Source organism: Mucilaginibacter sp. P1_A3 (genome assembly GCF_056406855.1).
In genome coordinates this window covers 1-115,343 of record NZ_JBFTZJ010000004.1, presented here as the reverse complement: position 1 = coordinate 115,343, position 115,343 = coordinate 1, and the positions used below count along the sequence as shown (strand labels likewise).

The window sequence follows — 115,343 nt, the reverse complement described above, 5'->3', positions numbered from 1 at the left end:
CCATCAATTAAACCCACATTTAGTTTATAAGGTTTACCGGGATCGCTCAGCGGAACAACCAATTGCTCCTGTGCCGATAACCGGGCCGTTAATAGTATGGCTGCTGCAAATACACTTAAAATCTTTATCGTCTTCATGTTATCCTCTGTTATTGTTGTTTTTTGATATAAATATTCCCATTAAGGGTTTCAAATTTGAATAGTTTACCACCCGAGCCAATGCGCACATCAGAGTTGGAATTAAGTTTATACGTAGTACCCCCACCACTTTTTGCTTCAGTTTTTACCACCTTACTTGGCATTACCTGGGCATCGGGAAAATCAGTAAAGAACTGGCCGTTCATACTTTTAAATGACAGATCTGCCGATAAATTGGCGGGGTAAGTAATATTCATCTGCCCGTTTATAGTGTGGTATGATGATTCGCCGGGAGGCACAGCCAAATAGTTTACCGTTACAGGGCCGTTTACAGTATGCGCAATAGTGGTGCCTTTGGCATTAATGATCTCTAAAGAACCATTTACATTATTAACCTTTAATGAACCATAAACATCCTTAACAGTAATATGGCCATCGTTTACTGTTGAAACAGCCAGGCTCATATTAAATGGCACTTTGATGGTGTATTCCAGTTGTACTATGTAATTCTGGTGGTGGTCTTTGTCGTCGCGGGTCCAATTGTGGGGGCGGGTATCGTATGGCTCGGCAGTGTAAGCTATTACACTATCGGCTTTTTGGTTAAAGCCCAGCTTAAATTCTTTTTTGGCCAGATCAACGTCGGCCTGGGTTTTTCCTTTAATGGTTTGGTCAATTTCCATCAACACCTTATCGCCTGCGTAGCCTTCTACCTTAATACTTCCCCAAATGTTGTACACAACCACTATACCTTTGCCAAAGGTAAACTGCTTGCTGATGTGTTCTTTATACTCCTGGCCGTGTGCCAGTGTTTGGGCAAAGCAAAGCCCCAGCGCCGTAAAAACGGTGATCAATGTTGTTTTCATAAAATGGTTCTTTTTTTAAATGAGTTGTGTTATGGTTTGCCTTATCTTGTCCTTTACGCCAGGGTTCAGGTCCTTTTGTTTCAATAGTTGTTTAAATGAATTTACCGATCCTTTTTCCTGCAGTTTAAGCATCACATCGGCAATGGCCGATTGCATCAGCGGCGAATCCTGCTGTATGATGGATTGGATGAGCCCCTGCCTCACTTCCGGGTGCGCGGCCAGGTGGGTTAAAGCATCTAATGTGCTCAAACGTACATTCACATTTGGGTCATTGTTAAGCGTGGCAAATAAAGCGTCAATCACCTCTTTATCGGCATGCTTGATCTCGCTGGTATAACTCACCCCCTTGATCCGTTCAGATGCGGAAGGATTCTCCAGCAGGGCAAGCATCATGGTTTGCTTTAGCTCATGCACCTGCGAGGTAAGGGCCTGCAACTGCTCATCCTGCTTACCAGTGGTACTGGCATGGAAAACCAGGTACCCGCTGCCAAAACTGATGAGCACTATCACCAAACTGTAAGCCAATGGCCAGCGTGGCTGCCATTGCCATAAACGGGCCAGCAGCTCTTTAATACTAAACACCTCTTTTTTCTCATCAACAGATTGCTTGTAGGTATCCAGCATCGCCTTAAATTTTACCGGCATGTGGGCACCTGGCTCGGGCACCTGAATTTCATCCATCAAATCCCAAACCTGTTGTATAGCGGTAAATTCCTGCAGGCAGCTTTCGCAGCCTGCCAGGTGTTTTTCAAACTCCTCACGTTCAGCTGTAGTTAGCCGTTTACTTATATAATCGCTAAATTTTTCCTCGTATTGCTCACAATTCATCTTCATCCTGTTTAACGTTCCATTTTGGTATAAATATCCTTTAACTCCTGCATTGCCCTAAAGGCGCGTACCTTGGCGGCACCTTCGGTAATGCCTAAAATTTGCCCTATCTCCTGGTATTTCAGCTCCTGGAAACGGCTCAGCGTCAGTATTTCCCGGTTGTCATCGCTTAGCTTATTCATCGCCATGTATAAACTGGCATTAGCTTGCTTTTTTTCCAGGTGCTCATCGGCACTGGCACCACCGGGAAGCCTATCGGCCAATTCATTAGCATCATGGTGCGTTCCCTGCAGTTTGCCTTTTTTTTTAACCTCATCTTTCAGCACATTGCGGGCTATCTGGTACATCCAGGCCATAAACTCACCCTCGCCGGTAAAACTGTTACGGTACCGCAGCATTTTGTAAAACACAGTTTGCACCATATCCTCGCTGGCCTCGCGGTGATAGGTCATGTGGAACAAAAAGCCATACAACGAACGGTAATGCCTCTCGAACAGCAAACCCATCCTTTCCAAATCTCCGGCTTTTACCCGGAGCATAATCGTGTTATCACTAAGTGCGTTCAAAAAAGGCTCGGTTATTTTAATTTATATATTGGAGACCGCAGAGATTTTAATTGGTTACAGAAAGTTAGAAAAAAATCGAAGATTTTTTTGATCAAGGAGCAAGGATTTTTGGAACAAAGACTTTTGGAGCAAGGAATAAGGGTTTTTTTGATCAAGGAGCAAAGACATTTAGATTAAGGAGCAAGGATTTTTGGACAAAGGACAAAAAGAAGGAAAATACATCCTTCATCTTTTGTCCTAAAATCTTTACTCTAAATGTCTTTGCTCCTTGATCTAAAAATCTTTACTCCAAAAGTGCTTGCTCCAAGAACCTATTCTCAATATATTTAACCTCATGCAAATACATCAGCAAATTCTTCGCCTCCGGGAGCGTAAACGGGGCTTTCATTTAATTACTGCCGAAGTTTTGCAGGCTATACCGCAAATAGCAACTATGCGGGTGGGAGTGATGCAGGTTTTTATTCAGCATACCTCGGCATCTTTAACTATTAATGAAAATGCCGACCCAACCGTGCGGCAGGATTTTGAAATGTATTTTAACAAGGCCGTGCCCGAGAATGACCCCGACTACAGGCATGACGATGAAGGATCTGATGATATGCCCGCTCATTTAAAAGCAGCCATGCTGGGTAGTTCGGTAATGGTGCCTATCCGTAATGGTCGCCCGGCCTTTGGTACCTGGCAGGGTATTTACCTGTGCGAGCATCGGAATTATGGCGGCAGCCGCGACCTGGTTATTACAGCCTGGGGCGAGTAGGGTATGAGTTAAACTACCCGGGTATCACCCAAGGAAATTGCGTTTAAAAACTAAATTAAAACTTTCACCATAGCGATGGGTTTCAAACCCATCGCTATTTGCCAATATTCTACGCCAAACAGGTTCATTTAATAGGTTTTTCTGGCGTTTGCCCCTTTAAATATTAAAAAAGCGATTTCGCGGGGTATCTCCCGGCTTATTATAAATGTTTAAGATTTTTATGATTCAAAATATTCCACAGGTTCCAGGTCATTCAACTCCTCATCGGTAAATAAGCGGGAGCGGATAATAAACCGGATACCCATCGGGATCTCGATAGAGAAGCTGGAACCTCTGCCGGGAGTAACATCAAGTGTAAGGTGCGTGTGTCGCCAGTATTCAAACTGATCAATGCTCATGAAAAAATCGAAGCCTGCTACTTCTCCAATTTTTACATCACTGCTGCCAATTTTAAATTCACCTTTTTCAAAACACATGGGCGAGGAACCATCGCAACAACCTCCGCTTTGATGAAACATCAGCGGGCCAAATTTGGCTTTTAGCTCAGCAATCACCTTTTCGGCTTCGGGAGTAACAGAAACTCTTTTGGTCATGGCAGGTACGTTATAAGAAATAGCAAATTCTTTTTTGCAAAAGTATGGGTCCTTTTTTGGAGCGCATGTAGGTTGAGCTGCAAAATAGCAGTGGCTGCGTTCTTAGTTAATGAAAACACAACCTACCGCTTCTTAATAGGGGAATTGTCTACTCTTTGCTTTTCATCTGGTATTAAAAAGAGGCGCTGCAATAGCCCAATACAATTGCAGCAACCTCAACTCGCCTGGTCTTAAAAAAAGCCCAGTTTGTTTTTATTATATGAGATCAGCATATTCTTTGTCTGGCGGTAGTAGTTCAGCATCATTTTATGATTCTCCCTGCCGAAACCTGATTTTTTATACCCGCCGAATGGTGCATGTGCAGGGTAGGCATGGTAGCAGTTAACCCAAACGCGGCCGGCCTGTATAGCGCGCGGTACCTGGTAAATTTCGTGTGCATCGCGGGTCCAAACACCTGCGCCCAAACCATAAAGGGTATCGTTGGCAATTTCAATAGCTTCCTCAACCGTTTTAAAAGTGGTAACTGATACAACCGGACCAAAAATTTCTTCCTGGAAAATGCGCATCTTATTATTTCCTTTAAATATAGTTGGTGTTATGTAATACCCGTTTGCCAGGTCGCCATCAAGCTTTAGGGCATCGCCGCCGGCTAATACTTCGGCGCCTTCTTTTTTACCAATATCCAGGTAACTCAGGATTTTTTCATACTGATCATTTGATGCCTGTGCACCCATCATGGTGGTTGAATCCAGTGGGTCGCCCATTTTGATGGCTTTGGTGCGGGCAATTACGCGCTCCATAAATTTATCGTAGATGTTTTCATGAACCAGCATGCGCGATGGGCAGGTACAAACTTCGCCCTGGTTTAAGGCAAATAGTACAGCACCTTCTACAGCCTTATCAAAAAACTCATCGTCGGCATCGCCAACAGATTCAAAGAAAATATTTGGCGATTTACCGCCAAGCTCCATTGTAACGGGGATCAGGTTTTCTGATGCGTATTGCATGATCAGTCTGCCTGTAGTGGTTTCGCCGGTAAAGGCAACCTTGCTGATGCGTGGGTTAGTTGCCAATGGCTTACCGGCTTCAGGCCCAAAGCCGGTAACAATGTTTAGCACGCCCGGAGGCAGGATATCGCCAATCAGTTCCATCAGCACCATAATGCTGGTTGGGGTTTGCTCTGCCGGTTTCACAACTACGCAACAGCCGGCGGCCAAAGCAGGGGCTATTTTCCAGGTGGCCATGAGTAAAGGAAAATTCCAGGGGATAATTTGCCCTACTACGCCAAGCGGCTCCTGCAGGTTGATGCTTACGGTAAACTCATCATGCTCAGATATGCTACTTTCTTCGGCACGTATGGCGCCGGCAAAGTAGCGAAAATGATCAACCACCAGCGGCAAATCGGCAGCCATGGTTTCACGGATGGCTTTGCCATTATCAATGGTTTCTACCGTGGCCAGGTAACTTAGGTTATCCTCAATCACCTGCGCTATTTTTAAAAGCAGGTTGCTGCGCAGGGTTGCCGCCGTTTTACTCCAGGTTTTAAATGCCTCGGTAGCAGCATCAACAGCTGCGTCAATATCTTCTTTGGTTGAGCGCGCGGCCCGGGTAAAAACTTTGCCATCAATGGGCGAAATATTGTCAAAATATTCTCCTTTGACGGGCGGAACAAACTTACCGCCAATAAAATTATCGTACTTTTCCTTAAAGATTGGTCTTTGCGCTACACTCATAATGGTTTTTGTTTTTTAATTGGTGTAGCTAAGGTAAGTGCCTATGGTATTGGTCATTTGCACAATGCTATCAATTGGGTGCATTATAGTTTCAATTTTAAATTGAATTATAAAGTATCATTAACTATGCCTAACTTGTTTTAAATTAAGCCAATTATGAATGAGAGAAACCTGGTATCTCCGTTTGCCCTTAGTGGTAAAAAGGAGATACAAACGCTTGTAGAAAATCGTAAGGCATACACTTTAAACCATTGTGAACTTAATATTTACGAAACTTATCAGCGCAGCGAACTTGTGCCCCTCACTTTTAACGATCTGGTGATTACCAGTATGCTGCGGGGCAAAAAGGTAATGCATTTGTTTGATAAACCCGGCTTTGATTACCTGCCCGGCGAAACGGTTATTGTACCGCCCAATGTTACCATGACCATTGATTTTCCCGAAGCATCTGAGCTTAATCCATCGCAGTGCACGGCATTGGCCATTAACCATCAGGAGATAAAAAGTACGATTGATTTTTTGAACGAGAATTACCCGCGTGCCGATGATGATAAATGGCAGCTTAATTACCAGCAGTTTCATTTTTTTAATAACCATGAGCTGGCGCAGCTCATCAATAAACTCATCAGCATAAGCACCGGCGATGTGCTTACCAAAGATGTGCTGGCTAATCTAACTCTTAAAGAATTGCTTATCCGTATTATGCAGATGCAAAACCTGCACCATGTACAGGAAAACCTGCAACAACTATCTGCCGGTAAGCGGTTTGCTTATATATTACAGTATATCAAAAGTCACCTTACCGAAAAACTGAATATTGACGCCCTTAGCCAGATGGCCTACATGAGCAAAGCCAGTTTTTTCAGGGCCTTTAAGTATGAAATGGGGATGTCGCCGGTTGATTATATTATTAAGGAACGGATAGAGTTTGCCAAACAGCTATTACACAACCCGTATTGCAGTATGGCGGATGCCTGCTTTAAAGCAGGTTTTAACAACCAGCATTATTTTAGCCGCGCGTTCAGGAAAATTGCAGGTACTACGCCGAGTTTATACAAGGCAGGTATATTGAAGGTTGTTAATTAGGAAATTTTTATTCGCGCGATTGTTATTAAATGCGGCTTAAATATTCTTTTTTCGCCCTCATCAGGCTGCAAATTCTTTGTTGCCATTGATCACGTCGACTGGGTCTATTTCGAGGATGTGGCAGATCTTGAAAAATCTATCCAGGGTTAGTTTTACGTTTCCTAATTCAATTTTACTGTAGGTATTTTGCGATACATTAAGCTTAGCCGCCAGGTACTCCTGCGAATAGCTTAACTGCTGCCTGGTGTTCCTGATGCTTTCGGCCACCGTTTTTACATGATAATCCCTTGAATTTTTCATGAAGTTGCTTAATTTGTTTTTTAACAATTACGTAATAAAAAGCAGGTTGGATTTTAGCTTCAGGCATTTATTGCGATAAAAGGTAGTCGCGCAGGTTGTGGCGTCAAAATCGCTTTTTAAATTTAGTGGGGAAGCTTTCCATATTATAATTATAGTATTTAGCGTTGATCATACTCAATTGTATCACATGACCGATACCGCACATATTCTTGTATCAAAAATGGACGGTGGTTAGTTTTTAATATTGTAAATATTTGATAATCAATTATATGTAACCATGGCATTCGCTTTGCTTCATGTTGTTCACTAAGGGATAGCATCATGAAGCATCATAAACAACTGGAACGGCGTACATTTTTGCAAGACCGTTTCGACATCCTGATTAAAAGACAAAGGAGTGGCACTGCCACTTTTAACGAACTTACCGAACTTGATGATATTGTGAACCGCGACCCCGCCATACGAGAAAGTATCCTGGTTGAAATGCAGGAACTTGATTCCCCGCCGGATGATCAGCCGCCAGTTGAAGTGCCTGTTATTGATCCTGTAAAAAAGCGTAGCTTGTTTGATATTATTTGGTCGTTTATCAACAGACTGTTTATGGCCGAAGCGGGAGTATCCACAGCGGTACTGATTTAAATATTTAACAACCTTCCACCTTTTTGAAATGAGGTGGCAGGTGATTTTCTGTTGATTCTTTTACAACCGGTATGTACCAAAACCGGGCGGCAGACTCATCCTGGCGCGATGCGTGATACTACTTACGCCCTTTAATTTTTTGCCCTTCAATAATTTACTGCCTGATTTATTATATTTAGCCTAAACTAAATCATCGCAATAAAATATGACTACCACTGCCGCTACTGAACCCATTTACTGGTCTGGTGCGCAAAAAATAGCATTAAGGTTTTTCCTGGTGTTTTTTTTGCTGTACATATTGTTTAATCCCAATGGCACAATACCATTTTTAAATGCAGCTTCCCGGTACTATATCCAACCATTTCATAAACTAATTCCCTGGCTGGCCGCACACGTATTACACATGGCCAACCCCATAACTGTGTTTACCAATGGCAGCGGAGATACCACTTATGATTACCTCATTATATTGTTTAGCGTGGTAGTGGCGGGTTTATGTGCCGGTGTTTGGTCGGTTATTGACAGAAAGGCCCGCAATTATAACAAGCTGTTTTATTGGGTTTGCGTAATTGTGCGTTATTATGTGGCTATCACCATGCTCACCTATGGCTTTATAAAAGTGATTAAACTGCAGTTTCCATCGCCATCTCCCGCCCGCCTGTTGGAACCCTTTGGCAATGCGTCGCCCATGGGCCTGGCCTGGACGTATATGGGCTACTCCAAAGGCTTTAATTATTTTACAGGTATAGGCGAGTTAAGCTGTGGTTTGTTATTGCTTTTTCGCAAAACAACAACCCTTGGTGCACTTTTGGGCGTGGTGGTTGCCGGCAATATTATGGCTATAAACTATTGTTTTGATGTGCCGGTTAAGTTGTTATCAACCATGCTGGTAATAATGTCGTTGTTTTTGCTGGTTAAGGATGCGCGGCGTTTAATTAATTTCTTTTTGCTAAACAGGGAAGCCCCACCATCAAACATACCTCCACACAGTTTTAAGGAGAGGTGGAAAAACATCACCCTATGTTGTATTAAATATGTTTTTATAGTGTATGTGCTGGTTGGGTATACCATAAGTAATTTGCAAGCCGCCAAATACTATGGCGATAAGGCTAAAAAGCCACCTTTTTATGGCATTTATGATGTGCAAAGCTTTGTGCGAAACAAGGATACCATTGCGCCGCTTACTACAGATACCAACCGCTGGCGCAAGTTGGTGATTAGCTATACAGATAATGCGCAGATTAAATTCATGAACGATAGTTCAAAAAATTACAGCTTTAAACCCGACCTGAAGAAACATGTTATTACTATCAATACATATGCAGATACGGTGAACAAGCACTATTTAACTTACACCGAAGCAAAAAATGGCGATTTGCTGCTGAAAGGCAAATGGGACAGAGATTCGCTGACCATCAACCTCAAAAAATACGACCTGGATAATTTTTTACTGCTGCGGCGTGGCTTTCATTGGGTAAATGAGTATCCTTTGAACAGGTAACGGGAATTGGCATCATCTAAAAAGGGAACAATCAACAAGTCTCAAATTCATTAATGGTTCTTGTTGCTATTATCAATGTGGCAAAGTACATGGTTATCAAAAAACGTTTATATTGCCATAGTAAACCAATTAAATTTAAACTCATGATAAGAAAACTATCAATAATAAGCCTTTTGCTGCTTTTTATGCTGCCCTCCATGTCATTTGCGCAAACGGCCGCTAATAGCAAGCCTGTTGTTGCCAGAATGCGGGTTATTATTGATAATGATTTTAGTGGCGATCCGGATGGCTTATTTGCGCTTACCCATCTTTTATTATCACCGTCGGTGGAGATCAGGGGCATTATTGGCTCGCACCTTAAAGTGGGGGATGGGTTTGATAACTCCAAAACCCAGGCAGATAATGCTGTTAAAAAAGCTATCGAACTGCTAACCATGATGAAGATGAATGGCCGGATGCCAGTAATTGCCGGATCAAACACGGGGATGCTTAATGATAGTACCCCGGTTAAAAGCGCGGCAGTTGATTTTATTATCAAAGAGGCTTCACGTACTGATACTTCCTTGCCCTTATATGTGCTTTGCGGCGCTGGCCTTACCGAAGTTGCTTCGGCTGTTTTAACCAACCCGCAGATAGCCGGCAAGTTTACATTGGTTTGGATAGGCGGCGCCGAATACAGCGACCTGGCACTACCGCCACCTAATTATTCAAATCCCGAATACAATCTTAATATTGACATTGCTGCGGCGAGGGTTATTTTTAGCCAGCCGCAATTAAAATTATGGCAGATACCCCGCAATGCTTACCGCCAGGCGTTGTTGCCTTACTCGAAATTGCAAACGCGGATAAAACCTCATGGCGAGATAGGGAAATACCTAAACAATGTTCTTGAAAACCTCATGATTCGCTTACAGCAATACCACCTTAATATTGGCGAAACCTATATTTTAGGCGATAGCCCGCTGGTGTTGCTTACCGCTTTGCAATCCTCCTTTGAGGCCGATCCTTCAAGCAGCGATTATGTGCTTAAACCCTGCCCGCGGATAAACGCGCAAGGTGCCTATGAGTATAATGCCAATGGCCGAAACATTAGGGTTTACCAGCACCTGGATATTAGCCTGATGTTTAATGATTTTTTTGCCAAGCTGGAAATGCTTTAAGCACGTACTGTACTTTAAGCTATATGCAAAATGGAGGAGTAAATTAAAACCAATCTCCTCCTCATCCGTTGGATTAAAACATGAAAAAACTCATTGTTTTTGATCTGGATGGCACCCTTGCCGAAAGCAAGGCAGCGATAGATAAGGAAATGGCGCTGCTGTTTTCCGGCTTGCTGGAAGTAGCCCAGGTGGCTATCATATCTGGCGGCGACTGGCCCCAGTTTGAAAAGCAGGTAATAGCACATTTGCCCAAAGGCAGCAAGCTAACTCACTTATCTATATTGCCAACCTGCGGAACCAAGTTTTATCAGTACAAGGCATCCCAATGGAAAAAGATCTATTCGGAAGATTTTACACCGGAAGAAAAGGAAAAGATTACCGCGTCACTAAATCAAGCGGTGGAAAAATCGGGATTTAAAGCGGAAAAGACCTGGGGCGATACAGTTGAAGATCGTGATAGCCAGATCACTTTTTCGGCACTTGGGCAAAAGGCCCCCCTGGAGCCCAAAAAAGCCTGGGACCCCGACTTTAAAAAGCGCAAAAAGATTAAAGTGATTCTTGATAAGCTGATCCCGGAGTTTGCGGTAAACCTGGGCGGTGCTACATCAATTGATGTTACCAAGCCGGGAATTGATAAGGCATACGGGATGTACAAACTTCGCGATATGTTGAAAATATCCATCAAAGAAATGCTGTTCATGGGTGATGCTCTTTTTGACGGCGGCAACGATTATCCCGCCCGAACCACCGGCGCCGATTGTATCCAGGTTCGCGATCCGCAGGAAACAAAAAGGGTTATTGAAGCGGTAATTGCATGTTTGAAACCGGTACATTGATCAATAAAGAATCAGAAGCTGTTTAAAAACAAAGATTATTCATTGCCGTTGACTTTAGTGAACGGTAAAATAAATTATCATTGTGGGCTTCAGCCCAATCATTCAAGCGACATTTTTGCTAAAGCCCCTTGTTTTTCACTTATTATTCCGTTGACTTTAGTCAAGGGCAATGATTTTTATATAATACATAAATAATCTAAATGTATTTTAAACCGCTTCATAATTAATCAGAGGTTCTGATCTCACATTTTTTTCTCGATCCTGATCAAAGGTATAGCCGCGAATGCGATCAGCAACATAAAGGCAGCCGTTACCAGGAAAAGGTTTGATCCCAGTGTATGATACAAAAACGCCCCGCTAATGAGCCCAATGATACTGGCCAGGCTACCAGCGCTGCCGGCGAAGCCCTGTATTTTACCTTGCACCTGCCCATTCCCGGTATTGGATAGCAAAGCGATAAATGAAGGCCACATGAGGCCATTGCCAATTGCAAAAAGAAAGGCAGAGGAATAGATGAGTACTTCGTTATTGAATTTTAAAAGCACAAAGCAGGCGCAAAGGATCAGGCTGCCGGTAATGACCAAAACCGCGCCAGAAACGCGTTTGGCGATAAAACTTAATATCGGTCCCTCTACTAAAACCATCATCCCGCTTAAAAAGGAGAAGTAGATGCCCAGTTTTAATACTTTCCAATGCAGCTGCCCGGCAGCATACACCGGAAAGCCAACATAAAAAAAATTGAAGCCTAAAAATATAAGGAAGTAAAGGATCAAAAAATAGGGTACATAAGGTAGTTTAAACACTTCCTTTAATCCTTTTAAATTGGTTTGTTTTACGAGGGGGGAGAGAGTAGTGGCGTCTTCTTTTTTAACCTGTGGTTCACGGATGCGCAACCAGATTACCAGTAATGCCACCAACGAAATAAGCGCGGTAACTATAACAGGTAATATGTTGCCCAATATGGTGGCTCCTAATAAACCAGCCATTAATGGCCCCAAAATAAAACCCATATTTGATGCCGCGGCCATCTGCCCAAAGTTTTGTTTTCGATTCTCCTTTACAGAAATATCTGCTACGTAAGCATTGGCAACAGACATATTACCGCCGGTGAGGCCGTCAAGCGCCCTGCCTAAAAAGATGAGTAGTAAAGGGAGACTAAATATAAAAGTGTCGGTTAGCTTTATCTGGTGGTTAGGTATAATTAATCCGGCTAAAAATATGAGCCATGCCAAAAAAGTTCCGGCCTCGCTCAGGAGCAATATTTTTTTACGCCCAAACTTGTCAGACCAATTGCCCAGGATGGGAGCACCTATCAGCTGAAAAACAGAGTAGGTTGCACTCATAAAGCCATATACCACCTCATTGCCGCCCAGCTTTAAAACAATAACCACCAAAAACGGGATTACAACACTAAAGCCAAGGGTATCAATAAAGTTTACCAGCAGTATGGGAAACAGGGTTGCTTTAGTGGTATCTGGCGCCATTAGCTTGAGTTTGATTCATCATAATACAGGCAGCCTAAAGATAAGTTTTTGATTGTAAATAGTTTGCCTTTTATTATGGCGGGAGATAGGCTGTTTGATTTTATGCACTTTTTAACAAAGTAACTTGAGCTTTTTAACAAAGTTAAGGTTGTAAATACGCCCGATATTTGTTGTAACAAAAAAGTAAAAAAGACATGGAAAAAATTTGGTTTATAACAGGCAGCTCCCGCGGATTGGGACGAAGCCTTACAGCAGCAGTACTTGCCAATGGCGATAAAGTAGCGGCAACAGCACGTAATATAGCACAATTAAAGGATCTGGCAGATCAATATCCTAACCAGTTATTGCCTGTTCAACTGGATGTAACCAACCAGGATCAAATAAATGCCGCGGTTGAAAAAACAATACAACACTTTGGTCGCATTGATGTATTGGTGAATAACGCCGGGTTTGGCATCACAGGCGCCGCAGAAGCTTATACAGATGAGCAGGTGCGCAGCCAGCTGGAAACAAACCTGTATGCTCCTATTGCTATTACACGTGCGGTGTTACCTTATATGCGCAAGCAGCGGTCGGGCCATATATTGCAGATCAGCTCCATTGGGGGCAGGGTTGGTTCAGCAGGCGTTACTATTTATCAATCGGCTAAATTTGGTTTAAGTGGTTTTAGCGAGGGTTTGGCCCAGGAACTTGCACCTTTGGGGATAAAAGTAATTGTGATTGAACCGGGTGGTTTCCGTACAGATTGGGCAGGCGACTCGATGACCTATGCAAAATCTATTGAAGGCTATGAAGATTCTGTAGGTAAAAGGGCCGACTTTTTTCAAAGTGGAAAATTTGTACCCGTGGGCGATCCTGATAAGGCTGCCAAAGTAATGATCGATATTATTAAGGAACCAAAGCCACCTTTGCATTTGATATTGGGCAGCGAAGGGATAGCTATTGTGAAAAGTTCTGAGGCGGCAAAGCTGGCCGAGCTGGAAAAGTGGTTCGATGTGAGTATCTCAACAGATCATGATGAGGCAGATAATTTCTTTGAATCTGAACAAGGTAAAGCATACCTCAACCTTAAAAAATAAATTATCAATAAACAATAACAGTAGAGGTAAATAATCCTGTACTGTTATTATTTGTAAATTTGAATTACATGCTTAAACAAGAAAAAGAACAGGTACTGCGGCAAATAAACTATTCCTGCTACATAGCCAGGAGCAGGGAAGGCGAGCAATTTGTGCCCGAGCATGTTTTTAGCTACCAGATAGCGGGCTCGCTCACCATAAGCGATGCAAATAATAAAACATATACAGTAAAAGAGTGCGATTTTAGATTGAGCAAACGTAACCACCTGGTTAAGTTTGTAAAGCAGCCTCCTTTAAATGGCGAGTACAAGGCCTTATCTGTTTATCTTGACCAGGAGACATTACGTAATTTCAGTATTGAATATGGTTATCAATCGGATAAGCACGATACCGGGGATTCATTTATTAGCCTAAAGCCCGATCCTCTTTATAAAAGCTTTATGGAGTCATTATTGCCTTACCAGCAAACAGGGCATACTATCAGTAATGATCTGCAACGTTTAAAGTTACGCGAGGCTATCCTGATTTTACTCCAGGCAAATCCCGGGCTCAAAGATGTTTTATTTGATTTTAGCGATCCCGGTAAAATAGATCTGGAGGGTTTTATGAATAAAAACTACCATTTTAATGTTCACCTTAATCGGTTTGCTTATTTAACAGGCCGTAGTCTTGCCACATTTAAGCGCGATTTTGAAAAGATATTTCATGTTACGCCCAGCAGGTGGTTGCAACAGCGCAGGTTACAGGAGGCTCATTATCTTATTAAAGAAAAAGGGCAGGCCCCGTCAGATGTTTACCTCGATCTGGGCTTCGAGGATCTGTCACATTTTTCGTTTGCGTTTAAAAAAACTTATGGTGTTGCACCATCCAGAATTTAATTATTAATTAAACAAAACTTAATCAGATTGCCTGATTACCAGTATTTAAAATATTTTTCACAAAATGTAACCCTATCGTTTTAATTAACGTACAAAAAGTTGTAAAAGGTTAGTTAATTTATTGGTTTGAATTTTTGTTTTTGAAACTCCCGGATGCCAACCGGGAGTTTTTTATTTAAACCGAGAGGTTAAAATGATTTTCTTAAAGGTTCATTCCGCCCGAAACTTCTATCCTTTGTGCGTTTATCCAACGGGCTTCTTCGGTACATAAAAATGCAACTACACCGCCAATATCGTCAGGTAAGCCAACTCGGCCTAATGCGGTTATACCGGCAACATGATCATTTACATGTTGGTTGTCGCGTACCAGGCCACCACCAAAATCTGTTTCGATAGCACCGGGGGCAACTACATTAACCGCAATTTTGCGTGCGCCTAATTCTTTAGCCATGTATCTTGTTAGTACTTCAATACCGCCTTTCATTGATGCATAAGCTGCATAACCCGGCATACTGAAACGGGCCAAGCCGCTTGATATGTTGATGATGCGGCCACCATCATTAATAATTGGCAACGCTTTCTGGCTTAAAAAGAATACGCCTTTTAAATGAATATTGAAAAGCAGGTCGAAATCTTCCTCCGTAGTTTCGGCAAAAGAAGCGCCAACGCCAATACCTGCATTGTTTATTAAAAAATCGAAATGATCAGTATTAAAAGTATCCTTCAGCACTGCATTTACCCCGGTAAAAAAGTTATCGAAGCTTTTAACATCGCCGGCATTGAGTTGTAAAGCCGCGGCTTTAAGACCGGCTTTCTCAATTTCGGCCACTACTGCCTGTGCCTCGTCCTGTTTACTGTGATAGGTAAGTATGACGTTAATGCCTTTTTTAGCCAGGCTTAAGGCCATGTTTTTGCCCAACCCGCGGCTGCCACCGGTTACAAGGGCTATTTTATTTGTTGGTTCCATTTTTCTGTTTTAATTTGATAGTACAAAGGTAAATGGTAAAATACCGGGCGGTTTGCATACATCAATCCAATGTTTGCGAAATTCAAATAGGGGGGATGCTTAAGGCAAAAAGCTGAAAGCCTAAAGCGAAAAACTGGAGACTAAAGATTTACAGATATTAATAAATTGGACCAGGTTGAGCTGAAAGCTTTCAACTTTTAGCCTTTTGCTTTTAGCCTTTTTTAGCTTGCTTTAACTTTCTTTCTGTATTCGTTAGGCGAGCTTCCCATCAACTTAGTAAACATTCTTGAAAAATAATATTGATCCTCTACCCCCAAACTTAAGGCTATGTTTTTGATAGACATGGATGTAAACGAAATATACTGACAAGCCTTTTGAACTTTTAACTGATTAAAATACTCTATTGGCGAGTAGCCTGTTTTAGCCCTGAAAATAGCAGAATAGTGGGAGGTGGATAATTTTGCATAGTTGGAAAGGTCGTCCAGCCTGATCATGGTATTGATGTTTTCCTGCATGTAGTTGATGGTCTTTTCCACAATGTCATCATCTGCCGGCTTATCATCAACATGGTTAAACTTATCCTCATAGATCAATGATGACAAAAAGTGCGAAAATATCATGTTTACATAGCGCAAGGCATCGCTGCTGTAGCCTTTCTCCAGGTTAAAACATATATCCTGGAACAGCTTTATGCGGTCTTCATTAAAAGATAGGTACGGTTTGTAATTTTCAGAGTTTTTCAGGATCAGTTCCACTATAAATGCAGCTATTTCGCCTTTAAAATGTATCCAGTATATTGTCCATGGTTTATCCATGTTGGCTGCATACTTATGTGGCGTATTGGCAGGTATAGCAATAAATTGCGATGGTGATACCTCCACTTTTTTCTTATTGATCTCCAGCCAGCCGTAACCCTCGGTACAATAAATAATGATATGCTGATTTATTCCATTGGGGCGCTCGGCGTAGTGGTGCTTTGCTTTGGGGTAGTATCCAATATCAGTGATGTAGATCTGTTTGGTCACCAGGTCTTTGCTTAAAAAATTGGTAATGATCTTTTTAGGCAATACAATAAGCTTTTGCCCCTCAAAACCATCTCTTCGCCTTAGAACAGTATTTTTGATCATTTTTTCACTATGAATGCTATTGTATTTTAATCTTTAGATTAATTGGTTATCCCTGAAATACAAACATTCATAAAAAATCTTAAAATACCATCATATAAGGTATATAAGTTGCAAATAAACTTTTAGCTTCCTGTCGTAATAAAGTCCATCATTATCATAATATTACCTATTTTATTATCTCATTTAATCCATGAGATTTACATCGCAACCAATTAGTGATACAGTCAACATTTAATGCTTCCTGATTTTTCCTTTTTTTGATTACGCGGGAATTTGAGCGTTGTTTTTTTACAAGACGATAGCATCGAAACTAAGGGATAAGGACAGTTTGGAAAGCTTTAAATAAAGACATCAATAATAGAACATAATTAAACTAAATGCAGCACTTTAACTTACAAGTTAGCACGTACAAATTAAGCTGGATAAAACTAAACCGTTTTGTTGCCGCGCTTATTTTAACAATATCGGGAAGTGTACTATATGCGCAGCCTATTCAAAAAAGCGCGGATAACACTACCATCAGCAACCCGCAATTGAAAATCAGCGTTGATAAACTTACAGGTACGGTTAGTTATTTATTTGCCAACGGGATGCGGATGGATAATACTGTTGCTTATGTATCGGATTTAAATTCCCGTAATTTTTCAACTACCGATTTCTCAACGCACAATTGTGAAGTTGCACAAATCAATGATAACGTTGGCAAAGGCATCAGCCTTACCGTAAAGCATAGTGATGGTAACCATAAAATTGTTTTGATACAGCGCTTTACGCTATATCAAAACAAGCCATATGCATTGATCAATGTAAGCGCCACAAGTACAGATAAACCCATCGAGACCAGGGATATCAGCCCTATAGCTATCATTCCGGCCTATAAAGGCAAACTATTTATCCCCGGTACCGAGCCCCGTATCCTGGATGTTCCGTTTGATAATGACGACTGGACACCAACATTAGAAAGAAGCTGGCCCAAAGCAAACTCACCTAAAAATACTGGCATCAGCTATGAATTTGTAGCCATTTATGATCAGTTGAAAAATTCCGGCCTGGTTATAGGTAGCGTGAACCATGATTTCTGGAAAACAGGCTTAGCTTATCAAACAGGTACCCAACTGGGCTATGTTGATTCGTTAAAGGTTTTTGGTGGCGTAGCCACAGCTGATAATCCATCTTTAAAATCGGCGTACGGTGGTTTGGATGGTACCCATGATCATACAGAACATGGTACTATGCTGGGTAAAACGGTGAGCTCCCCAACTATTTATTTATGCGGATTGGCCAATGTACATGACGCGTTTTTAGATTATGGCAGAGTAAACTCAATCATCAATGGCAAGCAAACCTGGAAGGGCTATGCGCCGGTTTACTGGAATAGCTTTGGTGTGGAAGGTGTATTGGGTTACGAGGGAGTAATGATGCCCCCTGCTGTGGAACAAATCTCGGATTTTATACATTCTATGCCCAATTTCAGCACGTATTCAAAACCGGTATTGAGTATTGATTCATACGACCAGGGAATTTACTCAACCGAAGTTTTAAAATCTATAGGCGAGTATGGTGCTAAAAATGGCCAGCAAATGGGTTTTTATTTTATCCCTTTTGCCATGTGGGCCTGGAAAGATGATATTAACGGTAAAAAGGTACCCGGTTCAAATTATGATTTAAAAGATGTTTTGCTGCATGATAAAGAAGGCAAGCCCATCATGTACAAAGATGGTAAATGGGGCGCATACGCTATGGATCCAACACATCCTGCCATCCGTTTGTACATCATTCAGCAACTAAAAAAGGCCAAAGCTATCAACGCTAAATTTTTAAAGATTGATTTTCTTACAGCCGGCGCGCTGGAAACAACAAGACGCTACGATGTAAATATACGCACAGGGATGCAGGCCTATAATTATGGGATGAAAACGCTAAGGCATTTGGTTGATTCCGTTATGGGTAAAGATATTTTTATCACGCAGGCTATTTCGCCGCTGTTTCCGCACCAATATGCACATACCCGTTTTGTATCTACCGATGTATATTCACACTTGCGCGATGATCAAAAGGGTTTTCCGGGCTGGGGTAGTACCGAATCATCATTAGCCACCGGATCGCATATGGGCTGGGTTCAGGGTACTTTGTTCCCGTATACCAACCTGGATGTAAGCATCATGAAAAACTTCCAGAGAAATCCTGATCTTAACGAGCAGGAAATAAAGGTGCGCTTATATGCCATGATGGTGATGGGGAGCATCCTGGGCGATGGATCTGATTTTAGGAACCCGCTTGCGGCTTATAGGGCACAGGAGTTTTTAAACAATAAAAATATCGCCGCTTTCTTTAGTGATCCCAAAGCGTTCATCCCATTAAAAACTGCTGATGGTGAAACATTTGATCAGCAACTATCATTTTACCTGCCCGGTGATAACACCATGTTGGCCTTGTTTAATTTCGACCTGAAAAACGATTTTAAGCAGGTACTCAGCAGAGAAGCCCTGCATCTTGATGCGCATAAAAAATATGAGTTAAGAGACTTTTTATCAAATGCTGTTATTGGCGAATTAAAGGCCGATGTACCCGAAGTTACCTTAAGCGCGGCCCCGGCCGATGCGGTATTAATAAAACTTGTACCAATAAATTGATCATTGAAAATAAATTTGATATTATGCCTATCCCAATTAATACATACAACCTAAAAAATGAGTAGTTCAAAAAGCTTTAACAGTAGTTACATTATCGGCATCTCCTTTATCTCGGCCCTCGGGGGATACCTTTTCGGGTTTGATTTTGCGGTGATATCCGGCGCATTGCCTTTTTTGCGCACACAATTTGCACTTACCCCGGTATGGGAAGGTTTTTTGACCGGCTCGCTGGCCCTCGGCTGTATAGTTGGCTGCCTGCTTGCAGGTAATATTGCCGACCGCTATGGCCGCAAACCTGGGTTGATTATAGCCGCTTTAATTTTCGCTATATCATCTATCGGGATTGCGTTTTCGGCTACGCTAACTTACTTTTTAATCCTGCGCTTTGCAGCCGGGATAGGTGTAGGTATGGCCTCTATGCTTTGCCCAATGTACATAGCCGAGGTTTCGCCTGCCGAGGTTAGGGGGCGCAATGTGGCCATCAATCAGCTTACAGTGGTTATAGGGATACTTATTACCAACCTGGTCAACTATTTTTTGGCCGATCACGGGGCCGATTCATGGCGTTGGATGTTTGGTTTAGGAGCTGTGCCTTCTGCCGTATTCCTCATTGGGGTTACCTGGCTACCCGAAAGTCCACGGTGGTTGATGAAATCCGGTCAGCTGGATAAAGCAAAAGTGATATTGAATAAAATAGGATCTCCGGATTTTGCAGATGCCACCTTTAAAGCTGTTGAGAAATCACTGATTGGGGCCACCAAGCAATCCTATGCAATGGTGTTTGAAAAGGCTGTTCGCCCAGCGGTTGTTGTGGGTATCACGCTGGCTGTGTTTCAACAGTTTTGCGGCAGCAATATACTTTTCAATTACGCGTCAACCATTTTTCAGGCCGCTGGTTCAAGCGTAAATCACCAGTTACTTGAGACTGTTTTTATTGGCGTGGTAAATTTGGTTTTTACAGTTTTGGCCATGTTTATGGTTGATAAGCTGGGCAGGCGGCCATTAATGCTGATAGGTTCGATAGGCTTGTCTATATCATTTATCGTACTCGCCTTTTTACTTCAAAACCATGCGTCGGTAATACTTCTATCCACATTTGTATTGTTGGCTATCAGCGTATACTCGTTCACGTTAGCTCCGGTAACCTGGGTACTTATTTCCGAGATATTTCCAAATAAAATTCGGGGTGTAGCATCATCAGTAGCTATTGTATCCTTATGGTTAGCCTATTTTATATTGGTTTTTACTTTTCCGATACTGGCCGAAAAGTTAGGTACTTATGGCCCTTTTTATATGTACGCAGGTATTTGCTTTGCTGGTTTCCTATTTGTAAAGGCTAAAGTAAAGGAAACAAAAGGCCAAACTTTAGAGGAATTAGAAGACAATTTAATAAGACATTAATAAATACATAGTATAGTATGCAAAATTCAACTGTTTCCGTTTGGGAAGAGAAAGTAATTATCCCCACCTATAGTGTTGGCAAGCCAGATAAAAACCCTATGTTTTTTGAAAAACGGGTATACCAGGGCAGTAGCGGGGTGGTTTATCCAAACCCGGTAATTGAAAAAATTGCCGATGAAAAAGAAGACAAGGAATACACTGGTCTTTTCCTGGAAAATAAGTACCTGAAGGTGATGATATTGCCCCAATTGGGAGGTCGTATCCAAACGGCTTTTGATAAAATAAAACAAAGGCATTTTATTTATCACAACCAGGTAATTAAGCCCGCGTTGGTGGGTTTAACTGGTCCCTGGATATCTGGTGGTATTGAGTTTAACTGGCCCCAGCATCACCGCCCAAGCACCTTTGATCCGGTTGATTATAAGCTGGAAGAGCACGCGGATGGCAGTAAAACCGTTTGGGTTAACGAGGTGGAACGCATGTTTCATACCAAGGGGATGGCGGGTTTTACCTTACGCCCGGATACGGCTTATATCGAAATAAAAGCAAAGCTGTTTAACCGCTCGGCGCTGCCGCAAACATTTTTATGGTGGGCAAATCCGGCTGTTAAGGTGAATGATTATTACCAATCTGTATTTCCACCTGATGTGAATGCTGTATTTGACCATGGCAAACGCGATGTGTCTGATTTTCCGATAGCTACCGGTACCTATTATAAGGTTGATTATTCACCGGGTACAGATATCTCGATGTATAAAAACATACCTGTGCCAACCTCATACATGGCTATCAATTCTGACTATGATTTTGTGGGTGGATATGAGCATGACTCACAGGCGGGCCTGTTGCACGTGGCCAATCATCATGTATCGCCTGGTAAAAAACAATGGACCTGGGGCCACAGCGATTTTGGCCAGGCCTGGGACAGAAATCTTACTGATGAGGATGGTCCGTACATTGAGCTGATGACCGGTGTATTCACCGATAATCAGCCCGATTTTAGCTGGCTGATGCCTTACGAAGAAAAAACATTTACCCAGTACTTTTTGCCGTACAGGGAATTGGGTATGGTGAAAAATGCATCGAAAGATATTTTATTGGCCTTAAGCAAAACAGGCGATAAGGTAACCATCAAAATACAGGTAACTTCGGCACAGCCAAACCTGAATATCAGCCTGACTCATCAGGGTGAAGAGTTATTTAAGCAAAGCGCTACCATCACTCCCGAAAATGTTTTTGTACGAGAGCTAACGGCTGATGTGAACGAAAATGAGTTGCTGCTCATCATCACTAATGACAATAAACAGGAAGTATTAAGATACGAGCCTGCCAAAAACAAACAAAACGAATTGCCAACCGCGGCCAAACCCGCTTTGCAACCCGAAGCGGTAGAGAGCGTTGAACAGTTGTTTTTGACAGCCCAGCACCTGGAGCAATATCGCCATGCTACCTATAGCCCGGTACCATATTATGAGGAAGCATTGCGCCGTGAGCCTACAGATATTCGTAATAACAACGCGCTGGGTAAATGGTATATCCGCAAAGGCCAGTTCGCGAAAGCCGAACCGTTTTTAAGAAAAGCGGTAGAAACCAGTATTCAGCGTAATCCTAATCCTTATGATAGCGAACCATATTACAATTTGGGTTTATGTCTCAAATATTTGGATCGTGCAGATGAGGCTTATACTGTATTTTATAAATCTACATGGAGCAATGCCTGGAAAGATACCGGCTTTTTTGCGGTAGCGCAGATAGATATGGCCCGCGGTCATTTTTCATTGGCTTTGGACCATATTACCCAATCATTGGATAGGAACGCCAATAACAGCAAGGCATACGTGATAGCAGCGGCCGCACTGCGTAAACTTATGCAGTTTGATGTGGCCCTTCAGTTTGTTGATGTGGCTTTGGATAGGGACGGCTTTAATCTTGGTGCTATTTTTGAAAAAATACAGGTATACAAACAGGCAGGTGACGTAGAACAGGTAGAAAAATGCCTTGATAAGTTGTTAGCACTCTCAAGAAATGATGATCAGAATTTTATAGAATACGCGTTGGATTATGCTGCAGCGGGTTTATACGTTGAAGCAGTTGAGTTACTGAAACTGACGCTAAAAGAAAAGGGCAATAACCCAATGGTTTATTATAGCCTTGGATATTTTAGCCATAAAAGTGGTTTGGGGGATGACGCTAAAAAATGGTTTGAAAAGGCTGCTGCTGCCGATTCTTACCTGTGCTTTCCTAACCGACTGGACGAAGTGAATATATTGCAGCTTGCTATTGAAGTGAATGCTGCAGATGCCAAAGCTCCCTATTATTTGGGTAACCTTTTTTATGATAAGCGCCAGTATGACGAAGCGGTAAGTTACTGGGAAACGTCGGCAAAGCTGGATGAAAATTTCCCTACTGTTTTCAGGAATTTGGCTATAGCTTATTTTAACAAGCAAAATGACCAGGTAAAAGCGCTTGCTTATTTTGAAAAGGCATTTTACCTGGATGTTACTGATGCAAGGGTTTTGATGGAGTTGGATCAGCTCTATAAAAGACTGAACTATCCTACAGAGAAACGTTCGGAATTTTTAGAAAATAACCTGGAAGTAGCTTTGCAGCGTGACGACGTTTACCTGGAAAGAGTTACCCTGCTTAATTTGGCAGGCGAATATGAAAAAGCGCTTGGATTATTGATGGACCGTCAGTTTCATCCATGGGAGGGCGGCGAAGGCAAAGCTTCTGGTCAGTGTGTGTTTAGTATGGTGCAATTAGCCAAAAAATACCTGGGCGAAGGCGAATATAATAAGGCCATTGCCAATCTCAACGCGGCAAAAAGCTATCCTCATAATTTGGGCGAAGGGAAATTGTACGGCACACAGGAAAACGATATTGATTATTGGTTGGGTTGCGCTTATGAAGGCTTAAACCAAACAGAAGCTGCAAATGAGTATTATAAACAATCAACTGTTGGTTTGGATGAGCCATCTGCAGCTGTGTTTTATAATGATCAGCAGCCCGACAAGATTTTTTACCAGGGTTTAAGCTGGGAAAAATTGGGCAATAAAGAAAAAGCCACGCAAATATTCAACAAACTGCTGGCCTACGGTAAAGCCCATGAAAACGATGTGGTGAAGATAGATTACTTCGCCGTATCACTGCCCAACTTATTGATTTTTGATGACGACCTGGATATGCGCAACTGCGTTCATACTTACTTTTTACAGGGCTTGGGTATGTTGGGGCTCGATAACTTTGAGGCCGCACAAGCGATGTTTATCAAAGTTATTGATCTTGATGCTATGCATGCCGGGGCTAAATCTCACCTGGAGATGGCAAGGCAGCAATTAAACGTATCCAATTATTAATAAAGGGTTTACAATATTCAGCCGGGTTGATGTGGCAAACATTTACCCGGCTTATTAAGCTTATGCTTCAGCCTAAATAAATCACAACTCAAGCCAGGATATATTTTGCTGATAAAAGCATCAAAACCACATGTGCCGACCTTGGCTTTAATGATCAGTATTGTTTTTGCGGCTGTTTAGCAAAGTAACCGGCGTCTCGCTATCTAAATACAAATTGACACGAAAAAATAAACCTTCATGTAAAGAATTAACAAGCTGAAAGTTTGTGTTTAATATTTGTCGTTTTAACAATAATATAATCTATCTTAACCTATAACACCACAAAATCATGAACAAAAGCCAAACTAAGGTATCGTGCCGGGAATGGGGCGAATATTTTGGCTCTAAAGTTTATCTTTTTAAGTTAGAAAATGCCAATGGCGCATACATCGAACTTACAAACTATGGCGCAACATTAGTTTCTGCCGTAGTGCCGGATAATCAAAATAAATACGATAATGTGGTTTTAGGCTATACATCATTAGCCGGTTATATAGCTGATGAATGCTATATGGGCGCAACTATAGGGCGTTTTGCCAACAGAACAGGGGGGGCTAAATTCACTATGGATGGTGTTATTTATAAGTTGGACGCCAATGATGGTGCTAACTCCAATCATGGTGGCTTTGCCGGTTTTCACGCTAAGGTTTTTGATCATCAAATAACTGATGAGGGTATATCTTTTACCCTGCACAGTAATGATGGTGATGGAGGATACCCCGGTAATCTTCATCTGGTAGTAAATTACAGATGGACTGATGATAATGAATTGTATATCAGCTATCAAGCTACTTCTGATAAAAAAACAGTAGCTAATTTTACTAATCATGCTTATTTTAATCTATCGGCAAAAGGGGACGGGATATTTGACCATTCTCTTAAAGTTTATGCCGATGCCTTGTTAGAAGTCGATGCGGGCTATATCCCTACGGGCGAGATAAAAGCAGCTGGTAATAAGGCTTTAACAGGTGAGATTATGCTGGGTAAAATGATAACTGACGGTGTAAAAACGGGTTTTAATGACTGCTACATTTTGAAAAACGCCGATAATAATGTGCTTAAACCTGCGGCAAAACTTACCGAAAACACATCAGGCAGGAAGTTGGAGGTGTTTACAACTTACCCTTCGGTGATGGTTTATACTGGCGATTACCTTGATTGTAAGCCTCATGGCAATTTTTTACGCGCATACCAACCCTTTGATGGACTATGCCTTGAATGTCAGTATTATCCGGATAGCCCTAACCATGCTAATTTCCCTTCTACGATATTACTGCCCGGGGATGTGTACCAGGAAACCATCGTCTATAAATTCGGTACGGTTTAAGCGTTTGAGTAGATCATCAATGATTAATGCCTGTACTTTACACGGTAGCTACCCTTTTATTTGCAATAATGATTGTTGTTGTGCGATAAATGGATGATCCGTTACGGTTATGCGTTAATAAATTGATGGACAAAAATTCAATGGTCAAATTCCGCCCCGACAATAATCTATCTGCAAATAAATTTTTTCGCCTGTGCAATTATAAATAACCTTGTTGATGGATAAAACAACTTTGACCGAAATAATCAGAAAATTATCCATCTTTTTTGAAAGTTTATCCATTTTTTGATGCACTCCCGGCACCTACATTTACAATACCAATTATTAACTAAACCCATAAAGTATGTAAAGATTTTGACTCTTAACCTTAAGGGGGAAAACAGGACAATCAATTATAAATAATAAGGTACGTGGCGCTTTTGGCTAACCTTTAGGGGATAGTTATGCATTTTGATGAAGAAATTCCCCGCGTTTATTATTAAAGCCCAAATAAATCAACAAGTATCTGTAGCTCATAATTCCCTCAATAGTCCTGCGGATTATTAATAAGCCGATTTGATTAAAACCAATTGATTAAAATAATTTTTATGAATCCAATTTTATGAAACAACCTTACACATTTAGTAAAAAGCCCATGCAATTTTACCTGCGACGTTGTTTAATGCTTTTTATATTATCATTGTTTTATTGTGCCGCCTATTCACAATCAAAAATTACAGTTACAGGTTTAGTAGTTGATACTACAAAAATAAAGTTACCAGGGGTAACTGTTGCTGTAGTGAACAATGCCAAAGTAGGTACCGTTACTGATGAAAACGGAAGGTTTATTCTTGATGTTAATGACGGCGCTGTAATAAGAGTATCGTTTGTTGGCTTTAAGCCGCAAACATTTACAGTTTCGGCAACAAACAAAGTATTTACCGTGATCCTTAAAGAGGATAAACTAATAGCCGATGAGGTAGTAATTACAGCATACGGTAAAAAGGAACGTAAAGAAGCTTTGGTAGGATCAGTAACCAGTATTAAACCTGGCGAATTACGTATTCCCTCAAGTAACCTTACCACTGCCCTTGCAGGCCAGGCTGCGGGTATTATAGCCTATCAACGGAGTGGACAGCCGGGGCAGGATAATGCCTCATTCTTTGTGCGTGGGGTAACCACATTTGGTTACAAGCAAGATCCACTTATCCTGATAGATAACGTGGAGTTATCGGCCAATGATCTCGCCCGTTTACAGGTAGATGATATCGCCAGCTTTTCGATATTAAAAGACGCGAGTGCTACTGCGCTTTACGGTGCAAGAGGTGCCAACGGTGTAATATTGGTAGCCACTAAAGAGGGTAAAGTAGGCCCCGCCAAAATTAACTTCCGTTCAGAGTATTCTTCTTCGCAGTCAACTAAAACGTTGGATTTGGTTGATCCTATTCAATACATGAATTTGTATAACGAGGCTTCATTAACGCGTGATCCAAAACTGCCTTTGCCATTTTCGCAGAGTCAAATAAATAATACCCAAAATACCATTAACGGAGGTCCGGGCAGCAACCAATACGTGTATCCTGCTGTTGATTGGTTAAATATGCTGTTTAAAAAGACAGCAACAACACAACGTAACAATTTAAGTATTAACGGTGGTAACGCTTTAGCTCGTTACTACATTACAGGTACTTATAATGTGGATAATGGCGTATTAAAATCAGATATCCATAATAACAACAATAACAATGTTAAGTTCAGGAACTATCAGCTCCGCTCAAACATCAATATAAATATTACCAAAACTACCGAGCTTGTTGTAAGGTTATCGGGCAACTTTAGCGAATACAATGGCCCTATCACCACTGATGGATCCTTCGCGTCCGATTTGTATAATGTAGCTATCCATACAAGCCCGGTTCTTTTCCCGGCTTATTTCCCGGCTGATGATGCAAACACCAACGCGCAGCACATTTTATTTGGTAACGTAGGTACGGCAGATGGTACAAGCAGCAATAGCATTTTGTATAATAACCCTTATGCGGCCTTATTACGCGGGCATAAAAACTCGTCAGATTCCAGGATGTCGGCGCAATTGGAGTTAAATCAAAACCTGAGTTTTTTAACCAACGGATTAAAATTCAGATCGATATTTAATACCAACAGGCACTCGTATTTTGATTCGCAGCTGGCTTACAATCCCTTTTATTACAACATAGGTTCATATGATAAGCCAACAGATAAGTATACCCTAACCTGGCTTAATCCACAGCCTACAGGCTACAATGTTGCACAGGAATACCTGTCTTACAGTAAAAATGAGCCAAATGCAGATACTTTCTTTTATTTACAAACAGCCCTTGATTATAGCAAGCAGCTTGGCGATCATAATATTAATGCTACATTAATAGGTACCGCGCAGCAAACCGTTTATTCAAGTGCGCAGGATCCAAAACTGCACATCACAACCCTGCAGTATTCTTTACCTTTCAGAAACTTAGGTTTAGCCGGCAGGTTAACATATAATTATAAAAGCCGGTACTTTATTGAAGGAAACTTTGGTTACAATGGTTCTGAACGTTTCTCAGAAAATCACAGATACGGCTTTTTCCCAACCATTGGTGCATCATGGGTATTATCTAATGAAAGCTGGTGGAATCCAGGCATTATCGACCGCTTAAAAATTCGTGGCAGTTTTGGTTTGGTGGGTAACGATGCCATTGGTTCACAACGTTTCTTCTATTTATCTGATGTTAACCTGAAGGATGGTCCTAACTATTCGCAGTTTGGTTTTGCTAACTCTTACGAACGAAAAGGGGTGTTTATCAACAGCTACGAAAACAGGAACATTACCTGGGAAACATCAAGGCAAACCAATTTGGCAGTTGAGTTTACCGTGTTAAAAAACCTTAACGTTGTTGCCGAGTTTTACAAAAATCACCGGTACGATATATTGCGTGAACGCTACGTGCCTTCAAGTGAGGGTTTTGAGTCGCCTATCAGCTCAAACTTGGGCGTAGCAGACTCAAAAGGTATCGACCTTTCTGCAGATTTTAAACAAAACTTTAGTAACAGCCTGTGGGCATCTTTCAGGGGTAACCTTACCTACTCAACTAATAAGTATACTTATATTGAAGAGCCTAATTACAAAGAGCCATGGAGGCATTTTATTGGCCAGCCAATAAGCCGTGGTTATGGCTACATAGCCGAAAGATTGTTTGTTGATGATCAGGAGGCCAAAAACTCGCCAACTCAAAGGTTTAGCGATAATGGTATTGCCCCACAGGGTGGCGATATTAAGTACAGGGATTTAAATAATGATGGAAAAATAGATAATCTTGACCAGGCGTTTATAGGCTACCCGCAAACGCCGGAGATTGTTTACGGTTTTGGTTTCTCTACAGGTTTCAAAGGTTTTGATCTTTCTGCATTTTTCCAGGGACAGGCAAGGGTATCTTTCTTTGTTGACCCAAGAAAGGTGAGTCCTTTCATCCCAAGTCCTGATCCTTATGTGTATGGTAATACCCAGGTTTTACAGGGCTTTGCAGATAGTCACTGGTCCGAGGAGCACCAGGATCTGTATGCCGCCTATCCAAGGCTTGGTGTATCAAACAAAGTGATTGAAAATAACTTACAGCCAAGCACATGGTGGCTGCGCGATGCCAGCTTCCTGCGATTAAAATCATTGGAGGTAGGCTATACCTTACCAGCCCGGATATCAAAATCATTAAAGGTAACTAACATGAGGATCTACTTTAACGGGTTGAATTTACTAACCTGGAGCCCCTTCAAAATGTGGGATCCGGAGCAGGCAGGAAATGGTTTTGGTTACCCGATACAAAAAGTTTTCAATGTTGGCCTTAACGTGAATTTATAATCATAAACAGCTTAAAACAGACGATATGAGATCATATTATAAATTTATATTACTCGCGGTGCTTTGTTTCAATGGCCTGTCGTGTAAAAAATACCTTGATGTAGCCCCCGATAATGTGGGTACACTGGATTATGCCTTTAGAAACAGAAATGAAGCTGAAAATTACCTCTTTGGTTGCTATTCAACCATGCAGCAAACATCAAACGTTATTTACAACGCAGGTTTCACTACTTCGGCAGAAATTATCTACCCCAATAATTTAATTACTAACTTCTTTGACCAGGCAGGTTTTAACCTCATAAGGGGAGTACAAAGCACCGGCAACCCGGTACTTAATTACTGGGGTGGTAATGTTGGCAGTGTAAATATTTTCCAGGGTTTAAGGCGGTGTAATATCATGCTCGAGAACATTGATAAGCCGATTGATCTTAGTGCATCTGAAAAAAAGAGATGGATTGCAGAAGTTAAATTCCTGAAAGCATACTATGAGTATTACCTGATCAGGATGTACGGACCGACTATATTAATCAAAGATAGTTTCCCGATTGACGCGCCGCCAGAATCATTAAAACGCAAAAGAGCATCAACAGATGAAGCATTTGCTTATGTGATATCATTACTTGATGAGGCAATACCCGATTTGCCGCCGGTAATTGAAAACCAGGCAAAAGAGTTTGGCCGTATTACCAAATTCATAGCCATGTCTGTAAAAGCCGAGGTTTTAACAACAGAGGCCAGTCCGTTATTTAACGGTAACCCCGATTACGTAAGCTTTAAAGATCATGATGGTAAAAACCTTTTTGCAACTACCTATGATGCTACCAAATGGCAAAAAGCAGCCGATGCCTGTAAAGCAGCTATCATCGAATGTGAGGCACAGGGCTTACACTTGTATAATACAGCGCCAACAACCGGTATAGGTAATGTGTCTGATGAACTGAAGAAGATACTTACACTACAGTCTGCTGTTACAGAAAAATGGGAACAAAACCCGGAGTTGGTATGGGCCTTAAATTATGGTTTTGATTACCAGGGTTATACCATACCAAAACTTACCTCAAAATCTGTTAGTATGGCAAATACCTATCCCTCAAACTGGGCGGTACCTATTTCAGAAGGTGATTTGTTTTATACCAACAATGGCGTGCCTATAAATGAAGATAAGACATTTGATTACGCAGGTCGTTTTACGCCACAAACTGGTGATGATGCCAACAAGCATTATATTAAACAGGGCTACGAAACAGCCAAACTGCACTTTAACCGCGAGCAACGGTTTTATGCAAGCATCGGTTTTGATGGTGGTATTTGGTTTGGTAATGGAGTGGTTGATGAAGATAAGGCTTATTACGTGCAAGCCCGCGGCCCTTTTGCAGTATCGGGCCCAAAGAGTTTTAACTCTACCAATATTACAGGTTACTGGCCTAAAAAGCTGGCTAACTATCAGTCTGTAATGGATGATAGCTTTCAGCCTATTGCTTTCCATATGCCCTTAATCCGTTTATCAGGTTTATACCTGCTATATGCCGAAACGTTGAATGAGGCATCCGGTCCAACACAGGAGGTACTTACTTATATAGATAAAGTACGTAACAGGGCAGGCTTAGGCGGCGTACAGGCGTCATGGTCAACCTATTCAAAAACTCCTGATAAACCTAATACAAAAGAAGGTTTGCGCCAGATAATTCACCAGGAAAGAAGGATTGAGCTAAGCTTTGAAGGCCAGATAGGCTGGGATCTGCGCAGGTGGAAAGAGTTGCAGGATGTATTGAGCAAACCATTGCAAGGCTGGAATATTAACGAGGGTAACTCGGTTAATTATTACCGCCCGCAAACGGTAGTATTACCGCTATTTGGATTAAAAGATTACCTGTGGCCTATAAGCACAACAGATGTTATCGTTAATGAAAATCTTACCCAAAATCCTTACTGGTAGGAGTATAGATATTCATTTGAAAGTTTATAATGATTAATATAAAAATATAAATTATGAAAAAGATAAATAACCGCAGGTACCTTAACTGGTTAATGTTAGCCCCGGTTTTGCTGGTAATGCTTTTAGCATCATGCAAAAAAATGGAGTCGAACATTGAGGTGGTATCAAACGATAAAACAAAACCCGGTCCTATAACCGCTGTTAAGGTTGAAAATTTAAACGGCAGCGCGAGGCTTACTTATACCCTGCCCGATACCAAAAATCTGCTTTACGTTTTGGCAAAATACAATATAAATGATACCAAAAGCAGGGAAACCAAAGCCAGCTACTACACCGATACCATTATGGTTGATGGATTTGCAAAGGCAAAGGAATATACAGTTACTTTATATGCCGTAAGCAGGGCCAATATCATGTCAGATCCGGTTACGGTGAAGGTGAACCCAACAACGCCTAACTACGAGTTGATCAATAGTAATTTGGTAGCGACGGCAGATTTTGGAGGCGCTAACTTTTTTGGATTTAATCACAATAAGGTTCCGGTTGCCATTCACGTTATCACATTTAATGAAACTACCAAGGTTTATGACGAACAGACTCCTCAATATATAAGCGGAGATACCATCAATGTTTCTGCGCTTGGTTTCCCGGCAACACCTAAAAAGTTTGGTGTTTTTACCACAGATAGATTTGGAAATATTTCGGATACGGTTTTTACCACGTTAACACCCTTGTATGAAATAGCCCTTGATAAAACCAAGTTTTTCACTTACCACCTGGCAAGTGATAGTCCTATTGGTTACGGTTGGGAATTTAAATATTTCTTTGATGGTAACAAAGGCGATCCCGGATGGCACACGCTTAGCAATGGTTTAAAGATAGGTACGTTTGGTTTGGGCGTAACTGCAAAAATAAGCCGTGTAAGGTTGTATAACAGGTTGCCAGATATTTATGGCTATCAAAATAGCAGGCAGTTTACTATATGGGGTGCAACTAAAGATAACCCACAGGATTACGGGCCATGGCCTGCAACCATCACTCCTGAAGGTACCGTACTTGGCGACTGGGTAAACATGGGTAATTTTGTTTTTCCAAATCCGCCATCGGGCTTGCCACCGGGCCAGGCTAACCAGGCCGATATTGCTTTTGCCGCAGATGGTATTGATTTTAAAATGCCAAGAGTTGCGCCGGCTGTAAAATACATCCGCTTTCAGTGCACCCAAACCTGGGCAGGGCTTGATTATGTAAATGCCAAGGAGATCACCATATCGGGCAATCCGTTGTAATGCAGTATGTAGTTAATTAAAAATTAAGAAAATGAAAATCAAACTTACCATTACTGTTCTCCTTGTTATAGGCTTTGCAATCTTCGGCTGCAAAAAATATGATACGGATTATAAGAAATTTTTAGATCACAAAGAGGTTATATATCCCGGTTTGGCTACAGGAGTAGGTTACCATCCGGGTAATTTAAGAGTATTACTGGTTTGGCATCCAAGTCCCGATCCAAGTATCAAAAACTATGTGGTTTCCTGGAACAACGGTCTCGACTCTGTAATAGTTAACGCTACATCTCATAGTCCGGCAGATTCAATTACGGTTTCAATCCCCGGCTTAAAAGAGTATGTGTACAGTTTCAGGATAATTGCTCATGATAATGATGGAAACACATCAGTAGGGCAGGATCTCAACAATGTAAGAGTTTACGGAGCTGTATATGTATCAGCGCTGTTTAACCGGGCCTATAATACGGCAAATCCGTACCAGTTAAATGACGATGGATCTGTTACACTATATTTTAATAAGGCAGATACAGGAAACGTATCTACCACCATAAAGTATACCAATAAACTTGGAGTAACGGCCGAGAAATCATTCGGGCCGAAGGATAATTCGGTAACATTAACAGATTATAAATTAGGTACGCCCCTTCAGTACCGGTCGGCTTATAAGCCGGTTGCGGATGCTGTTGATGCTTTTGATGTGAAAAACTATGACGATTTTCCTATAATATACAATGTTGTAGAGTGCGATAAATCATTGTTTAAAGCATACAACCTGCCAACCGATGTGCCATCAGCGTATGGTTGGGAAACCTATTATTTATGGGATAAAAGTACCAATGAACCTGGTTTCCATACTCCGGGGCAGAATTTTCCTATCTGGTTCACTTTTGATATGGGGCAGCAGGCGTCATTAGCTAAAATGAAAATATGGCAGCGCACATCGGGCTTATACAATTATGGAAATCCAAAAAGATTTGAAATTTACGGAAGCAATAATCCAACCTCAAACGGCGATTTCAGTAACTGGGTTAAGCTTGGCAGTTTTACCTCGGTTAAACCATCAGGTTTACCTACAGGCCAAAATAGCCAGGCCGACGCTGATTTTGCAGCAGCCGGCGAGCCATTCACTTTCCCGGCTGGTTTAGCATCATACCGGTATATCAGGTTCAAAGTATTAGAAACATGGGGTGGCGGAAACTACTTCCATTTACTTGAACTAACAATGTACAAAATAGACAAATAGGTTTATAAATTGGTTAAAATTGGTTAAATGGAGGCCGGTAGTTTAATAGCTGCCGGCTTTTTTGCTTAAACATTTTTCTTATATTTAGTTCAAATCACCTTACACATGAAAAAACTGATCGTATTTGTACTGCTGGCCTTTCCATTTTGCGTGTACAGCCAAACTTTCAGGGTAAATATTGATGCCGCGCTTGGCGAAAAAGACCTGGATGGCAGGTTGTTACTCCTGCTTTCTAAAAATAACAAGGCCGAGCCCCGTTTCCAGGTTGGCGATGCTGCAAATACGCAACTGGTTTTTGGTATGGATGTTAACGGGTGGAAACCCGGCACTACCCAACTGGTAGATGTGCAGGCCGTTGGTTACCCGCTTGAGCGTTTAAGAGATGTGCCGGCAGGTGATTATTATGTGCAGGTACTGTTGCATAAATACGAAACCTTTCATTTAAAAACGGGGCAAACCGTAAAATTACCGATGGATAGGGGCGAGGGGCAGCATTGGAACATAGCACCGGGCAATATCTATTCAGCGCCGGTAAAAATCCATTTTGATCCGGCGGCATCAAATGAAGTATTGCTCACTATTAATAAAACCATCCCGCCAATTGAGGCGCCAAAGGATACCAAATACATAAAGCATATCAAAATACAAAGTAAGCTGCTTACCGAATTTTGGGGAAGGCCGATGTACTTAGGGGCCAATATTTTGCTGCCCGGCGGCTTTGATGAGCATCCCAAAGTAAAGTATCCGCTGGCCATATTTCATGGGCATTTCCCTGCAGATCTGGAGGGTTTTAGCACTACGCCGCCCGATAAAAATTTAAAGCCGGATACCTCTGCACGCTTCCATCTTATAGGTTATAATAAAATTGTGGAACAGGAGGCCTATGACTTTTACAAACAATGGACCGGTCCGGGTTTTCCGAGAGTGCTGGCGATTGAGATTCAGCATGCCAATCCCTATTACGATGATTCTTACGCTGTAAACTCGGCCAATTTAGGTCCGTATGGTGATGCGATAACCTATGAGCTTATTCCCGAAATAGAGAAACAATTTCGTGGGATAGGAAAAGGCTGGGCCAGGTTCATGTACGGCGGCTCAACAGGGGGATGGGAAGTATTAGCCGCACAGGTGTTTTATCCCAACGAATACAATGGATGTTACGCCGCCTGCCCGGATCCGGTAGATTTTCACCACTATACAACCATCGATATTTACAACGATAAAAATGCCTATTACCCCACAAGCGATTTCAAAAAAACACCCCGCCCGGCAGAGCGCGATTACCTTGGTCATGTAAGCGCTACCTTAAAAGAGGTGAACCAGCGCGAGCTTGCCCTGGGCAGCCGCAGCCGTAGCGGCGACCAGTTTGATATATGGGAAGCTGTTTTTTCGCCAATGGATAAAGACGGATATCCTCAACGTATTTTTGATAAGTACACAGGTGCAATTGATACCAGTGTGGCCGCTTACTGGCGCGATCATTTTGATCTTACCCACATCATCCAACGCGATTGGCCAAAGATAGGAGCGAGCCTTAAAGGTAAGATCCATATTTATGTAGGTGATATGGATACCTATTACCTCAACAACGCGGTTTACAGTGCCGAGGATATGCTTAAAAAGCTAAACAACCCCAACTGCGGCTGTGAAGTTGACTACGGCGACCGTGCCGAACACTGTTGGAATGGCGATCATTCCCAACCCAATTATATCAGCAGGCTGCGTTACCACCAGATGTTCATAAAAAAATGGGCAGCCGAGGTTAAACCAAGAGCGCCAAAAGGTGCGGATTTAAAGAGCTGGAGGTATTGAGTTTAGTTTATAGATGGGTGTTGACATTTATTGCTCGGTGACTTGGCAGGAACATGATTAATTTAAAAAACACAACAATATTTTTCCTTTAAATAAACCAGTGGCGTAGCCACGGCTAATAATGTAACAACGGATTTTAATCCGTTGAAAAAGCAGCAATCTATAAAGAAAACCATAGGTTCGGCCCATGTGCTTAGCTGCTTAAATGGCCAATGATGGTATCCTCTTAAAAAATATGCACCCAGATAAAGTTTGCTATTGCATATTTGACTTGGGCACCCCGTTTAAATTTACGTAAAAAGCGGAACAGACTGTTCATGACAGTTATGGCATCTCAATTATTTAGTTTTAGCTATTATCAACCATATAAACGGAAATTTTATTGTGTGCTTTTTAAACACGTCCTATATTTAAAAGGAGTACGCATAGTTATTTTATAGTGCTAAAAGCTTTTAGTCAATGTCAAAAAATATCATCCTCCTATCGTTATTATTACTTGCGTTTATTGACAGCAATGCTCAAGGGCAGAGTTCAATTAAGAAAAATAATAAAATTCCTTCACTGGATAGCAAGTTTATCCATCCTCCTGATTCCATTCAAACCAGCATTTACTGGTATTGGATGTCGGACAACATTTCCAAAGAGGGAGTTATAAAAGATTTACAGGCAATGAAAAGTGTTGGGATTAACCGCGCATTCATTGGTAATATTGGTTATGACGCCACGCCATATGGAAAAGTTAAATTGTTTTCGGCCGAATGGTGGGATATTATGCATACAGCGTTAAAAACCGCTACCGCATTAAATATCCAGATAGGCATTTTTAACGGTCCCGGCTGGAGTCAAAGTGGTGGCCCATGGATAAAACCAATGCAATCTATGCGTTACCTGGCTTCATCAGAGGTGCAAGTGAAAGGTGGCCAAACTATCAATTTATCATTGAAGAAACCGGGTGCCGATTTTCAGGATGTGAAGGTGATTGCATTTAAAGCACCTAAAAGTTTTGGAACATCAATTACCGATCTTAAACCTAATATCAGTACCTCTGTCCCGGTGGGTGATATTGCTAATATCACGGATGGAAATCAGTCGACAGAAGCCGTACTGCCAGCCTTCAAGTCGTTTTCTGTTGGTCTGGAAACAACCAATGAATTTACGGCGAGAAGTATTACGATCTATCCTTCACATCATCCTTTAACCGCAAAGGCTGAGTTACAGGCAGAGGATAATGGTGTTTATAAAACGGTTAAAAGTTTTGATATTGACCGCAGCAACAATAGTTTAAATGTAGGTTTTGATCCGTACGGCCCGGTGGCAGTATCTATCCCTGCCACAACGGCTAAAAAGTTCCGGGTGATATTTAGTGATGCTTCGCGTGGCTTTGGTGTTGCCGAGTTGCAGATCTCTGCCGCTCCGGTGGTTGAACGTTACATCGAAAAAACGCTGGCAAAAATGTTCCAGACGCCACTGCCTTACTGGAACGAATACCAATGGCCTGCCGAGCCGGTGATCAATGATAACCAATTAACTATCGATCCGAACAATACCATAGATATATCAGCCAATATGGCTGCTGATGGCACCTTGAAGTGGAACGCTCCTGCCGGAGATTGGGTAATTATGCGTACCGGAATGCTGCCAACAGGTGTGCAAAATGGGCCTGCTTCGCCAGAGGGTACGGGCTATGAAGTTGATAAAATGAATAAGGACCATATAGAGGGGCATTTTAACGCTTTCCTTGGCGAGATCATGAAACGTGTACCTCCCGAAGATCGCAAAACCTGGAAAGTGACCGTTGAGGACAGTTACGAAACCGGCGGCCAAAACTGGACGGACGGTTTGTTGGGGAAATTTAAAGCCGTTTATGGGTATGATCCCCTCCCTTACTTACCTGTTTTAAAGGGTTACGTAGTTGGAAGCCAGGACAGGAGCGATCGATTCCTTTGGGACCTGCGACGCTTTATTGCCGATCGGGTTGCCTATGATTATGTAGGCGGATTACGCGACGTAAGCCATAAACATGGCCTGACTACCTGGCTGGAAAATTACGGGCACTGGGGTTTTCCTGGTGAGTTTTTGCAATATGGCGGACAAAGTGATGAAATAGGCGGGGAGTTTTGGAGTGAAGGCAGCCTGGGCGATATCGAAAATCGCGCGGCATCTTCCGCTGCGCATATCTATGGAAAAAATAAAGTATCGGCAGAGTCTTTTACCGCGGGCGGCGAGGCATACCTGCGCTACCCCTATATGTTAAAAAAACGGGGCGACCGCTTTTTTACAGAGGGGATAAATAACACGTTACTGCATGTTTTTATTTCGCAACCATCTGAGGATAAGGTACCCGGTATTAATGCCAATTTCGGTACTGAATTTAACCGGCATAATACCTGGTTTAGCTATATGGATTTGTTTACCGGTTATTTAAAAAGAGATAATCTTATGCTGCAACAAGGAAAATACGTAGCCGATGTAGCTTATTTTATTGGCGAGGATGCGCCTAAAATGACTGGTATTACCGACCCCAAACTGCCGACGGGCTATTCTTATGATTACATCAATCCCGAAGTAATTAAAAGTCGGGTTAAGGTGCTTAATGGTAAACTGGTTTTGCCTGATGGCATGAGCTATAGCCTGCTGGTGCTGCCTAAACTGGAAACCATGCGGCCCGAGCTTTTAACCAAAATTAGAGACCTTGTACTGCAGGGCGCTCACATATTAGGCCCGGCGCCGGAACGCTCGCCAAGTTTGCAGAATTATCCTGTCGCAGATGATCTTGTTAAAAAATTAACTGCCGAACTATGGGGTAACGTTAATGGCACAACTGTAAAGCAAGGCAGTTTTGGAAAAGGAACGGTAATGGCAGGCATGGATATGCAATCCGCCCTAAATATCCTGAACATAGCTCCTGATTTTGATTCGAAGACAGAACAACCGGTGCTTTATATTCACAGAACTGCGCCCGAAGCGGAAATATATTTTGTAAGCAATCAAACCGAACAGGAGATTAATATTGCGCCATCTTTCAGGACAGCGGGCAGGCAACCCGAATTTTGGGATCCGGTAACAGGCACTACCCGTTTACTCCCTGAATTTTCATCAAAAGATAAAAAAACAACAGTTCCGCTAAGTCTGCAGCCATTGCAAAGCGCGTTTATTGTTTTCAGGAAACCGATTGATAACAAAAAACAAAATGGGGTCAACTTCCCGGCTCAACAACCGGGTATGGATATAAAAGGACCATGGCAGGTAACCTTCGATGCCAAAATGCGTGGCCCTCAGCAAATGGTAATATTTAATGAATTAACAGATTGGACAACATCTGCAAATGATAGTATCAAATATTACGCAGGTACAGCAGTTTATAAAAATACCTTCCAGCTTTTAAAACCTGCAAAAGGCGCGCGTTTATATCTTAACCTTGGCGATGTTAAAGTGATGGCTAAAGTAAAGGTGAACGGTATCAACGTGGGCGGTGTATGGACTTATCCTTACCGGGTTGATATTACCAACGCGGTTAAAAATGGTACAAACACCCTGGAAGTATCGGTAGTAAATAACTGGATGAACCGGCTGATAGGCGACAGCAAGCTACCTGCAGATCAACGCAAAACCTGGACAAGCAATAGCCTTTATAACCCAAATAGTGGGTTGCAGACATCGGGCTTGATGGGACCGGTTACTATTACAACCGTTAAATATTGAAAAATAAGAGGTACCCGAAGTAAATCACCTGGCGTGGCACATTCAAGTAAAAATGTATCTTTATAACAATCTTTTTATTTATGAATATGGTAAAGCGTTTGTGGTTAATAACAATTTCAATTGGTTTAATGGCGGGTTTCATCCAGGCCAATCCTGTTAGCTTAAAGAGTGCAGATCCTAAAAATAAAGTTCCAAATTCTACTACCAGCAGAAAAACTAAACGTAGTTCAGTATCCAATAAATTAAACAATACACATTTTGCCAGGCCCTTGCCCCGGATTGCTATTGCCGGGCTGGGGATAGAATCGAGTACCTTTTCGCCGGCGCTTACTGATGAAGCGGCTTTTCACGCAAAATATGGTGGGGAAGTCTTTAGCTCATACCCATTTTTAGCGGTTGATTCGCCGGTTCGCAAAAGGGCGGTGTGGTTCCCTGCATTGGTGGGTAAAAGCCTGCCTGGCGGTGCGGTTACCAGGCTGGCCTATGAATCACTGGTTAATAAAACACTGGATTCACTTAAGAAATATTTGCCCTACGATGGCTTGTATTTTGATATTCACGGCGCCATGAGCGTAGTCGGTCTTGACGATCCGGAGGGGGATTTGATTGTAAGGATCAGGAAAGTGGTTGGTAAAAAAACAATCATTTCTACTTCGATGGATCTGCATGGCAACGTTTCCTGGCGATTGGCCCAAAACACCGATCTGATTACCTGTTACCGGATGGCGCCCCATGAGGATGCCATGCAAACAAAACAAAGGGCGGTAGAAAATTTGATTAGCCGGATTGAAAGCGGCAAGGGCAAACCGGCATACAAGGCCTACATTTCAATACCCATATTGCTGCCCGGCGAAAAAACGAGCACCCGGATAGAGCCCGGCAAAAGCCTGTATAAAGCGGTTGCAGCAGCTGCGGAGCAACCGGGAATCATTGACGCTGCGATATGGATAGGTTACGCCTGGGCAGATGAACCCCCGCAATCATGCGGTGGTGATGGTTACGGGAGATGATAAGGAGAAGGTTACCCATACAGCCGGGCAGCTGGCACACAGCTTTTGGGATGCCCGTAAAGCTTTTGAATTTGTAGCACCCACCGGCAGCCTTACCGAATGCCTTAACAAGGCATTGACAAGTACTAAACATCCTTTTTATATCAGTGATTCGGGCGATAACCCTACTGCAGGTGGCGCCGGCGATGCTACCTGGACATTGACGCAGATCCTTGCCCGCCCGGAATTAAAGGGCGAAAATGGCCCGACACTAATTTATGCCTCTATCCCTGCGCCTGAGTTGATAAAAAGCGCGATTGCAGCAGGCGTTGGTAAACATGTGGAAGGTTATGCAGGAGCCAGGGTAGATGCCAGGTATGCTCCGCCGGTAAGGCTCTCCGGAACGGTAGAATCGATACAATATGGCGATAAGGATGCCGAGGTTGAAGCTGTAGTGCGCGTAGGCAGCGTACATGTTATTATTACTCAAAAGCGTAAGCCGTACCACAAGGAGATCGACTTTACCCGCCTGGGTCTTAACCCACGGAAGGCTGATATTGTGGTAGTGAAAATTGGTTACCTGGAGCCCGAGCTTTATGCCATGCGGGCCGACTGGCTGCTTGCCCTAACACCGGGAGGCGTTGACCAGAACATCGAGCGCCTGCCTTATCACAGGATCCAACGCCCCATGTTTCCGCTGGATAAGGATATGAAAGAACCGGATCTATCGGCTAAGCTGGTTCCATCGTCTGATGGATTGTAAAAAACGCGCCATTGCCGGCATATAAAATCCATTTTGGATTCTAAGAGCAATGAAGGTTTAAAAGTTTGTCATCCTGAACGCTTGAAGGATCTATTCGCAGACTTACAGGGCGAATAAACAGATCCTTCACTGCGTTCAGGATGACAAAAGTTTGTTATAAATACTACGTGTATTTACGGTGCAGTCAGCGTTTTTCTTTGTACGGTATTTACACTAAAATACCCCAATGCACCACCTGTTATGTTAGATAGGGGGTTTGCGGGTGCAGCATTATTACCGTCGCCGGTAGCGCCGGTGGTGAGGCTGAAAAAGTATTTGTATACAGCCGGGTCAATACATTGCATTTCGATGATTACCTGGTTACCCGGGCGAATATCCCTTGCCGGGTCATCATTACTGTTATTGAAATTTAGCCTGGTGTTCACTTCCTGGCCGTTAGTGAATTCATCATTATCAAGTAATATCGATTCTTCCTTGCGGTTATTTACGTATTGCACAAAACGATAGTAGTTTTTGGTAGCTGTAGGGTCGTGGTATTTTACGGTTACAAACTTGCGTATGGTGCCATCTTTATTGTTGCCAAAGTCGCTTTTTACAAGGTAAATACTATCCAAAGCTACAGCCGCAGGCATAGCACAGGTTGAAGTGAATGATTTACCGGCAACAGTAACACTCAATTTATAAATATGGCCGTATGCGCCCTTCAGGGTGGTATTTTGGTAAACTCCTGTACTGGTTGGCGTAAGCGGATAAACAACATTATCATCGGTTATGCTTACCTGGGCACCATCTACACCAATTACATCGTTATTATCAGTAAAGTTTTTGGTTTGGCTCAGGCTTACTTTGCATCCACCGCTTTGGTTGGTCAGCACCCCTTCAATAACGTATTTGGGAGTAGCGTCGGTTAACTTCAGGGTGATAGCTTTTTCGCAGGAACTTAATGATGCTGCAAATAGCGCGGGTATCATATATTTTATAGTAGTATGCATCAGGTTAAAATTTAAAGTTATAGGTAATAGATGGTACAAAAGTGAATAGGGTAGTCCTTACAGCTTCTGTACGACTTGGGTCGTTCTTGTTATCGCGGAAAAATATACGGTACGCGTTATGGTTACCCAAAGCATTATACAAGCTAAAGGTAAGGTCCGATTCAAATTTCGAACCTTTCTTTAACTGGCGTGTAGCACCAAGGTCCAGCCTGTTGTAGGCGGGCATCCGGTCGGCATTGCGGTTGGTGTAATAGTAATAGGTAGCGCCATCCACCTGGTACTTGCCGTTAGGGAAGGTTACTGCATCCCCGGTATAGTAAACAAAATTGGCCGATAGGGTCCATTTTTCTGTGGCTTTAAACATGGCAACAACGGCAATGTCATGTGTGCGGTCTTGCCGGGCATTGTACCATTCGTTATTGTTGATGCCATCTATCTTACGTTCGGTTTTTGATAACGTATAGCTGATCCAGCCGGTTAAACGCCCGGTTTTCTTTTTCAGCAAAAACTCGGCGCCATAAGCCCGGCCTTTTCCGTAAAGCAACTGTGTTTCTATAGGTTGATTGGTGAAAACATTGGCGCCGTTACGGTAATCTACCTGGTTTTGTAGTTTTTTATAATAAGTTTCAAAGGTGAACTCATACTGGTGGTCTTTAAAATCGCGGTAATAACCTACAGAAAGCTGGTCTGCAATTTCCGGCTTAATAAGGTTGGTGCTGGCTACCCATTTATCTGTTGGCGAACCGGAATTTGAATTGGAGATCAGGTGTAAATTCTGCGCATTACGGGCATATGATGCTTTTACCGAACTGTACTCGTTTAAAGAGTATGCTGCCGCTATGCGTGGCTCCGGGTTTACATAAGTTTTAACCACCTGGCCAGATGTATAATGTTTTGTGTCGGTAATATTGCCGTCGGCATCAAGGCTGTAATAATCGCCCTGGCCAAGAATGGTAAAGGTCGATAAACGCAAGCCATAGGTTAAACTGAAGCGGTCGGTAGCTTTCCATGTATTGGTAGCATAAACGGCATCCTCCAGCGCGTACCTGTTTTGCAGGTTTTGCGACTGAATGCCCGAATTACCGGTTGATGAAATTTCGCCGGGTTTAATGGTATGGTACACGCCGTTGAACCCAAAACTGATGGTGTTTTTATCGCCTGCATAATATTGCAGATCTTCTTTTAGGTTAAGGTCTTTTATTTGAGAAAAAATGTTGAACTCATTTACATCCTCTTTGATATTGATCTTGTAATCGTAATTGCTATAGATGAGTGAGGTATTGGAGAACAGTTGGCTGTTGAAAATATGGTTCCAGCGAAGTGTTCCGGTGGTGTTGCCCCAGTTTATGCCTGCTATATCACCGGCTTTTAACACATCCTTACCAAAGTATCCCGAAAGAAATAAACGATCCTTATCGCCTAAAATATAATTGGCTTTGGCATTAATGTCGTAAAAATAAAGCTGACTTTTTTTAGCGATAGAATCCTTAGAAAAAGCCAGGAAGGCATCAGCATAAGTTCTTCGGGCCGAGATTAGGAACGATGATTTATTTTTTTGGATAGGGCCTTCCACATTAATCCTTGCCGCTATCAACCCCACACCACCGCTTACGCCAAACTTTTGGTTATTACCATCGTTCATTTTAATATCCAATACTGACGAAAGTCTGCCGCCATATTGAGCCGGCATATCGCCTTTATAAATGCTGATATTCTTGATAGCATCGGAGTTAAAGGTGGAGAAGAAACCTAACAGGTGCGATGCATTGTAAACAGGCGCTTCATCAAGAAGGATAAGATTTTGATCAGATGCGCCGCCGCGTACATAAAAGCCACCGCTGCCTTCGCCGGCAGATTTGATGCCGGGCAGGAGCTGTATGGTTTTAATCACATCGCGCTCGCCCAATAACACCGGGATGTTTTTGGTTTCCTGGATGCTTAAATGTTCAACCCCCATTTGCGGACTGGCCAGGTCGCGGGTACCGGCTGCTTTGGCAGTGATGGTTACTTCCTGTAGCGCCTGCTCGTTGTTATCCATAGCAATGTTGAGGCGTTGGCTGGCAGTTAATGATACAGTTACCAGCGTGGTTTTTTGGCCGATAGCACTTACCGTCAGTTCATGATCTCCGGTTGGTAAGGTAAGGGAGTAAAAGCCGTATTCGTTGCTTGATGTACCCTGGTTTGCATCTGTAGCTTTAATGCTTGCCCCAATAATGGTTTCGCCGGATTGTGCCGATTTAATGGTGCCGCTTATGGTGAATTTTCCGCCAGTGGGGGTGGCGGTCTGCTTTTTTAATTTGGCAGCATCATATTTAATCATAATATCCTGGTCAAGTACTGTAAAAGTAAATGGATAGGGTGCAAGCGCCTTTTTTAAAATATTGCCTATTGATTGTTTTTGGGCATTGATACTCAATTTTACATCGCTTTTGGCAACCGTTTCATTATAGGTAAACCTTATACCGCTGGCCGCGGTAATTTTATCTAATGCCTGTTTAAGTGGTTCGTTGTTAATATTGATGGTTATGGTTTTATCAAGCGGACTTTGAGCATGAACCTGTGGATGCACTATTGCTAATAGGAACAGTGCGCAAAGCGCCGTTCGGAACCATGCAGATATTTGCATTACGGGGCAAATCAACATGGAGAACCATGTCGTGGAATTGTTTTTCATTGTTTGTAGCAGTTTTTGAATAAGGATACATGGCTTTGGCCGTGTATTGGGGTTGAATTGATTAGTTACCCGGTTAATTAACATTAACCGGGTGTTTTTTGAAAAGGTTAATTTTTAGATGGCAGTTTCTGTAGATAATAATTATTGTCGACCCTGTTCCAGTGGGCATTATCCATTACGATGCAAAGCATATTCAGCGCATTACTAATTGGCTGGGTGGTGTTTAAGTGGCCATAATATAAGCCCTGGGCTATGCGCGGGTCTACACTGATATGTACACCATATTGCCGCGCCAGTTCATCGGCAACCGTTTGCATAGTAGCCCCTTCAAAATCATAATAGCCGTTACGCTGGCCAAGAAATTTTGCTGCATCCGGATAGTTTTCTTTAACCAGCAAGCCGTTGGTTTTGTTGAAAACAGCCCTTTGCCGGGCAATCATGATCTCTTGCCCGGTTTTATTCCCTGCCGATGAAGCTACCGCCACTTTGCCACTTACCACGGTTACTTCGGCAGTGCTGGCATCAGCGTAAGCCCGCACATTAAAGCTGGTACCCAATACCACGGTTTTGATGGAGCCGGACAAAATGATGAATGGGTGGCTGGCATCATGCTTAACTTCAAAAAAGGCCTCACCTTCCAGTTTTACCAAACGTTGCTTATCCCTGAATTTATCCGGGTAGCTGATGCGCGTTGCTGGGCTAAGCCAAACCCTGGTACCATCGGGCAAACTGATTTGCCTGTGCTGCCCGGCGTTGCTGCTCAACTGTATCTCTTTTATTGGGTCAACGAGGTTTAAAATGGCATTTTTGTAAAATGCGCCAAAAGCAACCAGCAATACTATAGCCGCTGCAGCAGCTATGTTTCGCCATAAAGAAATTACTTTACCCTTTGGCTGCGCGGCCACTTCCATTTTTGCCGAGATGCGGTTGAAGATACTATCCTTAAGCTGCTCAGAAGTTGCATGCTTTGAGCCGGATAGCAATACTTCCTCATCATTGAAGCCCGCATACCATTGCTCAAACCACGCTTTTTCTTCAGGGCTTATGGTGCCTTGTTCCAGCTTATGGGCAAGCTCCTTCGGATTGTAGGAATTGTTTTCCATGGTAAATTATTTTGACCTTTACACATATAGTCAATACCAAACTGGAATACCCTTAGTACAAAATGAAATTTATTTTTGGATGAGGATAAGCAGTACTGGCAGCGATACTTTGAGCGTTTGCCTTAATGTGCTTAAAGCTTTTGACATATGTGCCTCTACTGTTTTTGGGGAGATGTTCAGCTCGGCAGCTATTTCGGCATAGGTTTTATTTTCTTCGCGGCTTAAAAGGAAAACGATGCGGCATTTTTCAGGAAGCTGGCTAATGCTGTGGTCAAGTTGTTTACGGAGTTCTTTTTCATGCAGCCAATCGGCAGTACTGTCTTGTGTTTGGGGCGAGCTAAAGGTCAATTCATCTATCTGCAATTGGTTACGATACTGCCTGGCTAAATGATTAATTACTTTATACTTTACGGCTGTTGATAAATAAGTAGCCAAAGTATGCGTTAACTCCAGGTTTACCCGGCGCTGCCATATACTTAAAAATACTTCTTGTACTACTTCTTCGGCCTCGTGCTCATCATCCAGGCGGTGCATGGCCACGGCAAAAGTTTTATCCCAATAGCGGTTGTACAGCTCGGTAAAGGCATCGCGGTCATCAGTCCTCATCAATTCCAGGAGCTGTTGATCTGTATAAGGCTGAGTCCTGCTTAAAATGGGCATGTTTTATTCATGTGATGCCCCAATTTGTTATTGGGTGATTTTTTGATAGGACAAAGTTAAAGGGCTAAAGTTACACTAAACGTAAAAATTGATAAATTTATATGCACGAGCGTGAAGAAATGTTGCAGCCTGTATTTTCGTTTATGATAGCTGTTGAAGATGAACCTTTTTGAGTATAAATAATGATAGATCAATCATTTGCATTGCAATTTGCTGCCGAATGGATTAGCGGCTGGAATAAACAGGATTTGGATACCCTGATGACGCATTATACAGATGATTTTAGCATCCAAACGCCGTATGCCCTGAAAATATATCCCGATTGTGGCGGCATCATATCGGGCAAAAATAATGTAAGGCTTTATTGGGAAACCGCCCTGAGTAAACTGCCCAACCTGCATTTTGAGCTGTTGGAGGTGCTCACCGGGGTAAACAGCATCAGTATATATTATCATAACACCGATAGCGGCAAAAACGCGGTCGAAAATTTGTTTTTTAATGCTGATGGGGAGGTTGAAAAGGTTATTGTAATGTATAATTAGGGTGCTAATATGGTATTAAAAACTTTGGCCCATATCTTCTTCGCAAGAATATGTATGCTATGCTTCAACTCCTTCTGCTACCCTAATATAATACCCGTTGATATCAATAAATGCAAATTCCCTTAAGCCGTATGGATGAGTTTTTAAACTATCGGCTATCTCAATTTTTCGGTCTTGCAGTTCTGCGTAAACCTCGTCGATGTTATCAACAAACCACATCAGCGGCAGGCGGTGTTTGGAATTGCAAATCGCGGAGGTAAATTCGGCGTCTTCGGCAAAAAGAAGCCGCATATCGTCTCTTCTTATTCCGCCATCTTTTTCTCCAAAACTCCATTCATCATAAAAGCCCAGAACATCGCGATAGTAGGCAAGCGTTTGAACCAGGTTTTTTACTGGGAGGTGAGGACCGCTTCTGATAAATTTTTTTGCTTTCATGATACGGGATCTAATGAGTTGCCTTGTTGATATTTTCAAGCTAATTTACCAAACCCTGTATCCAAAACAAAAAGGCAAGCGCGACCGCTATCGTCATTAACAATTGCATGAGCTAATGTAAAGCGCCAACAAAACATTATGATTTTTAAATAATTTGTGATAAGTTGGTATTCTATATATTCTTATAAACCGGGAATTTAAATCATGAAGGATCAAAAAGGGCGCAGAAGCTTTCTGAAAAAGATTAGCGTTGGCGGAGCTATGGCTATGATGCCGGCCGCTGTAGTAAACCTGGCAGACGCAAAAGAGGCTGATGCTGTAATTTCAGATGGTTCAAAAAAGGTTTTAAGGCGGGCCTACAATGCTCCATACACCGGTGATAATCTTAACAGGGTAGCGTTCCCGGTTGGCGGTATGGGAGCTGGCATGTTTTGTATAGAGGGTACGGGAGCAATCTCTCACATGTCTGTACGAAACAAGCCCGATATTTTTAACGAGCCGGGCATGTTTGCCGCTATTCATGTAAAAGGAATAACTCATGGCGCTAAACTTTTAGAGGGACCTGTACCTAACTGGAAAAAGTTTGGTATCAGGGATGCCGGTAATGGTCTTACAGGTTCTACCACCGGTTTGCCACGCTTTCACAGCGCCGTTTTTAAAACTGAGTTTCCTTTTTGCCATATTCAATTGCAGGATAAAGATATACCGCTATCAATAGAGCTTTCTGGCTGGAGCCCTTTTATCCCAACCGATGATGATAATTCCAGCTTACCTGTAGGGGCTCTTGAGTATAAATTTACCAATATCGGTACTGCCCAAATCAGCGCGGTGTTTTCATTCAATTCGAGGAATTTTTTTGGCGAGCAAAAAGGTAAGGACAGTATACAGCCAGCCAATAAAGGTTTTACCTTAAGGGGGACAGGAAATGGTGAAACAACTTTCCCTTCTGATTTTACCATATTTACTGATGATAAGGAAACTGTGGTTGACCATTGCTGGTTCAGAGGTGGCTGGTGGGATCCATTTACCATGGCCTGGAACGCGATAAAGGACGGACTTGTAGTTGATAATCCGCCCGTACCTGCAGATGCGCCAGGTGCCAGTCTTTACGTGCCTTTTGAGCTTGCGCCCGGTAAGCAAAAAACGATAAGGGTTATGATGGCCTGGTACTCGCCCCAAACACAACTTACGTTTGGTACGCCCGGTAAAAAGAAAGAAGGCTGCAATCCGGCAAGTGGTTGTTGTAATTCGCCTGCGGATATTGGTCTTGATAAATACGACAAGGATTTTGACGGTAAATTTTACAAGCCATGGTATAGCAGCCGTTTTAATGGTATTGAGGATGTGGCCGGTTACTGGGCACAAAATTATAGCAACTTAAAATCCAAATCTCAATTATTCACCCAAGCATTTTATGCCAGCACTTTGCCGCCCGAGGTGATAGAAGCCGTTGCTTGTAATTTATCCATATTGAAATCGCCAACGGTAATGCGGCAGTTTGATGGGCGTTTATGGAATTTTGAAGGCTGTGGCGATGATTCTGGCTGTTGCCATGGCTCATGTACCCATGTTTGGAATTATGCCCAGGCAATTCCGCATTTATTCCCTGCATTGGAGCGGAGCTTGCGGGCTACCGAATTTTGTGAAGACCAGGCCGAAGATGGTCATCAAACTTTTAGAACCAACTTACCTATCCAACCGGTAGCGCATGATTTTCATTCGGCTGCCGATGGCCAGTTGGGTGGTATTATGAAAGTTTACCGGGATTGGCGCATCAGCGGGGACAATACCTGGCTCAAAAAGATCTACCCTATGGTGAAAGTGAGCATGGATTATTGCATTAAAACCTGGGATCCGCGCCATAAGGGTGTGATTGAAGAACCGCACCATAATACTTACGATATTGAATTTTGGGGTGCCGATGGAATGCATACCAGCTTTTACCTGGGGGCGCTGCATAGTTTTATTGCTATGGGCGAGTTTTTAAAACAGGATGTATCTGCTTATCATGAATTGCAGACAAAGGGTAAAGCGATGATAGAGGGCGAGTTGTATAACGGCGAGTTCTTTATCCAGGAAATAAACTATACCGGTTTAAATGCAAAAGATCCCTCCAAAGAAAAATCATATGGCGGCGCTTATTCCAAAGAAGCCGAAACATTGCTAAAAAAGGAAGGCCCCAAATATCAATATGGTAAAGGCTGCCTTAGCGATGGAGTACTTGGTGCCTGGATAGGCCGTATGTGTGGTATTAATGATGTTATTGATAGTAAAAAAATAAACAGCCACCTGCAATCCGTATATAAATACAATTTTAAAACCGATCTGAGCGAGCACGCCAACCCGCAGCGCCCCTCCTTTGCTTTGGGTAACGAGGCCGGATTGCTACTGTGTACCTGGCCAAAAGGAGGCAAGCTATCCTTGCCCTTTGTTTATAGCGACGAAGTATGGACAGGTATTGAGCACCAGGTAGCATCACATTTAATGTTAACCGGGAATGTGGAGGAAGGCCTGAACGTACTCCGTGCATCACGGGATAGATATGATGGGAAGGTTCGCAATCCATTTAATGAGTATGAGTGCGGCCATTGGTATGCGCGCGCATTATCCAGTTATGGGTACCTGCAGGCCCTCACAGGTGTAAGATTTGATGCCGTTACCAAAACTTTGCATATTGGTTCAAAAGTTGGCGACTTTACCAGTTTTTTGAGTACCGAGACCGGTTTTGGTACCGTAAGCTTAAAAGCAGGAAAGCCTTCAATGAAAGTGGTTTACGGAAGTATCGATGTGCAAAAAGTAATGGTGAGCGGGAGGGAAATGGCAATGTCATCATAACGGGCGATGTTTGTATTCTCATAAACCAACCGTCCTTGCTTCGTACCTTACAGCAATGACGGCCTGTTTTTTATTTTTAGACAGCCTCTAAGAAAAATCTATCTGATAATTATTCGCCCTGTCCTATCCTTGTGATTTGCCAAAGGTTGAGCGGCAAGTATTGCTATTAATAGAGTATTGTTACCCATCCGCTGAGCACCTGTTTGGCTTCCTGCGTACTGATTACGTAGTAATACACGGCGGCAGGCAACTTTTTCCCATTGAAGGTGCCATTCCACGGAGAGGCATAGCCCTTTGATTGAAATACCAGGTTGCCTAAGCGGTTGTAAACCTTAACTGTAGTTGATAAATCGCCTTCCAGGCCGGCAATTACCCAGTTATCGTTACGGCCATCACCGTTTGGCGAAAATGTGTTTGGAATGTGAATATCATCGCAATGGCTGCTGATGTTGATGGTTTGTGTGGCCTTGCAGCCGTTATTATCTGTAACGGTTAAATTTACCGGACCCAGTTTATCAGTAGAAAAAGTAGTATTGCCGGCCTGCCCGTTCCATTCATATTTAACAAAGCCATCGGGGGCCGTAAGTGTAATGCTTTCCTTAGTAAACTGACAAAGCGTGGCCGAAGGAACATTTAAAGAAGGGTTTGGTAAAAATTGTACCGTTGCAGATTCTGTTACCTCGCAACCGGCAACAGTAGCAATAGTTGCTTTATAAGTCCCCGAGTTTTTAACACTTATTTTGTCGGTGGTTGCACCGGTAGTCCACCGGATATTGCCGCTGGAGTAGGAGGCTTTAAGGTCTACCGTTTGGCCATCGCATAAAGTAGTATTTACAATTTGTTGTATACTGATGGTGGGGGGAGGGGTAAAACTTAAAGCATAAACAGCTGAAAGGATTTTGCAGGTGGTTGTGCTATTAGTGATATTCACGGTATAGTTTCCCGGTTGATTGGTTGTTATGCTCGTTTTGCCCAGTTCGGTACGTAATAAATTTCCGTCCCTGAACCAGGTTATGGTGTAAAGAGGATCAATGCTGGTATTTATACTCAGCTTCGCGTTGTCGCCTATACAATAGGCCGCTTTATCGGCAACGAGTACCGGTTGTACCGGTTTATCAAAAATTACCTGTACTTCATCTGATAACGCGGAGCCCGAACAGCTGGTAACTTCCACTTTATATTTTCCTGTTTGGTTAACTTTTATAGATGAACCTGTACCGCTTATTGGAGCGCCATCCTTGTACCATTTGTATTGATAAATTGTCCAGTTGATGATCTGTGAACCATCTATTGGTACGGCTGCCGATAGTGTAGCCAGATCGCCATCACAATATGATGTTTTATCGGCCGATACATTGGGCTTTGGTAGAGTAATGAAATTTACCTGTACCTCTTTTGAGGGTATCCAATTACCGGCGCAGGCGCTTACTTCTACTTTGTATTTACCGGTTTCGGTTATATTATCAAGTGTGGCGGTTGTGTTGCCGTTTAGTACGCCATCCTTATACCAGCGGTATTGGTAATTGGGTTTATTCTCTGTTTTTAATGAAGCGGCTGAGCCGGCGCAATAATTTAGTACATCGGGATAATTAAAGGTAAATATGGGTGCAGCTATTTGTGTTACATTTAAGTGATTGGATTCAAAGTGGAGAGCTGAACAGGGATCATATAAAATTGCGTAATAGTCGCCGGCGCTGGTAATGGTATACTTGTCCTTGCTTTCGTTTGGAATCTCTATGCCATCCTTATACCATTGTGCCAGGCCGCCAACATAATTTGAGTAGGTGAGCCGTGCGCTTAAGATAATATTTCCGCATACCTGAAACTCATTTAGACTGGGGTCTTGGCCATCAATATAAATCCCCTTTAATCGTTGAGTTTGGTCGATGTAAGCGCCATAATCTGGCTTTAATAGATACAATCCGTCCTGGGCGGCAACCCAAACTCCGTCCTCGCATATTGGCGACGCGTAAGAAGTGGCGTTAACACAAATATCATTGATCACCTTATTGCCTAAACCGTCATAATGCTGAAATGAATAATCGAAAAGATTGTCGTGGGTTTTGTTGTTTGAATTTGAAAAATACAAACCCTGGTCGGTTCCAAGTAAATAATTCTCTTGCGTTAGGCTTTTTACATTAATTAAACCAAAAATAGAAGTGATCTTGTTAATATTTACACCGTTGAGGTAGTGATTATATGGGCTGTTTGTAGTATTTGAACCGCTCCACCTGTTTTGGAATAAGCCATTTTCTGTTGACCAAAACTGATTGCCGGTATAAGGGAATTGCTGGTTGTAGGCGTCAAAAATACCGGCATTACCGTAGTAGGCAGACTTAAGCGTTTTGCCAAATTTATCCCCCTCGAGCCATATATAACCTGTATACTCAAAAGAAGAAGTATAGAAATTGGCAACTTCGTAATACTTTGCGTTATTGGGATAGGTATTGCTGGTAATAACATCAGTAAACATTAGCGAGCGGTAGGTGCTTTCAAACAACCTCATATCGGTTTTAACCATGTTGACACGCCTCACCGTTCCGTTCTTCTTAGAATAAGGATAAAGACCATCCGTTGTAGCTATCATCAATTCGTCTTTGCCGATATCGCCTGATCCTGATCCCTGGCTAAATACGGATTGTGTGTAATTAAAGCCGATGGAATTTATATCGCCTGTTAATCCCTTTGAGTTACCGATAACTTCAATACCGCTGCCAGTGTATTTAAGTACGTTGCTGCTATTGGTAGCAACGAATACTGCATCTTTGCTATCGCTCGCTATATCAATGAAGTTGAAATTGCTGTAACCTGTAAATTGACTGCTGTAATCCGCAACATCGCCGGTAATGCTGTTGATCCGATAAACGCCGTTGCCTTGGGTTAAAACCCATAAATATGGATCAAGAAAATCGCGTTTTACTTTCAGAACATTTTTACCGGGCAGAAACGTATCGCTCAAATGTAGGTCCATATCCTGCTGAGCATGAACGCTATAGAAAGTAGTAACAAGAATAAACAGCAGCAAATAGCGCAAACGGGACATGACAAGGCTTTACCGGCAGAAAGGTAAGATAAATATTAAAATATTTACTTACCATAGTTGTCAAAAAAACATACCATTACACCCCGTAAATATTATGATCCAAAAACGGGTTCCTGAATTTTCCATGCGGGTCATATTCCGCGACTATCTTTTTAAACGCGGTCAATTTTTCATAGCGGGAAGCCAACACTTTAGGATCCAACGTAAACACCTTACCCCAATGTGGCCGGGCGTTGAATGGTGCAAGTGCTTTTTCAATAATAGGCAGCAGTTTGGTAACAGCTTCTGTTTCGGGTTTCCAGGTAAAATGGATGGTAACTGAGGTTTGGTTATGGCAAGGGCTCAACCATAAACTATCGGCTGCAATTGTGCGAATCTCCGTTATAAACAAATGCGGACCAACCTGTTTGCCTAATTTGGCAATTGCCTCAATTGCTTCCACCGCATGTTTTATCGGCACAAAATATTCTGATTGCAGTTCTTTACCGCTGCTTGGGGTAAAGCCCATTTTAAAGTGAGGTAAGCGTTCATACCATGGTCCGGGTACGCCCATCTGGTCGGTACAGCTTTCGGCAGGGTGGTCATATATCGGGTGCAGGTTTTTGGTGGCTGCTTTTGCGCCATAAAACTCGGGCTCATTATGGTCTTTTTCAGCAATACGGCTTTTTATCCAAACCTCGTTGATGCTGTCGCTTTGCCAGTCGGTAAATAAACTTACGCTATAACCCGCAGATACTATGGCATCAAAATGCTGTTTTACCTGCGCCATGGGCATCTTTAAAAATACACGCTGACGCATCATATAGGTGGGCTCAATAGCCAGTGTTACTTTGGTTATGATGCCTATGGCACCTAAACCAACCACTACCGCGTTAAACCTTTCGGGGTCGGCAGCTTTTGAAAAATGCACAATGCTTCCATCGGCAATTACCACTTCCAGGGCGGTAACGACGCTGGCCAGGTTACCATTTTTAACACCGCTGCCATGCGTGGCCGTGGTGATAGAGCCTGCAACCGAAATATGCGGCAACGAAGCCAAATTATGAAGTGCAAAACCTTCTTTGTGCAGATAAGGAGCCAGTTCGCCGTATTTAATACCACCTTCTACGGTAACGGTCATCGCTTTTTTATCAATGGCAATCACTTTATTTAGTTCTTTGGTCGATAGCAGGTCGTCTTTGCTGTCGGCTATCCGGTTAAAGCAATGCCGCGTGCCTAAAGCCTTAAGCTTGCCGTGTTTTTTAACCAATAGTTGTACCTCCGCAACCGAGCGTGGGTATTGCACGTTGGCCGTGCTGTAAGTAAGGTTGCCCGCCCAGTTTTGTAATGGGGCCTGATTGGCCAAACTGATGATAGGAGATAAAAAAGGTGTAGCCATAAGAGTGCCGCCTAAACGGATAAAGGTTTTTCTTTTCATAATTAATTGGTTGATACAAGGTAGGATTTTAGTTTGATGAAAAGCAAACGAATGTAAATAAAGCCTTCCCACATGGAAGATCTGCAGCTATATATTTATGAGGCTTTTGTTGATTATCTTTTTGGGGGTTGATTATTTAAAGTTATTTGAGATGGTCCATCCAAATTTTAACGATCTGTGGGGTTCTGAGATGAATATTTTACCACCATCATTACTATAACTTTCTATAAAATTTGGTTTTTTGCTGTCGCGATAAGCAAGCCCGTAACATCCTGTAGTTGCTGTCGAGCTTATCACAACGCAATATTTGCCTGGTTTTATGGATGGCATGTGGGGCGATACGTCAATTTTTTTTGCTGACCAGCCAATTTTACTGGCTGGGACGGTTTGTGTACCCAATGGCTCACCGGTTGGTTGGCCAGCACTATTTGCTTTATAAATTGTAAGCTGCAAGCCGGCATCTGGATAACCGGTTTTGAATGTTGTGAGGCTAAATGTTAAAGCACCCGAAGAGTTTTGTGTGAACGACTGTGATCGCTGCATGCTTTTGCTGATATCGCATGTGATCTTATAATTTACGGCATCAGGGTTGTTGCCGGTTCTGTTGTTTAGTGTCGAAACCTTAAAAGCCTGATCACAAGTCATGGGAATAATCGAACCGTCGGCATTAAATTTTAGTGGCGCCCAATAGTAATTGGCCAGCGCTTCGTTTTTGGCGGCATTATTCCACAGGTCGCTGCCGAAGAGGAAAACCGTATCCGAACCCAATTTTATAGTCGATACAAAAGATGGCTGACCACCGCAAGAGTTATCACTGATCTTTTTCCCATCAGACCATGGCCCCAACGGCGATGACGCTGTGCGGTATGATGCCCCGGTGCCAGAGCAATAGCCGCAGTTAGGATCTGAATATACTATGTAGTAAATGCCATTCCGTTTAAACATTCCCGGTGCTTCGGTATCGCCTTTGGTAATGCCTTTGGCAACCTCGCCAGTTCCGGTCAGGTAATCATCACTTAATTTTTCAACTATGATGCTGCCCTTGGTGCGCCAATCGGTATAGGCAAGGTAGGCTGTGCCGTCATCATCAACAAAAGTATCATGGTCGCCATTATTTAAACCAGCCGCCGGGGCATCGGCATTTACAGCCAGTTTAGGCTCGGCAACTTCTGTAAAAGGGCCCGCCGGGCTTTTTGCAGTAAACACGCGGTAGCCGGATACATTATCATAAACATTTATCCAAAGCACATATAATGCGGTTTTTTGATTATAAATAACATGCGGACGAAAACAACCATAAGTATTGCCGTTACAACGGGTTTGCCATACCGGAGCTTGCGCATCAAACAGGAAGCCACGATCAGTCCAGTTCACCATATCTGTGGATGAATAGCTTTTAAAACCGCAAAATGGCGCGCTTTTGTTTCCCCACTCAAAGCCGCAATCATAACTGGTGCCATACAGGTAATAAACACCGTTGAACAGGGCTATCTCGCCATCGTGCGCGTCTATAGCATCGCCAACGGTACTAAAACGGGTTACCTGTTTGCCATCCTTATCAAAGTTGGTAATCGTGTTCAAGGGCGTGGCAGCCTTTTTTTTACTTTGGGATAGGGCAGGCTGTGTTATAAGGACAAGTGCCAGCATCAGGAACGGAGCAATGCCTTTTAGGTAGATTGGATAGCTGTTTTTGGTTTTCATTTTTAGGGCCTGGTAAGTGCTGCGCTAAAAATAAATATTATATGTTAATTAAATCGGTTTTCAGGATGGATAGGGATGCCCTTGAATCATCGGTTTATTATCTTCGTTACCCCATGGTATATCAACCTAAAAAAATCTTTATGTATAAAATTGTGGTGAGCTTTTTTATTGCCTTTTTGATGGGTTTAAATGTACCTTATGCACAGGTCAGCAACGTAAAAGCCGGTTTTGTTCACCCGCCGGATTCGGCTAAACCAGGTGTTTACTGGTATTTTATGGATGGCAATATGTCGGCCAGATCCATCACTTCCGATCTGGAAGCCATGAAAAAGGCGGGGATAGGTAATCTTATTTTTTTGGAAGTTAATGTTGGCATCCCCCGCGGGCCGGTTGATTTTTTGACTGCAGAATGGCAGGACATGTTTGCTCATGCGGTAAGTGAGGCCAAACGGCTGGGTATCGAAATTACATTGGGTATTGGTCCCGGATGGACAGGGAGTGGCGGACCATGGGTGCCCGTGTCGCAGTCTATGCAACACCTGGTTAGCAGTAGTATCAATGTGGCAGGAGGTACAAAACAGGCTCTTGTTTTACCGGTGCCGGCCCCAAAACCGCCCTACTTTGGTGAAGGAGCTTTTACGCCCGAGCTAAAAAAACAGTGGAATGATTTTTATGAAGATGTGGCGGTATTGGCTTATCCAACGCCATCATTGCCATCGCCCAAAATAGCTGATATAGATGAAAAGGCTTTGTATTACCGGGCCCCGTATTCATCGGTGCAAGGAGTTAAGCAGTTTTTGCCATCGGCTTTTGAATATGCAGAACCAGCTAAGGCGGCTGTGATCAATAAAAGTAAGATAATTGACCTGGCAGGGAAATTACAACCCGATGGTACGCTCAATTGGAAAGTGCCAAAAGGTAATTGGACAATTATGCGCTTAGGCCGGCGCAATAACGGAGCTATAACCCGGCCGGCGCCTGTACCCGGCCTGGGTTTCGAGGCGGATAAGTTTGATACAGTAGCATTGAACGCCCACCTGGATAATTACGTGGGCAAATTGCTGCGTAAAACAGGTAAGCCCGATGCGGCCGACGCAGGCGGTTTAAAAAGGTTGCACATGGATAGCTGGGAAATGGGCTCGCAGAACTGGACTCCCCGCTTTCGTGAAGAATTTACAAAACGAAGGGGTTACGACCCCTTGCCTTATTACCCGGTTTATGCGGGCAATATGGTGGAGAGCGATGAAATAAGCGAGCGTTTTTTGTGGGATCTGCGGCAAACCGCACAGGAACTTGTATTGGAAAACCATGCAGGACAAGTGAAAACATATGCGCACAGAATGGGCATGCAGCTGTCCATTGAGCCTTATGACATGAACCCAACTGCCGATTTGGAATTGGGCTCGGTAGCTGATGTACCTATGGCCGAATTTTGGAGCAAAGGACTTGGATTTAACTCTTCGTTCAGTTGTATAGAGTCAACTTCAATAGGGCATGTAAATGGCCAGGCATTAATTCCGGCAGAGGCATTTACAGCACAAGATAATGAGGGTTGGAAACAATACCCCGGCTCGATGAAAAATCAGGGCGACTGGGCTTTTGCCACAGGTATTAACCGGTTTGTTTACCACACTTTCCAAAACCAGTTCCTGGCCGATTCATTGAGGCCCGGCTCAACCATGGGGCCATACGGCGTTCATTGGGACAGAAACCAAACCTGGTGGCCGATGGTGGGCAGTTATCATGATTATATTTCACGCTGCCAGTATATTTTGCAGCAGGGAAGATCGGTGGCCGATGTACTTTACTTAACACCCGAAGGTTCGCCGCATGTGTTCCGGCCGCCATCATCAGCTATGGATGGGGATGTTGTATTGCCCGATAGGAAAGGGTATAATTTTGATGGCTGCTCACCGGGTCAATTGTATAACGCGCGTGTGGAGAGTGGGATGATCATGTTTCCGGGAGGTGCGAGTTACAGGCTGCTGGTACTGCCTGCCGTTAAAACCATGACACCCGCGTTATTGCAAAAAATTAAGTCGTTAGTGGCTGATGGCGCTACCGTGGTTGGTTCAGCTCCTTTAAAATCACCGGGGTTATCGGGTTACCCTGCATGCGATGTACAGGTTAGCACCATGGCAAAAATGATTTGGGGTAGCTTGCCGGAACCAGCTGTACAAACTGAACACGCTTATGGTAAAGGTAAGGTAATATGGGGAGGCGAACTGAGCAAACAGATTAATGACCTTTATCCCGAATATGAACTGACAGCTAAAATACTCCAGTCAATAAATGTTGAACAGGATTTTAAAGCTAACGGCCAATTAAGATACACCCATAGAACAACTGGCAATGAAGATATTTATTTTGTATCAAACCGTACAGCTGAACCGGTGAGTACTTTAGCATCATTCAGAAGCATTACAGGCGTTCCGCAACTATGGGATCCGATCACCAGCGAAATTAAGAACCTACCAGAGTATACCGTGAAAGGGCAGCTTACTTCTATACCATTGAAATTAGCGGCTTATGAAAGCTTTTTTATCGTGTTTGCTAAAAATGATCCGCTGGCATTAACGGTTCATGAAAATTTTGTTGCCACTACGGTATTAAAAACTTTAACCGGCCCATGGCAGGTCACGTTCGATCCTAAATGGGGAGGGCCGAAAAACATTAAGTTTGATGAATTGACAGACTGGACATCGCGCCCCGAAGATGGTATCAAATACTACTCGGGTACGGCCGTTTACCATAAAGTTTTTGATCTGCCAGGGAGCACCGCGTCGCAAAAAACTAAAAGACTTTACCTTGATCTGGGTGAGATTAAAAATATGGCCCGGATTAAATTGAACGGGAAGGATCTGGGTGTGTTGTGGACAGCTCCCTGGAAAGTTGATATTACAGATGCCGTATTAAAAACGAATAATAAGCTGGAAATAGAAGTGGTAAACTTATGGCCCAACCGGCTTATTGGAGATGAAAAACTGCCCGATGATGGTATAAAGAATGATACCTGGCCAGATTGGCTGGTAAAAGGTTTGCCCCGTACCAGCGGTAGGTTCACGTTTTCGACCAATAGGTTTTACAGCAAAGATTCACCGCTTTTAAAATCCGGCCTGGTTGGCCCGGTAACAATAGACGCTGAGTAGCTTTTGATAGATGCTATTAAGCGTTGTTACAATAAATTTTATTAGATATTGCTTAGAACACATAAAGCCCCGCAATTGCAGGGCCTTGTGTGTTTGATATGGTTTGGGTTAAAAAATGTTATTTTAAAATACTGCCCACATAGCCCTCAACCGCTCTTTGAGGCGCACGGTTTACATAAAAGGATCTGTCTTGCGGTGCCCAGGTGCCCAGTCCATCCACATAGCGGTTAAACATGCAGAAAGAGGCAGCTATCAATACGGTATCATGAATCTCCTTGTCAGTAGCTCCCTCGTTTCTGGCCGCTTCTACCTGTTCTGGAGTTACATATTTGCCTCCTTTTTGCACACTGCCCGCGATAGCCAGCAACGCTTTTATTTTGGGCGATAAATCTGCCGATGTAAAGTCGGCTTTGATGGCATCTATATCATCCATGCTGCAGCCAAGATAATGGCCGGCTACCGCGCCGTGTACGTTCTGGCAAAAAAAGCAATCATTTAAATAGGATACATAGGTTCCTATCAACTCGCGTTCGCCACGGGTTAGCGTGTTGTTTTCATCGCGCAGTAAAAGTTCCGCGAGGGCGTTCATAGGGGCTTCGGTTTCGGGTCTATAAAACATTAATCCCCTGATGCCGGGTAGATCGTTATTCAATTCAATATGTGCCATAATGTGTTTTATCTATCAATGAATAATTTTATTGCTGCGGTTGTGGTGGTAAAGCGTAGCCCTTCGCCATACGTACGCCCATTTCGGCATATGCTTCGGGATCGGTGGGGGTAAGGCTTGCCAGTCCATCAACATAACGGTTAAACATACTGAATGACGCGGCTATCAATACCGTATCATGAAGTTCGCGGTCGGCAGCGCCAAGTTCACGAGCGGCATCAATATCGGCCTGTTTAACTTCTGTGCCCAATATCTGCACCTTACCGGCAATATTCAATAAAGCTTTTAGCTTATCGCTTACCGGAGCCTGCTGCATATCCTTTAAAACTTCGTCAACAATGGCGGCCTCGTCCCCATAAAGATACCTTGCCGCAGCCGCGTGGCTACTGTAGCAAAAGGTGCAATTATTACGGTAGGATACATAGGCGGCTATCAGCTCGCGCTCGGCCTCTGTCAGGGTTGATTCGCCGCGTAACAATACCTGGGCCAGCTCATACAGCGGCTTACCGGTTTCGGGCCTGAACATAACTAGTGAGCGGATGCCCGGAACACCTTCGGGTACATTGATGTGTGCCATATTCTTTAATTAGTGAATTATTGAATTAGTGAGTTAGTGAATTTTTTATTTTGAATTATTTCTTTGCTTTCTGCTTTAGCTTTTCAGCTTTTGGCTTGCTTTTCGTGCCCAAACAATACCACCAACAGCCCTACAATAAATATCAGCGAAAAAATGAATATCGCATTACCATAGCCACCCAGGGTTGATACCAATATACCTACAAATAATACAGCGGTAGCTGTAAATATACGGCCGATGTTAAAGCAAAACCCTGTAGCTGTAGCCCTGATTCCGGTTGAAAACAGCTGTGGTATATACGCTGATAACACACCCTGGCTTGCTCCAAAGAACAAGGCCAGTATGGCAATTTCTCCATATATCACCGGGGTAAAGGTGGTATTAGTTTTAAACAGGATGAATGACATACCCGCACAAACTGCAAAGCAAATGAGCATCGACCGACGCAGGGTTAAAAGGTTAACCAACCAGCCCGATAGGAAACCGCCGGTTAGGCCGCCCATACCTAAAAACATCATACTCAGGCCGCGCTCTTTGGCGGCATCATGGGTAGTGATGAGGCTTTGCACCCAGGTTGGCAGCCAGGAGAAAATGGCCCATAAACCAATGAGCATGGTGCCAAAGGTTAAAGAGCCTACAATTAACTCACGGCGATGGTTTTTTGATAAAAGCTTGTTTAACGGGTTGTTCCTGTTGGCAATATCGTTACGGTAGTTTAGCCAGCTTTGTGATTCTTTCAACAGCCAGGCACCGATAAGCGCCAACGTTAATGGAATTATCCCGATCAGGAATCCTGATCGCCATGAAGAAACCACGTAATTGATAAGCCCGGCCGAAAAGATCCCCACAGGGAAAGCGATAGACAATATACCGATGACAACTGCTTTACTTTTTGCAGGCCAAACTTCGCTCACCAGGGTAATGGTAGTAACCAATACACCGCCTACGCCAAAGCCACTCATGAAACGGCAAAGTACAACGCCCCACCAGTTTGGCATTTGCCCGGTTAATATGGTGAAAATACCATAACAGCCAATGGCCATTAAAAGCGCTGTTTTACGGCCCATTTTATCGCTGATAACTCCCCACGTAAAACCACCTAAGGCCCAGCCAAAAATGAATATGGCGTTGATATACCCACTGATGGAGTTTATTTCGCCGGGAGGCAGGTCGCCCTGCAAATCCTTTACCACTACTGGCAGGTAAACCGACATGAGGGTAGATACAGTACCGCCAAATGCGCTGCTAAAAAAACAAATCACGAATAATATTACCCGGTAAGCCGTGGTGATATCTGCTTGAGGTTTTGCAACCTGCTCATCAATTACAATGGTGCTCATGTTATTTTATTTTAATAGATCATCAAATACTATTGATACATAATAAATGGCGCCAATAGCGGGCGAACCATATGATTGGTAGATGTGCTTGTTGAAGATATTGCTACCCCCTAATTTAACTGTTGATTTGAATTTTGGCAACTTTTTGCTCACCTGCGCATCAACCATTGAATAGGCGTCAACACGGCCGGGGCGGGTGCCATTAAACGTTCCGTACCAGTCATAAGCGCTTTGCCAGTGCCAGGCCAGGTTAAAGCCAAAGTCATTAACCACATTGCTATTGCCAAACGTTGCATTGGTGCTCCATTTTGGTGTGTTAAACGCGGCTATATTGTTTGGATTGGCATTGCGCAGGTTAAATGTAGATAAGGTAGCGTTGCCTCCTAAGGCATAACCTTTATCAAACAAATAAGTTAAACCGGCGCTTGCACCCTGTGCCGATACTTTATCTGGTGCATTGGTGTACAGCTGGAAGGCGTGAACCTTGCCATTAGGAATATCACTCGCGGCAGCAGTATTTATAGTTCCATCGGCAGCCAGGATAGGATTTTGTGGTTGTATAACTACGGTGTTCAAAATAAAATTGGTATAGCTGCTGTAATAGTAATTTACATCTACCAATAATTTATCGGCAACTAAACCTTTATAACCCAGCTCAAAGGCCTTTTGTTGTTCGGGTTTAATGTAGGCCACATTTGATTTTTTAAGCAACCCTTTATTGTTTGCCACTGCCTGCGGAAATGGTGTACCGGCTTGCATCGCTGCGCCAAACGCCGCACCAAATGCACTTACAGATGAAGCAGTGAAAGAGTTTTCATACACGTTTAATCCTTTGCTGTTGTTAGGTGCACCACCCAATATGGTAATAGAGCCTACGTTAAGGTGGATGAACTGATCAACCGGGGTAGGGTTTCTGAAACCGGTTTGGTACGATGCCCTGAAATTATGGGTTTTATCAACCGTATACACTGCCGAGAAGCGTGGTGTAAAGCTGCCCTTGAAGTTTTCATTTTTATCATAACGTACAGAGGCCGTCAGCTTCAGGTTATCATCAAACAGCTTTTTGGCGGCCTGCATAAACGCGCCGTACTCCTGGATGGTTACGCGGTTGGTTTTATCATCAAATAAACTACCATTTGTAAACATGCGGTAATCGCGGAAGCTGCCACCGGCAAGCAGTTCAAATATTTTGATAGCGCTGGTAAAATCATACTGACCTTCTGCATGATAAAATTTACTGGCACTAAAAACGCCTGCACCACTTAAGCCATAATTATGGATTGATGCATTCTTTGCAGCATTAAAATCTGCTGTACCCGGTAAAAAACGACCCTGGTCGGCAAAAGTTCTGGCGGCATTATTATCGTGTGCGGTTACGCCATTTGCGGAGCCATTATAGGCTGCAGCGTAACGGGTAAACCAGGTATCATCGGCTTTGTCTGGAGTTACGGTGTTGCCGCTCAAATCCTTAACCCAATCGCGGTTGATGAATTGTGCCAGCGACCGGGTGTTGTAGGAGTCGTGTGAGTTTTCGGCAACGGAATAGCCACGAACAAAAAAGTTGCTGCCTTTTAACTCAACCCTGTGTGTTTGCAATACAAAATTATTAAGATCGAAACGGCTGCTGCCGGTATAGCTTGCTGTACCGCGACCATAGTTGTATTGGTAAATAGCTTCCAGGTTATTGCTGATGCGGTATTGTAATGCACCATTTAGTTTCAGGCTATATACATTGTAGTTCATCAGGTCTTTTTCCTCGTAACCGGTTCTTGAAACCAGGCCTATACCTGGCAGGGTACGTGATACTTCATCACCATAAATATTCAATGCATCGCGACCAGGATTGTTTGGGCCACGCTGCGCAACCGGTGTTGATGCGCTTACATCTGTGTAGTTATCAGCATACCAATCGCGGCCGGTTAGGTATGAAGCGTTAATTTTAAAAGCAAATTTATCATTGAAAGCTTTGGCATATCTCGCGGCAAAATCATATAAACCCTGTGGTTTTACAACCGATTCGCCAAAATGGTTAAGCCCGGTTTTTACCTGTACGGTTAAGCCCTGGTATTTAAAAGGATCTTTGGTTTTTAACGATAACAAACCATTAAAAGCTACCGGACCATATAATGCCGAGGCTGCGCCAGGAATTACCTCCGCGCTTTCTATATCAATATCCGATGCGCCAAACAAGTTACCTACTGAAAAATTGAGGCCGGGTGTTTGATTATCAACCCCATCAACCAATTGTAAAAAACGGCTGTTACCTGTGCTGTTAAAACCGCGGGTATTGATCTGTTTGTAAGTTAAACTGCTGGTTACTGCTTCAAGTCCTTTTAAACTTTGCAGGCCATCATAAAAAGTGAAAGAAGGATTTTCCCTGATGGCCTTCAAACTCATTTTTTCGATACTTACCGGCGACTGCAAAATGCTTTGGTTGATGCGGGTGGCAGATGATACCACCTCATTAAGTACAATTGATTTTTGTTGCAGTTTTAGGCTGATAGTACCATTGAGGGCGGTTATAGGGCTTTCCTGTAACTCATAGCCAACAGCCGATATTACCAGTGTAAACGGTAGCTTGATTTTATTTACAGTAAGGCTGTAATTACCCTTTGAATCGGTTATGGTGCCGGCAAGCTTGTTTTTAACGCTGATGCTTGCGCCAACAATAGGCGAGCCGGTTGTGGCATCGGTTATAGTACCCGTTATTTTGGTTTCCTGCGCAAACAGGTTGATTGACGTGAGTAGTAATAAGATGAATAAAAGTTTTTTCATTGTGATTTGGTGTTTAATTTAATTAGGATGGGGTTTATTTTTTAAGGTGATCATAGCCTTGCGGCAGGCGGGTGTAGCCGTGGTTAACCAATCTGTCGGCTAATACGTTGTAGTATCCGGCATCAGCGGGCAGGGCTGTAGCCAGGCCATCAACATAGCGGTTATAGAGGCAAAACAGGGCGGCTATCAGTACCGTATCATGAATTTCGATATCTGTTGCGCCGGCAGCCTTAGCCCTTTCAATATGTTGCGTGGTTACATTTTTACCACTTTGGCCTGTTAGTTTGGCAATGGTAAGCAGCGCTTTCATTTTTTCGGTAATGGGCGCTGTTTCAATGTTTTCCTTTATTTTTTGAGCCGTTTCGGTTTCACCGATATATAAATCGGCGGCGGCAGTGTGGGCTGTGGTGCAAAATTTGCATTGGTTGCCGTGAGATACAACGGTAGCTATCAGTTCACGGTCGCCTTCTGATAGGGTTGAAGGGCCGCGCAGTAAGATCTGCGTCAAATCGCGGATAGGTTCAGCAGTTTCTTTGCTGTATTCAAGCAGGCCGGTAATTCCCGGTAAATGAGATTCAAGAGGTATGTAAGGCATGGCCATTTGGTAATTTGAAGATTTGAAAATGGTCTGGAAGATGCCTTACGTGCAAAGAGACTTTTTATCGGAATGCTGCCAACATGTTTTTCTCCCTAACCTAAATTTAAAGGCAAGCGGGAATTAATAAACGCGCAGGCAAATCCTGGTAAAAATCAACAGTACTGTAAAGCAAATCCAGAAAATGAATTAAAACAGGGCGGGGGATTAACAGGAAGTTTTAGGTGGTTGCTCAGGAATATCCTGGTGGTAATGAACCAATGGTTGCACGGGTTGTACAACGTTTTCTTGTAAATTTTTTATAGGGCAATAAAACTCAAATTGTACAAAGGAGAAACTGATGTTTTCCTGTATAATTATTTTGCCATACGGAACATGATCTTTTTGAGGTACCGGGATATCTTTTACGCCTTTGGCATTCACCACGTTTTTATCAACCGGCTGGGTAGTTTCATAATTAGGAATACACATCAGGTGGATGGCAGTCCTGGTCATTTTCATTTTTACGTAGTTGTAGTTGGTTTTGCCGAACTGTATCTGGCCGGCTATATTTTCAAAATGTTTCCAATCGTGAATGTTGGGTAAGTTTACCGGTATAGCTATTTCGGTAAGATCCTTAACGTTATAAAGACCTTTGCGGGTTTGTTCTGTAAAAAACTTATTTGTTTTATAAACCAGGTATTGATGTATTGCCAGTTGCCCGCCAATGTTTAGCAGGTGAATGTTTAGTAACATTATGGCAATAAACTTTTTCAATTTTTGGATTAAGTACAAAGGTTTGCCTAAAGATGTTATTTAAAAATAAACTTACAAAATTTAATTTGATAATAAAACAAAATGCTGCCTTTAACATTTACAAATGCTGCCTGCGTTTAAACTCGCTTGGTGTGCAGTCATACTTTGCCTTAAATACAGTTGCAAAATAGTTGGGACTGGCAAAGCCCACCATGTAAGTAATCTCGGATATGGAATACGCCTCATTAACCAGCAGGTATTTGGCTTTCTTGAGCCTTCTGTTTAAAATATAATCGGTAATGCTACAACCCAGCAGGGCCTTTACTTTACGGTAAAGCTGCACCCGCGAAATTCCTATGGTTTTGCAAATATCGTCAACATTAAAGTTTTCGTTGGCCAGGTTTTGCTCAACAATGCCGGCAAAATCATTCAGGAATTTTTTGTCGATATTTTTTGATGCCGGTATTTTGCCATGACTAACGTCGCTGGTAAAGTGCTCTTTTAGTATTAACCGGTTTTTTATCAGATTTTTTGCAGTTGCCAACAGCTGATCATAACTAAAGGGCTTCACCATATAACAATCTGCCATACTGCGGATGCCATCTATTTGTTGTTCAACACCGGCCTGCGCGGTTAGTAATATAACAGGGATATGCGATGTACGGATATCTGTTTTAAGTTTTTGGGTAATCACCTTGCCCGATATGCCTGGCAGTACCACATCAGATATGATGAGGTCGGGAACTTTCTCAAATGCCTCTGATAATCCTTGCGTGCCGGTGTTAGCTGTAAATATTTCATAGTCTTCGCCCAGTTTATCGCTCAGGTAGCTTAGCAGGTCGGCGTTATCTTCAATGATGAGTATGGATAGCTCTTTAGGTGTTTCAAGTAAATTGGGATCGGGCTTTATTTCGCCTTGTTCAAGGTCGGTTGTATAGATCCGGGAACGTTCGTCAAGAACTGAGGCGTTGATCACCGGGCTATTTTTATCGTTATTATAGGCGTAAAGGTTGCCAAGTGGCAGGGTTACAGTAAAAGTTGTGCCCTGCCATTTTTTGCTGCTTACCGTAATGCTTCCATGATGACGATTTACTATTTCCTTTGATAGAGAAAGCCCGAGTCCCGAACCTTTGCTGTTACCATTGTCAGCCTGGTAAAACTGGTCAAAAACGTGTTCAGCTTCTTCGGGTTCCATACCTATGCCGTTATCGTTTATGGCTATCTCCACAGATTCGGTATTCGGAGTAAATATTATCTGTATTCTGCCGTTATCCTTTGTGAATTTAAGCGCATTGGATACCAGGTTAAAGAAAACCTTATCCAGCATGTTGGCATCAAACCAAACGGTTATGTTTTTTGCTGATGATACGAGGTTTAAACTGATATTCCGTTTTTGAGCATTATGCTTAAAGCTATCCAATATATCGCTCACAAACTCTACCAGATTATTGGGCGATGCATTTATTTCCTGTTTATCGTATTCTATTTTGCGGTAATCTATCAGTTGGTCTACCAGCCTCAGCAACCTGAATGTGTTTTTATGGATAAGGGTTAAATTTTTGCCGGCAACTTTGTCGAGCTTTTCATTACCCATCATATCTTCAACGGGTGAAAGAATGAGGGTTAAAGGGGTGCGAAACTCGTGCGAAATATTGGTAAAAAAATTCAGTTTGGCTTCGGTTGCGGCCTCGGCACGTGCCGACATTTCAATCAGTTGGTTACGTTGTAATAAGATCTCGTTGTTTTTGGTTTCCAGGCTTTTGTTGATTTTCCGGTTTTCCATCAGCCAGTAAAATGCAAGTCCTCCAAAAACTATGGCGAGTACCAGTGTAATTACAATGATGTTTAAAACCAACTGCTGGCTGTTATAAACCTGGCGCTGCTCTTCTAACAATGATTGCTGCCGCTCAATATCCTTTTGCTGACTGTTGATCTTGTTCCATTGCAGCTTCATGAGCTGCACATTGGTTGAATCAATAACCAGCGACTGCAGGATGTTCTCCTTAGCAAATGATTCCTTATTCAGGATCCTGAAAGCGGTAGTAATAGCTTCTTTGCCGCCGGTAGGGTACATCATACTGGCGTCAATGGTTTTTGATGCCACCATTTGCAGGCCACCACCATTCCCCGGCATAGCATCAACCCCTAAAACTTTAACATGATGATCTAAGTGCAGGCTATTAAGTACCTCCCTTGATCCGCCGGCCATTACATCATTATGTGCAAACAGGGCATCGGCGGTTTTTAAGTCAGGTTTTATCAGGTTCAGCTGTTTTTGGGCATGATCTTTTAGCCAATCGCCATATACCTGTGCTTTAATATGAATATTATTAAACTTTGATAAAGCAGCGCTAAATCCCCGGTGCCTTTCAATTGCAGGGGAGGAGCCTGGCAATCCCATCACTTCTATTACGTTTCCTTTGCCTTTAAGATTGGCGCCAATATATTCACCTGCCATTTTACCAACCTGGTAGTTATCGGCGCCAACATAGGCTGTATACAAATCTGAGGAGGTTTTACGATCGATAACAATAACGGGGATACCTTTATTATAGATTTGCTCAACTATACCCGTAAGCGGCTGCGCCTCGTTAGGTGATATGATCAGCAGGTCGATGCCTTCATCCAGCATTTTCTTTACCTGCTCAATTTGTTTTTTACTGCTGTTATCAGCATCAGCATAAATAAACCTGGCATCGGGATGTAATGACAGTTCCATTTTCATTTCATCCAGCATGTTACGCCGCCAAAGATCAGAACCCACGCATTGCGAAAAACCTATAGTATACTGCGATGTTTTATCAGCTTTTTTACAGCCGGTAAATAGCACCAGTATCAATACGGGTAACAGGAATATGTTGCGCAGGTTATAATTCAAAGCCATTAAATCAATGAGGGGTGAGATATTAAGTAAACGTTTAAGTACGGTTTATTGGTGAATGCAATGCCTTTTGGGATGCTCCTATACAAATGTATTGATAAATGTTTTTACAATACAAACCGCGGAAGTTGCAGCCAGTGTTTTCAGGGCATCAATATGTATCAAAACTAAAATAAGCACGTAACAAAAACAAACATCTTGTTGAAGTAGTATTGAACTTTAATTTTATTTTCCTGTAAATCAGTTACTTATGTAGATGTTGATTTTTATACTGTTTTGGTATAAAATCAATAACTGCTGCCTTGCAAATGGGCCTACTTTGCAATCGTAAATCCAATTAACACCTTTTATAATTATTATGAGAAAACATTCCGTCCTGGCCTGGTCCATGGTCGTAGCCCTTGGTGGCTTCCTTTTCGGGTTTGATACCGCAGTGATATCAGGGGCCGAAAAATCTATTCAGCAATTCTGGCACCTTTCTGTTATGGAGCATGGGCTTACTATCTCTATCGCGCTTATAGGTACAGTAATCGGTTCCCTTTTAGGTGCCAGGCCATCAGATATTTTTGGGCGGAAGAATACCTTATACTTTGTGGCCGCAGCCTATTTATTATCATCAATAGGTACTGCGCTAGCCGATAACTGGTACATATTTTTAGTTTTCAGGATATTGGGCGGCCTTGGTGTGGGGATCTCCTCAGTTACCGCCCCCATTTATATCTCAGAAGTATCGCCTGCCGATAGGCGCGGAAGGTTAGTTGGCTTGTTTCAGTTTAATGTGGTGTTAGGTATCCTTGTATCATACCTATCTAACTACCTCATTAGCCAGGGCGGCGAAACCTCCTGGCGCTGGATGCTGGGTGTACAGGCATTCCCATCGTTGCTTTTCCTGGCACTCATCTATTTTATACCCGAAAGCCCGCGCTGGCTTATTCTTAAAAAAGGGGAGATTGGCCGGGCGCTTGAGATACTAAGGATCATAAACCCACTCAACTGCGATCAGGAACTTAAATCTATTCAAGATTCCAGTCTGCATGCCGGTGCCTCAAGTACCAGCCTCTTCTCGGGCCAGTACAAAACGCCGGTTATACTGGCTGTGCTGTTTGCTTTTTTTAACCAGGTATCGGGCATCAATGCCATTATATATTATGCACCGCGCATATTTGAAATGGCCGGGCTGGGTGCGCACTCCTCATTACTTTCAACAGTAGGCATCGGGCTTATCAATTTCATATTCACCTTGTTGGGTATTAATATTATTGATAAGGTAGGGCGCCGTACGTTGATGCTTGTAGGCTCTTTCGGGCTTATAGCATCGTTATTCCTAGTGGCATTCACCTTTTACTCGGGCCATTTTAACGGCTTTGCCATACCTGTTTATATGATGATGTTCATCGCTTTCTTCGCCTTTTCGCAGGGAGCGGTTATCTGGGTGTTTATATCCGAGATCTTCCCCAACCAGGTGCGTGCAAAGGGGCAAACACTCGGCAGTTCAACCCATTGGGTTATGGCCGCGATAATTGCGTTTTGCTTCCCTTACTTGGCCGAGTCGCTGGGTGGAGCAATCACCTTTTCATTTTTCGGTACCATGATGATCTGTCAGCTCATTTTCGTGTGGAGGTTTATGCCCGAAACTAAAGGACGCTCATTGGAGCAGATTGAAACCAATATGGTAATGCATTAATAATTGAATGATGATGAACCCGCAAACAGAAACATTAACCCCGGCCATTTGCTATGGCGAGATTCTTTGGGATGTGCTGCCAGATGGTCCGCAACCTGGAGGCGCTTTGCTAAACGTATCGTACCACCTGAATAAATTGGGTGTGCCAGCCAGCCTGGTAAGTAAAATAGGTAACGATGTTAACGGCCAAAAGCTGGAAAGCCTGCTTGACGGCTGGGGAATACCTAAACATTTGCTGCAAACGGATACCGAACACCCAACCAGCCAGGTGATTGCCAGCATGAATAATGGCAACGAAGTATCGTACGAGATCGTTTTCCCGGTAGCCTGGGATTTTATTAACGATAGTGAGCACATCATCAAACAGCTAAAGCCATCAACTTATTTGGTGTATGGCAGCCTGGCTTCACGCAACAGTGTATCACGCAATACCTTGTTTGAGCTGTTGGAAAGCGATGCGATCAAGGTGTTTGATATTAACCTGAGGCCGCCGTTTATCAGTCGCGATTTGTTGGATGAGCTGCTTCATAAGGCCGACATTGTAAAGTTTAACCAGGCCGAACTGGAAATGGTGCAGGGATTATTCCGCGGATCATTCTGGAAAGAATCGGAACAAATCAAATTTATCCGGGATCATTTTAACATCCCCGAGATCGTAGTTACCAAGGGCGAGTTTGGCGCATCATATTACAAAGGCGATAAAGCTTACCATGTGGCGGGCCGCGAGGTAAAAGTAATAGATACTATTGGCAGCGGCGATTCCTTTTTAGCGGCATTTATTGCCAGCCACTACCGTGGCCTATCACCAGAAAATTTATTGAAAAATGCAATAGCGATGGGCGGCTTTATTGCAACAAAGAAAGGAGGTTGTCCGGATTATAAAATCAAGGAATACGAAGACTTTAAAAACAAAATGTTTTAAATAAACCAGAGGAAACCAACATATACTTAAATCAAAATCAATGAGAAAATTATTACTTATCTGTTCCTTTCTTATATTGCTAATAAGCAAGGGATATGCACAATCCCGGATCATAACCGGGACTGTATTGGATAACGCATCTAAACCAATGGATGGGGTTACCATAGTGGTTGTTGAAACCCAAAAATCAACATTATCAGATGCCAGCGGAAAGTTCAGTATCTCCGTAGCAACCGGGCAATCTTTACGGTTTTCATACGTGGGCACAAAGCCGATGCTGATGACTATCACCGCTGATACTAAAGTGCTTAATGTAGTATTTAAAGATGCAGAAAACACACTTAACGAAGTGGTTGTAACCGGTTATACCTCCGAAAGAAAGAAGGACTTAACGGGCGCGGTTGCTGTTGTTGATTTAGCACCGGTAAAAAACAACAGTTCAGGGAACACCATGCAGGCATTACAAGGCCGGGTTGCGGGTTTGTATATCGAAAAAGATGGATCGGCCAACGGCTCAACCAGCAGAATTTTAATCAGGGGAGCCAATACTTTAGGTAATAATAACCCTTTGTATATTATTGATGGTATCCCTACTACCAGGCCCGAAGTATTTCAAAATCTGTCACCAACAAATATAGCTTCTGTACAAGTACTGAAGGATGCTTCGGCCGAGTCAATTTATGGCTCACGCGCGTCAAATGGTGTTATCATCGTTACCACAAAAAACGGCGGCAATACGGAAGGCAAAGTTCAGTTCCAGTTTAATAACAGTACCTCAATTCAGTCCGAAAAATCTTTAAGGTTTAAGATGTTAAGTTCAACAGACAGAGGCAGGGCATTGTGGCAGGCTTCTGTAAATGATGGCCAGGACCCGGCTGCGGGTTATGGCGACATATACACCTTTAACTGGAATAATGATTTTAATAATCCTGTTTTAAATAGTGTGGTACCTAAACAATTTGTAGGCGGCGACCCAAATACCCTCGCTGGCAATACCGATTGGCAAAGCGTTTTGTATAAAACCGCGGCTGTTTATAATAATGATTTTACAGCCTCAGTAGGGAATAAAAACTCCTCTGTTCAAATTGATTTTGCAAATATTAAAAATACCGGCCTTGTTAGGTTTACCAAATACGGGCGTACTACCGGTAGTATTAATGCTATAACACACGCTTTTAACAGCAAAGTGGCCTTTGGCGTTAATTTAAAAATAACCAACTCAAATGAAACTCTTACCACCAGGGATTTAGGCGGCGCAAGTACTACATTTTTAGCGGTTACATTGGCTCCAACTATCCCCGTTTATCAAAAAGATGGTACTACCTATGCAGGTGAATCAGGCGCAGGTTATTCTGACAGGAATAATCCTTTGCATATGCAGGATCTGGCAAAATGGAATAATGCCAATCGTTTAAACACATTTGGCAATGTGTTTTTAGAAATTCAACCGATTAAAAACCTGTTTTTCAAATCAAATTATGGTGCTGATAACGCAACCTATCTTAGTAAAGTAATAACGCCAACTTTTTCTGAAGGTGCCTTAAGCCGTACAACCAATAGTTTATTCTTTGATCAAAATCATTACCTGAGTACTACTTTTTCAAACACTTTAAGGTATAACTACGATTTATCAACGAATAACCACTTCAAATTTTTAGCTGGTACAGAATATATTAAAACCTTTACAGATTTCCAGACCACACTTAAGCAAGGTTACGCCATACAAACCGAAGACTATTTTACCTTAGATGCAGGTACCGGCAATACTATTGTTTCCGGCAGATCAACCGGTAATAGCCTGTTCTCGCAGTTTGCACGTTTGGATTACAGTTACGGTGGTAAATATTTAGCATCAGTTACTGTGCGCCGCGATGGTTCGTCAAGGTTTGGTTCAGATAATCAGTATGGTATTTTCCCGGCAGCATCTTTCGGATGGAAAATTGACCAGGAAGGTTTTATGAGGAATAACGCCATTTTTTCTGAATTGAAATTAAGAGCCGGTGTAGGTAGGGTAGGTAATCAGGAAATTGGCGACATCTCGCGTTTTGCACTTTATGGTACAAGGTATGGTACGACTCAGAACCAGCTAACCCCAGGATTTTGGGAACAATATATGAATGTTGGAACCGCGTATTCTTTGTCGGGTGCCAACACAGGTTCCTTACCTTCTGGTTTTGTGCAAACACAGGCACCAAACCCCGGCCTTAAATGGGAAACTACCGATGAAATAAATGCAGGGTTGGATTTCGCCATATTAAATGACCGGATTTCGGGCTCATTTGATTATTTTACCAGGAAAACCACCGGCATTTTGATTACACCTCCTGTTGCATCTGCATTGGGCGAAGGACAATCAAAAACAGTTAACGGTGCATCAAAGAGCAATAGAGGCTGGGAATTTTTAGTAACCTATCACGGGCAGCAAAGGGGAGATTTTAATTACAATGTAACTTTAAACTTTTCGCACTTCAGAGACAGGATCACCAGCCTGCCAGAGGATGTGAGGCCAGCCTACCCCGGAAATTTACAAAATACCATATTGGGTCATTCTCAGTTTGATATTTTTGGCTACAAAACCAATGGCCTTTTCCAATCCCAGGCCGAAGTAAACGCTGCACCAACGCAAATTGGCGCTGGTCCGGGCAGAATCCGTTATGTTGATACTAATAATGACGGGAAAATTGATGCCAATGATCAAACCTGGATAGGGACTACATTGCCCGCTTTAGAGTACGGTGCAAGAATTGACTTAACCTATAAAAAATTCGATCTGTCTTTATTTGGATCGGGTGTGGCAGGCCGAAAAGGATTTGATGTATACACCTTGTATAACAACCTGATGCATAGCCGTGAAAACGTTGGTCCGGGAGTATTTCAAGGCTGGACACCGCAGCATACCAACACAAAGGTACCGGCATTAACATTAAAAGATAACAATAATGAAGGCCGTACTTCCGACTATTTTATTGTGAATACCTCTTACTTCAAAATACGCAACATTCAAATTGGATACACTATTGTGCCTAAAGCGGTATTTACCAGGCTAAGGGTGTTCGCGATGGCCGAAAACATATTTACGATGAAAAGTAAAAACTATTTAAGCCCCGATCCTGAAAGGATTGACCTGGACCCGGTTCCAATTCCTAAAGTTTTCAGTTTTGGTATCAACGCATCATTTTAACGATAAAAACTATTCAGTATGAAAGCAAAAATATTATTTACAGCTATTTTATCAGGCCTGATCATCTTCAGCTCCTGTAAAAAAGCGTTAGACTATACACCAAAAGGAGTATTGTCTGCATCAGATTTAAAAACACCAGCCGCTGTTGAAGGTTTGGTAACCGCGGCTTATGCTGCTATCGGGAACGGCGATATGATTGGGCCGATATATAGCGATTGGGCCTACGGCAGCGTTCGCTCAGATGATGCCTATAAAGGCGGCGGCGGTACAGGGGATGTTGGCGAAGTGGATGCTTTGGAGCATTATAACCTGGTAACCCCATCAATGGATTCGTTTGTTTCGCGTACCTGGAAAAACTTGTTTAAATCTATCTCAAGAGCAAATGCGGCGCTCAGGGCGGTTAATTCGCTTTCGGATGCCGAATTTCCTAACAAAAAAACACGTTTGGCCGAATTGAGATTTTTAAGAGCACATAGTTATTTTACGATGAAGCTGTTATATAAAAACATCCCCATTTTTGATGAAAATGCAACATCTGCCGATATCCTGAAAGTTTCAAATACTTTATCAAATGATGATTCCTGGAACAAAATCGCTGCTGATTTTCAATATGCGGTTGACAATTTACCAGCCTCACAGCCCGAAAAAGCAAGAGCCAATAAATTAAATGCCCAGGCTTATTTGGCCAAATTGAAATTATACCAGGCCTATGAGCAGGATGATAAACATCATGTAACCAATATCAATAAAACAAGGTTGCAGGAAGTAGTTACCCTTACACAGGCAGTTATTGGCTCGGGTAAATATTCATTAAGTAATGATATTGCTGATGATTTTTTACCCGAAACAGAAAACGGACCAGAATCAGTATTCGCGATACAATTCACCATTAATGATGGTACTACTTCAGGGCGTTTAAATTTCGAAGATGGGTTAAACTATCCGCATGGAGCACCTCAGTACGGATGTTGCGGATTTCATGCCGCAAGTCAAAATTTAGTAAATGCGCATACAACGGATGTAAATGGTTTACCTAATTTTGATAACTTCAACAATAGTATAGCCGATTTAACAAAAGTTACTGTTGACCCGCGATTAGATCATACAGTAGGTATAGACGGGCATCCGTATAAATATGATAATACAAAACCGTTCAGCAATAGCTGGGTGCGCGATCCGGGTGTTTATGGAAATTTTCATACCATGCGTAACCAGCAACTGGCTACCAGCTCATCATATTTTAAGCTTGGTCCGTTTATGGGGTCGGCAAAAAATTATGATATAATCAGGTATGATGATATCTTATTGATGCAGGCCGAAGCATATATTGAATTGGGGCAACAGGCAAGCGCTTTACCACTCATTAACCAGATACGCAACCGTGCCGCGGCAAGTACAGGGCGGCTTAAAAAGTTAGATGGTACTTTCCCATCAACCTACAATGTAAAGCCCTATAGTTTAGCAAACTGGAATCAGGACTATGCCCGTAAGGCATTACAATGGGAAAGACGCCTGGAATTTGCGACCGAAGGTGCACGTTTCTTTGATTTAGTGAGATGGGGAATTGCAGAAAAAACTTTAAACGACTATATTAACATTGAAAAAGGTAGAAGACCATTTTTAGCAACGGCTAAGTTTACCGCCGGGAGAGATGAGTACCTGCCAATTCCACAATCAGAAATTACATTTACCAACGGTTTATATAAACAAAACCCTGGTTATTAAAATTGTTATATAAAATTAATGGGCACCCGGCTTAATAAATTAAGCCGGGATGCCTGTTATTTATGGAATATTTATTTTAAGTTTCTTGAATACCCCCGCCAAATAATATAACCTGTTAATAGCTTAAATTATGAAAACAAAATGTGGCGTATTAATGCTGATTGCTTTTCTTACAGTAACATGTATTTGTAAGGCTCAGGATTTGCCAAAACCTTACACGGAGCAGTATCGCCCGCAGTTGCATTTTTCGCCAAAGGCGCATTGGGTAAATGATCCCAATGGTATGGTTTATTTTAACCACACTTACCATCTGTTTTTCCAGTATTATCCCAAAGATATTGTTTGGGGTCCAATGCACTGGGGGCATGCGGTAAGTAAGGACCTCATCCACTGGAAAGAGTTGCCGATAGCTTTATATCCTGATAGTTTGGGTTACATATTCTCTGGCAGCGCCGTGGTTGATTCCAACAACACTTCGGGTTTTGGTAAAAAAGGAAAGATTCCCATGGTAGCTATCTTTACGCATCATGACCCTAAAGGGGAGAAAGCGGGTAAGGATAATTATCAGAACCAGAGTATTGCTTATAGCCTGGATGAAGGAAACACATGGACGAAGTACAAGGGCAACCCGGTATTGAAAAACCCGGGTATTAAGGATTTTCGTGATCCTAAAGTAATGTGGTACGCAAAAGAAAAAAAATGGGTAATGACTTTGGCTACCAAAGATCATATCACTTTTTACTCGGCGTCTGATCTGAAAAACTGGAAGAAGGAGAGTGAGTTTGGTTTAAGAGAGGGAGCGCACGGCGGGGTATGGGAATGCCCCGACCTGTTCCCTTTAAAATTGAATGGGAAAACTTACTGGGTATTGATTGTAAACATTAATCCCGGAGGGCCAAACGGAGGATCGGCCACGCAATATTTTATTGGCAGCTATGACGGCAGCAAGTTTACACCGATGGATACCCAAACCCGCTGGCTGGATTATGGTCCGGATGAGTATGCCGGTATAACCTGGGGAAATACAGGCAGCCGCAAAATATTTTTAGGTTGGATGAGTAACTGGGAATATGCCAACCAGGTGCCAACCGAAAAATGGCGCAACGCCATGACAATTCCGCGCGATCTGCAATTAAAGCAAAGCAAACAAGGTATCGTAATTGCATCAACACCCGTTCCCGAACTGGCTACTATAAATGCAAAGAGTTTGGCTTTAAATAACCTATCGGTTAATAAAACGCTTGATCTGTCATCGAAGGTAGCGGGCTTTAAAAGCCAGTATGTGTTAAAAATGAGTATGGCGCAGTTAAAGGGCTACACCATTAAACTATCAAACAAAAAAAGCGAAGAACTCCTGATAGGTTATGACGAAGCCAAAAATCAATACTTTATTGATCGCACAAAATCCGGGAAGGTTAGTTTTCAAAAGGATTTTGCAGGACAAGCTAAAGCACCAAGATTTACGGGTGCTAAAAATTCAGATATTACTATAGTGGTTGATAAGGCATCGGTTGAGGTATTTGCAGATGGAGGATTAACCACCATGACGGCTGTTTATTTCCCTAACGGAGATTTTACCGATCTGGCAATAACAGCAAATGAAAAATTGAATATAAAAAACATTAAAATTACACCACTAAAATCCATCTGGAATAAATAAAATCCATCTACTCTATGAAATCTATTAACAGCGTTATAATAACCTGCCTTTTTGTTGTTGCTGTAAACCGTATGGCATTTGCCCAGGATGTGCCAACCCCGCAATGGCGGCCTGCATATCATTTTACCCCGCCCAAAAACTGGACGAATGACCCCAATGGTTTAATATTCCTGAATGGAGCTTATAACTTATACTATCAGCATAACCCATCCGAAAATAAGTGGGGGCACATGAGCTGGGGCCATGCCACCAGTACCGATCTGGTACATTGGAATAACCTGCCTGTTGCAATACCCGAAATAATGACAAAGGACACTACCACCTGGATCTATTCAGGCTCGGCGGTGCTGGATAAAAATAATACAAGTGGTTTTGGCAAAAATGGTAAGGCACCCATTGTGGCCATTTTTACAGCCGATCAGCCTAAGCAAAAAAAGGAATCACAATTTATTGCTTACAGTAATGATGGTGGCTTAACCTATACTCAATATGCCGGTAACCCGGTGATTGATCTTAACATGAGGGATTTTCGCGACCCCAATGTTTTTTGGCATGAGCCAACCAAACAATGGATCATGACGGTGGCCATGGTTGATGAGCATATGGTAAGGATCTACGGTTCAAAAAATTTAAAACATTGGACAAAGCTGAGTGATTTTGGTCCTGCAGGTTATACAAAAAACGGGTGGGAATGCCCATCGTTGCTGCCATTGGTAGTTGATGGTAATGCATCCAATATAAAATGGGTGCTTTTTGTATCATCAGGAGGTGAGCACGGCCCGCTAATGCAATACTATGCTGGCGACTTTGACGGCACAAGCTTTAAAAACAACAACGAAGCTAATAAGGTATTGACCGTTGACTACGGAGATGCCTTTTATGCCGCCATAGCCTGGCGCGATGCGCCCGAAAATAAAAAGATTCTTTTAGGTTGGATGCAGAACGGCAGGAAAGAAACATTTCCATGGAAGGGACAGATGTCTATCCCGCATGATCTGTCGTTAAAAACTACCGACGAAGGTTTAAGGCTGATCCAGTCGCCATCTGAGGTAATCAGCAAATCGCTTGCTAAGCATGCAAAGAGCGTTCTTACAAAAAAGAACATGACTGTTGATGGCAACGTTGAACTTTCTGCAGATGGACGTTTTAACAGTAATTCAAACTGGATTGACGCTGAATTTGAGGTGAACGCTTCCCAGAAAACCGGCTTTGTTTTAACAGAAAAAAAGGGGACATCAAAAAAAGTAATAGTAGGCTATGATGCCGCCAAGCAGGAACTGTTTGTAGATTGTACCGGTTCAGAAACAGGGAATAAGGATTCCCGGAATTTGATTCAAACCGCACCTTTAAAGCCGGTTAATGGCATAGTAAGGATACAGGTATTGCTTGACAGATCATCATTAGAAGTTTTTGGTAATGGCGGCGAACGCGTAATTTCCACCATGATTTACCCAGATAATGATGCTACCGGCGTTGCGGTATTTGCTGAAGGGAAAACATTGATCAAGAGTTTAAAAATGTGGGATTTAAGCAATAACCTGCCTAAGTTATAGCCTTTTTAATTCTTGGTTTATCCTGATATTTAGTCAATTATAAGGCGTTCCTGCTAAAAGGGAACGCCTTTTTTTATGCCTGCTTGTCAGGTAATTTTAGATTAACTATTGTTAAAATAATATTCGTAATCGATTGCGTAATTTTACTAAATTGCCAACTGTAAAGCTTCTTCGCTTTAAACTACATAAACCATATTATAATTTAAATCAAATGTATTCTATGAAGTATCCTCCTGTAAACTTTAGCGGTAAAAAGTTTTTGGCGTTGCTTGTTTGTGCGCTGGGTTTCCAAAACCTCATGGCGCAGAACAAAGTACCACTTAATGACTTGTCTTTTTTTCAGGATCTATCATCAAACTGGAAGCTGGCAACCAATGTGCAGGCCGATCTTTTGCAGGATGAGATTTTAACCTTTAAGGATGGTACAGTTATCCTGGTTAACCTGCCCGGTAAAAAAGGTGCAAAAGACCTGTTTACCAAAGCTAATTATGGTGATGTGGATATTGAGCTTGATTACCTGATGGCCAAAGGCTCAAACTCAGGAATATATCTGCAGGGGCGGTATGAAATTCAGTTATTGGATAGCTGGGGCGTAGTTAACCCAAAATCGGGCGATAACGGCGGTATCTATGAACGCTGGGATGATAGCAAACCCGATGGACAGCAAGGGTATGACGGGCATGCGCCAAGGCAAAATGCCAGCAGGGCACCCGGTTTGTGGCAACATATGAAGATCTCGTTCCAGGCACCGCGCTTTGATGCAGGCGGGCAAAAAATATCAAACGCAAAAATAATATATGTTTGGCTGAACGGTGTTTTAATACAGGATAATGTGGAGCTTGCAGGGCCAACCCGCGGGGCTATAGATAATAAGGAAAATGTTGCCGGCCCTTTACGCATCCAGGGCGATCATGGCGCGGTAGCTTTCAAAAACATTATTATAACAAGTTTTGATAAATCGCATCCGGTGTTATCAAACTTAAAATACCAGGTATATAAAGGCGGCTCACTTACCGAAGCTGAATACAAAAAGCTGAAACCCGACGCGGAAGGCAGCTCAACAATTTTGTCATCAAACCAGGGTAAATTAACCAACGATTTTTTGATCCGTTATACGGGCAACATAAAGGTTACCGAAGCCGGTGAATATGAATTTAAACTAAGTGTACCCGGCGGTAAAGGTTCTTTACACATTAATGGCGTCGATGCAGTACCCCAGGCTGATAACAGAGGGACGGGCAAAATTCAATTGCAACCCGGCGACCATAATTTCGAGCTTTTTTATTCAAAAACTGCTGACTGGGCTAAGCCTTCTTTAGGGCTTACGGTAGCCGGCCCCGGCATCCGCGAATATTTGTTGAGCGATGCCAATGTAAGTTCAAATGATCCTATTGATCCAATCCTGATCAATGCTCCTTCAAATACCATTTTGCGCAGTTTCTCTGATCTGCCGGGCGGTATCAGGGTTACACATGGCGTAAACGTGGGCAGTGCAGAACAAGTACATTATACTTATGACCTGGATAAAGGAATGATAGTTGAAGTATGGCGCGGCGGATTCTTAGATGCTACCCCCATGTGGCATGAACGCGGCGATGGCTCATCGCGCCCGGCCGGCTCAGTGCTGTATTTGGGCAAACCAGTGCCTGCAATTGAAAAACTGGCTAACGCGCAGGCTGCCTGGGCGCCCGATACCGCTGGTACAGGTTATAAACCTAAAGGGTATATTTTAAATACCAATGATCAGCCGGCTTTCAGGTATATCATTTATGGTTCAGTAGTGAATGATGCCAGTACCGTTATGGACAAAGGGCAAGGCATTCACCGCGAAATAACTTTGCAAAACCCAATTGATGGTTTATTTGTACACCTTGTTACTGGTGATAACGTTGAGGACCTTGGTAATGGCTTATATACGGTTGATAACAAATCCTACTATATCCGCATAGATGACGCTGGAGGAGTCAAACCCATTATTCGCGACGCGGGGGGTAAGCAGGAGCTTATCATCCCGATCCAGAAAAAATTAACCTATTCCATTATCTTTTAAGTAGCCTTCATCATGAATTACACACTAAAACAAATGATAAACAGGGCCACATTATTTACTACACTGATAATTGCCGCTCTTTTAAACTATACACAAAAGACATATGCCCAGGCAGAATCGCCGAAGGAAGATGATTTTTTTAAAATTATGAAAGTGCCCGCTCCCGAGGGTACCATTTTGGAAGTTGGCGGTTTATGTACTTTACCCAACGGAACGCTTGCGGTGACCACCCGCCGGGGCGATATTTTTATGGTAGAGAACCCTACCAGTCAGCATCCGTTCTTTCGCAAGTTTGCATCTGGCCTGCATGAGGTTTTGGGAGCAGCCTGGAAAGATGGGGCTTTGTACGTAGTACAACGTGGCGAACTTACCAAACTGGTTGATACCAATATGGATGGAAAGGCCGATGTTTTTGAAACCATTTATGCCTGGCCTTTATCGGGCAATTATCATGAATACAGCTTTGGCCCTAAGATAGCGCCAGATGGATCTTTCTTTGTTACGCTGAACCTTGGTTTCCCGCCGGATTGGTGGCACCCTAAAAGTTTTGTACCATACAGGGGATGGACCTTAAATATTAAAGAAGATGGAACGGTTACTCCATGGGCTGCCGGGATGCGCTCGCCATGCGGTATCAGTATGATTGATGGGGAATTGTGGTATACCGATAACCAGGGCGATTGGGTGGGATCGGGCAGTATTATGCAGGTTAAAAAAGGCGCTTTTATGGGCCATCCATCAAGTTTGGTATGGACTAATTTGCCAAACTCGCCATTGAAACTTACGCCCGAGCAATTCTTTGCCAAAAACAACCCGAGGATTGAATTTGATAAAGATGGGCAGCCGTTTAAACCACAGAATATTGTTAACGAAAAGTTTAAAACCGAGTTTGAGGCAAAAAAAGAAATCCCGGAATTGCAATTGCCCGTTGTTTGGCTGCCGCATGGCATCCTTGGAATTTCCAATTCCGAAATTGTAAAGATTCCCGAAGGCGCTTTCGGTCCGTTTGCAGGCCAGTTATTGGTATGCGATCAGGGACAAAGCATGGTTGACAGGATTTTCCTGGAAAAAGTTAATGGCGAGTACCAGGGAGCAGCATGGGCTTTCAGGAGTGGTTTTCAATCGGGTATTGTAAGACTGGCCTGGTTGCCAGATGGTTCGCTGGCAGCAGGCGAAACCAACCGTGGCTGGGGTTCTGCAGGCGAGGCTACCATGGGTTTGCAGCGTTTAGTATGGAACAATAAAATCCCGTTTGAAATGAGGGCCATCCGTGCCATGCCCGATGGTTTTGAAATTGAATTTACCAAACCGGTAGATAAGAAGGTTGCCGAAGATATTGCATCATACTCGGTAGAGAGTTATATTTATAAGTACCACGGCGTGTATGGCAGTCCCCCGGTAAATACCGAAAAATGCCCAATAGTTGGAGTTAAAGTATCAGATGATGGTTTAAGGGCCAGATTGATCGTCAATAATTTGCGCAAATATTATATCCATACCATTACCCTTGATGGGATCCGTGATAAAGAGAATTATTTTAACCTGATTCACCCAACAGCGTATTACACCCTGAATAATATCCCCGAAGGGCAAAAACTGTCCATGACGGAAGTCAGCACCATCAACTCATCTAAAAAAATGAAAGCAGCGGCGCTGGCAACGGTTAAACCCGGAGCAAAAAAAGGAACTGGTGTAAAACTTTTGGCGATTGCCAATGCAGTGCCAACTTATGATGAAGTAAAACCACTGTTACTGAAAAACACGTGCCTATCATGCCATAATGCCAATAAACGCCAGGTTGGTCCGGCTTATATTGATGTGGCAAAAAGAAAATACAGTGTAAACGAATTGGTGCAGCTGATTCACAATCCAAAGCCTGAACATTGGCCCGATTACTCAACACCAATGCCACCGATGCCGCAGGTACCCAAAGAGGATGCCCGCAAAATTGCCCTTTGGATAAAATCACTGGTGAAATAAAAAGAATCAAGAATTAAGAGTCAAGAATCAAGAAATAAGAGTCAAGAAATAAGAGTCAAGAATCAAGAGTTAAGAATTAAGAAAAAGGCCGCAAATGGGGGATTTGTATATTATGTGCAAGATAACCAGGTAATTAGATAATTTATATCTTGACTCTTGATTCGTAACTCTTGTTTAAAAACAAATCTGAAAAATGAAACACTTTGTAATATTTGCGGCTTTATTGGCCGGTTCGGCATTAACAGCTCATGCGCAGCAAACCGCCGCCAAACCAGAAGATACTGAATACTGGACTCCTGTACCGGCGATAGTAACCCCGGCCAAAAACATGGGCGAAGCACCATCTGATGCCATTATTTTATTTGATGGTAAAAACCTGGATGAATGGGTAGCCACTAATGATTCCACATCTGCACATAAATGGAAAGTTGCCGATAAAGCAATAACGGTAGATAAAACCGCAGGCGATATCCAAACCAAACGGAAATTCATGGATTTTCAGCTTCATATTGAGTACAGGATTCCCTCAAATATTACAGGTAAAAGCCAGGCACGCGGTAACAGTGGTATTTTCCTGGCAGCCCTGCCCTGGGGAGCCGGTGGATATGAATTGCAGGTGTTGGATAACTATAACAACCCAACTTATGTTAACGGCCAGGTAGGTAGTTTATATAAACAATCGCCACCATTGGTGAACGCCTGCCGCAAACCTGGTGAATGGCAATATTATGATGTGATATGGACCGCACCCCGCTTCAATGAGGATGGTACCCTAAAATCAGCGGCGCGGGCCACGGTGTTGCACAACGGGGTACTGGTTCAAAACAATACAGCGTTAAAAGGAGATACCCCATACATCGGTCAGCCCGAATACCGTAAACACGGCGCCGAGCCTATTAAATTACAGGCCCATGGCGATAAAAGCGAGCCGATAAGCTACCGGAATATTTGGGTGAGGGAGCTATAAGGGCTGTCTAAAAATAAAAGAAACGACCATCGAGTGGTACAATCCGGTGGCCTAGGAAGGGGAAATGACGTTAAAAAGGTTTGTCAGTCTGAGTTGTAAAATCCTGCGGCCTCTAAAGGTTAAATGACATATTTTTGTATAGCCGTGCAGCATGGCCGAACGAGTTATAGTGCTTAATGCCTGTTGCTGAGTATGGTTCCGAAGATCAGAGTCTGAAGGTGTGGTACGATCATACTGATTTGTCCGATGGGTAGCCTGTCTTTTTCTTTATACTCCTTCGGGCACGGCTTATTAATAAAATAAGTCATTAATGGAAAAGATGCATTTTCATGCAGCCGGTATAGATATCGGCTCGCGTAAAGTTTTCGTAGGGCTTGAGAATAAGCCTGTACGTTCGTTTGAAACCTTCACCAGCGACCTGGTGGCCCTTAAAGATTATTTATTAGAAAACAGTGTAAGCACCATAGCAATGGAAGCGACAGGTGTTTACTGGTATGTGCTGTATGATATTCTTTTGGATGCAGGATTGGATGTCTGGCTGGTAGACGGCCGTCAGACTCGTCAGTTGCCGGGTAGAAAAACAGATGTTAAAGATTGCCAGTGGATCCAGCAGCTGCACAGTTATGGTTTATTGAACCGCTGTTATGTTTCAGAAGGTTTGATCAAAGAACTACGCAGTTACCAAAGGCTGCGGGAAGACCACCTGCGAAGTGCAGCCATGCATGTTCAGCATATGCAAAAAGCACTGATTGAGATGAACATCCGTTTGCCGGAAGTATTAAGCCAGGTTCACGGAGTAAGTGGGATGGCATTAATCACCGCTATACTGGCGGGCGAAAGAGATCCGCATCAGCTGGTTTCGTTGTGCCATAAAAGTATCCGGGAAAAGAAAGGTGAAGAATTGTTGAAAGCCTTGGAGGGACATTATACTTCACAAGGACTTTTTGCATTGGATCAGGCTTATAAAGGTTATCAGTTTTACCAAGGCCAGATATTTGACTGTGACCGGCAGATCGATAGCACACTGCAAAAGATCAATAGGGATAAGGCGCTGCCCCCGGGGACAAACAGAGGCAAAAGGAAAGCCATCCGCCACAATAAACCCCATATAAATGGCCTTGGTGACCATTTGTTAAAAATATTTGGCGGCAGGGATGCGACCAAACTGCCCGGGTTTACCGATTATAACTGGTTACAACTATATTCAGAAGTAGGGTCTGACTTGAGTAAGTGGCCAAGTGAAAAACACTTTACCAGTTGGCTTGGATTGTCGCCGGGGCAGGATTGGTCAGGAAAAAAAAATAAAAGCAAGAGCAAAGGCAAGCCCACGGTAGGACAAATATTCAAGCAGATGGCCCACGGCTTATTAAACAGCAAATATATTGGTTGGGGAGCCTTTGCCAGAAGATTAAGAGGAAGAAAAGGCCCCGCTATAGCTATTAAAGCCACGGCCAGAAAATTGGCTGTTCAATACTGGCGTTTAATAGTCAAAGGAGCAGACTTTGTGGAAAAAGGTTTGGAGGTCTATGAAGCCATACTTAAGGAACAGAAAAAAAGGCGGTTAGAGAAACTCGCCTTTGAACTGAACATGGAATTGGTACCTGCATAACTAATATGTCATGGGCAGGAACGAAGGATCTATTTGCAAACTGTACAGGGCGAAGAAGTATAGCGGAGAATAGATCCTTCACTATCGTTACCCATGACGTATTGGATTTTGAGGCGTGTGGGCCTGTCAGTCTGAGCCTGTCGAAGACTCGCGCGGAGAGGCCTTTGCCCACTATCCTTCGACAGGCTCAGGATGACAGCCATTTTTGTTACGTCATTTTCTCCCTCAGAGGCCACCAGATTTTACGAATCGCAATGACGATCTTTTTCTCTATTTTTAAAGAGCTTCTAAGGTTACGGTGCTTTATAAAAAAACTTATTTCATTTAAAGAGTTATTCGGTTAATCAATTTTTAAGGGTTTATTAAGCTGCGGATGTTTATTTGTACCATCAATTAACCGGGTAAGCTGCATTATAAAGTTCTGTTTATTCCTTTGCTGTTTAAATACTACAGTATAAACGCTCGTGGTTAATTGCTGACGTATTGTTTCATGCTTCGGATACTTATCTACCTAAATAAAAATGAATAGAAAGCCTTTTGTACTGATTAATGTTTTCCTGTGTTTAATTCTTGCCTCCACCGTTTTTGCCAACCCAAAAGCCCCGGAGGATACCTTGCTTGATAAATATAATGTTCTTTGGGATACGCCCGGCCCCGGTTCGGCGCAATCCATGCCTTTGGGTAACGGCGATATTGGCCTGAACCTTTGGGTAGAGAAAAATGGCGACCTGGTTTTCTACATCAGCAAAACCGATGCATGGGGCGGCGAGCTGGCTGCTCAAAAAGACGAGTGGATGAAACAGGGCGGCGTGCTGATGAAGTTGGGGGCTATAAGGGTATCGGTAAATCCCAATCCTTTAGCTAATGGTTCGGTTTTTAAACAGGTACTCCAACTAAAAACAGGCGAAATATTAATACAGGAAGGGGAGGGTGCATCCGCGGTTAACCTTAGGGTTTGGGTTGATGCCAATAACCCCGTGATTAGGGTGGAAACTCATAGTGCAGCTCCCGGAACAGTAAGTGTAAAACTCGAAAACTGGCGCTCGGGTTTAACGGATACCGTTTTAAAAAATCAAAAGGGACGTATAGCCTGGTATCACCATAACGCGGCAACTGCTGATCCTCATTTGGCTAATCTTACTTTTGGGTCCATTATTAAAGGTAAAGGCCTGGTGAATAAGGATAATGCAACCTTACAGTCGGCTAAGGCAGGTGCCTCACAATTGATCTCTATTTATCCATTAACGTCGGTTGCCGAAAGTGGTGATCAATGGTTATCAAGCCTTCAAACTAAAATAAGCCAAATTGAGAAATTAAAACTCGAACAAACACGGCTGGCCCATCAGCAATGGTGGCGGCAATTCTGGCAGCGCAGCTGGGTATTTGTACGGGGAGATGAGCAGGCTAATCAGGTTACGCAAGGTTACGTTTTGCAGCGCTTTGTTACTGCATGCGCCGGTAGGGGGGCTTATCCCATAAAATTCAACGGGTCTATTTTTGTGGTGGATAACCCTGCTAAAAATGAAAATGCCGATTTTCGTGCCTGGGGTGGTCAATATTGGTTTCAAAATACCAGGGCTATGTATTGGCCAAGGCTCATGGCCGGTGATTTTGATATGATGCTGCCGTTGTTTGGTATGTACGCCAATATTTTGCCCGCCAATGCCGCCCAAGTTCAGCAATATTATCATCATGCCGGGGCCTATTTTGCAGAAACCTCACCTTTTTGGGGCGGACTGAATTTCATGGGACCCGATGTGAAGGCCAATTATACCAATCATTACTTTACGCCCATATTGGAAATAAGCATGATGATGCTTGATTATTATGAATATACCGGTGATGCCGCCTTTGCTAAAAAAACCTTATTGCCCGTTGCCACAGCCGGGCTGCAGTTTTTTGATCAGCATTTTGGCCGGGATAGCACCGGGAAGCTCTTGCTTGATCCTGATAATGCTATAGAAATGTTTTGGAAAGTGCATAACCCTGCACCCGATATTGCAGGTTTACATGCCGTACTTGGCCGGATGATAAAACTGCCTGCGGATATAGTGGATGATAAAACACGTTTACAATGGCAAAAATTTTATGAGGAGCTGCCTGCCTTACCCACAGTAAATGATAATGGTAAAACTTTGCTTTTGCCTTACACCGGCCCGCAAACGGCAAAATCATTCAATAGTGAAAACCCCGAATTATATGCCATTTATCCGTTTCGTATTTATGGTCTGGGCAAGCCCGGTTTGGATGTAGCTGTAAATACTTTTAATGCACGTAAGCAGCGTTCAAAAGGGTGCTGGGTTCAGGACCCCATACAGGCTGCCATGATAGGCGATGCTGATGTGGCTAAGGATTATGTAAGTTTTGCGCTTACCCGCAAAGATCCTCAACTTAAATTTCCAGCCTTTTGGGATAAAGCCAATGATTATATGCCCGATGAAGATAACGGCGGTAACGGCGAAAATGGCCTGCAATTAATGTTAATGCAGGTTGATGGTAAAAAAATAATACTTTTACCTGCATGGCCCAAAGGTTGGGATGCTGATTTTAAACTTAACGCGCCATATAACACAACGGTAGAAGGGACTGTTGAAAATGGAAAGCTTGTTAACCTGAAAGTTATCCCCCAAAGCCGGATGGCCGATGTGGTTGATATGACGAAACATTAATAAGCCGATGAGGCGGTCGACCCATCGAAAACATGCTTTTGTTTGAGCAAAAGGTTAAGGCACTTAATATTTGTGGTAAATTGGTATTAATATTTGTTAAATTTATACCAGTTACTTTGGGCCGGCCTTCACTGCATTGTTACTTTATATAAAGTTATATTCCTTGAATGTGTATAGTTTTTATTGTAATTTAGCCAGCATATCACATGTAATCTAAACATTTTACATGTTTTCATAACCTGAATTATTAAACTATACGCCGGGTACTTAAGTTTCAATACTTATTGTGTACTTATTCAACATGAGATTTTTTTTATCGGGAACTATAACGGTTATTTTATTAAATATCCTATTCATATTGCCAGCCAATGCGCAATCGTATGGGCTGGGATTTTATAGTCACGAAGTAGTACAGGATAAACGCACCACTTTAGATCTTAGCCTGAGTAATATTGCCCCAAAAGATAATCTTGAAGTTTCATTTGATCTGTCTTTCATCCCCAATCACGAAATTTATTTTGGGTATATATTAAGAATCGTTGACGATAATAAGCAAAATATCGACCTTGTATATGATAACCAGGCCAATACCCGGCACTTTAAAATCATCATAGGCGAACGACTTTCAAAGATCTCTTTTAATATTGATGATAAGCTATTATTTGAGCGCTGGAACAAACTGCGGTTATTGATAGATTATAAGAATGATAAGATCACCGTGTTCTCGGGCCGCGAGTCATTTTCTGAGTTGGGTGTTCATCTGAAACAAAGCAGAAACTACAAATTGCTTTTTGGCGCTAATGCCTACCGCCAGTATCAAACAACCGATCTTCCGCCTATAAAATTAAGGGACGTAAATGTATCGCAAAGCGGTAAACTGTTATCTAATTGGCCGCTTAATGAATGGGAAGGCTGTGTTGCTAATGAAACAGTGAACCAAAACAACGGAACAATAACAAACCCATTATGGATTAAGGCCCGTCATCGTAACTGGCAAATGGAAAAGGAATTTACGGTACCGGGCGATGCCAGCCTGGCCTTTGATGCCGCAAATGAGGCCATTCATATTATCTCCCAGGATTCGTTGGTTACTTTTTCTGTTAATAAAACGCCGCAGCTAAAAAGTACGGCTTACCAATCAGGCCGGCAAATGCTGGTACCAGGTGATCAGGCTGTATTTGGTAATGATAAGCTGTACTATTTGTACATAGATCAAATGGCTATTGCTACCTATGATTTTAAAGCTGGCAAATGGAACAAAGGTTTCAAAAACCGGGCAACCAATAACGGGCACCTGAATAAGTTTTACAGCAAATCGGATAGCTCTGTATACACTATTGGCGGCTATGGGCAGCTAATATATAAGGATAGTGTTAAACGATATAATGTGATTACCAATACCTGGCAAAAGGTAAAGGTTAAGGGCGATACGTTTACCCCCCGTTATCTGGCCGGGCTGGGCACCAATGCAACCGGCGATACGGCTTACGTAATTGGCGGTTATGGGAGCGCATCCGGGCAGCAGATAGTAAACCCGCGCAATTTGTATGATATGATGCGCTTTTCTGTTAAAGATAAATCCTTTAAAAAACTGTTTAGCATCGATGTTAAAAATGAGGATTTTGTATTTGCCAATTCCCTCGTCGTTAACGAAAAAAACAGGTCATACTATGGGCTTATTTTTCCGCAGCACAAATTTAATTCAAGTCTTCAACTCATAGAAGGATCTTTGGATAAGGCAAGCTACCACCTGGTGGGCGATACTATTCCCTTTCTTTTTCATGATATTCACGCTTATGCAGATCTGTGTTATTTTGCGCATAGCGGTAAGTTTTTGGCTGTAACCCTTTTTAGAGAAAACGATAGAACGCGAATCAAGATCTATTCGCTTTTAAGTCCGCCCGAGCCATTGGCCGATAAGGTAATGGAGATTAGTCATAGCTATCTTATATGGATAGGAGGTGTTTGTGTGGCTGGTTTGGGTTTAGCTTTGGTGGTTGTGATCAGTCGTCGCCGTAAAAAAGCTTCAGCAATACCGATGGTGATACCCAAAAGTGTCGAAGAACAGCCCGTCGCCGTTCATCAACCTGAGCCGGAAGTAATAATTGCTGCAGACGATCATACCCGGAATAACAACAACAGTAACGCCATATTTTTATTTGGCGATCTGCAGCTTTTTACGCCGGACAGAAACGAGATCACCAAGTATTTTACACCCCTGCTAAAAGAGCTGTTCCTGGTTATTTTGCTCTACTCGGTAAAACTGGATAGAGGAGTAAGCTCCGAAAAGCTGAATGAGATACTTTGGTTTGATAAATCAGAAAAAAGCGCCCGTAATAACCGGTCGGTAAATATTGCCAAGCTTAAATCATTGTTGGATAAAATGGGGCATTGCCATTTATCAAAAGATACCGGTTACTGGAAAATAGCGATTGATTATAGCAACATCCTGGTTGATTACCACAATTACCTCAACATCGTATCCAACAAAACCAAACTTAACAAACAAAAGATAATTCAGCTTACCCATATCACCCAAAGAGGTAATTTTTTATCGAACATTGAATACGAATGGCTTGATGCTTTTAAATCCGAAGTATCTAACGAGATCATTGATTCCTATATACAATTTGCAAACAGCGTTCAAATAGCTGATGATCCTGAGTTTTTGATAAAGCTGGCCAATGATATTTTCTATTTCGACCCGGTAAATGAGGAGGCCATGATATTAAAGTGCAAGGCCCTTGCGCACATTGGTAAACACTCGCTTGCAAAAAATACTTTCGAAAACTTTAACAAAGAGTATAAAGTAATTTATGGTGAAGCTTTTGATCGTGATTTTCATTCAATTCTTGAATAAATCTGTTACAAACGTTATTTTCTTCCCTAATTAATCAAATATTAATAGTTCATTAAGCTTTATGAACAATTTTGGGCTATAAACCAATTATAAATTTTTACAGATGGTTAACCATTTTTCCCGTTTATTAAAACCGGTTGTTTTATGTGCCCTGTGCAGTATGGCAGCTGCGGGTACAAGCTACGCGCAAACCACCGATGGCAATTTAGTGTATATTGACCCAAGGATAGGCAACGTGGGGCAACTATTGGAACCCACCCGGCCAACTATGCACCTGCCCAATCAAATGATCAGGATGTACCCTAAAAGGGCCGATTATATTGACGACCAGATTTCAAGCTTCCCGCTCAATATGGTTTCGCATAGGTTGGGCGAGGTTTTTGCCATAAAGTCCGATAATAAACCACTCACCATTGAGTCATGGAACCAGAAAATGACTTATGATCATGATCTGGAAGTTACGCGGCCGTGGTATTATTCCACTTATCTTATTGATAAAGGTATTACTGTGGAATTTACACCTGGCAAAAAAGTTGGCGAATACAGGTTTACTTTCCCCGCTAAAACTGCCGCCAAAAGTATTCTGTTTAATGTATATAATGAGGGACCAGCAACCTGGAGCTTTACGGGTGGTAACGAGCTTACCGGTACAGAAGTTTATCATGACGATATTAAAATTTACGTTTACGGGCAGTTTAGCGCTAAAGGAAATGCAGGTGTAATTAAGGATAGCGCTTTAATTAACCAGCCATCGATAGAGGGTAAAGGGGCCCGGTCATTTATCACATTTGCAGCTGATGCTCCTGATCATATTGAATTTAAATATGCCATATCATACGTAAGTGCTGAGCAGGCCAAACAGAATTTTAAGGATGAGTTTACCGGGGTTGATTTTGCAAAGTTGGAAGCATCGGCCAAAAGCGCCTGGGCAAAAGTGGTGAACCAGATCAATATTGAGGGTGGTACCGTGGCACAACGCCGGTCGTTTTATACAGCGCTTTACCGCAGTAATGAGCGTATGGTGAACATCAACGAGGATGGGCATTATTATAGTGGGTATGATAAAAAAGTGCATGACAGTAACAGACCTTTTTATGTAGATGATTGGGTTTGGGATACCTACCTGGCATTACACCCGCTAAGAAGCATACTAAACCCCGCCATGGAATCGGATATGTTGAACTCCTACGTGAACATGTACCAGCAAAGCGGCTGGATGCCTACGTTTCCCGTATTGTTTGGCGATAACCCCTGCATGAATGGTTTTCACTCAACAGTGATGTTCCTGGATGATTACCGCAAGGGTATCCGTGGCTTCGATGTAGGAAAAGCATATGAAGGTATTGTAAAAAATGCAACACAGGCTACCATGCTGCCATGGGAAAATGGCCCTAAATGCGAGCTGGATGATTTTTATTATAACAAAGGATTTTTTCCGGCCCTGCAAAAAGGTGAAAAGGAAACCGTGAGCCTGGTTCATTCGTTTGAGAAAAGACAGGCTGTTGCCGTAACCCTTGGCGGCAGTTATGATGATTGGGCAGTTGGCCAGCTGGCAACTGAATTGAAGAAGACAAACGATGAGGCCACATTTACCAAACGTGCATTAAACTATAAAAACCTGTGGAACGATGATAAAAAGATGTTTATCCCTAAAGATAAGGATGGCAACTGGATTAACATCGACCCTAAATTTGATGGCGGCCTTGGCGGACGTGATTTTTATGATGAAAACAACGGCTGGACTTACCTGTGGCAGGTGCAGCATGATATACCCGGCCTTATTAATTTAATGGGTGGCAACGATAACTTCCAGGCTAAACTTGATCAAACATTTCGCGAGAGTTTAGATAGGAGTAAATATCAGTTTTGGGCTAAATTTCCGGATGCAACAGGTTTAGTTGGCCAGTACTCTATGGGTAACGAGCCAAGTTTCCATATCCCGTACCTGTATAACTATGCCGGTGCTCCATGGAAAACCCAAAAGCGTATCCGTTTCCTGCTTGATGTATGGTATAAGGATAACATCTTTGGTATCCCCGGTGATGAAGATGGCGGTGGCATGTCGGCCTTTGTGGTGTTTTCCTCTATGGGTTTTTATCCTATTACACCTGGCAAGCCGGTATACACCATTGGTAGCCCGGTTTTTAGCAAGGTTACTATCAATTTATCAAATGGTAAGCAATTTAAAATGGAAGCCAATAATTGCTCGGTGATCAATAAGTATATCCAAAGCGCGAAGTTTAATGGCAAAGTTTTAAATAAGCCCTGGTTTACACATGAACAATTAACCTCCGGAGGTACCCTCCAACTGGAGATGGGGCCAAAACCAAATAAAAGCTGGGGTATCTGATTTAACCAATAAAAACAAAACATATTAAATTTTCTCCTGATGAAAAAACAAGTTTTTAGCATCTTGCTGCTATTGCTATGCGCTGTTGCTTACGGTCAAAAACATAGTAAAACGTCGGCATTTAAAAGTTACAAGGGGCTGGTAATGGCCGGCTACCAGGGCTGGTTCAATGCGCCTGAAGATGGTGGTGGCCGGGGCTGGAATCATTACACATCGCATGGTAAGTTTGAACCGGGCTTTACCAATATTGATGTATGGCCTGATGTGAGCGAATATAAAAAGACATATAAATCGCCCTTTAAACTGGCCGATGGAAGTGATGCTTACCTCTATAGCTCCTATGATGCGTCATCTGTTGAAACCCATTTTAAATGGATGCAGGAGTACGGCGTAGATGGTGTATTTGTACAACGCTTTATTGGCGATGTACAACGGGGCAGCGGGCGTAACCATAACGATGTGGTTTTGGGTAACGCGCTTAAATTTTCTGAAAAATACCACAGGGCAATTTCGGTAATGTATGATCTTTCGGGAATGGGTGCCGGTGGCGATTCATTGGTTATTAGAGACTGGAAGCATTTGGTTGATAGCATGAAGTTAACCAACCGCGGCAATAACCAAACCTGGCTATATCATAATGGCAAACCACTTATTGCTGTATGGGGAGTTGGCTTTAACGATAACCGCAAATATGGCCTTGCAGAAGCTGAAAGAATCATTGATTTTTTAAAGAACGACCCTGTTTATGGTGGATGCGCTGTTTTATTGGGTGTGCCAACCTACTGGCGCGATTTTGGGAATGATACGGAGAACGATCCTCAACTGCATAATCTGTTGCGGAAGGTTGATATTGTTCATCCCTGGTTTGTGGGCAGATTTAATGAAGAATCATACCCCAAATTTGAGGCGAGGATTGTTGATGATATTGCCTGGTGCAAAGCCAATAAGGTGGAGTATGTACCCACCGTTTTTCCCGGCTTTAGCTGGCACAATATGAACCCTCGCAGTCCTCAAAACCAGATTCCCCGCAACCGGGGCCACTTTTACTGGAAACAGATTAACGGCGCTATAAAAAGCGGTGCCGACATGCTGTACGTAGCCATGTTTGATGAAGTTGATGAAGGCACTGCCATCCTGAAAGCATCAAAAAATCCACCGGTTGGCTTAAGCACCTTTGTTAAGTATGAGGATGATGTGCCCAACGATTATTACCTGTACCTAACCGGTTATGCTGCCAAAATGCTCAGGCATCAGGTGCCTTTGCAGGAGAATGTGCCATTGCCGGTTCGTAAGTAAAGTGTTGCGGATTGCGGATTGCGTGTTGCGTGTTGCGGGTTGCGGGTTGCGGGTTGCGGGTTGCGGGTTGCGGGTTGCGGGTTGCGGGTTGCGGGTTGCGGGTTGCGGGTTGCGGGTTGCGGGTTGCGGGTTTGAAAAAATGCGGACAAGTTACGTGGAATTTTAAAAACTCTTGATGGTCAAATTTGCGAAATCATCAAAATTCAGCTCTTGTTAATGCTTTATTAATTACTTATTAGTTGTCCACACATAGCTTAGCCGAAGTATAAACCAAATAATTAAGCCTGGTTGTTAGGTAAACCAATCGATTGTATTCAAATATTAATCTTATCATATAATAAAGTATGAAGAAAAAGAACGCCTCAATTTTGGCTCTTTTAACGATGACTTTTTGTTCATTTAATAATCCGGATCAACCGGTAAAACTTCCTTACAAGGATGCTAAATTACCGGTTGAAAAACGCGTAGCGGATCTGCTCAGCAGGATGACTACTGTCGAAAAAATCAGGCAGCTGGATATGTTTTGGGGGCACGAGGTTGCCAACATGAAAGGGCACGAGGCCGAATCAGTTTCTGATAGTGCTAAAATTAATATCGGTACACAAGGCATCGGCTCGGTGCATGATCTTTATCCATTAACCGCGGCTGTTACCAACCAGATTCAGCGGTATGCGCTGGAGAAAACAAGGCTGGGCATCCCTGTATTATTCATTGAGGAAGGGTTGCATGGCTATGAAAGCCTGGGAAGTACTACCTTCCCTACACCTATGGCGCTGGCCGGTGCTTGGGATACTGCCATGGTACACAAGGCCGGTCACATCATTGCTACCGAGGTACGCGCGCATGGTGTTAATATGATATTGGGACCTGTGCTTTGCCTGCCGCGCGATCCGCGCTGGGGAAGAGTTGAAGAAACTTACGGCGAAGATCCGTACCTGGCGGCGGCCAATGGCGTGGCTATGGTAAAAGGCATGCAAGGGAATAAATTAAGCAACCCAGATGCCGTTGTAGCCGAGCCCAAGCATTTTGCCGTACATGGCGTACCCGAAGCGGGTAGCAATATGGCCCCCGTAAATATGGGTGAGAGAGAAGCCCGTTCATCATTTTTATATGTGTTTGAAAAAGCGGTTAAAGAGGGTGGCGCTTTGGGCATGATGGCTGCATACAGCGAAATTGACGGTATTCCCTGTGTGGATAATCGCTGGTTGCTGCAGGATGTTTTGCGCAAGGAATGGGGCTTTAAAGGTTTCGTCCTGTCGGATCTTGGGGCCATCAAGATGTCTTTGAATAGTCACCAGGTAGCTTCAGACCCGGCCGATGCACTGGCGCAAACTTTTACTGCCGGGCTGGATATGCAGTTTTATGATTTCCCGCATCAGCAGTTTATGGATGCGATGACAAAGGCTTTAAACAATAAGCAATTGGCCATGGCCAGCCTTAACCGGGCGGTATCCAACGTACTTAGGGTTAAATTTATGCTGGGTTTGTTTGATAATCCATATATAGATGAGGCATTACTTAAAAAAGTGAACCATACGGAGGCCAGCCGGGCAGTAGCATTGCAGGCTGCACAGGAAGGCATCAGCTTGTTGAAAAATGAAAATTCGGTGTTGCCACTTGGTGCCAATGTGCATTCTATTGCTGTTATTGGGCCACTTGCGGCCAGTACTTATTTGGGCGGATATGCCAATAAGGATGGTAAAGGTGTAGCCATTATTGACGCCTTAAAGCAAAGGGCAGGCAATAGTTTGGATATTAAATATGAACCCGGTTATTCACCGGCTGATACATCGGTTGTAGGGCAAGCGGAAAATCTGCAGAAAGCAATTAGCACGGTTAACGGTGCCGATGTTGCCATAGTTGTTTTGGGAGAAGATATTAACGAAGTGGGCGAGGGAAAAGATCGCTCCAATCTGGATCTGAACCATCAGCAAACGAGGTTGATAGAAGCTATTTATAAAACAGGCAAGCCCACAGTAGTTGTGCTTTTTAACGGGCGGCCTTTATGTATCAATTGGGTAGCAAAAAAAATCCCAGCCATTGTTGAATCGTGGTTTTTGGGCGAAACAGGCGGGCTGGCTATAGCTGATGTTTTACTGGGAAAAATCAATCCATCAGGTAAATTGCCAATGACATTTCCACGGTCGGTAGGGCAGTTGCCTTATTATTATAACCATAAGCCAACCTCAAGGCACGTATATGTTGATCAGGATACTTCGGCCTTGTTTCCCTTTGGGCATGGTTTAAGTTATACTACTTTTCAATATTCAGATCTGCACATTAGCCAGGCGCGTATCCCGGTTAATGGTTCGGTAAATGTAAGTATCAGCATAAAAAATACCGGCAAGGTTGAAGGTACTGAGGTTGTACAGCTTTACTTGCGCGATGTTATTGCAAGTGTTACTACACCCGTAAAATCGTTAAAAGGCTTTAAACGCATCTCCCTGAAGCCGGGCGAAAGCGGCACCGTACATTTTAAACTGGATAACAGGGAACTGATGCTTTGGAACAGGCAAATGAAACAGGTTGTTGAACCCGGCGAGTTTAAAATAATGGTAGGTAGCTCATCGGAAGATATCCGGGCGAGGGGGAGTTTTATAGTTTATTGATGTGCGGATTTTAGGTTAAAAGTCCTAAAAGTATCCTGGTATAAATGAGATTAACCGGGATTTAGTTGATGTTATCAGGTATTTGATAACCTATGTGCCCGGGGTGAGATACGGGCACATTTTTTTTAAAAATTTAACCGTTTAAACCGACCGTCATTGCGAGGTACGAAGCAATCTCTTTGCTCTACAGAGCGAACAGAAAAGTGTATAACCTAACTATTCGATTTGCCTATGTGGAGATTGCTTCGTACCTCGCAATGACGCGAAAATATGTGCTTCATTAGAGCATAAAAACATTAATGAATCAAATTTAGACAGCCGTTTAATATTCGGTTAGAATTTTGATTTGCTTTCAATTTTTGAACTCCTGATATTTATGATAACGAAGTATTCATTAGCTGCTTATCTCACTACATAAATGTAAAATAATGTCAAAGCTTAACTTCATTACGCCTTTTTTTATTGTTTCGAATTTAAAAGATTCGGTATCATTTTATGTAAATAAACTTGGGTTTGAAGTTTGGTATACTGGTCCTGACGATGACCCATATTGGGCGATGGTGGGCCGTGGCCCTGTTTCCATTATGCTTAAAGCTATCGCTGATGACATAAAACCCATTCCGAATCATACCCGGCATGAATGGGCCCCCTGGGATGCGTACATTTCTATTGAAGAGTCTGACGCCTTATTTGAAGAATTTAGCTCAAACGGCGTCACATTTCGGCAACCTCTTGGGGACAACAGCGATGGGTTGCGTGGTTTTGAAGTAACAGATGTCGATGGCTATGTTTTGTTTTTTGGTCGACCTAAAGCCTGACCATATTTTTTCTTAACAGGTTATAGTTAGGTACAAAGCATTGTGGACTATGCAGATTTGCCCTGTATACATCGCGCTGTGTTCAATGACATGATTTATAATGATAAAGAAACAAAAAGGCCGCTGAGATCATTGATCCCGGCGGCCTTTTTATACATGTAACGTAAACTTACAACACCGGCTTTGTAGGCCTTGTTGCGGTAAGCGGAATTGTTTTCTTAAACATCTTGGCTCCGTCGCCGGTAAGCCTTAGGTAATAGTCTGCAGAGCAGGCTGTGCCATCTTCATCTAATGATAAAAAGCCTGATCCTGCCGGTACAAAAGCCTGGGTTTCGGCGGTTTTGGCTATCTGGTTGCCTTCGTTATATTCATCAAACATCGAGATATAAATACCCTGCGCGCCAACCCTGGTCATATTGTAAAATTGCCTCCACATAAAATCGCCGTGGGCACGCTGATGGGCTGATAGGTCGCCGGGCATAACGCAGGGCTGGTAATCAATACCGTTGGCATTGCAATAAGCCTGGTCGGCTTTATTGATAGTTACATAAAAGCCGTCGGACTGGTTGGCATTGCCAATTCGCCCAACCATCCAGGGCGAAAGCATATCAAATGCTTTATATGTACTTAAAAATTCCGAACGTGAATCGCTGGTTTGTGTCAACCAGTTTGTGGGCACACCTCCAATAACGTAACATCCTTTGCTTTTAAACCATTTAATTACCTCAAGGCAATTTGCTGCGGTAAAATTGTGATTATCATCTGCAAAGCCAAAGCCCCAGATGCATACCACCGGTTTGCCGTTTTGCTTTGCATAGGCAGGCGACGAAGTATATTGCGACATCTTATTGGTCCAGTCGGTTTTTAATTCGCTTTGCATATTTGTCCAGCCGCTTACATCATACATAATGTAAAACTTTACGCCATTGGCCTCTGCTGCAACCTTGGTTTTGGCGGCCATGGCATCGCGCACGGGGCCTTCCAATCCACTTGGATTAAAGCGTTGTAACGCCGCGCCATCAATGCCATATTGTTTCATCCATTTAAATTGCACATCAATGGTTTGATCTGAAAACGATGAGAACAGTGTGGCCGGCTGACCATTGTTCAGATTAGCAAATTTGGTTGGAAAGGTATGGGTATAATCGCGCACATCGGGCCATGCCGAAATCGCCTTGTTGGTTGGCGATGGCTGCTGCTCCCAGGTTTGCGCCCAGTGCCAGTACCTGTCAATTGGCGACCCATCGCCTATTGCGGCAAACCACCCCTGGTAGCCAACAACAACTTTACCTACAACATCACCAACCGGTGAAGGGGTACGGTCGATAGTATCCGTTGGTGTTACCGGCGGCGCCGGATCGGGGCTATGTTTTTTTGAGCAGCTGTAGCTCACGGCTATCAATGCTGTTATCAGCAACACATTAAATCTTTTCCTCATGTCAGTTTGGTTTTTTGTAAATGCTTTTATTTTTTCTTCCCGTTTATATCTGTCTGGATGATCTTGCGGATGGTACCATCTGCATTGTAATACAGCTTGTTTACGCAAATTGACCGCAGCCAATCATTGTGTGATAGCGAGCTGTTATGATAAAAGGCATACCACTGGCCCTTAAATTCAACAATAGAGCCATGATCAGTAAAACTGTCTGTTGGGCCTATATATACCCCTTTATAAGTCCAGGGGCCTAATGGGCTACTGCTTGTTGCATAGCGCATGCGGTTATGTTTACCGGCTTCGTTAAAGTTATCGGCGTATGATAAGTAGTATACCTCATTCCGTTTGTGTACCCAGCTTGCCTCATGAAAATCGGTAAGGCCCTGCATGGTTTTCATTTCGCCATCAAGTTCCATCATGTTATCCTTCAGCTTGCCGCCTTTACAAATGTTGCCGCCACCGTAGTATAAATAGGCCTGCCCGTCGTCGTCAACAAACACACATGGATCTATCAATGATTCCAAATCCTTGATGTATCCCTGCGATTTAAAATCTTTGGCCGGGCTTTTACTGGTGGCTACGCCGATTTTCCAGGTAGTATTCCATTCGGTACCGCTTTGGTGGGGGAAGTAGAAGTAATAGGTGCCATTTTTATAAGCACAATCGGGCGCCCACATAAAACCGCCATCGGCGCGTCCCCAATCAACATCTGCAGCGCTTAATATTTGGCCTTCGTCGCGCCAGTGCACCATATCATCGGTTGAGTAAACGTGATATTTATCCATCAGATCGCATCCCCGCGGTGGATCTACATCATGGGATGGGTATATATACAGCCTGCCATCGGCCCAAACGTGGGCCGATGGATCGGCTGTATAAATATCAGTAACAAAGGGATTTTTGAACCCATCGCCCTCAGCACCTTCAATAACCGGCGGAGGTGTGTTTTTATTGGTATCACCTTTTTTTGCACAGCTACCGGTTATTAAAATCGATGCTATGAAGAGGATGCTATGGATTATCTTCCTGTTCATATTATTTGCTTTTTATAGCGCCTGTTGGCACTACTTTTTTTATAGTACCATCGGCATTATAATAAAGCTTATCTACGCAGATTGATCTTAACCAATCCTGGTTAGATAGAGAACTGTTATGATAAAACGCGTACCATTGGCCCTTAAACTGAACGATGGAACCATGATTGGTATAGCTATCGGTAGGATCCATGTAGATACCTTTTGAGGTCCAGGGGCCTAAAGGGCTGGTGCTGGTTGCATAGCGCATTTGATTGTGCTTGCCGGCAACATCATGGTTATCTGAGTACGAAAGGTAATAAATGCCATTCCGTTTATGCACCCAGCTGGCTTCGTGAAAATCTTCCAGACCTTCCATTTTTTGCATTTCGCCGTCAATCTCCACCATATTGCTTTTTAGCTTACCGCCTTTGCAGGTGCCGCCGCCGCCGTAATAAAAGTAGGCTTGTCCGTCATCATCAATAAACACACATGGATCTATCATTGATTCCAGGCCTTTGATATACCCCTGCGATTTAAAACCGCTTGCCGGGCTTTTACTGGTGGCAACGCCTATTTTCCAGGTACTGTTCCAGGCCGTGCCGCTTGGGTGGGGGAAGTAGAAGTAATAGGTTCCGTTTTTATAAGCACAATCCGGCGCCCACATAAAGCCACCTTCGGGGCGGCCCCATTCAATCTGGCTGGCACGCAGTATTTCGCCATGATCTTTCCAGTGTACCATATCATCGGTTGAGTAAACGTGATATTGGTCCATCAGATCACAACCGCGTGGTGGGGCAACATCATGGGATGGATATACATATAAGCGGCCATCCTTCCATACATGCGCGGATGGATCTGCAGTGTAAATATCTGTTACAAAGGGTACGCCAACAGGTGTGGTTTCGGCAGGTTTTTCCTGTGCTTTACATGGTGCTGTGGATAACAGCGCCATAACCATTACGGCTGAAATGCTTAATAAATTACATTTAATCATTAGGATAATGTGTCTTTAAAATAGCAGAGAGTAGTAACTCTCCGCTATTTTGATGTTTAAAAATTAGAGGTAGGGATAAGGTTATTTTGATATAAATTTCAGGTCATCTATACCGGTAACCAGATCGGCGTGATCTTTACCGGTGGTAAAGAAGAAGATGCGGAAGTGGTTGATCGCTGTATAATCGGCTCCTCCATCGCCCGTTTTGATGGATTTATCAAAATCGAGCGTTATTAGGTTCCATCCATTTTTTAAGGATGGTATAAGCGGAGCCACGTCCCAGGCCGACTCAAAGGCATCTGATTTTCCTGAACTCGTTATCTCAATGGAGCCATCAGCTTTAAGAAGAGACACATCAGATACATACCACCAGAATTGGAACCTGCCGGTAGTTTCGGTAAAGGTTGTATTAAGCGGTGCAGCCACCTCTTTTATATACTGCATAAAATCGCCGCCATTTGCAATGGTGTTTTTGATATATCCGGCACCTTCTTTTTGGCCCGTGGTTGCAATATTTACATCCCCAACAGTTTGCCAGCCGTCTTTTAAGTCGCAGGCATCAAGCTCAACCGCTGGCGGCGCGGGCGCAGCCTTAAATACAAAGTCGTCCACTCCGGTTATCAGGTCGCCGTGGTCTTTAGTTTTTGTAAAGAAAAATATACGAAAGTGATTTATGGCTGAATAATCTGCACCGCCATCTCCTGTTTTTATGGCTTTGCTAAAATTAAGCGAGATCTCGTTCCAGCCATTTTTTAATGTTGGAATTAACGGCGCTACATCCCAGGCCGACTCAAACGCATCTGATTTTCCTGAGCTGGTGATCTCAATAGAACCATCAGCTTTAAGCAGGGATACATCTGATACATACCACCAGAATTTAAACTGGCCATTAGTTCCATTAAGTTTGGTATCCAATGGTGTTGGTAAATCCTTAATGAACTGCATGAAATCGCCGCCGTTGGCAATGGTGTTTTTGATATAGCCGGTTCCTTCTTTTTGGCCGGTTGTGGTAATGTTTACATCACCTACGGTTTGCCAGCCGTCCTTAGCGTCGGCATTGTCAAATACCACCAGTGTAGGGTCAACAACCGGTGGTGGTGTCGTGGTAGTATCAATATGCGGCGGTTTTAGGCCGGATGTATCCCGCGAAAGATATTTTTCTTTTTTACAGCCGGCAACTGTAAGGGCTATCATGAAGATGGAACATACCATCGTTGTTTTAATGAATTTCATTTCCTTTAGGTTTAAGGTTAAATTATTTAGGAACATCTACCTGAACTATTTCCGAGAAATTTGAACTATTGAAACTATCGCTTAACCGTACCCCAACACGTACAAAAAATGTTCGGCCGGGGATAAGATTAGGAACCGTTAGGGTTATAGCTTTATCGGCAGCACTCAGATCTGTAAACTCTTTATTGATGACTTTTGCATTCAGGTCGGAAAAGTCACGTATAGAGGCTCCTGTACCTACCAGCTTAGTTGTATTAACATAAGGCTGTGCATCCTTTATAGTTGGCAAACCCGCTGCAACAGGGGCTTCAATATTAAACTTTAAGGTTAGTGTTGTGCCGGTTAAAGTGGAGGTAAAGTTTTTAATCACGATGTATGGTGTAACCACAAAATCATGCTTGGTCCCTTTATCAATATTCACAGTTACCGTATCATACACCGGCCAAAAAGCGCCTCCGGTAGGTACAACCTTATAGCCACTTTTAAATAGCTTGGTATCCTCAAATGTACCGTCGAACTTACTTGGGATGGTTTGTGGGGTGGTCCAGCCAATTTGTTGAAGCTTGATTGTGGTACTACCACCTGATGTTGGTAAATTACCACCTTCAGAGGAAACTATATTGCCCTGAAAAGAGGCGTTTGGGCCGTTATAATTGTCTGTTTTTGTACATGCAGAACTTGCCAGTATAGCTACGCCCACCAAAATTCTACTAATCAGTTTTTTCATATCTTAAATTTTTAAATTCTTAATAATTAGGATTGTTAGGGAGTAAATTAGGGTTCTTACCAATTTCGCCGCCCGGAATTCCTTCATAATAAAATTGCTTCTGGAAAGTATATTCCCGGTTAAATAATTCTGGTTCGGCCAGGAAAATGTATTTGTTTTCATTAAATACATAATAAGGCATTAGGCCTTTAAAGTGCGCGCGGTCAAGCACCACATCGGCAATGCGCCATCTTTTTAAATCCCAGTAGTATTGGTTTTCAAAGGCAAGCTCCATACGCCTTTCGTTACGGACTTTAGTCAAATCAATAGAAGCATAAGGTGTTGCGCCGGCCCGGCTTCTTATTTGGTTAACCGAGGTTAATGCATCGCCAGAATTGCCTAATTCCATAGCCGCTTCTGCACGGTTCAGCAATATTTCACCATAACGAAGGTCAATCCATGGCTGCTCGCTTCGGTTCAGATCAACTGCTGACTGGGGTTTGTTATAATCAACATATTTGCGCACATAAAAGCCCGTGCGGGTTAATTCGTCGCCTCCTGTCCAGGGGCCTGTAAAGCCGATTACCTGTTTGCCCTGAAACAATGTTTTTACATCACCTGCAAGTATGTATGAACGGGAGTTAGCCTGTTTGGCAACCTCTGCAACAGCTGTGCCGCTAAAAGAGGGGTAAATACCTCTTTGCATATCAAACGTAAGGCCCCTTAAAGTTGCGCCGGGGAAATAAACGGTGGCTAACAACCTTGGTTCAAGCCCCTGCATCAATTGGGCGCGATTATCGAAACGCTTAGGTGTACCATCGTCATTGGTTACCTGCAAAGCGCCCCAAAGCTGCACAAAATCTAAAGTTGGGTATGAACGTGAAAGTGCGTTAGCTGTCATGTAGCGAGGAGACATGGTAGCATCCCAGCTATGGGCAGTATGATTGGCAATAGAATACTGTTTGATAAAGATATTTTCCGGGCTTCCGCTTTTTAAGAACAGATCAACATAGTTCTGTACCTTGTCGGAATTTGCACTATAAAGTGAGTAATGGCCCTCCAATAATTTGGCGGCATCATAAGCTGCCTGGAAATAGGCAGTTGCTTTATCCGCAGGGATACCTACTAAACCTTGCGCGCGCGCCGGGCCATCAACAAAGTTTACGGAGCCGTACCTGGCAACACATGCTGCATATAACATTGCTCTTGATTTTAATGCGGCTGCCGCATATCTGTTGGCTCTGCCGGCATCGCTGGTTTCGGGCATCATTTGATAACCCAAATCAAGCTCAGCACCAATAAAATCCCATGTAGCCTGTTCTTTATCGCGGTGTACCTGGAGCGTAGATAGCGCCGCTGCCGGATCTTGTGGTACTGTTATGATAGGCACACCACCATAGCGTTTGGCCATACTAAAATAATAGTATGCTCTTAAAAAGTGTGCCTCGCCCAAAAGTGCATTTACCGTGGGCTGGCTTAGCTTGGCCACATGTTTAGGCAGTTCGGCTATCAGTGTATTTACATTTCTGATATCGCCGTATGGCCAATAGCCAAAGCCGCCTCCAATATCCATGCCGCCAAAGGGGCCAACTTCTTCGCCGTTAACAGAGGCCGAATTGTAAAAATTCTCCCAATCGTTACCGCCTGTTTTAAATCCCTGATCTGGTCTGTATTTAAAGTCCTCGATAGGTAAATTTTGATATATGGTTGCTAAAAACGACTTAACACCAGCTTCGCTACTGTATATAACGTCGGGAGTAACTATATTGGTTGGCGGAATATCCAGCTTTTGGCAGGAAGTTAGCGAGCCTCCTACGCTGATGGATATTGCTATAATTAATTTATGTATACTTTTCATATGTCAATGGTTTAAAAGGAAACGTTAGCTCCCAGATTAAAAGTCCTGTTCATTGGGTAGGTGTATCCGCCTAAAGCCTTGCCGAAATCGTTATTGTCTCTTGGATTAGGGCCCTGGTGTTCAGGATCATAGTTCTTTAAGCCGGTAAATGTTAACAGGTTATAGCTGTTTACATATACCCTGAGTTTTCTAACACCTATGCTTTTCAAAACTGCCGGAGATAAGGAATAACCAAATTCAAGTGTTTTTACACGCAGGTAACTGGCGTCCTGTATAGCTTTTGTGCCTTGTGCATCTGGCGATCCCATTGCCGGGTAATATCCCGGTACCCATTGTGTGTTGGGGTCAAAAACGTTTGCGGCAGGATCTGCGGTGTGCCAGCTGTCTAAAAAGCGGGTTAACGCGCTTCTGCCATACATCAATGGGGATGCAAATTGCTCGCCGTATTGTACGTAAACACCAGCGGCGCCTTGTAAAAGCATGTTCATATCAAAGCCTTTATAGCTTATACCTACGGTAAAGCCATAGTTATATAAGGGGATATCGGTAGTTGCAATAGGATGGCTGTCCTTATCATCTATAACCCCGTCGCTGTTCCAGTCCTTATAGTAATAGTCACCCGGTACTACATTATTATTACCCCCACCTGTATTTATGCCATAATTGTATATTTGTTTGTAGGTGGTAAACTGCCCGGCATATTCTGGTCCCCACCAAACATTCTGATATCTGTTTGTTTGGTTCTCTTTCCAGTTTGAGTACTCGTTACCTGAATTACCACGCAGAACAGTCATGTTTTTTAAACGGGTTGTACCTATGTTTCCTGTAAGGTTTACGCCCACCTTACCAAAGGTGTTCCTGTACGATAAGTTGAAATCCAATCCCTGTACCCTGTCGCTGTTATAGTTGATCTGTGGCACCTCTGCGCCCACGGTTCCGGGTAGGGCTGTGGAAGGCTTGGCGGGTAATCCTGTTCTGTCGTTTCTGAAAACTTCAATAGTTCCATCAACTTTGCCACCAAATAAGCCGAAATCGATGGCTATATTCTTCAAGGTATTTACCGACCATGTTAAACCGGCGTTGCCCAATTTTGGGGCCGATCCGTTTACCGCGCTTGGGCCAAAAATATAGCTGTTTACCGGGTAGGTATATCCGTTAACATAATTAAAAGGAGGCGCATTATCTTCGGCACCAACCTGGCCATAAGAGGCTCTGATCTTTAAGTTGCTGAGGATGTTTTCAGAAATAAGGCTGCGGAAAAAGTTTTCTTTGGTTAAGACCCAGCCTATTGATCCGCCGGGGAAAAAGCCCCATTGATCTTCTCCCGGCTTATACAAATTGTTACCATCTCTACGGAAGCTGAATTCGGCAAGATACTTTCCTTTATAATCGTAATTGAACCTTCCTATTATACTCCTGTGTGCACGATCCTGTAAAGCGCCGGCATCCATACCGCCAGCCATGTTAGAGTTTTGCAGCCCTCCGAATAAATAATCTACAGGAATCTCCGTATCCCGGTAAGCATTAAAATTGTCGGCAGTTTCATGGCTTTGCTCATAGGTAGCCATTGCTGTGATGTTATGATCATCAAAAAACGTGTGAGCATAATTTAATGTAACCTGGCTTAATGTATTTAAATGGGTATAATAAGCACGGGTAATACCTGAAGGTGAATTTACTAAACTTGGTATGTAAGTATCATCAGCTGCTTTATAGGTATATAAGGAAAATGTCTTTTTTATTTGATTAAAATCATTAACCCCATAATCAATGTTAAACAAAGCCTTGGCGCTCAAGCCGGGTATGCCCGATATGTCATACTGTAAATTTAACTGACTTGTAATGCTTTTATTCCTGCTCCGTTTTGAACCTACTTTATCGGCATCAGTGAAGATTGAAGGATTCATGTTATCATCCATTACAGCAGGGTATAAAGGATTGTTATTGGCATAGATCTGGTGTGTAGGTATCTGGTTCCAGGTGTACTTATAAACAGTCCACTCATCAGTATAAGGCTGGTTTTTCTCATCCATCCAGGCCGATGTTAATACCTGTGCCTTTAACCCTTTTGTGATGTTGGCGGTTACGTTTGAGCGGAAATTATACTTGTTATAGTTTAAGTCTCCGGTTTTAAAAACGCCGTCCTGTCTTTGATAACCAAAGTTGAAGAAATAGCTTATTTTATCATTTCCACCATCAATATTTAAATTGTGCTGTATTTGGTTGGCTGTTTTCCTGAAAACCATACCCACCCAGTCGGCTGTTTTGTTAGTTCCATCGAGCCATGGTTTCATATCGGCATATGAATATTGCGGAGTTACATTAGCTACAAAATTATTAGCGAAATCGCGTTTAACTTTTTCATTTGTCAGCATCATATAATCTACAGCGCTTACGCCCTGGGGCATTCCCAAAAATGTTTGGATGGCATCGTTAACCGAATAATTGATGTTCATCTTTCCGGTCTTGCCGCCTTTTTTGGTTGTTATTAAAATGGCTCCGCCGGCCGCCCTCATGCCATATATGGATGCGGCAGCATCTTTCAGTACAGAAATACTTTCAATTTCATTGGGATCCATGCGGCCTATGGTTGATTGGTCGCCGCCAATTACACCATCAATTACAATTAACGGAGAGCTTTGATAGCCCCTGATATTTAAATTATTAGCGTAAGATCCTGGTTCGGCGGTTGTTTGTACAATGCGTACACCTGGTATTTTACCGGTAAGCATGTTTACAACACTTTCGTTTTTGGTTGTGGTGATCTCTTTACTTTGAAGTGTTGATACAGAGCCGGTTATTGTAGCTCTTTTTTGTACGCCATAGCCCACAACAACTACCTCATCGAGGGTTTTATTGGTTGAGGTTAAGGCAATAGTGCCACCTTTTATATCTTTTACAGCTACCTCTTTGGTAACGTAACCTATATAAGATACCTGTAAAAACACGTTGGAGTTGGCAACGTTGAGGCTGAATTTTCCTGCAATATCAGTTATGGCGCCAGCGGTAGTGCCTTTAATTTTTACACTTACCCCCGGAAGTGCCGACCCATCGGTTAAATCTATGACCTTTCCGTTGATGGTAGTTTGCTGGGCTAACAAACTAATGGGGAAAAGAAAGAGGAGTATAAGTAAGTATTTTAATTTTTTCATATTGTCTCTCTGTTAATGGTTAAGTTTAATTGGTTTGGTTTACCATGTTAGGGTAATAAATAGCGCGTGCGGCGGCATACTTACGGCGGCTTAGCTTCGTAGTGGTACATGATGTTATTTAGTTTGATTAATAAATCACCCGGTGCCATTGATGGCGGGAGGTGCTATAATTGGTTTATATTAATGACACAAAAGAAGAGGCGTTCATTAATAAAAAATAAATAATAGATTAATTTTAGCTGTAAAAGCACTAAAAGAATCACTTTTGAGATATTTTTCGCAATCGATTGTATTTTTTTAAACAAGCCGATGGCTTTTATTGAATTTAAAACAGGCAGGCAAGGAGTGCAATAAAACTATCTGTTAAACTTTTATTATACCGTTTGCTTGTGTGCGCTCAATACCCTAAATTCGTTTATGACCAATAACCGACGCAGTTTTATTAAGCAAGCGGCCGTGCTTACCGGCGCTTTTTCGGCATCAAGCTTGTTTAACCAGGCACATGCCCAGGACTGGAAATCAGCTCAAAATAAAATAACCCATTTAACGCCCCAACAGGTGGCGCAGGATGAAGATTTTTGGGCTGTAATTCAAAGGTCGTATTCGGTAAACTCTAATATTATCAATCTTAATAATGGGGGTGTTTCGCCTTCGCCCCTGGTAGTGCAGCAGGCAGTTGAACGATACAACCAACTAACTAATGAAGGGCCATCATACTACATGTGGCGGATACTTGACCAGGGCCGCGAACCCCTGCGCGAGAAACTGGCGTTATTGGCCGGAGCCCTGCCCGATGAGATAGCCGTGAACCGTAATGCTACCGAATCACTGAATACCATTATATATGGTCTGCCACTAAAAAGCGGTGATGAAGTGATAGGCGCCAAATTGGATTACCCGCACATGGTACAGGCTTACCGGCAACGGGCATTGCGCGAAGGAATTGTTTATAAGCAGCTAACTTTTGATTTCCCGATAGAGGATGACGGGCAAATTGTAAAAGCTTACCAGGATGCCATCACCTCCAAAACAAAACTGATACACGTTACGCATATAGTTAACTATGTGGGGCAAATTATGCCGGTTCGTAAAATATGCGATATGGCCCATGCCAGGGGTATAGAGGTTATTGTAGATGGCGCGCACTCCTTTGGATTATTGGATTTTAAAATACCCGATTTAAATTGTGATTACTTTGGCACCAGTTTGCATAAATTCCTCTCGGCGCCTATTGGCAGCGGGATGATGTGGATTAAAAAAGAAAAGATATCCAAAGTATTGCCGCTGTTGTGTGATGATAATCCGCAGGGCCCGGATATTCGGAAATTTGAGAACCTGGGCACCCGTAGTTTCCCGATAGAACAGGGGATAGGCGAGGCCGTAAACTTTCAGTTGGCTATTGGCAGCAAACGTAAAGAGGAGCGGATTCGCTACCTTAAAAATTACTGGGCCGGTAAGGTGCAGCACTTGCCCAAAGTAAAATTGCATACCTCATTAAAACCCGAATATTCCTGCGCTATATGCGGCGTATCTGTTGATGGTATGACCCCGGCGCAACTGGAGGCTGCATTGTTTAATCAGTATAAGATCCATACCGTGTCAATAGTGTTTGAAAACGTAAGCTGTGTGCGGATAACCCCGCATGTGTATACCACCATTGCCGATCTGGACAAGTTGGTGAAAGCAATTACCGAGGTAGCTGGAAAGATAGGGTAGCGATGTATTTTACTGATGAGGTTTAAGTTAGGGACTACCTGTATTAAAATTAGCAGGATGAAATTGTATTGATTTTTTTGCTCAGCAGAGAATTATTTGAAAACGTGTTTATTGTTACATGTCATTAACAGATATGACCAATATCATTAATTTGTTGCCGGTTATTTCGGAATTTTATGTCAATAAAATCAATCACCCATAACCATGAAAACCATACTTGCCCCAACCGATTTTTCAGACACCGCAACACATGCGGCTGAATACGCTTATGACCTGGTAAAGCAACTTAAAGCCAAGCTGATTTTGTGTAATGCCTTTATTGTGCCGGCCGAAATACCCGAAGCAGGAATGGTAGTTTGGCCAATGGATGATTATCAGCACATCATGGATGATAGCCTTGCCGAGCTTGAAAAATTAGCGGCCCGGTTACAAAGCAAGGAATCAAATGATGATGTTAAGCCTAAGGTAACCTGTATTAACGAAATGGGCGATTTTAACAGTGTGTTAAAACAAGTTATTGAAAACAGTCATGTTGATATGGTAGTTATGGGAACTCACGGCAGGGGCCTCAGTAAATTCCTTTTAGGGAATCATGCTAAAGGAGCTATCAATTACGCGTCAAAACCTTTGCTGCTGATTCCGCCTAAGGTTGCTATAAAACCGATAAAGAAAATTGCTTTTGCCACAGATTTTAAACACCCCGACGAGGATTTAAAATTTGTATATGAATTGATACCATTTGCAAGAATGCTTGATGCCGAAATATTAATTACCCATATAGCTAAGGGAAAGGAGCATGCTGATGGTTTTAAAACACTTATAGGGCCTTTCCTGACTGACCTATCCAACAAAAGCAATTACTCTCATATATATTACCGCATATGCGAAGGAGAGAAGCCCGACGATGGCTTAAACTGGCTATGTGTACACGGTCATGTTGATATTTTAGCAATGGTACATCATTCGCATAGCTTTTTGCATGGCTTGTTAAACGGCAGCGTTACTCAGAAAATGGCCAGTAAAATAGAAATTCCACTGCTTGTGTTCCACGCGCAAAATTAATAGCATTCAGTTTTTTATATTGTGAGAAGCCTCTTATAATGAGGCTTTTGTTATTATTTATGGAGGGCCTGAGCCAAACCAATGATCGTTTTTTAGTATATAGAGCAAAACTTAAAAAGCACCAGGAATATGTATGCCAGTAGCTGGATGTAGCTTATTTATGATCAGAAATACATTTCCGTGTGATGGTGGTCACTAATTTACTGCCAGTATTTTTTAAACTTTACTTAGTAGTATCTCACTTGTTCTAATCTCATCATTATGAAAACAATCCTTGTAATAAATGATCATTCTGCCGAAGCTGGTCATACCAGGGCATTTGTTCAGTTAATGGCCGAAAAAAACCATGCAAATATTCTTATAGCTAACACCAATAAGATAAAAAGTAAAGTTTTTGAAAAAGTATTAACCAAAAACGGAAGTGGTTATACAGATAATGCATTACCCGTTAATAATGTGCCTGGCCATTTGTCGGTACCTTGTATTGATGATCAGGCTTTTAAACCAGAGATAAAAGAAATTGATATTTCAAATGCCAATGAAACGGAACTTGCCGCACTGGTTAATAAAGAACAAATATGGCTGATGGTTAAAGGTATGGGCCACGGTACATCTACCTCAGCCATTAAAATAAACGTTAATTATTTACTGAACAAGGTGCTTTGCCCGCTGATGCTGGTACCTGCCAACTGGCAAATAAAGAATCTTGAACGGATAGTTTACATAGCCGACCTTCGTTATTGCCGGTTACACATTGTGCGTTACCTGGTTGATATGGCAAAAGCTATAAAGGCCCATCTTTCTATTGCCCATTTATCGGCAAAAGGCCTGCCGCACATGGATGAAAAGTATGCCTTTGATGTTTTTAATATAGCGATATGTAAGAATGTTAATTATGATCAATTGTATTTTAATAATATCAGAGAGAGAAACCTATCAACCGCTGTGGATGTTCTGGAAAACGGGATGCATAATGATCTGTTGGTTATGATTAATCACCGGTATCATTTTGCCGAAATAATAGGTACAGATATAAAAGATAAACTCCCTGAAAACCTCACCGTTCCTGTGCTTGTTTTTCCGTATTAAACAGCTATTAAAGTGAACAATAAAACTGATCAGGGAAGTGCCTTGGGCTAATCAGGGTTCCATTGAGTTGTGTCATGTTATTAATAGCATGCTACATACTTTTGCATAAATTGTAAAAAGATGGTTTTATAAACGGTTTATAATTAAATAAACGCGATCTGTTATTGTAATTACTTCAATTTTAGTTATCCAAAGTGATGCTCATCATTTGTTTAACTAATGATACATCCAATATTTACAGATCATAACTAAGATCCTCTTTACAGTAACTTTTCCTTGTTAACGAATGATGAATAATGAAGCATTGCTACATGCGATAATTGAGAATGCTATTGATGGAATTATCAATATTGATCAACAAGGGATCATCAAATTAGTAAATACCCGGTTATGTGAGCTTTTTGGATACCAGTCACGGGAATTGATTAATGAGCAGGTTGAAACACTCTTACATTTTAAAGATGAATTATCCCGGCAGGAGCATGTAAAGAACAATGCGGATACATGGATAATTAATATAACAGGCAAGGAGTGTGAAGCAACCGGGATAAAAAAAGATGGGAGTACCTTTCCCGTTAAATTAGCATTACGCAAGGTGTTATGTAACGATGAAGTAGTTTTTACCGCGGTAATTCATGACCTGAGCGTTGAAAAAAAGATGGCTGAACAGCTAATGGAATATACTAATAACCTTGAATCAGTTGTTCATGACCGTACTATCGAATTGCAAAAACTAATAGATCAGCTAAAAATATCACAGAACGAGGCTGAGGATTTATTAGAAAAAGAAAAGGAAATTAACCAGGCCAGAACGTACTTTGTATCTATGGCTTCGCATGAGTTTAGGTCGCCACTAAGCTGTATACAATTGTCTGCTTCATTAATTGAACGTTATTTCAACAGGTTGGATAAAGAAAAAATCATGATACACCTGCATAAAATTAAGGCATCGGTTAAGGATTTAACAGATATTTTAGGCGATTTTTTATCTGTTGAACAAATAGAAGCAGGTAAGATCATCCCTATCTACGGGGAATTTGATCTTGTAATTTTTTGCGAGGAGCTGTTAAATGAAATGAGGCAGCTGACTAATAAAAACCAGAAATTATTTTACAACCACGCCGGTATACATACAATTTGTTTACTTGATCAAAGCTTGCTTAAATATTGTTTAAGTAATTTAATTTCAAATGCTATTAAGTACTCGCGTGATATTTGCTTAATTGAGTTGGAAACAAAAATTGATGATAAGGAGTATGAAATACGGCTTAAAGACAATGGAATAGGTATTCCGTTGAAAGACCAGGAGCATTTATTTGAAGCTTTTTTCAGGGCGGATAATACCCAGGATATTCCGGGAACTGGCTTAGGCTTAAATATCGTTCAGCGTTATGTGAAATTAATGAACGGTACTATCCAGTTTAAAAGCAGTGAATCATCGGGTACTGATTTTAAATTGATCTTTCCGTTATTCAGTGTAATATAGTTATAACATAAAACAAAAAAAGCTCCGGGTTATCCGGAGCCTTTTCAAATAATATTTTATTAAAGATTATTTTTGTTTGAACTGAACACGGCGGTTTAATACACGTCCTTCTTCAGTTGAGTTATCAGCAATTGGATTGGTTTCACCAAAGCCTTTTACTTTCACTTTCTTAGCATCAACACCAGAGTTAACTAAGTAAGTTTTTACAGAGTTAGCACGGTCTTTTGATAAAGCGATGTTGTGAGCTGCAGTACCTTCAGATGAAGCAAAACCGTCTATTTCTACACTTTTAGCAGAAGCCCTAAGGTCAGCTGAAGTTGCATCTAACACAGGGTAAGATGAAGTGCGTAATACTGAGCTATCAAATTCAAACTGGATGTTTGAGTAAGCAGTACCTACAGGTGCTTTTAAAGTAGAATCTGGTTTAGGGAATACGATAACGCAACCAGAACCATCAACAACGCTACCAGCAGCAGTACCTGGGCATTTGTCAAACTGATCAGCAACACCGTCACCGTCTGAATCTTTTTTCAGGTCGTTAACCGCAGTTTCTACGTTGGTAACACGGCCTTTTAAAGCTTCAACTTCCTGGCGTAAAGCTGCATCGTACAATTCATCATACATTTGAGCAACTGGGTTTACCCACTCTAAGTTTTGTTTTGATTTAG

General features: G+C 42.7%; 76 protein-coding genes (1 of these 76 running past the window's edge). 43 read left to right on the top strand and 33 right to left on the bottom strand.

The features are described 5' to 3' along the window. The 4 genes in view from AC1D0K_RS09340 to AC1D0K_RS09325 are tightly spaced (at most 15 nt apart) and all read right to left on the bottom strand, a layout consistent with a single transcriptional unit that may run on beyond the window. Window positions 1-137, bottom strand: the start of a protein-coding gene (locus tag AC1D0K_RS09340) for a DUF4097 family beta strand repeat-containing protein (RefSeq protein WP_477390915.1). 679 nt of this gene lie to the left of the window's left edge; the window shows 137 of its 816 coding nt (coding positions 1-137); its start codon is at window positions 135-137; its stop codon lies off the left edge, out of view. 11 nt (window positions 138-148) lie between these two features. Continuing rightward, a complete protein-coding gene (locus tag AC1D0K_RS09335; protein WP_295717050.1) occupies window positions 149-1,000 on the bottom strand; it encodes a DUF4097 family beta strand repeat-containing protein in 852 nt (283 codons plus the stop codon). Between the two features lie 15 nt (window positions 1,001-1,015). Further along, window positions 1,016-1,834 (bottom strand): zf-HC2 domain-containing protein, encoded by an 819-nt coding sequence (locus AC1D0K_RS09330; RefSeq protein WP_477390917.1) that lies wholly within the window; start codon window positions 1,832-1,834, stop codon window positions 1,016-1,018. A gap of 5 nt (window positions 1,835-1,839) precedes the next feature. Further along, window positions 1,840-2,394, bottom strand: coding sequence for an RNA polymerase sigma factor (locus AC1D0K_RS09325; RefSeq protein ID WP_477390919.1), 555 nt, complete (start codon window positions 2,392-2,394; stop codon window positions 1,840-1,842). Between the two features lie 334 nt (window positions 2,395-2,728). On the opposite strand from AC1D0K_RS09325, the gene AC1D0K_RS09320 reads away from it, so the two are divergent. Next, the gene (locus AC1D0K_RS09320; RefSeq protein WP_295717056.1) at window positions 2,729-3,151 is read left to right on the top strand and encodes a secondary thiamine-phosphate synthase enzyme YjbQ; all 423 of its coding nucleotides are present in this window, start codon (window positions 2,729-2,731) and stop codon (window positions 3,149-3,151) included. A 218-nt stretch (window positions 3,152-3,369) separates the two neighbouring features. Here AC1D0K_RS09320 and AC1D0K_RS09315 read toward each other — a convergent pair whose 3' ends face one another. Both AC1D0K_RS09315 and AC1D0K_RS09310 read right to left on the bottom strand, forming a co-directional pair. Beyond that, complete coding sequence (locus AC1D0K_RS09315; RefSeq protein WP_477390922.1) at window positions 3,370-3,744, bottom strand: DUF779 domain-containing protein; 375 nt, start codon at window positions 3,742-3,744, stop codon at window positions 3,370-3,372. A 230-nt stretch (window positions 3,745-3,974) separates the two neighbouring features. Beyond that, window positions 3,975-5,477, bottom strand: coding sequence for an aldehyde dehydrogenase family protein (locus AC1D0K_RS09310; RefSeq protein WP_477439778.1), 1,503 nt, complete (start codon window positions 5,475-5,477; stop codon window positions 3,975-3,977). Between the two features lie 156 nt (window positions 5,478-5,633). On the opposite strand from AC1D0K_RS09310, the gene AC1D0K_RS09305 reads away from it, so the two are divergent. Beyond that, entirely contained in the window at window positions 5,634-6,563 is a 930-nt protein-coding gene (locus AC1D0K_RS09305) for an AraC family transcriptional regulator (protein WP_477390926.1), read from the top strand. A 60-nt stretch (window positions 6,564-6,623) separates the two neighbouring features. Here the strand turns inward: AC1D0K_RS09305 and AC1D0K_RS09300 are convergent, their stop codons facing one another. Further along, window positions 6,624-6,863 (bottom strand): helix-turn-helix domain-containing protein, encoded by a 240-nt coding sequence (locus AC1D0K_RS09300; protein ID WP_477390928.1) that lies wholly within the window; start codon window positions 6,861-6,863, stop codon window positions 6,624-6,626. 321 nt (window positions 6,864-7,184) lie between these two features. Here AC1D0K_RS09300 and AC1D0K_RS09295 point away from each other — a divergent pair, with 321 nt between their 5' ends. From AC1D0K_RS09295 to AC1D0K_RS09280, 4 genes are all read left to right on the top strand, one after another. Next, window positions 7,185-7,502, top strand: coding sequence for a hypothetical protein (locus AC1D0K_RS09295; protein ID WP_477390930.1), 318 nt, complete (start codon window positions 7,185-7,187; stop codon window positions 7,500-7,502). Window positions 7,503-7,707: 205 nt separating this feature from the next. Further along, a complete protein-coding gene (locus AC1D0K_RS09290) occupies window positions 7,708-9,003 on the top strand; it encodes a DoxX family protein (RefSeq protein WP_477390932.1) in 1,296 nt (431 codons plus the stop codon). A 143-nt stretch (window positions 9,004-9,146) separates the two neighbouring features. Then, on the top strand, window positions 9,147-10,163 hold the full coding sequence (locus tag AC1D0K_RS09285) for a nucleoside hydrolase (protein WP_477390934.1): 1,017 nt from the start codon (window positions 9,147-9,149) through the stop codon (window positions 10,161-10,163). An 80-nt stretch (window positions 10,164-10,243) separates the two neighbouring features. Further along, window positions 10,244-10,999 (top strand): HAD-IIB family hydrolase, encoded by a 756-nt coding sequence (locus tag AC1D0K_RS09280; RefSeq protein ID WP_477390936.1) that lies wholly within the window; start codon window positions 10,244-10,246, stop codon window positions 10,997-10,999. A gap of 242 nt (window positions 11,000-11,241) precedes the next feature. Here AC1D0K_RS09280 and AC1D0K_RS09275 read toward each other — a convergent pair whose 3' ends face one another. Continuing rightward, the gene (locus tag AC1D0K_RS09275; RefSeq protein ID WP_477390937.1) at window positions 11,242-12,483 is read right to left on the bottom strand and encodes an MFS transporter; all 1,242 of its coding nucleotides are present in this window, start codon (window positions 12,481-12,483) and stop codon (window positions 11,242-11,244) included. Window positions 12,484-12,677: 194 nt separating this feature from the next. Here AC1D0K_RS09275 and AC1D0K_RS09270 point away from each other — a divergent pair, with 194 nt between their 5' ends. Next, a complete protein-coding gene (locus tag AC1D0K_RS09270; protein WP_477390939.1) occupies window positions 12,678-13,562 on the top strand; it encodes an oxidoreductase in 885 nt (294 codons plus the stop codon). A 68-nt stretch (window positions 13,563-13,630) separates the two neighbouring features. Then, window positions 13,631-14,440 (top strand): helix-turn-helix domain-containing protein, encoded by an 810-nt coding sequence (locus tag AC1D0K_RS09265; protein WP_477390941.1) that lies wholly within the window; start codon window positions 13,631-13,633, stop codon window positions 14,438-14,440. A 202-nt stretch (window positions 14,441-14,642) separates the two neighbouring features. Here AC1D0K_RS09265 and AC1D0K_RS09260 read toward each other — a convergent pair whose 3' ends face one another. Then, the gene (locus tag AC1D0K_RS09260) at window positions 14,643-15,407 is read right to left on the bottom strand and encodes an SDR family NAD(P)-dependent oxidoreductase (protein WP_477390943.1); all 765 of its coding nucleotides are present in this window, start codon (window positions 15,405-15,407) and stop codon (window positions 14,643-14,645) included. 221 nt (window positions 15,408-15,628) lie between these two features. After that, window positions 15,629-16,534, bottom strand: a complete 906-nt coding sequence (locus tag AC1D0K_RS09255; RefSeq protein WP_477390946.1) for an AraC family transcriptional regulator — start codon at window positions 16,532-16,534, stop codon at window positions 15,629-15,631. A gap of 377 nt (window positions 16,535-16,911) precedes the next feature. Between AC1D0K_RS09255 and AC1D0K_RS09250 the strand changes: the two genes are divergently transcribed. From AC1D0K_RS09250 to AC1D0K_RS09195, 12 genes are all read left to right on the top strand, one after another. Then, entirely contained in the window at window positions 16,912-19,167 is a 2,256-nt protein-coding gene (locus AC1D0K_RS09250; protein WP_477390948.1) for a hypothetical protein, read from the top strand. A gap of 57 nt (window positions 19,168-19,224) precedes the next feature. Continuing rightward, window positions 19,225-20,568: a sugar porter family MFS transporter gene (locus AC1D0K_RS09245; RefSeq protein WP_477390950.1), complete on the top strand. Its 1,344-nt coding sequence runs from the start codon at window positions 19,225-19,227 to the stop codon at window positions 20,566-20,568. A gap of 17 nt (window positions 20,569-20,585) precedes the next feature. Beyond that, entirely contained in the window at window positions 20,586-23,924 is a 3,339-nt protein-coding gene (locus AC1D0K_RS09240; RefSeq protein WP_477390952.1) for a tetratricopeptide repeat protein, read from the top strand. 328 nt (window positions 23,925-24,252) lie between these two features. Beyond that, the gene (locus AC1D0K_RS09235; protein WP_477390954.1) at window positions 24,253-25,290 is read left to right on the top strand and encodes an aldose epimerase family protein; all 1,038 of its coding nucleotides are present in this window, start codon (window positions 24,253-24,255) and stop codon (window positions 25,288-25,290) included. 661 nt (window positions 25,291-25,951) lie between these two features. Beyond that, the gene (locus AC1D0K_RS09230) at window positions 25,952-29,143 is read left to right on the top strand and encodes a SusC/RagA family TonB-linked outer membrane protein (RefSeq protein ID WP_477390956.1); all 3,192 of its coding nucleotides are present in this window, start codon (window positions 25,952-25,954) and stop codon (window positions 29,141-29,143) included. Window positions 29,144-29,168: 25 nt separating this feature from the next. Further along, complete coding sequence (locus tag AC1D0K_RS09225) at window positions 29,169-31,079, top strand: RagB/SusD family nutrient uptake outer membrane protein (protein ID WP_477390958.1); 1,911 nt, start codon at window positions 29,169-29,171, stop codon at window positions 31,077-31,079. Between the two features lie 53 nt (window positions 31,080-31,132). Then, window positions 31,133-32,365 carry a DUF4959 domain-containing protein gene (locus AC1D0K_RS09220; protein ID WP_295717099.1) on the top strand — a complete coding sequence of 411 codons (1,233 nt, stop codon included), beginning with the start codon at window positions 31,133-31,135 and terminating at the stop codon, window positions 32,363-32,365. A gap of 31 nt (window positions 32,366-32,396) precedes the next feature. After that, window positions 32,397-33,608, top strand: a complete 1,212-nt coding sequence (locus AC1D0K_RS09215; protein ID WP_477390961.1) for a DUF4998 domain-containing protein — start codon at window positions 32,397-32,399, stop codon at window positions 33,606-33,608. Window positions 33,609-33,713: 105 nt separating this feature from the next. Beyond that, window positions 33,714-35,420 (top strand): hypothetical protein, encoded by a 1,707-nt coding sequence (locus AC1D0K_RS09210; RefSeq protein ID WP_477441384.1) that lies wholly within the window; start codon window positions 33,714-33,716, stop codon window positions 35,418-35,420. A 459-nt stretch (window positions 35,421-35,879) separates the two neighbouring features. Beyond that, window positions 35,880-39,122, top strand: coding sequence for a glycosyl hydrolase (locus tag AC1D0K_RS09205; RefSeq protein ID WP_477390965.1), 3,243 nt, complete (start codon window positions 35,880-35,882; stop codon window positions 39,120-39,122). An 80-nt stretch (window positions 39,123-39,202) separates the two neighbouring features. Next, the gene (locus AC1D0K_RS09200; RefSeq protein WP_477390967.1) at window positions 39,203-40,132 is read left to right on the top strand and encodes a M81 family metallopeptidase; all 930 of its coding nucleotides are present in this window, start codon (window positions 39,203-39,205) and stop codon (window positions 40,130-40,132) included. Beyond that, window positions 40,089-40,874: an MlrC C-terminal domain-containing protein gene (locus tag AC1D0K_RS09195; protein WP_477390968.1), complete on the top strand. Its 786-nt coding sequence runs from the start codon at window positions 40,089-40,091 to the stop codon at window positions 40,872-40,874. Before AC1D0K_RS09200 ends, AC1D0K_RS09195 begins: the two co-directional genes overlap by 44 nt. 173 nt (window positions 40,875-41,047) lie before the next feature. On the opposite strand, the gene AC1D0K_RS09190 is transcribed toward AC1D0K_RS09195, so the two are convergent. The 4 genes from AC1D0K_RS09190 to AC1D0K_RS09175 form a co-directional block, all read right to left on the bottom strand. After that, window positions 41,048-41,866, bottom strand: a complete 819-nt coding sequence (locus AC1D0K_RS09190; protein WP_477390970.1) for a DUF4249 domain-containing protein — start codon at window positions 41,864-41,866, stop codon at window positions 41,048-41,050. Between the two features lie 4 nt (window positions 41,867-41,870). After that, complete coding sequence (locus AC1D0K_RS09185) at window positions 41,871-44,540, bottom strand: TonB-dependent receptor (protein WP_477390972.1); 2,670 nt, start codon at window positions 44,538-44,540, stop codon at window positions 41,871-41,873. Between the two features lie 107 nt (window positions 44,541-44,647). Continuing rightward, window positions 44,648-45,643: a FecR family protein gene (locus AC1D0K_RS09180; protein WP_477390974.1), complete on the bottom strand. Its 996-nt coding sequence runs from the start codon at window positions 45,641-45,643 to the stop codon at window positions 44,648-44,650. 69 nt (window positions 45,644-45,712) lie between these two features. Continuing rightward, complete coding sequence (locus tag AC1D0K_RS09175) at window positions 45,713-46,303, bottom strand: RNA polymerase sigma factor (protein ID WP_477390976.1); 591 nt, start codon at window positions 46,301-46,303, stop codon at window positions 45,713-45,715. A 182-nt stretch (window positions 46,304-46,485) separates the two neighbouring features. Here AC1D0K_RS09175 and AC1D0K_RS09170 point away from each other — a divergent pair, with 182 nt between their 5' ends. After that, a complete protein-coding gene (locus tag AC1D0K_RS09170; protein WP_477390978.1) occupies window positions 46,486-46,845 on the top strand; it encodes a nuclear transport factor 2 family protein in 360 nt (119 codons plus the stop codon). A 57-nt stretch (window positions 46,846-46,902) separates the two neighbouring features. Here the strand turns inward: AC1D0K_RS09170 and AC1D0K_RS09165 are convergent, their stop codons facing one another. After that, complete coding sequence (locus AC1D0K_RS09165) at window positions 46,903-47,280, bottom strand: VOC family protein (RefSeq protein WP_477390980.1); 378 nt, start codon at window positions 47,278-47,280, stop codon at window positions 46,903-46,905. A gap of 204 nt (window positions 47,281-47,484) precedes the next feature. Here AC1D0K_RS09165 and AC1D0K_RS09160 point away from each other — a divergent pair, with 204 nt between their 5' ends. Then, window positions 47,485-50,115: a GH116 family glycosyl hydrolase gene (locus AC1D0K_RS09160; RefSeq protein WP_477390982.1), complete on the top strand. Its 2,631-nt coding sequence runs from the start codon at window positions 47,485-47,487 to the stop codon at window positions 50,113-50,115. A 166-nt stretch (window positions 50,116-50,281) separates the two neighbouring features. On the opposite strand, the gene AC1D0K_RS09155 is transcribed toward AC1D0K_RS09160, so the two are convergent. The 3 genes from AC1D0K_RS09155 to AC1D0K_RS09145 all read right to left on the bottom strand — a co-directional run bounded on the left by AC1D0K_RS09155 (window position 50,282) and on the right by AC1D0K_RS09145 (window position 56,276). Continuing rightward, window positions 50,282-53,158, bottom strand: a complete 2,877-nt coding sequence (locus AC1D0K_RS09155) for a gliding motility-associated C-terminal domain-containing protein (protein ID WP_477390984.1) — start codon at window positions 53,156-53,158, stop codon at window positions 50,282-50,284. A gap of 76 nt (window positions 53,159-53,234) precedes the next feature. Next, complete coding sequence (locus AC1D0K_RS09150) at window positions 53,235-54,575, bottom strand: FAD-binding protein (protein WP_477390986.1); 1,341 nt, start codon at window positions 54,573-54,575, stop codon at window positions 53,235-53,237. Between the two features lie 132 nt (window positions 54,576-54,707). Then, a complete protein-coding gene (locus AC1D0K_RS09145; protein WP_477390988.1) occupies window positions 54,708-56,276 on the bottom strand; it encodes a family 43 glycosylhydrolase in 1,569 nt (522 codons plus the stop codon). A gap of 41 nt (window positions 56,277-56,317) precedes the next feature. On the opposite strand from AC1D0K_RS09145, the gene AC1D0K_RS09140 reads away from it, so the two are divergent. After that, window positions 56,318-59,425 (top strand): glycosyl hydrolase, encoded by a 3,108-nt coding sequence (locus tag AC1D0K_RS09140; RefSeq protein ID WP_477390990.1) that lies wholly within the window; start codon window positions 56,318-56,320, stop codon window positions 59,423-59,425. Between the two features lie 118 nt (window positions 59,426-59,543). Here the strand turns inward: AC1D0K_RS09140 and AC1D0K_RS09135 are convergent, their stop codons facing one another. From AC1D0K_RS09135 to AC1D0K_RS09105, 7 genes are all read right to left on the bottom strand, one after another. After that, on the bottom strand, window positions 59,544-60,092 hold the full coding sequence (locus tag AC1D0K_RS09135) for a carboxymuconolactone decarboxylase family protein (protein WP_477390992.1): 549 nt from the start codon (window positions 60,090-60,092) through the stop codon (window positions 59,544-59,546). A 28-nt stretch (window positions 60,093-60,120) separates the two neighbouring features. Further along, a complete protein-coding gene (locus tag AC1D0K_RS09130) occupies window positions 60,121-60,669 on the bottom strand; it encodes a carboxymuconolactone decarboxylase family protein (protein ID WP_477390994.1) in 549 nt (182 codons plus the stop codon). 83 nt (window positions 60,670-60,752) lie between these two features. Continuing rightward, window positions 60,753-62,009, bottom strand: a complete 1,257-nt coding sequence (locus AC1D0K_RS09125) for an MFS transporter (protein ID WP_477390996.1) — start codon at window positions 62,007-62,009, stop codon at window positions 60,753-60,755. A gap of 6 nt (window positions 62,010-62,015) precedes the next feature. Further along, window positions 62,016-64,784: a TonB-dependent receptor gene (locus AC1D0K_RS09120; RefSeq protein WP_477390998.1), complete on the bottom strand. Its 2,769-nt coding sequence runs from the start codon at window positions 64,782-64,784 to the stop codon at window positions 62,016-62,018. Between the two features lie 34 nt (window positions 64,785-64,818). After that, on the bottom strand, window positions 64,819-65,379 hold the full coding sequence (locus AC1D0K_RS09115) for a carboxymuconolactone decarboxylase family protein (protein ID WP_477391000.1): 561 nt from the start codon (window positions 65,377-65,379) through the stop codon (window positions 64,819-64,821). 207 nt (window positions 65,380-65,586) lie between these two features. Then, window positions 65,587-66,135: a hypothetical protein gene (locus AC1D0K_RS09110; protein ID WP_295717145.1), complete on the bottom strand. Its 549-nt coding sequence runs from the start codon at window positions 66,133-66,135 to the stop codon at window positions 65,587-65,589. Between the two features lie 97 nt (window positions 66,136-66,232). Continuing rightward, window positions 66,233-68,998 carry a substrate-binding domain-containing protein gene (locus tag AC1D0K_RS09105; protein WP_477391003.1) on the bottom strand — a complete coding sequence of 922 codons (2,766 nt, stop codon included), beginning with the start codon at window positions 68,996-68,998 and terminating at the stop codon, window positions 66,233-66,235. Window positions 68,999-69,353: 355 nt separating this feature from the next. On the opposite strand from AC1D0K_RS09105, the gene AC1D0K_RS09100 reads away from it, so the two are divergent. The 16 genes from AC1D0K_RS09100 to AC1D0K_RS09025 all read left to right on the top strand — a co-directional run bounded on the left by AC1D0K_RS09100 (window position 69,354) and on the right by AC1D0K_RS09025 (window position 98,928). After that, the gene (locus AC1D0K_RS09100) at window positions 69,354-70,679 is read left to right on the top strand and encodes a sugar porter family MFS transporter (protein ID WP_477391004.1); all 1,326 of its coding nucleotides are present in this window, start codon (window positions 69,354-69,356) and stop codon (window positions 70,677-70,679) included. A 7-nt stretch (window positions 70,680-70,686) separates the two neighbouring features. Further along, window positions 70,687-71,601, top strand: coding sequence for a carbohydrate kinase family protein (locus tag AC1D0K_RS09095; RefSeq protein ID WP_477391006.1), 915 nt, complete (start codon window positions 70,687-70,689; stop codon window positions 71,599-71,601). A gap of 40 nt (window positions 71,602-71,641) precedes the next feature. After that, window positions 71,642-74,782 (top strand): SusC/RagA family TonB-linked outer membrane protein, encoded by a 3,141-nt coding sequence (locus tag AC1D0K_RS09090; RefSeq protein ID WP_477391008.1) that lies wholly within the window; start codon window positions 71,642-71,644, stop codon window positions 74,780-74,782. Between the two features lie 18 nt (window positions 74,783-74,800). Next, window positions 74,801-76,507, top strand: a complete 1,707-nt coding sequence (locus AC1D0K_RS09085; RefSeq protein WP_295717155.1) for a RagB/SusD family nutrient uptake outer membrane protein — start codon at window positions 74,801-74,803, stop codon at window positions 76,505-76,507. 130 nt (window positions 76,508-76,637) lie between these two features. Beyond that, window positions 76,638-78,167: a glycoside hydrolase family 32 protein gene (locus AC1D0K_RS09080; RefSeq protein ID WP_477391012.1), complete on the top strand. Its 1,530-nt coding sequence runs from the start codon at window positions 76,638-76,640 to the stop codon at window positions 78,165-78,167. 14 nt (window positions 78,168-78,181) lie between these two features. Beyond that, a complete protein-coding gene (locus tag AC1D0K_RS09075) occupies window positions 78,182-79,720 on the top strand; it encodes a glycoside hydrolase family 32 protein (protein WP_477391014.1) in 1,539 nt (512 codons plus the stop codon). A 220-nt stretch (window positions 79,721-79,940) separates the two neighbouring features. Further along, the gene (locus AC1D0K_RS09070; RefSeq protein ID WP_477391016.1) at window positions 79,941-81,770 is read left to right on the top strand and encodes a 3-keto-alpha-glucoside-1,2-lyase-like domain-containing protein; all 1,830 of its coding nucleotides are present in this window, start codon (window positions 79,941-79,943) and stop codon (window positions 81,768-81,770) included. A 12-nt stretch (window positions 81,771-81,782) separates the two neighbouring features. Next, window positions 81,783-83,750, top strand: a complete 1,968-nt coding sequence (locus AC1D0K_RS09065; RefSeq protein ID WP_477391018.1) for a c-type cytochrome — start codon at window positions 81,783-81,785, stop codon at window positions 83,748-83,750. 193 nt (window positions 83,751-83,943) lie between these two features. Then, on the top strand, window positions 83,944-84,717 hold the full coding sequence (locus AC1D0K_RS09060; protein WP_477391020.1) for a 3-keto-disaccharide hydrolase: 774 nt from the start codon (window positions 83,944-83,946) through the stop codon (window positions 84,715-84,717). A gap of 310 nt (window positions 84,718-85,027) precedes the next feature. After that, window positions 85,028-86,326 carry an IS110 family RNA-guided transposase gene (locus AC1D0K_RS09055; protein WP_477391022.1) on the top strand — a complete coding sequence of 433 codons (1,299 nt, stop codon included), beginning with the start codon at window positions 85,028-85,030 and terminating at the stop codon, window positions 86,324-86,326. 521 nt (window positions 86,327-86,847) lie between these two features. Beyond that, window positions 86,848-88,995 (top strand): DUF5703 domain-containing protein, encoded by a 2,148-nt coding sequence (locus AC1D0K_RS09050; RefSeq protein WP_477391024.1) that lies wholly within the window; start codon window positions 86,848-86,850, stop codon window positions 88,993-88,995. A gap of 301 nt (window positions 88,996-89,296) precedes the next feature. Then, the gene (locus AC1D0K_RS09045) at window positions 89,297-91,855 is read left to right on the top strand and encodes a galactose oxidase (protein ID WP_477391026.1); all 2,559 of its coding nucleotides are present in this window, start codon (window positions 89,297-89,299) and stop codon (window positions 91,853-91,855) included. Between the two features lie 103 nt (window positions 91,856-91,958). After that, complete coding sequence (locus AC1D0K_RS09040) at window positions 91,959-94,205, top strand: GH92 family glycosyl hydrolase (RefSeq protein WP_477441398.1); 2,247 nt, start codon at window positions 91,959-91,961, stop codon at window positions 94,203-94,205. Between the two features lie 39 nt (window positions 94,206-94,244). After that, window positions 94,245-95,501, top strand: a complete 1,257-nt coding sequence (locus tag AC1D0K_RS09035; RefSeq protein WP_477391030.1) for a glycoside hydrolase family 99 protein — start codon at window positions 94,245-94,247, stop codon at window positions 95,499-95,501. A 344-nt stretch (window positions 95,502-95,845) separates the two neighbouring features. Next, on the top strand, window positions 95,846-98,110 hold the full coding sequence (locus AC1D0K_RS09030; RefSeq protein WP_477391032.1) for a glycoside hydrolase family 3 N-terminal domain-containing protein: 2,265 nt from the start codon (window positions 95,846-95,848) through the stop codon (window positions 98,108-98,110). 428 nt (window positions 98,111-98,538) lie between these two features. Next, complete coding sequence (locus tag AC1D0K_RS09025) at window positions 98,539-98,928, top strand: VOC family protein (protein ID WP_477441400.1); 390 nt, start codon at window positions 98,539-98,541, stop codon at window positions 98,926-98,928. A gap of 169 nt (window positions 98,929-99,097) precedes the next feature. On the opposite strand, the gene AC1D0K_RS09020 is transcribed toward AC1D0K_RS09025, so the two are convergent. The 7 genes from AC1D0K_RS09020 to AC1D0K_RS08990 all read right to left on the bottom strand — a co-directional run bounded on the left by AC1D0K_RS09020 (window position 99,098) and on the right by AC1D0K_RS08990 (window position 109,322). Continuing rightward, a complete protein-coding gene (locus AC1D0K_RS09020; protein WP_477391036.1) occupies window positions 99,098-100,366 on the bottom strand; it encodes a glycoside hydrolase family 99 protein in 1,269 nt (422 codons plus the stop codon). Window positions 100,367-100,392: 26 nt separating this feature from the next. Beyond that, the gene (locus tag AC1D0K_RS09015; protein WP_477391039.1) at window positions 100,393-101,397 is read right to left on the bottom strand and encodes a family 43 glycosylhydrolase; all 1,005 of its coding nucleotides are present in this window, start codon (window positions 101,395-101,397) and stop codon (window positions 100,393-100,395) included. 1 nt (window position 101,398) lies between these two features. Further along, a complete protein-coding gene (locus AC1D0K_RS09010) occupies window positions 101,399-102,373 on the bottom strand; it encodes a family 43 glycosylhydrolase (RefSeq protein WP_477391041.1) in 975 nt (324 codons plus the stop codon). Window positions 102,374-102,454: 81 nt separating this feature from the next. Continuing rightward, the gene (locus AC1D0K_RS09005) at window positions 102,455-103,606 is read right to left on the bottom strand and encodes a hypothetical protein (RefSeq protein WP_477391043.1); all 1,152 of its coding nucleotides are present in this window, start codon (window positions 103,604-103,606) and stop codon (window positions 102,455-102,457) included. A gap of 22 nt (window positions 103,607-103,628) precedes the next feature. After that, complete coding sequence (locus AC1D0K_RS09000) at window positions 103,629-104,333, bottom strand: DUF3823 domain-containing protein (RefSeq protein WP_477391045.1); 705 nt, start codon at window positions 104,331-104,333, stop codon at window positions 103,629-103,631. A gap of 19 nt (window positions 104,334-104,352) precedes the next feature. Then, window positions 104,353-106,170, bottom strand: a complete 1,818-nt coding sequence (locus AC1D0K_RS08995; RefSeq protein ID WP_477391047.1) for a RagB/SusD family nutrient uptake outer membrane protein — start codon at window positions 106,168-106,170, stop codon at window positions 104,353-104,355. Window positions 106,171-106,181: 11 nt separating this feature from the next. Continuing rightward, window positions 106,182-109,322 carry a SusC/RagA family TonB-linked outer membrane protein gene (locus AC1D0K_RS08990; protein WP_477391049.1) on the bottom strand — a complete coding sequence of 1,047 codons (3,141 nt, stop codon included), beginning with the start codon at window positions 109,320-109,322 and terminating at the stop codon, window positions 106,182-106,184. 417 nt (window positions 109,323-109,739) lie between these two features. On the opposite strand from AC1D0K_RS08990, the gene AC1D0K_RS08985 reads away from it, so the two are divergent. The 4 genes from AC1D0K_RS08985 to AC1D0K_RS08970 all read left to right on the top strand — a co-directional run bounded on the left by AC1D0K_RS08985 (window position 109,740) and on the right by AC1D0K_RS08970 (window position 114,675). Beyond that, window positions 109,740-111,038: an aminotransferase class V-fold PLP-dependent enzyme gene (locus AC1D0K_RS08985; protein ID WP_295718322.1), complete on the top strand. Its 1,299-nt coding sequence runs from the start codon at window positions 109,740-109,742 to the stop codon at window positions 111,036-111,038. 204 nt (window positions 111,039-111,242) lie between these two features. Then, complete coding sequence (locus AC1D0K_RS08980) at window positions 111,243-112,100, top strand: universal stress protein (protein WP_477440618.1); 858 nt, start codon at window positions 111,243-111,245, stop codon at window positions 112,098-112,100. Between the two features lie 261 nt (window positions 112,101-112,361). Next, the gene (locus AC1D0K_RS08975; protein WP_477391054.1) at window positions 112,362-113,189 is read left to right on the top strand and encodes a hypothetical protein; all 828 of its coding nucleotides are present in this window, start codon (window positions 112,362-112,364) and stop codon (window positions 113,187-113,189) included. A 286-nt stretch (window positions 113,190-113,475) separates the two neighbouring features. Then, entirely contained in the window at window positions 113,476-114,675 is a 1,200-nt protein-coding gene (locus AC1D0K_RS08970; protein ID WP_477391056.1) for a PAS domain-containing sensor histidine kinase, read from the top strand. Window positions 114,676-114,741: 66 nt separating this feature from the next. On the opposite strand, the gene AC1D0K_RS08965 is transcribed toward AC1D0K_RS08970, so the two are convergent. Continuing rightward, window positions 114,742-115,343 (bottom strand): OmpA family protein (locus AC1D0K_RS08965; RefSeq protein ID WP_477463041.1); only part of this gene is annotated, 602 nt, incomplete at its 5' end.

Coding starts and splice junctions, on each gene's coding strand:
- AC1D0K_RS09335 (WP_295717050.1), bottom strand. CDS start 1,000: ATGAAAACAACATTGATCACCGTTTTTACGGCGCTGGGGCTTTGCTTT.
- AC1D0K_RS09330 (WP_477390917.1), bottom strand. CDS start 1,834: ATGAAGATGAATTGTGAGCAATACGAGGAAAAATTTAGCGATTATATA.
- AC1D0K_RS09320 (WP_295717056.1), top strand. CDS start 2,729: ATGCAAATACATCAGCAAATTCTTCGCCTCCGGGAGCGTAAACGGGGC.
- AC1D0K_RS09315 (WP_477390922.1), bottom strand. CDS start 3,744: ATGACCAAAAGAGTTTCTGTTACTCCCGAAGCCGAAAAGGTGATTGCT.
- AC1D0K_RS09310 (WP_477439778.1), bottom strand. CDS start 5,477: ATGAGTGTAGCGCAAAGACCAATCTTTAAGGAAAAGTACGATAATTTT.
- AC1D0K_RS09305 (WP_477390926.1), top strand. CDS start 5,634: ATGAATGAGAGAAACCTGGTATCTCCGTTTGCCCTTAGTGGTAAAAAG.
- AC1D0K_RS09300 (WP_477390928.1), bottom strand. CDS start 6,863: ATGAAAAATTCAAGGGATTATCATGTAAAAACGGTGGCCGAAAGCATC.
- AC1D0K_RS09295 (WP_477390930.1), top strand. CDS start 7,185: ATGAAGCATCATAAACAACTGGAACGGCGTACATTTTTGCAAGACCGT.
- AC1D0K_RS09290 (WP_477390932.1), top strand. CDS start 7,708: ATGACTACCACTGCCGCTACTGAACCCATTTACTGGTCTGGTGCGCAA.
- AC1D0K_RS09285 (WP_477390934.1), top strand. CDS start 9,147: ATGATAAGAAAACTATCAATAATAAGCCTTTTGCTGCTTTTTATGCTG.
- AC1D0K_RS09280 (WP_477390936.1), top strand. CDS start 10,244: ATGAAAAAACTCATTGTTTTTGATCTGGATGGCACCCTTGCCGAAAGC.
- AC1D0K_RS09275 (WP_477390937.1), bottom strand. CDS start 12,483: ATGGCGCCAGATACCACTAAAGCAACCCTGTTTCCCATACTGCTGGTA.
- AC1D0K_RS09270 (WP_477390939.1), top strand. CDS start 12,678: ATGGAAAAAATTTGGTTTATAACAGGCAGCTCCCGCGGATTGGGACGA.
- AC1D0K_RS09265 (WP_477390941.1), top strand. CDS start 13,631: ATGCTTAAACAAGAAAAAGAACAGGTACTGCGGCAAATAAACTATTCC.
- AC1D0K_RS09260 (WP_477390943.1), bottom strand. CDS start 15,407: ATGGAACCAACAAATAAAATAGCCCTTGTAACCGGTGGCAGCCGCGGG.
- AC1D0K_RS09255 (WP_477390946.1), bottom strand. CDS start 16,534: ATGATCAAAAATACTGTTCTAAGGCGAAGAGATGGTTTTGAGGGGCAA.
- AC1D0K_RS09250 (WP_477390948.1), top strand. CDS start 16,912: ATGCAGCACTTTAACTTACAAGTTAGCACGTACAAATTAAGCTGGATA.
- AC1D0K_RS09245 (WP_477390950.1), top strand. CDS start 19,225: ATGAGTAGTTCAAAAAGCTTTAACAGTAGTTACATTATCGGCATCTCC.
- AC1D0K_RS09240 (WP_477390952.1), top strand. CDS start 20,586: ATGCAAAATTCAACTGTTTCCGTTTGGGAAGAGAAAGTAATTATCCCC.
- AC1D0K_RS09235 (WP_477390954.1), top strand. CDS start 24,253: ATGAACAAAAGCCAAACTAAGGTATCGTGCCGGGAATGGGGCGAATAT.
- AC1D0K_RS09230 (WP_477390956.1), top strand. CDS start 25,952: ATGCTTTTTATATTATCATTGTTTTATTGTGCCGCCTATTCACAATCA.
- AC1D0K_RS09225 (WP_477390958.1), top strand. CDS start 29,169: ATGAGATCATATTATAAATTTATATTACTCGCGGTGCTTTGTTTCAAT.
- AC1D0K_RS09220 (WP_295717099.1), top strand. CDS start 31,133: ATGAAAAAGATAAATAACCGCAGGTACCTTAACTGGTTAATGTTAGCC.
- AC1D0K_RS09215 (WP_477390961.1), top strand. CDS start 32,397: ATGAAAATCAAACTTACCATTACTGTTCTCCTTGTTATAGGCTTTGCA.
- AC1D0K_RS09210 (WP_477441384.1), top strand. CDS start 33,714: ATGAAAAAACTGATCGTATTTGTACTGCTGGCCTTTCCATTTTGCGTG.
- AC1D0K_RS09205 (WP_477390965.1), top strand. CDS start 35,880: ATGTCAAAAAATATCATCCTCCTATCGTTATTATTACTTGCGTTTATT.
- AC1D0K_RS09200 (WP_477390967.1), top strand. CDS start 39,203: ATGAATATGGTAAAGCGTTTGTGGTTAATAACAATTTCAATTGGTTTA.
- AC1D0K_RS09195 (WP_477390968.1), top strand. CDS start 40,089: ATGAACCCCCGCAATCATGCGGTGGTGATGGTTACGGGAGATGATAAG.
- AC1D0K_RS09190 (WP_477390970.1), bottom strand. CDS start 41,866: ATGCATACTACTATAAAATATATGATACCCGCGCTATTTGCAGCATCA.
- AC1D0K_RS09185 (WP_477390972.1), bottom strand. CDS start 44,540: ATGAAAAACAATTCCACGACATGGTTCTCCATGTTGATTTGCCCCGTA.
- AC1D0K_RS09180 (WP_477390974.1), bottom strand. CDS start 45,643: ATGGAAAACAATTCCTACAATCCGAAGGAGCTTGCCCATAAGCTGGAA.
- AC1D0K_RS09175 (WP_477390976.1), bottom strand. CDS start 46,303: ATGCCCATTTTAAGCAGGACTCAGCCTTATACAGATCAACAGCTCCTG.
- AC1D0K_RS09170 (WP_477390978.1), top strand. CDS start 46,486: ATGATAGATCAATCATTTGCATTGCAATTTGCTGCCGAATGGATTAGC.
- AC1D0K_RS09165 (WP_477390980.1), bottom strand. CDS start 47,280: ATGAAAGCAAAAAAATTTATCAGAAGCGGTCCTCACCTCCCAGTAAAA.
- AC1D0K_RS09160 (WP_477390982.1), top strand. CDS start 47,485: ATGAAGGATCAAAAAGGGCGCAGAAGCTTTCTGAAAAAGATTAGCGTT.
- AC1D0K_RS09155 (WP_477390984.1), bottom strand. CDS start 53,158: ATGTCCCGTTTGCGCTATTTGCTGCTGTTTATTCTTGTTACTACTTTC.
- AC1D0K_RS09150 (WP_477390986.1), bottom strand. CDS start 54,575: ATGAAAAGAAAAACCTTTATCCGTTTAGGCGGCACTCTTATGGCTACA.
- AC1D0K_RS09145 (WP_477390988.1), bottom strand. CDS start 56,276: ATGAAAACCAAAAACAGCTATCCAATCTACCTAAAAGGCATTGCTCCG.
- AC1D0K_RS09140 (WP_477390990.1), top strand. CDS start 56,318: ATGTTAATTAAATCGGTTTTCAGGATGGATAGGGATGCCCTTGAATCA.
- AC1D0K_RS09135 (WP_477390992.1), bottom strand. CDS start 60,092: ATGGCACATATTGAATTGAATAACGATCTACCCGGCATCAGGGGATTA.
- AC1D0K_RS09130 (WP_477390994.1), bottom strand. CDS start 60,669: ATGGCACACATCAATGTACCCGAAGGTGTTCCGGGCATCCGCTCACTA.
- AC1D0K_RS09125 (WP_477390996.1), bottom strand. CDS start 62,009: ATGAGCACCATTGTAATTGATGAGCAGGTTGCAAAACCTCAAGCAGAT.
- AC1D0K_RS09120 (WP_477390998.1), bottom strand. CDS start 64,784: ATGAAAAAACTTTTATTCATCTTATTACTACTCACGTCAATCAACCTG.
- AC1D0K_RS09115 (WP_477391000.1), bottom strand. CDS start 65,379: ATGCCTTACATACCTCTTGAATCTCATTTACCGGGAATTACCGGCCTG.
- AC1D0K_RS09105 (WP_477391003.1), bottom strand. CDS start 68,998: ATGGCTTTGAATTATAACCTGCGCAACATATTCCTGTTACCCGTATTG.
- AC1D0K_RS09100 (WP_477391004.1), top strand. CDS start 69,354: ATGAGAAAACATTCCGTCCTGGCCTGGTCCATGGTCGTAGCCCTTGGT.
- AC1D0K_RS09095 (WP_477391006.1), top strand. CDS start 70,687: ATGATGATGAACCCGCAAACAGAAACATTAACCCCGGCCATTTGCTAT.
- AC1D0K_RS09090 (WP_477391008.1), top strand. CDS start 71,642: ATGAGAAAATTATTACTTATCTGTTCCTTTCTTATATTGCTAATAAGC.
- AC1D0K_RS09085 (WP_295717155.1), top strand. CDS start 74,801: ATGAAAGCAAAAATATTATTTACAGCTATTTTATCAGGCCTGATCATC.
- AC1D0K_RS09080 (WP_477391012.1), top strand. CDS start 76,638: ATGAAAACAAAATGTGGCGTATTAATGCTGATTGCTTTTCTTACAGTA.
- AC1D0K_RS09075 (WP_477391014.1), top strand. CDS start 78,182: ATGAAATCTATTAACAGCGTTATAATAACCTGCCTTTTTGTTGTTGCT.
- AC1D0K_RS09070 (WP_477391016.1), top strand. CDS start 79,941: ATGAAGTATCCTCCTGTAAACTTTAGCGGTAAAAAGTTTTTGGCGTTG.
- AC1D0K_RS09065 (WP_477391018.1), top strand. CDS start 81,783: ATGAATTACACACTAAAACAAATGATAAACAGGGCCACATTATTTACT.
- AC1D0K_RS09060 (WP_477391020.1), top strand. CDS start 83,944: ATGAAACACTTTGTAATATTTGCGGCTTTATTGGCCGGTTCGGCATTA.
- AC1D0K_RS09055 (WP_477391022.1), top strand. CDS start 85,028: ATGGAAAAGATGCATTTTCATGCAGCCGGTATAGATATCGGCTCGCGT.
- AC1D0K_RS09050 (WP_477391024.1), top strand. CDS start 86,848: ATGAATAGAAAGCCTTTTGTACTGATTAATGTTTTCCTGTGTTTAATT.
- AC1D0K_RS09045 (WP_477391026.1), top strand. CDS start 89,297: ATGAGATTTTTTTTATCGGGAACTATAACGGTTATTTTATTAAATATC.
- AC1D0K_RS09040 (WP_477441398.1), top strand. CDS start 91,959: ATGGTTAACCATTTTTCCCGTTTATTAAAACCGGTTGTTTTATGTGCC.
- AC1D0K_RS09035 (WP_477391030.1), top strand. CDS start 94,245: ATGAAAAAACAAGTTTTTAGCATCTTGCTGCTATTGCTATGCGCTGTT.
- AC1D0K_RS09030 (WP_477391032.1), top strand. CDS start 95,846: ATGAAGAAAAAGAACGCCTCAATTTTGGCTCTTTTAACGATGACTTTT.
- AC1D0K_RS09025 (WP_477441400.1), top strand. CDS start 98,539: ATGTCAAAGCTTAACTTCATTACGCCTTTTTTTATTGTTTCGAATTTA.
- AC1D0K_RS09020 (WP_477391036.1), bottom strand. CDS start 100,366: ATGAGGAAAAGATTTAATGTGTTGCTGATAACAGCATTGATAGCCGTG.
- AC1D0K_RS09015 (WP_477391039.1), bottom strand. CDS start 101,397: ATGAACAGGAAGATAATCCATAGCATCCTCTTCATAGCATCGATTTTA.
- AC1D0K_RS09010 (WP_477391041.1), bottom strand. CDS start 102,373: ATGATTAAATGTAATTTATTAAGCATTTCAGCCGTAATGGTTATGGCG.
- AC1D0K_RS09005 (WP_477391043.1), bottom strand. CDS start 103,606: ATGAAATTCATTAAAACAACGATGGTATGTTCCATCTTCATGATAGCC.
- AC1D0K_RS09000 (WP_477391045.1), bottom strand. CDS start 104,333: ATGAAAAAACTGATTAGTAGAATTTTGGTGGGCGTAGCTATACTGGCA.
- AC1D0K_RS08995 (WP_477391047.1), bottom strand. CDS start 106,170: ATGAAAAGTATACATAAATTAATTATAGCAATATCCATCAGCGTAGGA.
- AC1D0K_RS08990 (WP_477391049.1), bottom strand. CDS start 109,322: ATGAAAAAATTAAAATACTTACTTATACTCCTCTTTCTTTTCCCCATT.
- AC1D0K_RS08985 (WP_295718322.1), top strand. CDS start 109,740: ATGACCAATAACCGACGCAGTTTTATTAAGCAAGCGGCCGTGCTTACC.
- AC1D0K_RS08980 (WP_477440618.1), top strand. CDS start 111,243: ATGAAAACCATACTTGCCCCAACCGATTTTTCAGACACCGCAACACAT.
- AC1D0K_RS08975 (WP_477391054.1), top strand. CDS start 112,362: ATGAAAACAATCCTTGTAATAAATGATCATTCTGCCGAAGCTGGTCAT.
- AC1D0K_RS08970 (WP_477391056.1), top strand. CDS start 113,476: ATGATGAATAATGAAGCATTGCTACATGCGATAATTGAGAATGCTATT.